At 43.5% G+C, this 115,343-nt stretch carries 114 protein-coding genes and 5 pseudogenes (2 of these 119 running past the window's edge); 33 read left to right on the top strand and 86 right to left on the bottom strand.

Translation table 11 applies throughout. The features are described 5' to 3' along the window. The 10 genes from LDO37_RS07795 to LDO37_RS07750 all read right to left on the bottom strand — a co-directional run. Nucleotides 1–91 carry the start of a 3-dehydro-L-gulonate-6-phosphate decarboxylase gene (locus tag LDO37_RS07795; RefSeq protein WP_126610300.1) on the bottom strand. 560 nt of this gene lie to the left of the window's left edge, so only the first 91 of its 651 coding nucleotides appear in the window; its start codon is at nt 89–91; the stop codon falls past the left edge of the window. Then, nucleotides 88–1,722, bottom strand: coding sequence for an FGGY-family carbohydrate kinase (locus LDO37_RS07790; RefSeq protein WP_126610299.1), 1,635 nt, complete (start codon nt 1,720–1,722; stop codon nt 88–90). Before LDO37_RS07790 ends, LDO37_RS07795 begins: the two co-directional genes overlap by 4 nt. Next, a complete protein-coding gene (locus tag LDO37_RS07785; RefSeq protein WP_126610298.1) occupies nt 1,719–1,898 on the bottom strand; it encodes a hypothetical protein in 180 nt (59 codons plus the stop codon). The genes LDO37_RS07790 and LDO37_RS07785 overlap by 4 nt, the downstream gene beginning before the upstream one ends. A 50-nt stretch (nt 1,899–1,948) precedes the next feature. Next, nucleotides 1,949–3,079 carry a lactonase family protein gene (locus LDO37_RS07780; protein WP_126610296.1) on the bottom strand — a complete coding sequence of 377 codons (1,131 nt, stop codon included), beginning with the start codon at nt 3,077–3,079 and terminating at the stop codon, nt 1,949–1,951. A 36-nt stretch (nt 3,080–3,115) separates the two neighbouring features. Further along, nucleotides 3,116–3,988, bottom strand: a complete 873-nt coding sequence (locus LDO37_RS07775; protein WP_101113715.1) for a carbohydrate ABC transporter permease — start codon at nt 3,986–3,988, stop codon at nt 3,116–3,118. Then, nucleotides 3,988–4,905, bottom strand: coding sequence for a carbohydrate ABC transporter permease (locus LDO37_RS07770; protein ID WP_126610295.1), 918 nt, complete (start codon nt 4,903–4,905; stop codon nt 3,988–3,990). Before LDO37_RS07770 ends, LDO37_RS07775 begins: the two co-directional genes overlap by 1 nt. Nucleotides 4,906–4,985: 80 nt before the next feature. After that, nucleotides 4,986–6,332, bottom strand: coding sequence for an extracellular solute-binding protein (locus LDO37_RS07765; RefSeq protein ID WP_101113713.1), 1,347 nt, complete (start codon nt 6,330–6,332; stop codon nt 4,986–4,988). A gap of 72 nt (nt 6,333–6,404) precedes the next feature. Next, the gene (locus LDO37_RS07760; RefSeq protein WP_126606790.1) at nt 6,405–7,493 is read right to left on the bottom strand and encodes an ABC transporter ATP-binding protein; all 1,089 of its coding nucleotides are present in this window, start codon (nt 7,491–7,493) and stop codon (nt 6,405–6,407) included. Nucleotides 7,494–7,499: 6 nt separating this feature from the next. Continuing rightward, nucleotides 7,500–8,231, bottom strand: coding sequence for a FadR/GntR family transcriptional regulator (locus LDO37_RS07755; RefSeq protein WP_126606789.1), 732 nt, complete (start codon nt 8,229–8,231; stop codon nt 7,500–7,502). Nucleotides 8,232–8,823: 592 nt separating this feature from the next. Then, on the bottom strand, nt 8,824–10,158 hold the full coding sequence (locus LDO37_RS07750) for a MipA/OmpV family protein (protein ID WP_126607529.1): 1,335 nt from the start codon (nt 10,156–10,158) through the stop codon (nt 8,824–8,826). Between the two features lie 204 nt (nt 10,159–10,362). On the opposite strand from LDO37_RS07750, the gene LDO37_RS07745 reads away from it, so the two are divergent. Continuing rightward, the gene (locus LDO37_RS07745) at nt 10,363–10,710 is read left to right on the top strand and encodes a VC1380 family protein (RefSeq protein ID WP_104399049.1); all 348 of its coding nucleotides are present in this window, start codon (nt 10,363–10,365) and stop codon (nt 10,708–10,710) included. 55 nt (nt 10,711–10,765) lie between these two features. Here LDO37_RS07745 and LDO37_RS07740 read toward each other — a convergent pair whose 3' ends face one another. From LDO37_RS07740 to LDO37_RS07670, 15 genes are all read right to left on the bottom strand, one after another. Continuing rightward, the gene (locus LDO37_RS07740; RefSeq protein ID WP_126607528.1) at nt 10,766–11,335 is read right to left on the bottom strand and encodes an OmpA family protein; all 570 of its coding nucleotides are present in this window, start codon (nt 11,333–11,335) and stop codon (nt 10,766–10,768) included. After that, nucleotides 11,332–12,606 carry a TadE/TadG family type IV pilus assembly protein gene (locus LDO37_RS07735; protein WP_126607527.1) on the bottom strand — a complete coding sequence of 425 codons (1,275 nt, stop codon included), beginning with the start codon at nt 12,604–12,606 and terminating at the stop codon, nt 11,332–11,334. Before LDO37_RS07735 ends, LDO37_RS07740 begins: the two co-directional genes overlap by 4 nt. Nucleotides 12,607–12,677: 71 nt before the next feature. Continuing rightward, nucleotides 12,678–13,244 (bottom strand): tight adherence pilus pseudopilin TadF, encoded by a 567-nt coding sequence (tadF, locus tag LDO37_RS07730; protein ID WP_126607526.1) that lies wholly within the window; start codon nt 13,242–13,244, stop codon nt 12,678–12,680. Next, nucleotides 13,237–13,779, bottom strand: a complete 543-nt coding sequence (locus LDO37_RS07725) for a TadE family protein (protein ID WP_126607525.1) — start codon at nt 13,777–13,779, stop codon at nt 13,237–13,239. Before LDO37_RS07725 ends, tadF begins: the two co-directional genes overlap by 8 nt. Before the next feature lie 12 nt (nt 13,780–13,791). Then, nucleotides 13,792–14,979, bottom strand: a complete 1,188-nt coding sequence (locus LDO37_RS07720) for a tetratricopeptide repeat protein (RefSeq protein WP_126607524.1) — start codon at nt 14,977–14,979, stop codon at nt 13,792–13,794. After that, nucleotides 14,972–15,844, bottom strand: coding sequence for a type II secretion system F family protein (locus LDO37_RS07715; protein WP_126607523.1), 873 nt, complete (start codon nt 15,842–15,844; stop codon nt 14,972–14,974). The genes LDO37_RS07720 and LDO37_RS07715 overlap by 8 nt, the downstream gene beginning before the upstream one ends. After that, a complete protein-coding gene (locus LDO37_RS07710; protein ID WP_126607522.1) occupies nt 15,844–16,755 on the bottom strand; it encodes a type II secretion system F family protein in 912 nt (303 codons plus the stop codon). The genes LDO37_RS07715 and LDO37_RS07710 overlap by 1 nt, the downstream gene beginning before the upstream one ends. Beyond that, nucleotides 16,752–18,017, bottom strand: a complete 1,266-nt coding sequence (locus LDO37_RS07705) for a CpaF family protein (RefSeq protein WP_126607521.1) — start codon at nt 18,015–18,017, stop codon at nt 16,752–16,754. The genes LDO37_RS07710 and LDO37_RS07705 overlap by 4 nt, the downstream gene beginning before the upstream one ends. Before the next feature lie 11 nt (nt 18,018–18,028). After that, nucleotides 18,029–19,225 (bottom strand): AAA family ATPase, encoded by a 1,197-nt coding sequence (locus LDO37_RS07700; protein ID WP_126607520.1) that lies wholly within the window; start codon nt 19,223–19,225, stop codon nt 18,029–18,031. Nucleotides 19,226–19,228: 3 nt separating this feature from the next. Then, nucleotides 19,229–19,738: a hypothetical protein gene (locus LDO37_RS07695; RefSeq protein WP_126607519.1), complete on the bottom strand. Its 510-nt coding sequence runs from the start codon at nt 19,736–19,738 to the stop codon at nt 19,229–19,231. Beyond that, nucleotides 19,738–21,042 carry a type II and III secretion system protein family protein gene (locus LDO37_RS07690; RefSeq protein WP_126607518.1) on the bottom strand — a complete coding sequence of 435 codons (1,305 nt, stop codon included), beginning with the start codon at nt 21,040–21,042 and terminating at the stop codon, nt 19,738–19,740. The genes LDO37_RS07695 and LDO37_RS07690 overlap by 1 nt, the downstream gene beginning before the upstream one ends. Next, nucleotides 21,042–21,815 (bottom strand): pilus assembly protein CpaB, encoded by a 774-nt coding sequence (locus LDO37_RS07685; protein WP_126607517.1) that lies wholly within the window; start codon nt 21,813–21,815, stop codon nt 21,042–21,044. The genes LDO37_RS07690 and LDO37_RS07685 overlap by 1 nt, the downstream gene beginning before the upstream one ends. Nucleotides 21,816–21,871: 56 nt before the next feature. After that, nucleotides 21,872–22,099 carry a Flp family type IVb pilin gene (locus tag LDO37_RS07680; RefSeq protein ID WP_317982734.1) on the bottom strand — a complete coding sequence of 76 codons (228 nt, stop codon included), beginning with the start codon at nt 22,097–22,099 and terminating at the stop codon, nt 21,872–21,874. Between the two features lie 295 nt (nt 22,100–22,394). After that, a complete protein-coding gene (locus LDO37_RS07675; RefSeq protein WP_224055393.1) occupies nt 22,395–23,261 on the bottom strand; it encodes a LysR family transcriptional regulator in 867 nt (288 codons plus the stop codon). A gap of 996 nt (nt 23,262–24,257) precedes the next feature. After that, nucleotides 24,258–25,307: a LacI family DNA-binding transcriptional regulator gene (locus LDO37_RS07670; RefSeq protein WP_185829705.1), complete on the bottom strand. Its 1,050-nt coding sequence runs from the start codon at nt 25,305–25,307 to the stop codon at nt 24,258–24,260. A 352-nt stretch (nt 25,308–25,659) separates the two neighbouring features. Here LDO37_RS07670 and LDO37_RS07665 point away from each other — a divergent pair, with 352 nt between their 5' ends. The 8 genes from LDO37_RS07665 (at nt 25,660) to LDO37_RS07630 (ending at nt 33,271) form a co-directional block, all read left to right on the top strand. After that, complete coding sequence (locus LDO37_RS07665) at nt 25,660–25,932, top strand: hypothetical protein (protein WP_101113693.1); 273 nt, start codon at nt 25,660–25,662, stop codon at nt 25,930–25,932. Nucleotides 25,933–26,062: 130 nt separating this feature from the next. Beyond that, nucleotides 26,063–27,217 (top strand): TRAP transporter substrate-binding protein, encoded by a 1,155-nt coding sequence (locus LDO37_RS07660; RefSeq protein ID WP_126606265.1) that lies wholly within the window; start codon nt 26,063–26,065, stop codon nt 27,215–27,217. A 71-nt stretch (nt 27,218–27,288) separates the two neighbouring features. After that, complete coding sequence (locus LDO37_RS07655; RefSeq protein WP_126606266.1) at nt 27,289–27,807, top strand: TRAP transporter small permease; 519 nt, start codon at nt 27,289–27,291, stop codon at nt 27,805–27,807. 8 nt (nt 27,808–27,815) lie between these two features. Next, nucleotides 27,816–29,138: a TRAP transporter large permease gene (locus tag LDO37_RS07650; protein WP_101113690.1), complete on the top strand. Its 1,323-nt coding sequence runs from the start codon at nt 27,816–27,818 to the stop codon at nt 29,136–29,138. Nucleotides 29,139–29,283: 145 nt separating this feature from the next. After that, complete coding sequence (gene hisD / locus LDO37_RS07645) at nt 29,284–30,588, top strand: histidinol dehydrogenase (protein ID WP_126606267.1); 1,305 nt, start codon at nt 29,284–29,286, stop codon at nt 30,586–30,588. Beyond that, nucleotides 30,588–31,355 (top strand): SDR family NAD(P)-dependent oxidoreductase, encoded by a 768-nt coding sequence (locus LDO37_RS07640; RefSeq protein ID WP_101113688.1) that lies wholly within the window; start codon nt 30,588–30,590, stop codon nt 31,353–31,355. The genes hisD and LDO37_RS07640 overlap by 1 nt, the downstream gene beginning before the upstream one ends. 25 nt (nt 31,356–31,380) lie before the next feature. Beyond that, a complete protein-coding gene (locus tag LDO37_RS07635; protein WP_104399070.1) occupies nt 31,381–32,379 on the top strand; it encodes an alcohol dehydrogenase catalytic domain-containing protein in 999 nt (332 codons plus the stop codon). A gap of 172 nt (nt 32,380–32,551) precedes the next feature. Continuing rightward, entirely contained in the window at nt 32,552–33,271 is a 720-nt protein-coding gene (locus LDO37_RS07630) for a GntR family transcriptional regulator (protein ID WP_126606268.1), read from the top strand. 172 nt (nt 33,272–33,443) lie between these two features. Here LDO37_RS07630 and LDO37_RS07625 read toward each other — a convergent pair whose 3' ends face one another. Both LDO37_RS07625 and LDO37_RS07620 read right to left on the bottom strand, forming a co-directional pair. Then, a complete protein-coding gene (locus LDO37_RS07625) occupies nt 33,444–34,610 on the bottom strand; it encodes a UxaA family hydrolase (RefSeq protein WP_101113685.1) in 1,167 nt (388 codons plus the stop codon). 17 nt (nt 34,611–34,627) lie between these two features. Then, entirely contained in the window at nt 34,628–34,915 is a 288-nt protein-coding gene (locus LDO37_RS07620; RefSeq protein WP_101113684.1) for a UxaA family hydrolase, read from the bottom strand. A gap of 395 nt (nt 34,916–35,310) precedes the next feature. Here LDO37_RS07620 and LDO37_RS07615 point away from each other — a divergent pair, with 395 nt between their 5' ends. Next, complete coding sequence (locus tag LDO37_RS07615) at nt 35,311–35,760, top strand: tellurite resistance TerB family protein (protein WP_126606269.1); 450 nt, start codon at nt 35,311–35,313, stop codon at nt 35,758–35,760. Between the two features lie 28 nt (nt 35,761–35,788). Here the strand turns inward: LDO37_RS07615 and LDO37_RS07610 are convergent, their stop codons facing one another. The 16 genes from LDO37_RS07610 to LDO37_RS07535 form a co-directional block, all read right to left on the bottom strand. Further along, the gene (locus LDO37_RS07610) at nt 35,789–36,319 is read right to left on the bottom strand and encodes a GNAT family N-acetyltransferase (RefSeq protein WP_399481023.1); all 531 of its coding nucleotides are present in this window, start codon (nt 36,317–36,319) and stop codon (nt 35,789–35,791) included. 10 nt (nt 36,320–36,329) lie between these two features. Beyond that, nucleotides 36,330–36,806: a GNAT family N-acetyltransferase gene (locus tag LDO37_RS07605; protein WP_126606270.1), complete on the bottom strand. Its 477-nt coding sequence runs from the start codon at nt 36,804–36,806 to the stop codon at nt 36,330–36,332. A gap of 17 nt (nt 36,807–36,823) precedes the next feature. After that, complete coding sequence (locus LDO37_RS07600) at nt 36,824–37,042, bottom strand: VF530 family protein (protein ID WP_101113680.1); 219 nt, start codon at nt 37,040–37,042, stop codon at nt 36,824–36,826. 205 nt (nt 37,043–37,247) lie between these two features. Then, a complete protein-coding gene (locus tag LDO37_RS07595) occupies nt 37,248–37,877 on the bottom strand; it encodes a DUF2268 domain-containing putative Zn-dependent protease (protein WP_126606271.1) in 630 nt (209 codons plus the stop codon). Beyond that, complete coding sequence (locus tag LDO37_RS07590) at nt 37,874–38,674, bottom strand: N-formylglutamate amidohydrolase (protein WP_126606272.1); 801 nt, start codon at nt 38,672–38,674, stop codon at nt 37,874–37,876. The genes LDO37_RS07595 and LDO37_RS07590 overlap by 4 nt, the downstream gene beginning before the upstream one ends. A gap of 338 nt (nt 38,675–39,012) precedes the next feature. Continuing rightward, complete coding sequence (locus LDO37_RS07585) at nt 39,013–39,375, bottom strand: VOC family protein (RefSeq protein ID WP_126606273.1); 363 nt, start codon at nt 39,373–39,375, stop codon at nt 39,013–39,015. 240 nt (nt 39,376–39,615) lie between these two features. After that, nucleotides 39,616–40,074, bottom strand: a complete 459-nt coding sequence (locus tag LDO37_RS07580; protein WP_126606274.1) for a GNAT family N-acetyltransferase — start codon at nt 40,072–40,074, stop codon at nt 39,616–39,618. Nucleotides 40,075–40,137: 63 nt separating this feature from the next. Beyond that, entirely contained in the window at nt 40,138–40,542 is a 405-nt protein-coding gene (locus LDO37_RS07575; RefSeq protein ID WP_224055437.1) for a GNAT family N-acetyltransferase, read from the bottom strand. Between the two features lie 226 nt (nt 40,543–40,768). Then, nucleotides 40,769–41,785, bottom strand: a complete 1,017-nt coding sequence (locus tag LDO37_RS07570) for an aldo/keto reductase (protein WP_126606276.1) — start codon at nt 41,783–41,785, stop codon at nt 40,769–40,771. A 25-nt stretch (nt 41,786–41,810) separates the two neighbouring features. Beyond that, the gene (locus tag LDO37_RS07565; protein ID WP_126606277.1) at nt 41,811–42,764 is read right to left on the bottom strand and encodes a Gfo/Idh/MocA family oxidoreductase; all 954 of its coding nucleotides are present in this window, start codon (nt 42,762–42,764) and stop codon (nt 41,811–41,813) included. A gap of 1 nt (nt 42,765) precedes the next feature. Beyond that, the gene (locus LDO37_RS07560; protein ID WP_126606278.1) at nt 42,766–43,632 is read right to left on the bottom strand and encodes a class III extradiol dioxygenase subunit beta; all 867 of its coding nucleotides are present in this window, start codon (nt 43,630–43,632) and stop codon (nt 42,766–42,768) included. After that, the gene (gene ligA, locus LDO37_RS07555; RefSeq protein WP_126606279.1) at nt 43,625–44,032 is read right to left on the bottom strand and encodes a protocatechuate 4,5-dioxygenase subunit alpha; all 408 of its coding nucleotides are present in this window, start codon (nt 44,030–44,032) and stop codon (nt 43,625–43,627) included. Before ligA ends, LDO37_RS07560 begins: the two co-directional genes overlap by 8 nt. Further along, nucleotides 44,029–45,078 carry an amidohydrolase family protein gene (locus tag LDO37_RS07550; protein WP_126606280.1) on the bottom strand — a complete coding sequence of 350 codons (1,050 nt, stop codon included), beginning with the start codon at nt 45,076–45,078 and terminating at the stop codon, nt 44,029–44,031. The genes ligA and LDO37_RS07550 overlap by 4 nt, the downstream gene beginning before the upstream one ends. Further along, nucleotides 45,075–45,782: a 4-carboxy-4-hydroxy-2-oxoadipate aldolase/oxaloacetate decarboxylase gene (locus LDO37_RS07545; RefSeq protein ID WP_126606281.1), complete on the bottom strand. Its 708-nt coding sequence runs from the start codon at nt 45,780–45,782 to the stop codon at nt 45,075–45,077. The genes LDO37_RS07550 and LDO37_RS07545 overlap by 4 nt, the downstream gene beginning before the upstream one ends. Nucleotides 45,783–45,786: 4 nt before the next feature. After that, nucleotides 45,787–46,659, bottom strand: coding sequence for an amidohydrolase family protein (locus LDO37_RS07540; RefSeq protein ID WP_126606282.1), 873 nt, complete (start codon nt 46,657–46,659; stop codon nt 45,787–45,789). Between the two features lie 86 nt (nt 46,660–46,745). Then, nucleotides 46,746–47,789 (bottom strand): 4-oxalomesaconate tautomerase, encoded by a 1,044-nt coding sequence (locus LDO37_RS07535; protein ID WP_317982732.1) that lies wholly within the window; start codon nt 47,787–47,789, stop codon nt 46,746–46,748. A gap of 155 nt (nt 47,790–47,944) precedes the next feature. Between LDO37_RS07535 and LDO37_RS07530 the strand changes: the two genes are divergently transcribed. Continuing rightward, the gene (locus LDO37_RS07530; RefSeq protein ID WP_126606284.1) at nt 47,945–48,841 is read left to right on the top strand and encodes a helix-turn-helix domain-containing protein; all 897 of its coding nucleotides are present in this window, start codon (nt 47,945–47,947) and stop codon (nt 48,839–48,841) included. A gap of 29 nt (nt 48,842–48,870) precedes the next feature. Here LDO37_RS07530 and LDO37_RS07525 read toward each other — a convergent pair whose 3' ends face one another. The 3 genes from LDO37_RS07525 to LDO37_RS07515 are packed head-to-tail and all read right to left on the bottom strand — an operon-like array spanning nt 48,871 to nt 51,671. After that, complete coding sequence (locus tag LDO37_RS07525; RefSeq protein WP_101113667.1) at nt 48,871–50,166, bottom strand: TRAP transporter large permease; 1,296 nt, start codon at nt 50,164–50,166, stop codon at nt 48,871–48,873. Nucleotides 50,167–50,168: 2 nt separating this feature from the next. Next, nucleotides 50,169–50,660 (bottom strand): TRAP transporter small permease, encoded by a 492-nt coding sequence (locus tag LDO37_RS07520; protein ID WP_126606285.1) that lies wholly within the window; start codon nt 50,658–50,660, stop codon nt 50,169–50,171. A 12-nt stretch (nt 50,661–50,672) separates the two neighbouring features. Beyond that, nucleotides 50,673–51,671 (bottom strand): sialic acid TRAP transporter substrate-binding protein SiaP, encoded by a 999-nt coding sequence (locus LDO37_RS07515; protein WP_126606286.1) that lies wholly within the window; start codon nt 51,669–51,671, stop codon nt 50,673–50,675. Between the two features lie 315 nt (nt 51,672–51,986). Between LDO37_RS07515 and LDO37_RS07510 the strand changes: the two genes are divergently transcribed. The 5 genes from LDO37_RS07510 to LDO37_RS07490 all read left to right on the top strand — a co-directional run bounded on the left by LDO37_RS07510 (nt 51,987) and on the right by LDO37_RS07490 (nt 56,328). Then, nucleotides 51,987–52,622 (top strand): GntR family transcriptional regulator, encoded by a 636-nt coding sequence (locus tag LDO37_RS07510; protein ID WP_126606287.1) that lies wholly within the window; start codon nt 51,987–51,989, stop codon nt 52,620–52,622. 229 nt (nt 52,623–52,851) lie between these two features. Then, on the top strand, nt 52,852–53,970 hold the full coding sequence (locus LDO37_RS07505) for a Gfo/Idh/MocA family protein (RefSeq protein WP_126606288.1): 1,119 nt from the start codon (nt 52,852–52,854) through the stop codon (nt 53,968–53,970). Continuing rightward, the gene (gene aroQ, locus LDO37_RS07500; protein WP_126606289.1) at nt 53,970–54,422 is read left to right on the top strand and encodes a type II 3-dehydroquinate dehydratase; all 453 of its coding nucleotides are present in this window, start codon (nt 53,970–53,972) and stop codon (nt 54,420–54,422) included. Before LDO37_RS07505 ends, aroQ begins: the two co-directional genes overlap by 1 nt. Before the next feature lie 5 nt (nt 54,423–54,427). After that, on the top strand, nt 54,428–54,748 hold the full coding sequence (locus tag LDO37_RS07495; RefSeq protein ID WP_224056058.1) for a sugar phosphate isomerase/epimerase family protein: 321 nt from the start codon (nt 54,428–54,430) through the stop codon (nt 54,746–54,748). Further along, nucleotides 54,715–56,328: a bifunctional sugar phosphate isomerase/epimerase/4-hydroxyphenylpyruvate dioxygenase family protein gene (locus LDO37_RS07490; RefSeq protein ID WP_224056057.1), complete on the top strand. Its 1,614-nt coding sequence runs from the start codon at nt 54,715–54,717 to the stop codon at nt 56,326–56,328. The genes LDO37_RS07495 and LDO37_RS07490 overlap by 34 nt, the downstream gene beginning before the upstream one ends. A gap of 210 nt (nt 56,329–56,538) precedes the next feature. On the opposite strand, the gene hchA is transcribed toward LDO37_RS07490, so the two are convergent. Beyond that, nucleotides 56,539–57,390, bottom strand: a complete 852-nt coding sequence (gene hchA / locus LDO37_RS07485; RefSeq protein WP_126606290.1) for a glyoxalase III HchA — start codon at nt 57,388–57,390, stop codon at nt 56,539–56,541. A 179-nt stretch (nt 57,391–57,569) separates the two neighbouring features. Between hchA and LDO37_RS07480 the strand changes: the two genes are divergently transcribed. Then, the gene (locus LDO37_RS07480) at nt 57,570–57,746 is read left to right on the top strand and encodes a DUF6435 family protein (RefSeq protein ID WP_126608638.1); all 177 of its coding nucleotides are present in this window, start codon (nt 57,570–57,572) and stop codon (nt 57,744–57,746) included. A 71-nt stretch (nt 57,747–57,817) separates the two neighbouring features. Continuing rightward, a complete protein-coding gene (locus LDO37_RS30335) occupies nt 57,818–58,009 on the top strand; it encodes a deoxyribodipyrimidine photo-lyase (RefSeq protein ID WP_126608637.1) in 192 nt (63 codons plus the stop codon). 104 nt (nt 58,010–58,113) lie between these two features. Here the strand turns inward: LDO37_RS30335 and LDO37_RS07470 are convergent. The 4 genes and pseudogenes from LDO37_RS07470 to LDO37_RS07455 all read right to left on the bottom strand — a co-directional run bounded on the left by LDO37_RS07470 (nt 58,114) and on the right by LDO37_RS07455 (nt 62,334). Beyond that, nucleotides 58,114–59,101, bottom strand: a pseudogene (locus LDO37_RS07470) (IS3 family transposase). Between the two features lie 172 nt (nt 59,102–59,273). After that, nucleotides 59,274–59,963, bottom strand: a complete 690-nt coding sequence (locus LDO37_RS07465) for a hypothetical protein (protein ID WP_224056056.1) — start codon at nt 59,961–59,963, stop codon at nt 59,274–59,276. A gap of 305 nt (nt 59,964–60,268) precedes the next feature. After that, nucleotides 60,269–61,960 (bottom strand): pentapeptide repeat-containing protein, encoded by a 1,692-nt coding sequence (locus tag LDO37_RS07460; RefSeq protein ID WP_224055390.1) that lies wholly within the window; start codon nt 61,958–61,960, stop codon nt 60,269–60,271. 68 nt (nt 61,961–62,028) lie between these two features. Beyond that, nucleotides 62,029–62,334 (bottom strand): hypothetical protein, encoded by a 306-nt coding sequence (locus LDO37_RS07455; RefSeq protein ID WP_126607348.1) that lies wholly within the window; start codon nt 62,332–62,334, stop codon nt 62,029–62,031. Between the two features lie 474 nt (nt 62,335–62,808). Here LDO37_RS07455 and LDO37_RS07450 point away from each other — a divergent pair. Beyond that, nucleotides 62,809–63,766 (top strand): annotated as a pseudogene (locus tag LDO37_RS07450) (IS110 family transposase). A gap of 49 nt (nt 63,767–63,815) precedes the next feature. Here the strand turns inward: LDO37_RS07450 and LDO37_RS07445 are convergent. Continuing rightward, the gene (locus LDO37_RS07445; RefSeq protein WP_224055389.1) at nt 63,816–64,325 is read right to left on the bottom strand and encodes a hypothetical protein; all 510 of its coding nucleotides are present in this window, start codon (nt 64,323–64,325) and stop codon (nt 63,816–63,818) included. 136 nt (nt 64,326–64,461) lie between these two features. Further along, entirely contained in the window at nt 64,462–64,848 is a 387-nt protein-coding gene (locus LDO37_RS07440) for a DUF6896 domain-containing protein (RefSeq protein ID WP_224055388.1), read from the bottom strand. 783 nt (nt 64,849–65,631) lie between these two features. On the opposite strand from LDO37_RS07440, the gene LDO37_RS07435 reads away from it, so the two are divergent. Then, the gene (locus LDO37_RS07435) at nt 65,632–65,895 is read left to right on the top strand and encodes a hypothetical protein (protein ID WP_224055387.1); all 264 of its coding nucleotides are present in this window, start codon (nt 65,632–65,634) and stop codon (nt 65,893–65,895) included. 851 nt (nt 65,896–66,746) lie between these two features. Here the strand turns inward: LDO37_RS07435 and LDO37_RS07430 are convergent. The 11 genes from LDO37_RS07430 to LDO37_RS07380 form a co-directional block, all read right to left on the bottom strand. After that, nucleotides 66,747–67,367, bottom strand: coding sequence for a hypothetical protein (locus LDO37_RS07430; protein WP_126607480.1), 621 nt, complete (start codon nt 67,365–67,367; stop codon nt 66,747–66,749). A gap of 617 nt (nt 67,368–67,984) precedes the next feature. Then, on the bottom strand, nt 67,985–68,809 hold the full coding sequence (locus LDO37_RS07425) for an FRG domain-containing protein (protein ID WP_126607479.1): 825 nt from the start codon (nt 68,807–68,809) through the stop codon (nt 67,985–67,987). Nucleotides 68,810–70,239: 1,430 nt separating this feature from the next. Beyond that, nucleotides 70,240–70,689, bottom strand: coding sequence for a hypothetical protein (locus LDO37_RS07420; RefSeq protein WP_126610004.1), 450 nt, complete (start codon nt 70,687–70,689; stop codon nt 70,240–70,242). Between the two features lie 232 nt (nt 70,690–70,921). After that, nucleotides 70,922–71,242: a hypothetical protein gene (locus LDO37_RS07415; RefSeq protein ID WP_126610005.1), complete on the bottom strand. Its 321-nt coding sequence runs from the start codon at nt 71,240–71,242 to the stop codon at nt 70,922–70,924. Nucleotides 71,243–71,291: 49 nt separating this feature from the next. Then, on the bottom strand, nt 71,292–72,143 hold the full coding sequence (locus LDO37_RS07410; protein ID WP_185829945.1) for an IS3 family transposase: 852 nt from the start codon (nt 72,141–72,143) through the stop codon (nt 71,292–71,294). Then, on the bottom strand, nt 72,140–72,448 hold the full coding sequence (locus LDO37_RS07405) for a transposase (RefSeq protein WP_221768598.1): 309 nt from the start codon (nt 72,446–72,448) through the stop codon (nt 72,140–72,142). Before LDO37_RS07405 ends, LDO37_RS07410 begins: the two co-directional genes overlap by 4 nt. A 202-nt stretch (nt 72,449–72,650) precedes the next feature. Then, the gene (locus LDO37_RS07400) at nt 72,651–73,223 is read right to left on the bottom strand and encodes a hypothetical protein (protein WP_126610007.1); all 573 of its coding nucleotides are present in this window, start codon (nt 73,221–73,223) and stop codon (nt 72,651–72,653) included. Nucleotides 73,224–73,356: 133 nt separating this feature from the next. After that, nucleotides 73,357–73,707 carry a DUF6404 family protein gene (locus LDO37_RS07395; RefSeq protein ID WP_126610008.1) on the bottom strand — a complete coding sequence of 117 codons (351 nt, stop codon included), beginning with the start codon at nt 73,705–73,707 and terminating at the stop codon, nt 73,357–73,359. A 292-nt stretch (nt 73,708–73,999) separates the two neighbouring features. Further along, nucleotides 74,000–74,560, bottom strand: a complete 561-nt coding sequence (locus LDO37_RS07390) for a hypothetical protein (protein ID WP_126610009.1) — start codon at nt 74,558–74,560, stop codon at nt 74,000–74,002. After that, the gene (locus tag LDO37_RS07385; RefSeq protein WP_126610010.1) at nt 74,557–75,111 is read right to left on the bottom strand and encodes a sigma-70 family RNA polymerase sigma factor; all 555 of its coding nucleotides are present in this window, start codon (nt 75,109–75,111) and stop codon (nt 74,557–74,559) included. Before LDO37_RS07385 ends, LDO37_RS07390 begins: the two co-directional genes overlap by 4 nt. A 55-nt stretch (nt 75,112–75,166) precedes the next feature. After that, nucleotides 75,167–76,891, bottom strand: coding sequence for a vWA domain-containing protein (locus tag LDO37_RS07380; RefSeq protein ID WP_126610011.1), 1,725 nt, complete (start codon nt 76,889–76,891; stop codon nt 75,167–75,169). A 309-nt stretch (nt 76,892–77,200) separates the two neighbouring features. Here LDO37_RS07380 and LDO37_RS07375 point away from each other — a divergent pair, with 309 nt between their 5' ends. Then, nucleotides 77,201–78,094, top strand: a complete 894-nt coding sequence (locus LDO37_RS07375) for a bile acid:sodium symporter family protein (RefSeq protein WP_126610012.1) — start codon at nt 77,201–77,203, stop codon at nt 78,092–78,094. A 106-nt stretch (nt 78,095–78,200) separates the two neighbouring features. Here the strand turns inward: LDO37_RS07375 and LDO37_RS07370 are convergent, their stop codons facing one another. Continuing rightward, the gene (locus LDO37_RS07370; protein ID WP_126610013.1) at nt 78,201–78,731 is read right to left on the bottom strand and encodes a 3'-5' exonuclease; all 531 of its coding nucleotides are present in this window, start codon (nt 78,729–78,731) and stop codon (nt 78,201–78,203) included. A gap of 188 nt (nt 78,732–78,919) precedes the next feature. Then, the gene (locus tag LDO37_RS07365; RefSeq protein WP_126610014.1) at nt 78,920–80,467 is read right to left on the bottom strand and encodes a sensor domain-containing diguanylate cyclase; all 1,548 of its coding nucleotides are present in this window, start codon (nt 80,465–80,467) and stop codon (nt 78,920–78,922) included. A 451-nt stretch (nt 80,468–80,918) separates the two neighbouring features. On the opposite strand from LDO37_RS07365, the gene LDO37_RS07360 reads away from it, so the two are divergent. From LDO37_RS07360 to LDO37_RS30325, 4 genes and pseudogenes are all read left to right on the top strand, one after another. Next, nucleotides 80,919–81,551 carry a DUF2760 domain-containing protein gene (locus LDO37_RS07360; RefSeq protein ID WP_126610015.1) on the top strand — a complete coding sequence of 211 codons (633 nt, stop codon included), beginning with the start codon at nt 80,919–80,921 and terminating at the stop codon, nt 81,549–81,551. Further along, entirely contained in the window at nt 81,551–83,494 is a 1,944-nt protein-coding gene (locus tag LDO37_RS07355; RefSeq protein WP_126610016.1) for an Hsp70 family protein, read from the top strand. The genes LDO37_RS07360 and LDO37_RS07355 overlap by 1 nt, the downstream gene beginning before the upstream one ends. Nucleotides 83,495–83,573: 79 nt before the next feature. After that, a pseudogene (locus LDO37_RS30330) lies at nt 83,574–84,759 on the top strand (Hsp70 family protein); the annotation flags it as partial. Nucleotides 84,760–84,839: 80 nt separating this feature from the next. After that, a pseudogene (locus tag LDO37_RS30325) lies at nt 84,840–86,474 on the top strand (Hsp70 family protein); the annotation flags it as partial. Between the two features lie 390 nt (nt 86,475–86,864). Here LDO37_RS30325 and LDO37_RS07345 read toward each other — a convergent pair. Beyond that, complete coding sequence (locus LDO37_RS07345; RefSeq protein WP_126610018.1) at nt 86,865–87,185, bottom strand: heavy metal-binding domain-containing protein; 321 nt, start codon at nt 87,183–87,185, stop codon at nt 86,865–86,867. A 415-nt stretch (nt 87,186–87,600) separates the two neighbouring features. Here LDO37_RS07345 and LDO37_RS07340 point away from each other — a divergent pair, with 415 nt between their 5' ends. Continuing rightward, nucleotides 87,601–89,499, top strand: coding sequence for a PhoX family protein (locus LDO37_RS07340; RefSeq protein WP_126610019.1), 1,899 nt, complete (start codon nt 87,601–87,603; stop codon nt 89,497–89,499). Between the two features lie 120 nt (nt 89,500–89,619). On the opposite strand, the gene LDO37_RS07335 is transcribed toward LDO37_RS07340, so the two are convergent. Continuing rightward, nucleotides 89,620–90,261, bottom strand: a complete 642-nt coding sequence (locus tag LDO37_RS07335; protein WP_126610020.1) for a DUF6796 family protein — start codon at nt 90,259–90,261, stop codon at nt 89,620–89,622. A gap of 173 nt (nt 90,262–90,434) precedes the next feature. Between LDO37_RS07335 and LDO37_RS07330 the strand changes: the two genes are divergently transcribed. Then, complete coding sequence (locus LDO37_RS07330) at nt 90,435–91,124, top strand: DNA-3-methyladenine glycosylase I (protein ID WP_126610021.1); 690 nt, start codon at nt 90,435–90,437, stop codon at nt 91,122–91,124. Nucleotides 91,125–91,165: 41 nt separating this feature from the next. Here the strand turns inward: LDO37_RS07330 and LDO37_RS07325 are convergent, their stop codons facing one another. From LDO37_RS07325 to LDO37_RS07315, 3 genes are read right to left on the bottom strand one after another with little or no spacing between them, the layout of a single operon-like run. Continuing rightward, a complete protein-coding gene (locus tag LDO37_RS07325) occupies nt 91,166–91,825 on the bottom strand; it encodes a TVP38/TMEM64 family protein (protein WP_126610022.1) in 660 nt (219 codons plus the stop codon). 9 nt (nt 91,826–91,834) lie between these two features. Continuing rightward, nucleotides 91,835–92,263 carry a DUF2141 domain-containing protein gene (locus tag LDO37_RS07320; RefSeq protein ID WP_224055384.1) on the bottom strand — a complete coding sequence of 143 codons (429 nt, stop codon included), beginning with the start codon at nt 92,261–92,263 and terminating at the stop codon, nt 91,835–91,837. 2 nt (nt 92,264–92,265) lie between these two features. Beyond that, nucleotides 92,266–92,994, bottom strand: a complete 729-nt coding sequence (locus LDO37_RS07315) for an SDR family oxidoreductase (RefSeq protein ID WP_126610023.1) — start codon at nt 92,992–92,994, stop codon at nt 92,266–92,268. 91 nt (nt 92,995–93,085) lie between these two features. Here LDO37_RS07315 and LDO37_RS07310 point away from each other — a divergent pair, with 91 nt between their 5' ends. Then, the gene (locus LDO37_RS07310; protein ID WP_126610024.1) at nt 93,086–93,619 is read left to right on the top strand and encodes a Crp/Fnr family transcriptional regulator; all 534 of its coding nucleotides are present in this window, start codon (nt 93,086–93,088) and stop codon (nt 93,617–93,619) included. A 49-nt stretch (nt 93,620–93,668) separates the two neighbouring features. On the opposite strand, the gene LDO37_RS07305 is transcribed toward LDO37_RS07310, so the two are convergent. The 4 genes from LDO37_RS07305 to LDO37_RS07290 all read right to left on the bottom strand — a co-directional run bounded on the left by LDO37_RS07305 (nt 93,669) and on the right by LDO37_RS07290 (nt 98,033). After that, a complete protein-coding gene (locus LDO37_RS07305) occupies nt 93,669–94,265 on the bottom strand; it encodes an NADPH-dependent FMN reductase (RefSeq protein ID WP_126610025.1) in 597 nt (198 codons plus the stop codon). Between the two features lie 329 nt (nt 94,266–94,594). Then, complete coding sequence (locus LDO37_RS07300; protein WP_126610026.1) at nt 94,595–95,809, bottom strand: iron-containing alcohol dehydrogenase; 1,215 nt, start codon at nt 95,807–95,809, stop codon at nt 94,595–94,597. A 202-nt stretch (nt 95,810–96,011) separates the two neighbouring features. After that, nucleotides 96,012–96,257 (bottom strand): hypothetical protein, encoded by a 246-nt coding sequence (locus LDO37_RS07295; RefSeq protein WP_126610027.1) that lies wholly within the window; start codon nt 96,255–96,257, stop codon nt 96,012–96,014. Nucleotides 96,258–96,374: 117 nt separating this feature from the next. Further along, complete coding sequence (locus LDO37_RS07290; protein WP_126610028.1) at nt 96,375–98,033, bottom strand: methyl-accepting chemotaxis protein; 1,659 nt, start codon at nt 98,031–98,033, stop codon at nt 96,375–96,377. A gap of 85 nt (nt 98,034–98,118) precedes the next feature. Between LDO37_RS07290 and LDO37_RS07285 the strand changes: the two are divergent. Continuing rightward, a pseudogene (locus LDO37_RS07285) lies at nt 98,119–99,274 on the top strand (IS3 family transposase). Here the strand turns inward: LDO37_RS07285 and LDO37_RS07280 are convergent. The 9 genes from LDO37_RS07280 to LDO37_RS07240 all read right to left on the bottom strand — a co-directional run bounded on the left by LDO37_RS07280 (nt 99,271) and on the right by LDO37_RS07240 (nt 108,069). Continuing rightward, nucleotides 99,271–99,459 (bottom strand): hypothetical protein, encoded by a 189-nt coding sequence (locus LDO37_RS07280; protein ID WP_126609497.1) that lies wholly within the window; start codon nt 99,457–99,459, stop codon nt 99,271–99,273. The pseudogene LDO37_RS07285 and the gene LDO37_RS07280 sit on opposite strands and share 4 nt — an antisense overlap. Nucleotides 99,460–99,477: 18 nt before the next feature. Further along, on the bottom strand, nt 99,478–100,671 hold the full coding sequence (locus LDO37_RS07275; RefSeq protein WP_221768582.1) for an ABC transporter substrate-binding protein: 1,194 nt from the start codon (nt 100,669–100,671) through the stop codon (nt 99,478–99,480). A 257-nt stretch (nt 100,672–100,928) separates the two neighbouring features. After that, entirely contained in the window at nt 100,929–101,408 is a 480-nt protein-coding gene (locus tag LDO37_RS07270; protein ID WP_104398946.1) for a DUF2947 domain-containing protein, read from the bottom strand. 12 nt (nt 101,409–101,420) lie between these two features. After that, nucleotides 101,421–102,002 (bottom strand): ribosomal protein S5-alanine N-acetyltransferase, encoded by a 582-nt coding sequence (gene rimJ, locus LDO37_RS07265; RefSeq protein ID WP_126609496.1) that lies wholly within the window; start codon nt 102,000–102,002, stop codon nt 101,421–101,423. Nucleotides 102,003–102,004: 2 nt separating this feature from the next. Continuing rightward, the gene (gene tyrR, locus LDO37_RS07260; RefSeq protein WP_126609495.1) at nt 102,005–103,546 is read right to left on the bottom strand and encodes a transcriptional regulator TyrR; all 1,542 of its coding nucleotides are present in this window, start codon (nt 103,544–103,546) and stop codon (nt 102,005–102,007) included. Nucleotides 103,547–103,727: 181 nt separating this feature from the next. Next, nucleotides 103,728–104,750 carry a YcjF family protein gene (locus tag LDO37_RS07255; RefSeq protein WP_126609494.1) on the bottom strand — a complete coding sequence of 341 codons (1,023 nt, stop codon included), beginning with the start codon at nt 104,748–104,750 and terminating at the stop codon, nt 103,728–103,730. Then, nucleotides 104,747–106,126: a YcjX family GTP-binding protein gene (locus tag LDO37_RS07250; RefSeq protein ID WP_126609493.1), complete on the bottom strand. Its 1,380-nt coding sequence runs from the start codon at nt 106,124–106,126 to the stop codon at nt 104,747–104,749. The genes LDO37_RS07255 and LDO37_RS07250 overlap by 4 nt, the downstream gene beginning before the upstream one ends. 69 nt (nt 106,127–106,195) lie before the next feature. Further along, complete coding sequence (locus tag LDO37_RS07245; RefSeq protein ID WP_101114690.1) at nt 106,196–106,381, bottom strand: hypothetical protein; 186 nt, start codon at nt 106,379–106,381, stop codon at nt 106,196–106,198. Between the two features lie 167 nt (nt 106,382–106,548). Continuing rightward, nucleotides 106,549–108,069 carry a fumarate hydratase gene (locus tag LDO37_RS07240; RefSeq protein WP_101114689.1) on the bottom strand — a complete coding sequence of 507 codons (1,521 nt, stop codon included), beginning with the start codon at nt 108,067–108,069 and terminating at the stop codon, nt 106,549–106,551. Nucleotides 108,070–108,307: 238 nt separating this feature from the next. On the opposite strand from LDO37_RS07240, the gene pabB reads away from it, so the two are divergent. After that, nucleotides 108,308–109,675 carry an aminodeoxychorismate synthase component 1 gene (gene pabB / locus LDO37_RS07235; RefSeq protein ID WP_126607047.1) on the top strand — a complete coding sequence of 456 codons (1,368 nt, stop codon included), beginning with the start codon at nt 108,308–108,310 and terminating at the stop codon, nt 109,673–109,675. A 43-nt stretch (nt 109,676–109,718) separates the two neighbouring features. On the opposite strand, the gene LDO37_RS07230 is transcribed toward pabB, so the two are convergent. After that, complete coding sequence (locus LDO37_RS07230) at nt 109,719–111,434, bottom strand: ATP-binding protein (RefSeq protein ID WP_126607048.1); 1,716 nt, start codon at nt 111,432–111,434, stop codon at nt 109,719–109,721. A 10-nt stretch (nt 111,435–111,444) separates the two neighbouring features. Then, nucleotides 111,445–111,984, bottom strand: a complete 540-nt coding sequence (locus LDO37_RS07225) for a heme NO-binding domain-containing protein (protein ID WP_126607049.1) — start codon at nt 111,982–111,984, stop codon at nt 111,445–111,447. A 118-nt stretch (nt 111,985–112,102) separates the two neighbouring features. Here LDO37_RS07225 and LDO37_RS07220 point away from each other — a divergent pair, with 118 nt between their 5' ends. The 3 genes from LDO37_RS07220 to LDO37_RS07210 all read left to right on the top strand — a co-directional run. Beyond that, nucleotides 112,103–112,693, top strand: coding sequence for a CoA pyrophosphatase (locus LDO37_RS07220; protein WP_126608836.1), 591 nt, complete (start codon nt 112,103–112,105; stop codon nt 112,691–112,693). Between the two features lie 335 nt (nt 112,694–113,028). Beyond that, nucleotides 113,029–114,282: an aromatic amino acid transport family protein gene (locus tag LDO37_RS07215; protein WP_126608834.1), complete on the top strand. Its 1,254-nt coding sequence runs from the start codon at nt 113,029–113,031 to the stop codon at nt 114,280–114,282. Nucleotides 114,283–114,363: 81 nt separating this feature from the next. Then, on the top strand, nt 114,364–115,343 hold the 5' portion of the coding sequence (locus LDO37_RS07210; protein WP_126608833.1) for an L-serine ammonia-lyase. Its footprint extends 382 nt past the window's final position; the window shows 980 of its 1,362 coding nt (coding positions 1–980); the start codon lies at nt 114,364–114,366; the stop codon falls past the right edge of the window.

Here is a 115,343-nt window from a genome sequence, read left to right as displayed (position 1 = left end):
GTACATCGACCACGGGTGCCAACGTTTTGGCTGCACTCAAGGCTTCGGCTTCGGTTGTTACATCGAGTGCGACTTGTAATTTAGGGATCACGACAACTCTCCTTGGTTGGATTTGTCTGATGAAATATTGATTGAAGAAACTTGACTTGAAGACACTTGGCTCGAAGAACCTAAATGCGAAGAGCCTAAGTGAGAAGAAGCTAGGCCTGAAGAAGCCTGAGCCGAAGAAATGTGGCTTAAGTCATTCTCGAGCTGCGCTAACGATTTGACATAAACTCGATACTTTTTCTTTTTTACTTGATAGCTCTCAAAAGCTTCTTCGTCAGGTAAAACCGTTTCTTCTTCAATGTTCATGGCGTCCATCGCTTTACTGGTCGAAGAATAAATTTGGCTTCCTACCATCGCGACAATAGCCGCACCTAAGCATCCGGTTTCTTCAATCTTAGGCAGTAAAACAGGCAAGCCGCTGGCATCCGCTAGTATCTGCATCCACTCTTTAGAGCGAGCAGGACCACCACAAACAACGAGGTGTTTGAGATCCGGATAAAGAAGCCTGACATGGTCAAGATGCGACAGGTGGCTGAACACAACCCCTTCGTAAATGGCTTGGTATAAGTGTGGTTTGGTATGGAGCGATTGAATGCCATAAAAACCACTCTTAACCCCCAACCCTGCATTTGATCCGTAGATAAAGGGCGCGAACAGAAGCTCTGAGCTCAACTTAGGCAACTCACTTATGGCGTGATTTATCTCTCCAAAATTTTCATCCGCGAATAGTTCAGTAAACCATTCCAAATTGCCTGCCGACGTCGGACTGGCATCGTGAGTAATGTATTGATCTTTTTGCGCATGATGCCCGATAACATGTGGTTTTTGATTGGCTTCGCGAACCTCAAACAGGCTATCGGTTACACCGGTTGTTACAGACCATGTCCCCATTGTTAGGTTCAAAGCACTGTTATCCCTAACGCCCGAACAAATGGTGGTGGCCACAACATCAAACACCCCACCCACAATCGGAGTGCCTTCTTTAAGCCCTGTCATGATGGATGCTGATTTCGTGACAGTTCCGGCTATATCCGTTGCACCGACAATCGGTGGTAACGCCTCCATCATTTCTGGAATCCCAAGGATGTCCGCCAACTCTGCATCGTAATCTTGAGTATCAAAATTGTATAAGTTGGATTCAGAAATATTGGTGATCTCACAATGCTTTTCACCTGTTAGGCACCATCTCAGATAATCGTGACTCATGAACACCGTGCCGATCTGGTCGTATTGTATTGGGCGTTGCTCTTTAAGCCAACGAGCAATAGATACAGGATGCCCAGTCCACAGGGTTTGCCTTGTTCTCGGGTGGATAGATTGAGGTATTCCTTCGCTCTGCCACCTTTTTACAACGTCTATCGACCGCTGGTCGGCCGATAGAATCGCTCGTTCCATTGGTCGATCATTTTTATCCAACAAAAATAGCCCTTTCCCTTGAGCCGAGATACCAACGCTTTGAATGAGGTCCGAGTTTATCTGAGTGTCTGCAAGTACCTTTTTGATCACTGAACAGGTCGAAGCCCATAGCTGTGAAGTACTTCTTTCAACCCAACCAGATTGTTCAGAAATAAGTTCAAGGGGTTCACGTGCGACACCCATTTCTTTCCCATTTTTATCGTAGATACCCGCTTTTAGGTAAGTACCGCCGCAATCCACACCTAACCAATAGCTCATGACGCACCTTCCGATTCTTTTGCAACCAATAAGTTCGAAGACAACAAAAATGCTGGCAACAGTAAGTGTGTTTCTAAAGCGAAACCTGGCTCTAAAGCTGTATTTGGTCCTATAACTGAACTGACTTCTAAAGCTAAATGTGGATCTAAAACAGAGGGTTTAAGTTTGGTATACATAATTGTCTCTATATCTTAGCGACGATTCTTGGCTATATTCGATGATTTAATTACAGCGCCAAGAAGCGAATATAATTGGGAGCTGGTACCTCGATGATTTCATCTGTCTTCTTGATTAGACCGGTTTCGATATCTCTCGAAAAGACAATCACATTCCCTGAATCTTGGTTTGAAATAATCGCAGCATGCCCACAAGGAGAAATGGCAAAGTGTCGCGGGAACTTTCCGTACGTCGAAGTGATATCGACCCGCTCTAACTTACCGCCTTCTTGAACTTTAAACACAGCAATGGAGTTATCACCTCGGTTTGAAACGTAAAGAAATTTCGCATCTGGTGACAACTTAATCTCTGATACATAACTAATTTGATCGTGATTATCCAGAGTCGACTCGTACTGAATCGGTATCAGACGCGGCTTAACTTCGGCAGGCTCCGACTTGTCTAACTCAGCAACACACACGGTGTTAAACAGCTCATTTGATACGTAGCAAATGTCTAAATCTGGGTGCATAGCCATGTGGCGAGGGCCTGAACCCGGTTCGAACTCTATCCATGTTTCACGAGTTAACTGGCGACTTTCAGCATCCCAGCGGTATTGAAACACAGCGTTCTCACCAAGATCGGGAATGAAAACCCAGTCGTGCCAAAAGTGCGCGCAATGTGCATGAGGACCGACCTGACGGTTACCCCAATGGTCTTCGCGGTTTTCCACTTGTCGCCACTCGGTTTCAGGGCGGTAAAATTGTTTGAAGCTTTGAAGGACTTCACCTAAACGACCATTATCGTCTACATCGACAACATCAATAATGGCGTCCCAGTAGTTGATGACGATAGCCGCATCTTTATTAGGTGAAAAAGACAAATAGCATGTCGATTTTCCATTTGCTTCGAAGCTAGAAAGCTCTTTTAGCGAACCATCTTCTTGAACTTCATATTGAATGATTGTGCCGTTTTCACGGATTGTTTCTAAAATAGCGTACAGGTATTTTTTGTCTGTTCCTGGAATAAGAACCGCTGGGTTTAACGACTCTACAGAACCATTGACCACAAGTTTTCCCTGCTTGGTCAAAGTCGCACAATACATACCTTCGCCCGGTTTAGGTGAGTATGGCTGATGGGCTAGCGCGTCAATATCGCTGTATGTTCCAATAACCAGCTGATAATCTTTCTCTAAATTCATATTAATACCTAAATAACTTATTGAAATAAATGTAAATTAACCTTTCACAGCGCCAGCAGTCATACCTGTAATAATTTGCTTGGATGCAACAAAGGTGAATATGATTGGCGGTACCGCAAGCAACATTCCTGTCGCCATAATCACACCCCAATCGATGTCGTATTCCGTTAATGAATTAACGATGGTAACGGGCACGGTACGGGTATCACGTTGCAACAGAGCGTTGGCCAACAAGAACTCATTCCATGCAATTCGAAACGTAAAGATGGCTGCCGCCGCAAGACCCGGCTTGATAATAGGCAATACCACCAAAAAGAATATTTGCAGCGGTCTCGCCCCATCCACTTTGGCCGCTTCCTCGAGAGGTAAAGGCACCTGCACAATAAAACTCTGAAGAATCCAAATCACAAACGGTAGGTTCATCGCAACGTATAGCAGTATGATTCCGGTAAAGGTGCCGTCTAAACCATAATCAAACGTCCAGATCCCAAACACAGGAACCAATAGAACTGCGGGTGGAACCATGCGCATCATGAGTGTTGTTAAAGAAACCACACCACGTCCCATGAATCTGAAACGAACTAACGCATAAGCAGCCATACAACCGATGGTCAGCGTAATCACCGTCGAAACGAGCGCGATGAAAATTGAATTCCCGAGCGAACGTGTGAACGTTGGGCTACAAAAATCAACATGGTCCGGCGTATACCACAACACATCGCACAGTACCGTTTCATAATTTTTCAATGTAGGCGTGAAAAATAACCCACTGCTGTCATTCATGATGTCGACATTCAGTTTGAACGACGTCATCACCATCAACATGATTGGACCAAGTGACATCACTATCAAAGCAACCAACAAGGCATAAAATGCCGGGTTTTGCTTACTTTCGTTTAGTTTGCTCATTACTCTTCATCCTTATTCGCAAACGCCTGCTTCTCGATTCTTTTTTCGTTAATTTTGTTGTAGATAAACATGGCCAGTGTTAAGAAAAGAAGCACTGCCAGCAGAAGATTCGACATCGCTGCCGCCACACCTAGCTCCCTAAACTCAGACGCTGTTCGAGAGATTCTCAGCGCGAGAATTTCGGTGGATAAACCAGGACCACCATTTGTCATAACTAATACAACTTCGAGGACTTTAAATGCGTCTATCAACCTAAGCAGTAAAGTCACAATGAGTACCGGCAGCATTAGAGGTATCTTGATGTATAAAATTTGCTGCCATTGCGTTGCTCCATCAATTTTGGATGCTTCTAACGTCGACTTTGGCAGTGATTGCAATGCAGCAAGAGACAAAATAAATATAAAAGGAGTCCACTGCCAAATATCAGCGATTACAATTGAATAAAGTGCCCAACTCGAATCAGATAACCAAGGGACAGATTCAAATCCAAGTGCATTTAATGTTCTGTTAAATATCCCAATCGTTGGGTGATACATATAACGCCACATTAATCCAACAACGATAGGCGCAATCATCATTGGTAATATAAATATCGTTCTTAATAGCGACATTCCGCGAATATTTCTATCAAGCAATAATGCAAGACCAACACCAATAAACATTTCTAAAACGACAACAACAAAAGCAAACTTTAAAGTTACGCCGAGAGATTCACGAAAAGATTCATCTTGGAATAAATTGATATAATTTTTAAAACCAACCCAATCCGCCTCGCTAATTAATTGGCTTGGGTTCCATTCTAAAAAACTCGCATACATCATATATATTATTGGGTAAAGAAGCCCAAACAATAGAACAATACCCGCAGGAGCTAAGAATAAATAAGGGGTCATGCGATTTAGATTAATAGATTTCATTTAAAACACACCAAGGTTGCACAGATTTAGGTGCATCTCGCCGTTGAATTACTGCGACGAGATGCAGCCCTATTCACTATTTATTTCTCATTCCAAGAATAATAGTTGGCATCAGCCATTATTTTTTCCGCTCGTTCAGCAACGCCGTCTAACGCTTTTTGAATATCCAGATCTTCAGTAAGCACTTTCGATAATGTTGTACCTAAATCTGAGTTAATTTTTCCCCACACAGGAATAATTGGGCGCCAATCCGGATCTGCATTTTTAAGCGCTTCACCAAACGTAGCCATGTGAGGGAATTTCTTGTTCACTTCCTCATCAAAGTGAGTTGAGTAACGAGAAGGGTTTCCGCCTGCTAGCGCAATCAGCTTGTCGACTTTCTTAGACGTCAGCCACTGCATTAATAGGAAAGCCGCTTCTTTATTTTGTGCGTTTTTAGGAATACCGATACCAAAACCACCAGTTTGAGATCCTTTGCGAACGCCCATAGGGTGCGGAGCCCAGCCAATTTTACCTACCACCTTCGACTTCGACGGATCATTCACTTGTCCAGCGAATACCGTAGAGTCTAGGAACATTGCTGAATTACCCTGTAAGAAAGAGGTTCCAGCTTCGGCAAAACCAAATGTTTTAGAACCTTCTGCGCCACATTCAACAATCGTTTTCAGCGCTTTCGCTGCTTCAACGCCTTGCGCATTGTTTACAATTGGCTTCCATTGGTCATCAAAGATACGGCCACCAAGCGGTGCCAAATGTAGAAGGAATGCATGCGATGCATGGTGACCAGACGCTGCACGAGACGCTAAGCCACCCATTCCAGGTTCTAATTTTGGAATTTCACACGCCAAAGAAAGCAGTTCTTCGTAGTTTTCTGGCACCTTAAGATTGTGTTTTTCAAAGATGTCTTTTCGGTAACCCAAGATAGAGGTTTCAGCACCAAATGGTAAACCAAACAGGGAACCCGTTGGCCCTTTTAGATAGCCTTTCTTACCGCCAGCTACACCAATATTAGACACATAGCCATCAACCAAATCTTCTGCGTCAAAGTTCGGGTCAGAAAGCGATGGGTTCATGAAATATCTAGCTAAGTTTTCAAGTTGGTCAGCATAAACATAATCCGCTTTTGAAAAAACAACGTACGCGATAAGATCGTAATCGCCTTTTCTTTTTGTTAATTCCAGCGTTTGCTTTTCACGCATGCGAAGATATTGAAGTTGGTCTACTTCAACTTTTATTCCCGTCTCCTTTGTGAATTCAGGTAATACCTTCATTACCGCATTGTAATGTGGGTGTGCTGGAAAATTCACAACTAACGTCGTATCTTTATATTCGTCGTATGGACTCGCATAAGAGAATGTTGTGATGGTACTAACGGCTACGGCGGTCAGTGTTTTTTTTCCAAAAATCCTTTTTAGATACGTAATCATTTTGCCTCCTAAGAGCAAGAGAATTAAGTTTGTGTTCCAATTTACGTTATATAATTGTTTCTATAGTTATTATTAGTAAATAGCTTCTTCTGTTTTCTTATCAAATATATATATATCTTCAGGCTTTACTTTAAATTTTACAGTTTCACCGGCATTGAATTCATGTAATGAATCCACTTCAACCATAAATCGACTTTCTTGAACATCAGAAATCAATACTGTTTGATTCCCAATATATTCATTAACATTAATGGTAAATGTAATGATATTTTCTAATTCATCAGAATCGGTAGAGACTAAAGCAGAAGGTCGAATACCGACAATTATCTCTCCAGATTTAGGTAATTCTGCGTCAGGGCTTAGTAGTGGTAGCTCAAGTTTAAAACCCGACCCAATTGCGTATAATTTCCCATCTATTTCTTCAGCGGTCATATTCAAGAAGTTCATGGGTGGCATTCCCATAAAACCCGCTACGAATTTATTACTTGGTTTTTCAAAAAGTTCTCTGGGCGTTCCATGCTGTTGAATATAACCATCTTTCATCACAACAATGCGATCTGCGAGCGTCATCGCTTCGATTTGATCATGCGTAACGTAGATAATGTTCTTCTTTATGTTTTTGCTCATCATTGCCAATTCTGCACGCATTTGCCCCCGAAGCTTTGCGTCCAAATTTGACAGTGGCTCATCCATCAATAGTGTCGATGAGTTTCTAACCAAGGCTCTTCCCATTGCAACACGCTGCCTTTGCCCACCAGATAACTCGGCAGGTTTTCGGTACAAATACTCAGTAAGCCCAAGCATTTCTGCCGCTTCCGTTACGCGTTTTTTAATATCACTTTTAGGATGCTTAGCTAACCTCAATGCGAAAGACATATTTTTATAGACATCCATATGCGGATACAGAGCATAATCTTGGAATACCATTGCAATGTCGCGATCAATGGGTTCAAGGTTCGATATGGGTCGATCATCCATTGTAATCTCGCCGTCACTCACCGTTTCTAGACCTGCGATCATTCTTAGCGTGGTGGATTTACCACAACCAGATGGACCAACGAATACGGTAAACTCATTGTCTTCCATCACTAAATCAATCTGATGGATCACTTCAGTAGACTGATATCTTTTTGTTAATTTATTCAAAGTTATTACAGGCATAATCCGTTACTCGTTGTCCTTATTTTGCATAATAAGTGTTGATTTGAAGATGCTATCAACATGCCCCAATATGGAACGTTCCGCCGCGTCTGGGTCGTGGCTTTTCAATGATCTTAGAATCTGGTGGTGTTCTCGAAGGCTTCTCACCGTCGACTTTTCCTCTGCCAATGCTGCCGTTCTGTGCTCAAGCGCATAGGAATAGACATCGATTGCTATTTTCGACAACAAAGTATTTCGACAAGCCTGATAGATAACTGTGTGAAATTCTTTGTCTGATACTTGGAAAGCGATGTGATCATCTAAGACCGTTTCTTGGTATTCGATAAGAGAAGAGAGTTTCTCGATATCTTCATCTTTAATGTTTATTGCTGCAGAACGTAGAATCGCCGACTCTATTACTTTTCTTGTTTCTACTACGGTAAAAGCATCATAATTTTGAATGTCTTCCACTATATTGTTCGATTGAATTATCTCTGCGGATCCTTTCGTCACAATACTTTTTCGTCCGCGAGAAACCGTAATCAACTTGCGCTCACTCAGAATCCCTAATGCACCGCGTATCGTTTCTCTACTCACGTCATACGATTTGGCAAGTTCTCGCTCAGAAGGTAATGCCTCTCCTTCTTCAATCATTTTCGACGCAATTAACGCGCTCAGTTTGTCTGCTATTTGTGACTTAAGCGTAAGCCTAGAGACATCCGAGCTGTAATTGGGCGTATCATTAAAGTCATCGGACATAATTTATTGATCCTTCATCGCTTACTACATTTTCCATTTTGGTATTTATTCAGTACCAGTTTGTTTTATTGCCGTAGTTAACGGATGTTCTGATTTTGTGACCAATTCGTTAACTTCATTCAGACTAAACGACGAACTGGTCTTTATTCAACCGGACCAGTTTGTTTTTTACCCACTTTGTTGACGAAGTTATCAAAAACAGATGCTTTATTGTCACTTAGAGTCGCCATTTTGGTCTGGTTTTAATACCAAATTAGCAACTGGTTGCACCATTAAATATAAAATAAGTTGCATTAAAGAGACTGAATTTTAATATGTTCAGGTAGGAAGTTGTGATGATTTGAGATGAGCTCAGGCAGTTTAGAAAAGAGATCCATGAAAATAAGGTATTGATATATATGATTAAATAGCAAAAATAGAAGTATGGGTAATTGGGGCTTTACTTGATTCACTCTGGAAAACGAAAAATTTAAAACTGGTATGGTCTATTTGATTAAAAAAGAAAAACGAGGCGATAATTCGCCTCGTTTTTTACTTTTCAAACCCATTTTTGTGACGCAGACACGTTTTTATCTTGCGAGCACGAGGTTATTTAGAAATCGTATTGCAGATACACAGTGTTGTAATTGCTGCCGCCTTTAATCCGACCGAACTGCGAAGCCTTTTCAAATATTGAAGAACGGTGATGTAAACCATACCCTATCCAAAGATGGTCCCACTCAGGTTTACCGACCATATCACCAACATTGAAGTCGAATGAAATATCCAAATAGTTCATCAGGTTACTCATGTTCTCGTATTTACCTTCCAGCTCACTGCTTTCAATGTAGGTAATATTTTGAACATAAGAAATCCCTTCCGCCGCTCCGAATTTCCAACGGAATGGCCACTCAAAGGTGTAATACGCTTTCACTGCAATAACATACTCAGGGCTGGCACTTTGAGTAGAACTGTTCCAGTGCCAAGCAGCGCCTGGAGTTAAGTAAATATCAATGGGGGCACCAAAAAGCTCATCGGTTAAAGGATGACCGTAGAAAAACGAGGTCATCTTATTGCCGTTTTCATCGGGTTCACCCTTAAACTTAAATATGTCACCCATATCTGAAGGTGTGGCAAACCCTTGTGCGACACGAAGATACGGGCGCGTGGTTATGTCAGACCGAGAGGCGGTATTCTTGTCGTTAAAGAAACCGAATCCGACAAAGTACTCCTGACCCCACCGCTCTTTTACTGCGATGTTATCGTAGGCGTTGTCATCAAGCATCGTCGCATAAGCGCTGCCTAATAAGTACAAGTTAGACGCGACACGATAGCGAGTTTCGAAACCCACTTTAAACTCAACACCACCGCCAATTTGCTTACCAAAACCGGGGGATCCCTCTAAACCATTGGCTCCATAGTAATAGGAGTTGTAGCTGTCTGATTTGATTCTTAGCTCTGCGCTGGGTTTGAAATCCCAATTTTCGGTCGAGCTTTTCGCCGTCGCACGCACATTACCGAACAAGCGTGCGTCATCATCGCTCATCAGTTCAGCATCTATATACCAATCAGAGTCTTGGAAGAAATGTCGATACTGGACACCCAAATCAAACGAATGACCACCATAACGGTTTTGTTGCGAGGCGGGTAAATCGACAAATCGAAGACGAGAGAACAGATTGACTTGATAATCATCCTGCTTGTAAAGGTGCACACCACCTTCTAAACCATCTAAGTAGGCACTTTCGCCGTTGTAATAGAAAAGAGGAACAAAGGTCGATACTGAAGAATCAGATTCGCCGGGAAGATTGTAAACAATGGATGCACCTCGGTAGGCCATCGCTACGCCCCATTCTTGTTCTTTTACCTTTTCTTCTGAAGCTATCGAAGGGAAAGTCATCGCACCCAAAAGCAAAACAGTTGGAGTCAGGTGGGTTGAAGCATGCATAGAAATCGAGCACCTCAATTTATTAAAACATTGAACATTTGTACCTGGGTAACCTTAAGATGCTAGATCCAGCGTTTAATCACTCTGACTTAGAGTTTTATTGAGTTACTGGTCAACAATCGTAGTAAAATCAGAGAAATTACTTTAAGATTCACGCAAAATTGCCGCTACACTTAGTAGAGGCGTACAGTATAACGAATCATTGTGAAAGTATCTGAATTATTGCAAATATTAAGTAAATTCTCCGATAACAGCGATCCCCAAGTTGTGACGGGAGAAGAGTGGTTACCAGAACGTTTACTCACAACCAAGCTTGATGACGATCTTCTGTTCTTGCATTTCGACCATCAGCCTGCTGACCAAGGCGGTGATGAAGAAGGGCGTGGTTTTGTCGAGCATGAGATCTCAATGCTACGAGATAAGATTCGTACCATTGTTGAGGAGGAAGGCGACTCGAATATGAAAACAGAAGCGTTCCTTGCTCTGTTTCTTATTGGGCATGAACGCTCTTCATCTGAAGTGATCGAAATTCTAGAAGAAGACGTTGATTGATGCGTTAGCTGCGCATCTGAAATGTTCGAAACTCAAATTTGGGGTTCATCCTAGTTCAAGTCTGAACGGTTAAGACGACACGGCGGTTGCACCCTTTCACTTTGTTCTCTATTTGTTCACATATTGGCGCTGTTTCTCCGTAAGCACGTAAATCTACCTGCTTTTCTTTGCCGAAGGTTTTCTTTAAGAACGTCGCAACGTTTCGCGCGCGTCTTTGTGACAACCCTTTGTTGTATTCGTCTGTGCCGACTTCATCAGCGTGTCCTTCTACAGCAATGGAAACACTGCTATCCAACAAGTTGATGTAATCCAATAATATGTGTTTATGTTCGTCACTGAGTTTGTCTTTATCGAAGGCGTAATTCAGCACCAATGTCTGGGAAATGCGGTCATAAATACACTCGTCGCTCACCGAAAACTGTTCCGTAATGCTATCTTCACTCACGAACAGAGGTTGCTCTGGCTGCGTAACATGGTGAGTGAGTAATTGACCCGATTGCTGCGTGCCCAAGTGATTGTTCGCTAGCACACGAGTCGTTTTTAAATATACATTTTCTTCCGCTAAACAATTCGCTGCGGCTTGCCCTGATAACAGCAAAAGTACGCCAAACGCCATTACTCTCATAGTGAGCCCTCATTTCCTTTCAGTCGCCCTGTCTCTTCATTCAACAGGTTTAAAATATGCTTATAAACATCGCTGCCATTTTTGGCATGAAGGACGTTGTCTTCCCCCACGCAATCAAAAAAGCCATTCACAGCTTGGTTCATTTCAAAATCGATACCTATCACACCAAAGGTGACAGAAATAGGTTCTCCAAAACGGTCAGTCTTGTTTTCTAAATCCGACACCATATTTCTGCAGAGCCCATATTTCGTGAACTCTTTGAGTATCCGTGTTTTCCGCCAACTGCCATCTGGGCTATGAATTGCCCAAGGTCTCTCGGTATCCTCACCATCGGATAGGACGATGATCACTTGTTGAGGGTTGTACTCTTCTTGGCTATTCGAAAGTTCGGCCACGCGGAGTAAACCCTGCCATGAGTGAGTAAAGCCACCTGCTTTAAACGCTTTAAACTCATCGCTGAACCCGCTGTAATCGTCGGTCAGATCAATATCGTGGAACAGTCGCCTCGGGCGATAGTTATGCCGTTCAAGCTCGGGACTGATAATTAGGGGATTTTTTTTGTCGTTGCGATGGACAATTGAATCGTTCACTCTTTGTAAAACCACATGTTCGAACACTTCGCGTCTACCATTGATTTTTTGATAGTTGAAGTGGTTGTACCCCACAAGCGCTACGCGGCTTTTATGGCTATTGAATCGGTTGAAGTTTTCCAGGTCATCCAATATCAAATTAATGGTATTTTTTACTGTGGCGAGTTTACTGCCTCGCCCAGGGCTTGCTGAAAAACGTTCACTCATGGATCCACTAAAATCGACAACAAAATAGATATCTACCGGTTTAGGTAGGTACTTTCGGCTTGTCGACGCACCAGAAATCTTGAATTTTGGATTTAGACCCAAACTGCTGTAGCTGATCCAAGAGTTGTGCTCGGTTGTCGCCGTCACCACAAAATCCGCAAAAGGAGAGATCTCGCCAGCATCTTGAACACACCCTGTGTCGTAATCGCAGCGCGTATCGACAATCGATATTGCCACCTCACCTTCGTTAAATGGCATATAGTGATTGACGATTCGAGACGCCAGTTCCGTGTCTGGGGCATTATTTCCGGTAGAAGATGAAATCAACCCGAGGCTTGCCACTTCTGTTGCCTCACTTAACTTGGCGTGCGCGTGCAACTGTTGCGTGGTTTGCATTGCCAACGCCAACATGCCAAACATAAAGGGTAGACAGCACATGAAAATCAGAAAAGCTGCTCCTTTTTGCTTGTTCATCGACCCTCGTTTCATTGAGCGCCGATTTTTAATACGCTGATGCTTTGAACATATGTTCTGTAAAGACATGGCTAAATCCTCGCAAACGAAAAGGCAGACGTAACAACATTGAGCAGCTCGCCTTTACTCGCACCCAATATGTTAAAAGGCGTTCGGTAACAAAGTGACACTTTGTAAACGGGCAACTTACGGTTTCGAGACGTGGTCGGGATAATCTTGTCCACTTCTCTTAGCGGCGTAAAATTGCATCCTGTCACCCACCCTACTTCGCGCATCGCGTAAACTTGTCGGTCGGGATAAACCACCAGCTCCTCTATTCGAATGCCAAACTTATTTGAGTCAAACTGATTCGACATCCGATTCATTGCCGAAATGCCCACGGCGTATAATTCTGCCGCCAGCAGTTTGCATTCCCCTGCGTACCGACATATGTCGCCTTCGTCACGGAACAACTCTCGCCGCTCAGACATCACCGAAACGAGTGAATACGCGAGCCGATCCATTTGCCCTTTTTTGGCAGTGGCAACGAGAAAGTTCACCTGCATAACAAAAAAACCCGTCACAAACACCAACACCAAAGCAAGCTCAATGGTAAAAGCGCCGCGCTGCACATTTGAATTGGAAGAACGTCTAAGCACACGAGCCTCCTTGACCTAACTTAAAGGTGCATCGCTCATATTCCTGAATTGCCATTACTTCACGGCGCATTTCTATCGATGGCAGTAGGAAATTAAAAATAGGGGAATACTCAAAGGCCACTTCGTAAAGTGCTAACGCTTTGTTTTGGGGTTCAGAGGACACTCCCGAGCAAGACGAAAACTCTCTGACAGATGTACTGCAACGAACGAGCGTTTGATAGCCATCGATGTAGTGAATACGAGACTGAATCGATTGGCTATCAATGACCGCGGGAAGAAAAATACCCCCGCTTCGACGAATCGCAGACCGAATGGCTCTGTCATAATTGATCGTGCTAATGGCGTCTGCCCTACCCAATTTTTTAGTGTCAGATACTGCTCTCGTGATGGCGTGATCGGTCACCGCAATGGCGTAAACCATCAAACACAGTTCAAACCATGTCAGCACCATTAAAAGTAAAATCGGTAAACCAAAGGCAGCCTCTACACTGATGACCCCTTTTTGCTTCTTAAGTTGTGACGTTCCAATCGACATAGTTAAGATTACCTACAGCTCTATGTGTCGATTTTTCGTGTAATCCACAACAAACGCCCCTTTCACCTTCATTCGGTTTAGGTACGCTTTCGCTTCTTCAATGGAGCTAAACTCACCAATACAGTAGCGTTTCCAGAGGTTATGAGAATAGGCGTAAACCGTTCCATAATTCGTACGCAGATAATTCAGGTACTCACTCGAGATCGCTTTATACGTCGCCAATACTTGGATTCGGTAAATCGACGGCGCTTTAGGTTTGAGGTTTTGCGGGTTGAATACCATTTTGCTGGCGACGGGTTGATGGTTTCCAGCTTGGTCGACCGCCATAGCGGCAGTTTGTAGTTGGGTTTGTGGCTTATACACCGCACTTTCCTCCGCATAACGCGATTGATTAACAGGCCGAGTTGCGGCGCTGGTTGAACGAGTTTGAGTCTTGGCGGAAGACGAGCGAGCCATTTTGGGCGCAGGTTTCTTTTTCACCGATTTCATCAATTTGGTCAGTTGCGTTCTTGCCTCTTCTTCAGGGTATTTTTCTCGAAGCGCATCTAAGGCAATATCCGGTCGGTTCGCATTCACAGATGCCAAGATTAAATTTGAACGCACTTTTTCATCGTTTGGTTGATCGAGATATAAGTCGTACAGCATGGTCATCGCATCTTCGTATTGCCCCTGCATGAGGTTCACAACGGCAATGCTATTTTTCGCTTCTCTATCCGACGCTCCGAGCTTTCTACTCTGTTCAAAATACTCAATTGCCGCCCCGTATTGCCTTTGCTGAGCTTTAATTTTGCCCATAAGAATATGGTGCTGATATTTGTCACCACCTTCATCCAGATAACGCTCTAACCACTGTTCACTTTCTGCGAAACCACGCTTCAGGTAAGCAATTTCAGCTTTGGCTAGCATCACTTCAGGCTCGTCTTTTTCAGACTCATCGAACGTATTGAGATAAAGCTCCGCTGAAGAGGTGTCTTTCAAGTCGATATACACATTCACCAGCTTAATTTTGTATTCGTCATTTTCTTTAATATTGGCTTTATAAAACTCCACCAGTTGCGTCTTGTCGTTGGTTCTCAACAACAAGTCCTCTTTGGTATCCAACTCACTGTTGGTGGACGCACAACCAGTTAAAGCAAGTGAGAGTAATAAAGCGCACTTTACATTGGTCCAAATTTCGATAGCCCGTCTTTCATTAGCCATTTGAAAACATCCTTAAAATTCCAGGGGCAGCAATCAGCACAACAATGGGAACCATGATGAATGTGATAAGTGGTATGGACATTTTGGCGCCCATTTTTCCTATCTTTTCTTCGAGATCCATCATGTTGATTTCACGTATGTCAGTTGCCAATGTCGCGAGTACCGGCCCGACAGACGAGCCATACTGCAAACTCTGAGTCAGTGTCATTACAAAACTCTGTGCTTCGGTTGTAGGGACAATGTCATAAAACTCTGCCAACGCCTTTTCCAGCCCCACCACCCTTGCTCGTTCGGTGGTACGCCTCAACACAAAAGCCAAATTTTCATCCACCGTTGCGATTTCGTTACTCAGGAATTCCAAGGTAGATTCGATGGTCATACCGGTGTGAACGCAGACATTCATCAGATCGAGTAAAAACGGCAATCGTGAGCTGATGTGCTTGACGTTCTTTTTCGCTCGCGCCGCCACATAGGTATCCGGCCCAATCAAAAATAGAACTAAAGCGACCCCTGCTATCATGAAGAATTCAGCAAAATCGAGGTCCCCAATAAAGAACCCGTAAAGCGTGCTTAAAAACACCAATAGAAACGGAATGAACTTAAACAGGTAGTAACTTTTGGCGACAAACTCGTTGTAAATCCCTGCGGCAATCAGTTTTTGTCGGTTTTCTTCATGGTTGAAACTGAATGCTTCCACCAGCCGATTCATGATCGCCAATTGCCGTTTTTCTTCTTTGGTCGAACCGATGATTTGACTGGTATAGAACTTAGCAACCAACGAATCCCACATCTTGATAAGAAACCAAGCAAAGATAAGGGAAACAGCAAGCGCGAAAGCTAAGAAAATAGTGGTGCGTAGATCCATCAGTTCACTCCACGCAAAATCATGGAGATACAGAAAAAGCCAATAAACTCACTGATCAGAACGTAATAAAAAATGGGTTTTCCACCTTCTTCAAACATCACGAAGTTATAGTTTTCTGGGCTAGTGAATCTCAGAATGAGAAGAAAGATGATTGGTAGGCACGCCACAATTTTTGCTGAAGATCGCGCTTCTGACGTTAAAGCATTTTTCTTTTTTTCCATGGCTCGCGATTCAAACATGATTCGGTTGATTTTGTTGATCACGTTTTTAAGCTGACCGCCTCGGCTCAGGTTGATTCGAATGGTCGAAATGAAAAAGAAGTACTCCACGTATGGGAAGGTAGTCGCGCTGCGTGACAACACATCGTCTGGATCTTCACCAATCAGTAAGCGTTCTGCCATGAATTTGAATTCACGCCCTACTTCGTTATCCAGCTTTTCGCCCACGTACTCAAATGCGTGAATGATACTTTGCCCAGCAGCGATGGCACCCGACAAAATATTCAGCGCGTCTGGAAAGTCACTTTTGAATTTCTCTTCTTTAATGTCGCTGAGTTTGAACAGAAATACGATGAACAAAATAGGCTGCCCTATCGCTAAACAGACCAGAAAATCTTGGCTGAATAAGAACAAGTTAACCGCATAAATAAGTGCTCCACTGATCAGCAAAAACAGCACTATTTTTTTAGGTATATTGGGCTCCAACAGCTTTTTCAGCTTCTTGAAAATAAACTTCACTTGGATCCACACACTGGTTTCAAACCGATCCATATCGATGACCGTTTTGACACCTTCTATCCCATCAAACTCTGTTTCTTGATCGATAAGTGCGGTCACTTTTCGACTGGTTTTCTTATGTTGGAACCAAAATACAATGGCAACCACGCACCAAATGGCGAACACCCACATCATGAGAACAGCTCCTCTAATGCGTCCTCTAAGCCGAAAAATTGTGCTCGCTCGTACACGATGGAACGTTTGGATAAACCTGGAGAGCGAAACTCACCATCGATTTTTCCATCTTCCAATGTGCCTTTGTTCTCGAACCGGAAGATGTCTTCCATCACCACGCTATCGCCCTCCAAACCAACGACTTCGGAGATGTAGAGCACTTTTCTGCTACCATCGTGCAAGCGCTTAACCTGCACAATCAAATCCACCGCGCTCACAATGGTGCGTCGGATCGCCTGAATAGGTAAGCTTGCCGTTGCCATCATCACCATGCTTTCTGTTCGAGCAACCGCATCCCTTGGCGTGTTGGCGTGAAGTGTCGACATCGATCCATCGTGACCCGTGTTCATCGCTTGAAGCATTTCAAACGCCTCACCGCCACGGCACTCACCCACAATAATTCTGTCTGGTCGCATACGTAGGGAGTTGATCACCAAGTCGCGAGCGGTGATTTCACCGGTTCCTTCAACACTGGCTTGGCGAGTTTCTAGACGAACGATATGCGGCTGCTGCAATTGCAGTTCCGCCGCATCCTCAATGGTAACGATACGTTCTGTTTCACCGATGTAGCCCGATAGTGCGTTGAGCAATGTGGTTTTACCCGAACCCGTACCACCAGAAATCAACACATTGCATTTGCAATGGCTGGCAATGGACAAAAGCTTTGCCATTTCGATGGAGAGAGCGCCGAATTCCACCAAGTTTTCGAGTTTTATTTTATGCTGTTTGAATTTACGTATAGAAATGGAGGTGCCGTCTATCGCAAGTGGGGGAATGACGATATTGACACGGCTGCCATCTTCTAAACGCGCATCACAAAGCGGCTTGGATTCATCGATTCGACGCCCTACATTTGAGGCAATTCGTTTTGCAATGGTGCTGAGTTGTTTTTCGTTAACGAACTGAATCGGCGACTTCTGAACTTTGCCGCCAATTTCGATAAAGATATTGTGTGGCCCGTTGATCATAATGTCTGAAATGTCATCGTTATCGAGCAAGGCTTGCAGTGGCCCCAGCCCTTTTAGCTCTGCAAGTAGCGCCTTCACTAACTCAATGCGCTGTGAATTGGACACCTGTAACCCTCTCCTGTCGATAAGCAGGTTAACGGTTTCTTTAAGCTGGGCTTCCAAGTCTTCGTTACTGATTTCAACTAAGGTTGACGCATCTAACGCGTCAAAGATTTCATCTCTTAGCTCTATGTAGATTTTATTAAACTGGCTCATCTACCCCTCGCTTATTTCTTGAACAAAGAAAATTTGGATTTAGGGCGGATGTTTTTTCCGGTAAGGTCTTTCACCATTTCAACGACTGGCAAAGAGAACTTACTTTTAATCACCGCTTTCATTCCCTGCTGAATCAATAACTTTTCCAAGCCCGATTCGTATGAAAACGACAGCGCTTCTTTCCGCTTAACTCGTTCTTTGGCGTTCTCTAAGGGCACCATGTAGTCTTTCGCAGGGCGATTTTGAATGAACAACACTTGGTGAGCCGATTTACCCATCTTTTTCTTAATGATGTTATAGGCGCGCAATGACGCTACAGACGGATCGCAGATCAGGTAAATACGGTGATACTTTTCACTCAAGTCTTGATCGTGCACTTCTTCAAAAGATGTCAGTGGCACAGAGTCCACAATAAAGTTGTAATTACTTTCAAGCTGATAGGAAAGGTTATGCAGTGTAGAGGCATGGTCTCCAACACAAGCGGTGGTTTTTTCGAGAATCAAATAGTCGAGCTTATCGTCGACCTTCGAGACATAGGTTTGAGCGATGGCACTGTCTATGTCTCTCTGATTCAAATCGATGCTGTTATGCCTTGGCTTTACCCCTTTCATACCGAGAAAAATGTCCGAGGTAAACGCGCCAGAATCGTGATCCACCAGCAGCGTTTTCAACTGCGCTTCGGAAGACAATCCGTACGCCACTAATGAAGATATGGTCGAGAGCCCAATTCCGCCTTTGCAAGAAAGCAGAAGAACGCGTTTTGCAACACGGGTTTTATTCACCAATGTTCCGGTTGCAGATTCAGATACGCTCACTGCATTGAGCAGATCTTGGAGATTTTCATCCCACAAGACGTATTCTGCGCCGAGGGCTTGTACGCGGTTTTTCAACCGAATGGAATCCGAATTGCTGATGGCAATAATGCGAATACCTACGTCCAACTTAGTGGTAATGTCACTGATTTCTTCAACGACATTGTTCGACTGACGAAAATCCAACACCACGTGTTTGATTTTCTGCTTACCTAAATCCATGTTGGATTGGCTGGTCAACTCTGGCATTTCAATCAGCGGTGGAAACCCTTCTATCGCATACAAATCCCTTACCGACTGAACAAACTCCGCATCGTCGGAAACCAGTAAATCGGAAAACTCGGATACAGCTTTTTTGGGAGACGTCGAGGTTTTAAATAAGTTGTTTAAATCCATCGCTTACTTAACACCTTTCAGAGGCTGACTCAGGCTGATCACTCGGTTGTATTCAACCGCGCACCCGAAATGGAAGTTTTGCGCATTACCCATATGAAGAGATTCGCACTGTTTCTCGTTAACTAAGGTGTATCGAGAAACAATTGAGACAGCTTTATCGGACAACGGGCGAGACTCACTATCTGTGTCACCTGATTCTTTTAACTTCGCGCTGATTCGATGGCGATCAATGCCTTTTGTTTTCGCCGACTCCAATAATTCCGCAACAAACTCACTTTCGTTAGGGTGATAGAAGACTTCAAACTCCGACTTTTTGTGGTGCTTATTCACGTCGCCGATAAACCCCATGCTGCGTTTCAACGCGATGTGTTTATCAACAACATTAAATTCGTATATCTGCTCTAACTCATCGACTTGGGTTGAGTTCGTAGACATTGGAGAACTGCAACCGATAAGCAAAAGAGGCGCTGAAATCGTCACAATTTTTGAAACGAATGAGTGTCTTAAGAGCATTAAAAACCTCCTGCTTTTATGGTTTGTTCTACTTCTGGATCAGATAAATTGATTCTGAATAGCCGCTCTAAATCGCTGCTCGCTTTGAACTTTGGCAACTTGATGTCTTTGCTTTTTACCGGATCAACTAAGTTAACGGTGGCTACTATGATCAATTCAGTTTTCGTACGGTTGGATTTGGTGTGGCTAAACAACGCGCCAAGAATTGGGATGTCGCCCAAGACAGGAATCCGGCTTAATGTTTCACGCTCTTCTGTTGTTAATAACCCTGCGAGAACAAAACTTTGCCCATCTTTAAGTTGCACTGTGGTTTGTGCTTTTCGAGTACGTAGAGAAGGCATGTTGTAGAACGCGTTACTTTGGCTATTCGATGCATCAATCGAACTCACTTCAGGCAGAAGTGTTAATCGAATGTTTTCTGTGTCCGTTACTTTACCGACCATCGATAGTTTAATGCCGTACTCTTTGTATGAGATGGACACACCATCGCCGTCTCGCACCACCATTGGTAATTCGCCGCCGACTAAAAAGCTCGCGGTTTCGCCAGAAATAACCGACAGATTTGGCTCTGCGAGCACTTGCCCAATGGAATCGTCCTTACTGGCGGCAATCACCGCGACGATGTCCTCAGCCGAAAATTCTAAGATTTGTTTCACGTATTTACCGGGTTGACCAATGTTGCTGTACGAAACACCCAGTTCCGACAAAAAGTTGCTAGAGACTTCTGCGACGGTCAGCTTTACGTTTATTTGTTCGGTGGACAGAACCTTGAGGTGATTGATAATCCCTTCGAAAACGAAACTTTCGGTGTAATCCAACTCGTTATCAGACCCACTGTCTTCCAACTTGTATGTATTTCTCGTGGATTTTTTCTTCAGCATTTCACCAACTAAGCGATAGATTTTCTTTTTTACTTCTTCGCTTTGAACGGTGCCGTCTAAAACCACCTGCTCACCGACATTAGTCACGTTGACTTCTTCATCCGGAAAATGAGCAACAAGCATCTGCTTAACCAAACGCAAACTCTTATTCACTACAATTTCTGAGTTGTAGATTTCATTGCCACCGCGATCAAAAACGATCAAACTCGCCGTGCCCACACTGACTCCATGGATTACGATTTTGGTTTCATCTATTACTTTGTAGTCGGCGATGTTTTGGTCGGACACAAAAACGGTATCTATCGTTCGATTGGTTTTCACCGTTTTTGCCGCGCCCTGATCTATCGACACCAGTTCAGCTGCGCCAATATTGAGGTGCGTAAATAAAGCAAAAATGAGAACGGCTACTTTTGTATTTTTCATTATTCACTGCCTGCTCTGAGTTCTCTGACCCCATGTTGTTTTTCAAGTAAGTCAACGCTGCGTACGGAAAGAAACTGATTGGTCATGTTGGAGGGCACAATACTGATCTGCCCAATTTGCTTAGCGATATCCAATTTCATTACCTGACGAATACTCAACTCAATCACCAAGCGTTTTGCTTTAACTTGACGCCCCTGCTCGCTGCTGGATTCGCCTGTATCGGTGACTTGGATAACCTTAGCGTCATGAATCAGAACTTCAGAAATCAGGTTGCCCACATCTTTAAATTCCGCTTCATGAATATTCGAATAGGAATTGGTGGTGGAGATGAAGCTGACTTTGTCACCCGAATAGGTGCCAATGGCATCTAGCACACTTTTCCCATCGGTTTCGTAGTAGTAAGGCACGTGATCTTTCGCCAAAGTAAAGCTGATGTAATCATCGTCACCAGGGAACGATAGCTGAGATCTTTTAAGCAGTGTTCCTTTGCTAAGTTGAGCTCTAAAAAGACTACTTTTTGGAATCTTGCTGCCTTGAACCAGCAAGCCATTTTGCTGCGCTTTTGTTTCTGTCATCTCAACCCATTCCACATTGGCCAAGCTGTATTGAACCCCTTTTTCTACAGGCTCAACTAAAGTCAGAACGTTAACCGTCGCTTCTTGTGTTGAAGCGGGTATTACTGGGGCTTCACTAGCAAATAAAATATCTTTGGAATAAAACAGCCCTAGAAATAACAACGCAGAAAGTAAGATAAAGAGAACAGGTTTACTCATGAAGCGTAACTCTTATGATTGTGGGTAGGAAAAGCCTACCCATATGGTGAGAATAATTAACCGTTGCTGCCAGTACCGCCACCATTACCACCAGAAGGGGTAACTTGCTCTATATTTGAAGTAACATTTTCAATCGCACTTCTAATGGCATCACCTAAACCACTGTTAAATGCCGCCAAAATAATGCCCGAAATAACAACAGCAATGATTGCATATTCAACTGCAGTTACACCGCGCTCGTCTTGTTGGAATTTAGCCAATAGGTTTGTAATTGTGTTTAACATTGTCATTTAATCCTTCTTTGAATGAACCGAAATGAATATAACAACGAAAACAAAAGCGGCAATTAATAGTTACTTATACAACTATTAATTATGCTTATAGTTGTATGTGATAAACCGTATCTATTAGGTTTTTAGCTATTTATTATAAATTTTGTTTCTAACCTTATTAGATCATTTTATTGAAAAGAAAATAATTCCAACAATAAAAAAGGCAAGCATTGACCTGCTTGCCTTATTTTTTAACTTTTTAAGTTTAATATCTCGTTTTAACTACCGATATTTTTTGGAATAAATATCACATTGTGGCGAGTTTGGGTTCTGACTGAATAAATAGCTCTTTGATTTGATTCGTCAACCCGACTTGGCTTAGCTCTTTAAATGTCGACTCACTGCACCATGCAAAACAATTCACGATATTAGATGTTTTATGTACCCTAAGATTATTTGATTGAATACTCCAACTTGGACAAACTAATACCGTACCAGGTTCTTCCATTTCACCTTTCATTAGCCTTGAAGAACTCGTGTTAAACCAGCTTTGTATGTTTGCCGTTCCAATACCCACTTCTTGTAGCAGGCCTGAAACCTGCTCTCTTTCAATAGAGCTGCAATGTACAATACGAACCGGATTATTCTGGATAATGGGCTGATCAGTTAGTCGCTGACACACTACGTATTGGGTTCTCTTCACTTTCACCATTTGTCCTGTTCGCGAGGGCTCTGAATTTACCCCTAGAATAATGTCATATTTACTGGCATCTAAATCTTTCGGATTGCGGAAATTGACCAAACTAAGATCGAGATGGCTTAATATACGAAATGCCTTTACCACCTCATCAACTAATTCAGTTGAAAAAGAATCTGATACCGCAATCTTATAATGTTCTTTATTTTTGGTTTTCCCTAACTCTTCGAAAAGCTGATCATAAAGCTCTAAACTTAGTTCAGTATACTTTAGTAAGATCTTGCCCTCCGTCGTTAACTCAAAACCTTCTTCCCTGTCGAAAATACTTGCACCTATATGAGCTTCAACCTTTTTAATATGTTGTGATACGGCGGGCTGAGTGATAAACAATGACTCAGCTGCAGCCGAAAAGCTCTTACATTTTGCGACACATGAGAATGTTTTTAAGTATTTAATTTCTATCACATTTCTCAGCATTTGATTTTACTCTTACTATTTAGTGCCATTATAAACCTAGCCTGTACTGCTACTCATTCAATTAGGGTTCATATAAATGGGGGCAAAGAAATATCGTCTACACCCAACTTACAATACGCGAAACCGAATCTATCAGGCTAAGTCAATATCTTTCGTTTGAACGTGAACGGCGTGTGTAACCAATTATAACAACCTCTTTTTTTAACTGATTAAATTTCAAACGACAAACATTACTTCCATAAGATTTATAAAAAGCATGATAACAAACATTCTTATTTTATAATCTAATTTCACATCACATATATATGATTTTCTTATAAATTTTTCTAATAGCGCGATAACGCTTTGTAATACCTAGCCATTAATGGGTTAGCGAACGGTTAAAAATCCTTAATTTTCATTAGATTACAAATCGTACATTACTTTGTCCATTTTTTTGAACAAATGTATCATTTCTAATGTAACAATATTTTTTACCACACAGTAGACATCAGTTATTTTTCTAACTTATTTCTTTTTGCGCTGTAATAAAGACAAATTGCATTTATTAATATATCTATAACTCTTAGTGAAATAATAGAAGACCACAACATGTAAATTATTCGTTAATTTAACTACTACTGTTACGTAAAAAAATGAGTTGTTTCACTTTCAATCAATGATATAAAACACTTCTCCACTCATCGTATGCCTTACTCTATAGCAGTTTCATTGCCTTACAAGCTCAAAAGGTAAGAAGACAAACCAATAATTATTCAATCAGTTCAAACAGCGAAAATTGAAGTAATAAGGCAAGCATAACGCCCAAGGTGAGTATCCAAACATCATCTGGATATTGAGCTTTAGGCGTATCGCTAGAATAAAGGGAAAAATGAAAAGAGCAGCGTCTAGGCTGAAAGCCAGTTAGCTTTTCTTTGGTTGAGAAGTCGTTGGTAGACACGCCTTTGGTGCGGAAGTCTTTGGGGTAAAAAAGTCACTGAGCGAAGCTTCTCGGAGTTACTTGGTTATAGGAACGGAGGTGCTTTCTCTTACTACTAACTGAGTTGGAACCTCAATATGTGTCGCAGATTCTCGACCTGCAATTTGGTCCAATATAAAATCGGCCGCTCTTTCACCCATCATTCGAGACGGGACGCGAATAGTGGTTAAGCTTGGTGACAGGTGTTCGCACAAGGGCAAGTCATCAAAACCAGTTATGGAGACTTGCGTTGGCACAGAAATACCCAATTTATCGCATTCGGTTAAACAGCCAAACGCCAACACGTCGTTACCACAAATAAGAGCAGTCGGCCTCTCTCGTTCCGGTTTACCCAGTAGGTGTCGACATGCATTTCTGCCTTCCCATATATCGTATCGGCATTCAACAACGTCTTGGGGCTGCAGGAAGATACCCGCTTTTTTAAGCGATTCTTTTGCGCCTTCTAAGCGCGCAGTTGCTCTGTCGTTTCCTTTTGTTATTCCGGAAATAAGTCCAAAGCGAGTATGCCCCTGATCAAGGAGATACTCAGTCACTTGCTGCGCCGCGGTGAAATTGTCGAACCCAACACAAGGGTGTGGGCTTGTCCGGTCCAGCGCCCAAAGATTGGCAAATATCTGGTTATGTTGTTTTAAGATGGAATACGTTTCAGGCGCATGATCATTTCCAACCAGTAGCAACCCATCAACCCCCTGCTCCATAATATCTCGAACCTGTTTGAGCTCGTGCTTGGGATCGTAGTTACTGACCGCCAACATAAGAGTGTATCCCTCTTCATATAAACGTCGTTCGAGTGCGTTAATGCCTGAAGCAAAGATTGCGTTATCGATGGTTGGAATTATTGCGCCTATCATGCGCTTTTTGTTGGAGGCGAGTGCCCTCGCAGCGCCATCACGCACATAGCCCAGCCTGTTAATTTCGTCTTCAATGCGAGCCCGCAACGTTTCCTTAACTTGATGGGGTTGATTCAGTGCCCGTGAAACCGTAGCGGTGGAAACCCCTGCCGCTTTGGCTACATCGCCCAAAGTTGGCTTGTCTGAAGATTTGCGTAAGCGCTTACCTTTTACCATGTTTTTCCAACAGTTAACCAAGACGTTTGTCAGTATAAACTTTATACACATTTATATCAGATTGACTATAACGAACTGTGACTAAGCTTAAATTCAAGCGGCATTTCAATCGCAAGAGAAACCGATAAGTCTTTATTATTCATAACCTTAAATTGCAAACACCAAAAGATAGTCGAATTAAAAATGAAACCAATTGACTATAAAACCATCAATTTCCGTGATCAACATTGAAAAAATTGATTAACTTTTGCTCTAATTGAAAAAATGTAAGCGCTTACAGTTGACTATTATTTAGTCGATAAATAAGGTGGTGTTAATGAGTTGTTAATCAAACCACGCAAGGATGATAACCATGCCTACTTCGATATCAGAAAAGTCATCTGATGCATCACAGAAATCTTCAGGATCTCATCCCGTGCCTATTACCGCTGGAAGTCGCAAATATTTAGTGCTCAGTATTGCTTCTTTTGTACTTTACCTCTCTAACATTCTTGTTGGATGGGCTTCCATTCGGCACGACTTTCCTATTCCACCTTTAGACGTAGTACCAGAAGCACTGCTGCTTGCCGCAGGCGCTGCATTTGGTGTCATTTTTATTTTGCAGCAAGAAAAACAAACAACCTAAGAACTCAGTTTTGAGTAGATGGTCGATGCACTGCCCATCAGCAGTAAAGCGTTGCCCGTGTTAGACGCTAAAACAGGTTCGTAGACAACAATCCAACGTCATTTCAATCACGTGAACATGGAGTCAAAAAATGAAAGGAATCAACGAAAGCGACCAAATCGAGTCTATCGAGCGTCGGAAATTCTTTGAAGTTGCAGGTAAAGCCAGTGTCACTGCCGCGATAATGGTGGGTGCTGCGGGCGCTTTAATGAGCCCAACAGCCGCTGCCGCTATCTCAAAAGAAGAGCGTGAACGTCAGAAAGCAGCCAAATACACGATGACCATTGCAACCGCTTACATTCTCGGTGCATCTCGTGGTTACCCTATTATGCAATTGGATTTCAAAGAGAATATCCAAAATATGACCAACGGTCAGGTCTACGTGAAATTAGCGCCAGGTGGTCAACTTGGTGCTGGGGGCGCACTGGCTCAGAAAGTACAGCAAGGCACCATTCAGGCTGCGCAGCACTCGCTTTCTAATTTCTCTTCTTTCGCACCTGTTGTGGACTTAATCAATATTCCTTATTGGTGTGGTGAAAACCAAAAGTTTGTCAACTTGGTGAATTCAGCGGAGTGGAAAGCAGAAGTGGACCCTAAGCTTGAAGAACGTAACTTTAAAGCATTGTGGTACGTCACCATCGATCCACGTGTTGTTGCCCTTCGTAAAGGCAGAGACGAAATCATTAAAACCCCAGATCAAATGGAAGGCATTAAGTTCCGAGTTCCGGGTTCTAAAATCCTTCAACAGTTTTACCACTTGCTCGGTGCGAACCCTACGCCAATCGCTTGGGGGGAAACACCTTCCGCTATTAAACAGGGTGTCGCCGATGCACTGGATCCGAGTGTAGAAGCGTTAAACATTTTCGGGTTTAAAGATGTGCTTTCTTCTGTGACTTTCATCCGTTCAGTACCGGATGCTCAAGTGTTCTCATGTAACTTGCAGTGGTTTAACAAGCTACCAAAAGACGTGCAAGAAGCAATTGAAGCCGCAAGCGAAGTAACAGCGCATCAAAACCTCGCTAAAGTTCCCGCTGCAAGGGCATATGCGATGTCTGAACTTGCTAAGAATAACGTTCAATTCTACTCCCCTACGCCTTCAGAGCTTGCTCAATGGCAAGAAAAAGCAGGGCATCAACTGGCGGTTTGGGATTCAACGAAGAAGTCACTGGCGGGATCGCTGGACACTTTCGACAAGTTGCTTGAAGCAGCGAACACTAAAGGACGTTACTACGTCCATGACGTGTAGGGCGTTGGCAGCCGTAGTTTACTTTGCGGCTGCCCTTTTTCTCTTTTGTTTCCCTTATCAAGGTGTAAAACATGCAACAAAGTCGGTTTTCAACCATAGAGCAAAATTTAGAACGATGGCTCTGCCTAATGTTCTATTCAATGATCGTACTGACGATCATCTCTGAAGTCACCAGACGATTTGTGCTCAGTTATTCCTCCATTTGGGGAGAAGAAGTCGCTCGATACTGCTTTATCTACCTAGCTTGGATAGGCGCTTCACTTGCGGTTAAAAACCGCGCTCACATACGCATAGATGTTTTGCTGGGGTTCTTGCCAAATCGCGCACAAATTGCCGTGTACCTGTTCAGCGACTTTCTTACGTTGGGGCTTGCAGTGATTTCATTGATCGTCTCTATCGGACCCGTATTAACGTCTCTCGAATTCGGCTCCGTGACCCATGGTTTACGCATCAGCCAAGTTTGGTTTTTATTTGCAGTTCCCTTTGGTTTCACCTTAATTGTTTTGCGCTTGCTTCAGTCCATTAAAAGGGATGTGAAAGCACTGCTCAACAACGGACAGGTATACCAAGGCGAACGCTTGATCGATTAGGAGGAAAAATGAATAACTACTATTTGCTCGACCAAGCCTCCGCTGCTTCTTATGGCATTGCCGTTTACGGTCCTGTTATTGCCATGGTGGTCATGATTTTCTTAGCCGTACCAATTTGGGTGGTTCTGGGTTTAGGCTCTATCGCGATGTTGGTCTTTACTGATGTGCTGCCACTTTCTCTAGTGGGTGAGTCATTATTTGACGGTATCGATGCATTCGCACTTATCGCCATCCCATTGTTTATTTTAACGGGCGACGTACTGGTAAGAACGGGGCTTTCCAATAAACTGCTGGATGTTGCAGAAGCCTCGACGGGCAGTGCGAAATCAGGCTTAGGGACATCAACCGTTTTGGGGTGTGGTTTTTTCGCTTGTATATCAGGATCTGATGCCGCTGGTGCGGCCGCCGTAGGCCGAATGACGATTGATCGCTTAGTCGACAGAGGTTACCCAAAAGCGTATGCATGTGCTCTTGTCGCTGCTGGTGCTTGTACGGGTATTCTGATCCCACCGTCTATCGCTTACATCATTATTGGTTTGATTTTGGGTATTTCAGCCTCAACGCTGTTTTTGGCTGCTGCTATCCCAGGCTTACTCATTATGATTTCTATCATGGCGACCAATGTTGTGCTTAACGCCATTAATGGGTACGAAAATTCGAAAACAGGATTCTCACTAAAGCATTGGTTTGCGACTATTTATAACTCACGCGATGCATTACTGATCCCTTTCATTATTCTTGGTGGTATCTATTCCGGTATTTTCACACCAACTGAAGCGGCAGCGGTTGCAGTACTCGTAGGGTTGAGCATCGGTTTATACCAGCGAACCATTACTTGGCGTGATTTCCCTAAAATGCTTTACAGTTCAGCGAAAATTAATGGAATCATTCTGCCAATCATTGCGATGTCACTTCCTTTGGCACAAACCTTGGCGGTATTGGAAATTCCGCAAAGCTTCGTGACTCAGATGACCAACATCACGGAAGATCCGGTGTACCTAACGCTGATTATGATTGGAATCCTAATTCTGGCTGGATGCGTCATGGAAACCACACCCAATATTGTGGTGCTTTCCCCCATCTTGTTGCCTTTGGCTCAATCGATCGGCATGGATGAAATTCACTTTTGTATCATGATGGTGACCGCACTGGGCGTCGGATTCATCACACCACCATTAGGGTTGAATCTGTTTGTTGTTTCAGGGGTTACCCAGACACCGGTTTTGCAAGTGGCTAAGTACGCAGCACCTTACGTACTGTCGATGCTACTAGTGGTTTTACTCTTGGCATTTGTTCCAGAGATTTCACTATGGGCACTCCAATTTAACTGATTCGCATAACGCGTTAATTCATGTAACAGAACTAGTCACGTAACAGAACTACTCATGTAACAAATAGCTTTAAACGTGCAGCGATCGCTGTAGGGGTTTCTGCACGCCAATTTTTTGAAAGAAGCACATTTCCAAGGAGATAATAATGGCAATTCAATATAAGAAAAAGGCGATAAAAACAGCTTCAACTGGCGAACAAGATACAAGCCGAATCGTCAGCGACATGCTTGCTAAAATTGCAGAAGGTGGTGAACAACAAGTCGTCGACTTCACAAAATCCTTCGACGATTGGGATGGCGATATCCTTGTTGGTGAAGAAGCGATTCAAGCTGCCGAAGAGCAACTCACCGATCAGATGAAGGCGGACATCAAATTTGCTTACGACCGAGTCAAACGATTCGCTCAAGCGCAATTAGATTCTTTAAAAGAGTTCGAAGTGGAGCTGTCTCCTGGCTTATACGCAGGGCAAAAGCTTATCCCAATGAACACTGCGGGCTGTTATGTACCGGGAGGACGATACTCTCACATTGCGTCAGCCATCATGAGTATCACCACCGCCAAAGTAGCGGGCGTAAAAAATGTTGTGGCTTGCTCTCCAGCTCGACCTGAGGTTGGCATTAACCCAGCGGTGCTCTACACCATGAAACTGTGTGGCGCAGATTATATGTTGGCACTAGGTGGCGTTCAGGGTATTGCATCTATGGCGAATGGTTTATTTACCGGAAACAAAGCCGACATATTGGTGGGACCAGGTAATCGGTTTGTCGCGGAATCTAAGCGTCAACTTTACGGTCAAGTCGGTATAGACATGTTTGCTGGTCCGTCTGAAATTGCAGTGATTGCGGATGAAACAGCGGATCCTGAAATCGTCGCTGTTGACTTGGTAGGCCAAGCCGAACATGGCTTCGATAGCCCTGCTTGGTTATTCACAACGTCTGATTCGCTTGCAGAACAAGTGATGAAGCGAGTTCCGGAGCTGATCGCCGACCTGCCAGACACAGCCAAACAAGCTGCGACTGCTGCTTGGGATGATTATGGTGAAGTCATTGTGTGTGACACGCGCGAAGAAGTGGTTCAAATCAGTGACGAATACGCCTCGGAGCATTTGGAAGTTCAAACTGACGATCTTGATTGGTGGCTAGAAAACTTATCGAACTACGGCTCACTTTTCTTAGGAGAGGAATCCACTGTCGCATTTGGTGATAAGTGCTCAGGGCCTAACCACATTCTTCCGACCAAAGGCGCGGCGAAGTACACCGGTGGATTGTCGGTCAGCAAGTTCATTAAGATCTGTTCGTTCCAACGCCTGAGCGAAGAAGCGAACCGTGAGGTTGCCGCCGTTACCGCGCGTATTTCTCGTCTTGAAGGTATGGAAGCGCATGCCAGAACAGGTGATGCTCGATTGGCAAAATACTTCCCTGAAGAACAGTTTGAGTTGGGATACAAATAATGAGCACATCGGCGAATTTCTCTATTGAAGGGCAAGTCGCACTGGTCACTGGCGGCGGTTCCGGTATCGGCCGCCAGTTTGCCAAAACGCTTGCGGCCGCTGGTGCTAAAGTTGTCATCATGGGCAGGCGTGATTCTCCCCTCAAAGACACAGTGGCAGAGATCGAGATGGAGGGAGGAACGGCGAGTTACATTCGTTGCGATTTAACACGCTTTGACCAGTTAGAACAACATATTGCGCAGTGCAAATCCATCTATGGTGCGCCGGATATTTTGGCGAATGTTGCAGGTCAGAACTTGCGCCAACCCGTTGATGAAGTTGATGAGACGAGCTGGGATAGCACTCTCAACATCAACCTAAAATTGCCCTTCTTTCTTGCAAAAGCCTTGGTACCAGACATGAAAGAAAAGGGATACGGAAAGATCATCAATATCGCCTCACTGCAAAGCGAGCGTGCGTTTGCCAACAGTGTGCCTTACGGCGCATCGAAAGGTGGCGTATGTCAGCTGACTCGTGCCATGGCAGAAGCTTGGTCTGGTGACGGCATCACGTGCAACGCCATCGCTCCTGGCTTCTTCCCGAGTGAATTGACGCAACCCTTGTTTGAAGATGCAGACAAACTGCAAGTACTCGCCAATCAAACGGCGATTGGCAGAAACGGGGAAATGGAAGATTTAAATGGTCCCATACTGTTTTTTGCTTCACACGCTTCGGACTACGTAACGGGTCAAACCTTGTTTGTGGATGGTGGGTTTACGGCTAAGTGACGGTGAATTTAAAAAGGATAGAATCATGAAAGCACTCGTTTATACCAATAAAAACGAAGTCACCTTTGAAATGCAAAACACGCCTACCCCGCAGGAAGGCGAGGTATTGGTGAAAATAGAGAAAGCGGGCATTTGCGGTTCCGATATGCACGCTTATCACGGACACGACCCAAGACGCGTACCCCCTTTGATTCTTGGGCATGAAGCCTGTGGTATTGCCATGAATGGTAAGTACTTGAACAAGCGAGTTGTCCTTAACCCTTTGATTACATGCATGGAGTGCGCCGACTGCTTAAGCGGCAGAACTAATTTGTGTGAAAATCGAACGGCCATTGGGTTAAAAATGCCAGGTGCGTTTGCTGAATATACGGTGATACCGGAAACCAATCTCATTCCAGTGCCTGAGGGTATGAAACCAGAACATGCCGCCTTAGCCGAACCCGCAGCAACGGCTTTACACGCCATAGCGCTGGTGGAAAAACACATGCACCGGACGTTAAGTGAAAGCACTGCAATGGTCATTGGTGGCGGGTCCATCGGGTTGCTTTGCGCCCTTTTTCTCAAACTAAAAGGCGCAAGACACATTATTCTAAGTGATACGAACGCGCAAAGGCTCAACACCGCTAGGGTTTCTGGAATTACTGACTTACACAACCCAGCTAAAGACGAACCCGTTGATGAATCTAGTATTGATGTGGTTGTCGATGCAGTAGGCTCTAGCCATACACGCAATGCGGGGATGAACGCGGTTAAACAGGGTGGCGTATTCATGCATGTGGGGTTACAAGATTCCTTTGGCGAATTCGATGTACGGAAAATGACCCTTCAAGAAGTCGCTGTTTTGGGTTCATTTTCTTACACTCAACTGGATATGATTTCAGCCGTAGATGCTTTACACCGTGGTGCATTGGGTGAGTTATCGTGGATTGAGGAGCGCCCTTTAAGTTTGGGAAGTCAGGCTTTTGATGATCTTGATAACAACCGAACCGCAGCAGCCAAAATCATTCTCGATGTAAGTGCCTAACGCAACAAACCGTTCCTAAAAAATCCCTAGAAAACCACTAGGGATTTTTCTAACTGGTATCACACCTAAATTCGCTCAAAACACTGTATTTATTCCATTCCACTACAGACAGCTTACCTCTTGATTGTTAATATGAAGCTTAAGAAACGAACGAGTAAAGAGCACACATCTCATGAATAAACCCACCCACTTTCTTCCTTTGTACATGCAAGTAAAAGAGCTTTTGATACAAAGATTGATCGATAAAGTGTGGTTACCGGGTAGCCCTTTACCCAGTGAATTTCAGTTAGCGGATGAGTTGCAAGTCAGCCAGGGCACTGTAAGGAAGGCCCTCGATGAATTGGCAGCGGAAAAGTTGGTGGTTCGTCGACAAGGTAAAGGCACTTACGTAGCCGAACACACACAAGAACAACCGCTCTACCATTTCTTTCGATTAGTTGATTTACAAGGGAAACGTCATCTTCCTGAAAGTACAATACTCGACTTTAATCGCTACCCTGCCACTCTTCTCGAAAGCGAATCGTTGGATTTATCCGATGAAGAACAAGTTATTCGAATTACTCGAACTCGCGCACTTGAAGGTGTTCCTGTCATATACGAGACTATCTCTCTGCCAGAAAAGCTGTTCGCCAACATGCCGCTAACCGATGAGCTTCCCAATACGCTATATAGCTTTTACCAGCGTGAATTTGGGTTGTCTGTGGTTAAAGTTATCGAAAAGCTGAGAGCCGTTTTGTCAAATGACACAGAAGAAACCCACCTAGAGATAAAGACTGGAACACCACTGCTAGAAGCCAAACGTGTGGCATACGCTTTGAATGGAGAAGCGGTGGAACTTAGAGTCACGCGCTGCCATACCGATCAGCATTGTTACTTGAACGAACTGAGCTAGAAGAACACCTCGTAAACTTGCGTCGATCTCCTGCAGCTAATTCTGGAAGGTATTCGTCTGTAAGCTATTCGTTTCTGTAGAGCCCTTGCTCCCTCAAGCAGGGACGAAAAAGCCTTTCTAAAAAGAAAGGCTTGGGAGTGATTGATATAAGTGACCGTGGATTCGAAAATCGCTATGCGCTTCGATACAACTTAGTGAGTGAAAACTCAACATGACCAAGAACTTCCGCACAGGTATTACGACCATTTGCTGTGTCTATAACCATTTCGATCAATTCATCTCCAGCTTCATCCAACGTCATTTCGTGGCGTAGAATTGCAGACACATCGTGATCGATATGCTCACTCATTGTACGCACTGTTCTTGGGTTTCCAGTGATCTTAAGCACAGGCATAATTGGGTTGCCAATTACGTTACCTTGTCCCGTTGGGAATAGGTGAACCGCATAGCCACCAGCGGCTTGTAGAGTATTACATTCTGCTGCGGCAGAAGAAGTATCCATAAAGTACAAACCAGGGCCTTTCGCTGGTGTTTCAGCTGGCTCTAACACGTCTACGTACTGTGTTTTCTTACCGATTTTTTGCACGTTACCGAGCGCTTTCTCTTCAATCGTGGTTAAGCCACCTTCGATGTTCCCTTTCGTCGGTTGCGAGTCAGAAAGATCGTTCGTTTTCTCTGCCAGAATAAACTCGTTATAGGATGACCAAGTTTTCATAAACTTCTCGCCAGCTTCTGGCGTAGCCGCTCGACCTTTAACAATCTGCTCGGCACCCGTGATTTCCGATGTTTCTCCAAAGCATGTTGTCGCACCCGCTTCGTTCATCTTGTCGATGAAGTTACCCACGGTTGGGTTAGCAGATAAACCAGACGTCGTATCCGATTCACCACATTTCACAGCGACCCATAAGTCACTAATTGGGCACTCTTCTCGGCTTAATGCTGTCGCGTAGTGGACAAACTCTTTTGCCGTACGAGACGCCGCAGCCACAGTGTTAATGTCGCCGTTTTGCTCAATCGAAAACCCTTTTACTGGTTTGCCCGTTTCAGCAATGCCATCCACTACCTTCTGTGTCCAACCTGGCTCGATACCAATGACCACTACTGCGGCAACGTTTGGATTCGCACCCGTTCCAATAATGGTTCTAAAATGCAAATCCAGATCGGCACCGAATTGCAAACGACCATATGCGTGTGGAATCGCGATGGTGCCTTTAATGTTATTGGCAACGGATTCACACGCTGCGTTTGAAATGTCATCCAACGGAAGAATCAGTACATGGTTGCGTACGCCCACTCGACCGTTTTCGCGACGATAACCCATAAATGTATTACGTTTCATTTTTATCACTCCTTTGATTACCAGCGCTTGGTTTTAATATTGTGAACGTGAGCGTGACCGCCAGCAGAGATAGATTCCACGACTTTGCCCATGTCTTCGTTGTACTTGATAATGGTGTCGCCCACATCAAGATCCCTCAAAGCAATTTTATGACCAAGGGGAATGTCATTCAGTGCAGTCAAAACGATCTCTTCATCGGTATCCATCATGTATCCGGTGACTTGCATGCCTTTCACAACATTCTCAACCACCATTACGCCCACGCTATCGTTTACGTCGTGAACTAGGAAGTGTGTTTCGCTCATATCTCTGTCCTTAGTTGCGTTATTTAGACCACCTGAAAACCCTCTCTCAGGCATATGTTCTTGTGACTTGTTGATGTTGAGATCCAAAGTACCAATCGATTAATTTGCAATCAATAGGATTTTATATCTTATATCTTATATAAGACATAAGATATATGGAAGAACTTCATTTTAAATATTTATTATTCAATAACCTATTGGTAAACAACACTAGAAATACGTCATTTATTCAATTTCAATAATCGTGATTTACTTCAAATTATCATTTTCATCCAAATCAGTATGAGAGGATCAACACTTGGATCATTTACTATCGCAACTTGCAATTGACGGTCTTTGCCCCAAAGTTAATCAGAGCTTCAAGTTTAAATAATGCCAATCGTTAGGAGATAAAGATGATCTCTACTCTATCTAAAATTTTTAAGCAGCTTACTGAAGGCAGCGATCTGAATTCAGGCGAATCGACCCACCCCAATTTGGCCATTGCCTCACTGTTTTTTGAAGTGTCTGGAGCTGATCACCACATTGATGAATCGGAAGAAAAAGCCACTTTGTCCATGCTAAAGAAAGTGCTCGAAGTGGATGAAGCAGAAGCGAAAGCCTTATTGGAACAAGCTAAGAATCAATCAAAAGATGTCTCTTCTCTCTATGAGTTTACTTCTCAACTCAGACACCTTGATCAACCAGAACGCATTGCTGTCATCAAAGCTTTGTGGGAGGTCGCCTACGCCGACAAGCATTTGGATCCTTTAGAGGAATCCGTCATCAGAAAAGCGGCTGAATTACTTTATGTTGATCATAAAGATTTCATCAAGACTAAATTGGAAGTGACGGGAGATAGGTGATAGGTTCCCCCCGACTAAGACGGGTTACCTAAAGGAACTTTTCAATCAATATTTCATCTATCAGCTTGCCACGCATTTTTGCATGGCTTTTTGCTGTCCCGATGACTTCAAACCCGTGGTTTAGATACGTTGACAGCGCCCTGCCGTTGTCTCCTCTCACGTACGCAAATAACTTCTCGTACCCTTTACCTTTCGCTGAATAGAACGTCGCTTGAAACAATTGCTTTGCGATACCTTGCCTTCGAAATTGGCTATCCACGAAAGTACCGATTACACCAACATGATCAAATGCTTTTGTGTAAGCGGCAAATGGCTCTACATTTTGAAAACCGACCACAGTATTGCACTGTTCTAATACCGCGACCTGAAACACACCACGCGTTGGAAATTGTCGAATAAACGCTTCTTCTTCCTTCAGAGAAAAGGTCTTATCCAATATGGTGAAACGCCCCTCTTCAATGATCGGATTCAGTATGTTGATGATGCCCAATGCGTCCGACACCTCTGCTTCCCTAACAACAATATTCAACGTTTCGTCACCTGCCAACTCACAACTCATGTTAAACCCATTACTTTGTATTTATAAGCCAATGGAAATAAGGTCTCTCCCCTTCCCATCGCTCAATGGTGGCACCCAACCCTACATAAAATTGATGAGCACGTTTATTCAACGGGCTTGCCGTCCACGAAATATGAGAAACGGAATGCTCTTCGGCAATTTCAAATAGAGTTTTCAGAATATGACGACCATATCCTTTAGACCGATGCTCTCCTACAACCAATAAATCATCAAGCCAAACAGAAGGTGTGCCGCTAAATGACGAATACCGGTAATGGTACAAAGCAAAACCCTGCACACGATTATCTACCTCAAGCAAAATGGCATGAGCAAAAGGTTGAGGACCAAATAGTGTTGATTCGATTTTGTTTACGGTTGTCGTAACTTCACCAGAGAATCCTTTCATTTGGCGATCAAATTCTGCTTTTTCCTTAATCAAATCAAGTAAGAGGCTGGCATCTTCTACTGTGGCTTTCCTTATCCGCACTCCGTTGCTCCTTCAATTTAATTGAATGTTTGGATATAAAGAGACTCGACTTTGTCGCGGGCCCATTGGGTCTTTCTTAGAAATTTGAGTGACGACTTTATCGATGGGTCATTGTAAAAGCAGTTCACATTAATCTCGTTATATAACCCATCCCAGCCGTAGTGCTCAACAAGCCGCGTGAGTATTTTTTCTAACGTGAGTCCGTGAAGTGGGTTATTTGGTTGAGATTGAGTCATGGAGCGTTATTCCTATCTACATGCAGTCTGAAATGGCACAAAGAACGCATCATATCAGGCATTGAGTGGCTACCCACGCGTTTTATTCAGCGCTCGAAGCTTTTGTTTAACGCTCCAAGTTTTTATTTAACTCACGGAGCTTTTGTTTCGCCTTCGAAGCTTTGTTTCGCCTCCCAAGCAATCGAACGAGCGAACGAGAGCGTCATTAAGGAAAAAAAGCATCCGCGGGCAAACTCAGTGCGATTTCTTCGGTGGCACCGTGCTCTTCTATGTATTGCGTAATTAAGTTGAAACCAACCCAATACCCAGCGTATTTAGGAAATCTTCCGTTATCGGTACCAAAGAAATATTCCGCAAAATTAAAGTCTTTGCTAGCCAGATTAGGCTCCATTTCTTCAAGTAGATTACGCCAACATACGTCTTCCATGCCAGTAAACAGTGATGGAATCACACCACCATTAAACCTTTGTTCGAAGTGACACGCTAACCCCTCGTAAACCAAGTTTTCAGCTAACGTATCTCCAGGAAGCCCCAACTTCATACGTTCTATATGGTTTACTTCGTGTGCCAGAACTGCCCCAAACTCTTTCGCAATGATGCTTTTGACGTCATCTCTGTCGGTATCCAACATGATTTCGATACGATAACGATTGATCGCCCATCCACCAATACCTGAATTCGGTGCTTCCCCTTTTTCATAGGGGCTTAGCGTAACGTCGACATCATCCAAATCGAAATATTTGCATAATGGTTTAGACGCAAGGTGAAAGTAGCGTTCTAATTCTGTATCCAGACCATCAAGCTTTCCCGATGCATTTAAAATCGTTAGTTTCACCTAACACTCCCTTTCACTTTGCTTTGACTTTCGCAAATCAAATTTGAATCCAAAAAGACTTGTTTAAGCCTTGATTTTGCTTTGTCGAAAATGGCTTGGTTGATCTCGGGAGCTGTTTTGCTCTCCCACCCTTCGCTCGGTAAATAGTTGGTGTAACGCAGCTCAATTTGAATGGCTTCAACATTTGGGTTATTGCAGTATTTTGCAGTGATATACCCTCCAGTGAATACATTGTTTAACTCGGTTTCAAAGCCATTACGTTCAAATGAGGTGTTTAGTTTCTCTAAAAATTCCGGTGAAGAGCTTTTTCCATGAACATTGCCTAAGCAAATATCACAGCTTAAAGGCCCCATAAAACTGTGTAAGTCAATTAGGTAGGCAACGCCGAATCGCTGTATAGCGCTTTTTATCAGTTCATCAAGTGCGGAATGATAAGGAAGATAAAAGGATTCGATTCTCTTAGAAACTTCAGAGGTAGAAGGTTTTACTCGGTAGATCTCCTCCCCCCAAGTATTTCGCTCGTAAACAATGGCTTGTTTAAACTCGCCAAACGAATCTTTTTTTAGCTCTCTATTTAGGTCGACCACATATCGACTCATGCTCGTGGAAATGATGTTTACGTTATATTCATAGAGAAAATCATAAAGCTCATTCAAGTGCCAATCCATATTGGGTAGAGAGCGTCGACCTAAGTCAGATAAATTGTTGAGTGCTTCTTCACACAGCTCGACACCGCTGTGAGGAAAGCTAAATATATAAGGTGACGACGGATCTTTCTTTACTTTCAGCCAATGCAATTATTCACTCCTTGATGGTCATCCATCGAATAACTTGGTTGTATTGAGATGAGAGGAGACACGGAGAAACCAGCCACCTCAAACTCATAGGTATTTAATGGCGGCAATCATACTCACACTCTGTATACACAGCTAATCACATCAGAAAGATTCATAGAAATTTTGAGAAGCACATCGAAGAACTAAGAAAGAGCGATTTATATCTAAGTTCAGAAAACACAAAGCTTCTGCGCTGAATTAGCGCAGAAGCTCTGAAATACTGTTGCGATTGGGCAAATCACCCAGTCAGCTATATAAAGCATCGGTAAGTCAGATTTGAATTTTTGGAGCCTGTCGATCTAGTCAGAAAAAACCAGTTTATTCTTATCGAGATCCCTAACATACGCAGAAAAGCGAGGACCACGCTGGTTTGGCTCCCCTTCACAAGTACCACCTAATTCAATGGCTTTTTCATAGAGCCTTTTTACTTCATTGGTGGATCCAACGCTAAAACCAACCATTGTTCCGTTTCCATTAGTGGCTGTTTCTTTATCAAAAGGGATAGCCACTGCAAACGCAAAGTCTTGGTTTTCATCTTGCCAGTAGGTCATTCGATCTGTCGCCAATACTTGGCTTAGCCCTGTATTTTCGAATAGCGAATCATAGAATGTGTTCGCAGCTTCAATATTATTGGTTCCTACAACGAAATAGTTCATTTTCATAGCTTGATACTCTCCACTAGTTTGAAAACCGATAGTGAACTGATTCCCTGACAGAGGGTGTCAGTAGTGGTTTAGGAACCTTACTAGAGCGTGTGTTGATGTTTTCTCTTCCACTACAAACATCGAGGTGGAGATCGATATGAACCTGATGATTTGGAAGCCAAATTCAATGTAAAGAATCGGTATATTGGAGAGCAAAAGACAGCACCCAATATTAACGGGTAATGCAATGGTTAATTGTTAAAAGTACGAAGGTATTGGACCTTCACAATAAGATGGGTCGTTAGAAATACACATACAATCTGTACCTTGAACGCTCGTAAAACCGAGCTTGGCATAATATCCACGATCGATATCGCTATGAAGATAAATTGCTTTGGCATGGTGAACACTTAACAGATTCTCCTTCACCAAACTGACGAGTTTTGTACCGTGACCTTGTCGCCGAAATTTAGGAGAGGTGGCCACTGAGCCTATACCAAAGCAACCCTCTTTTAGCCCAAAATGATTTGAATACACGAGTAGGGAAGAAACGGGATTACCATGCAATATAAACACGTACCAAGTACCTGATTGGTACTTTTTGCTGAGTCGACAACTATCGAGATAGTCTGCCATAGAAGCTCCATCGCCCCATATGTCGAATCCCATCATGTAGATTAGTTCTAGTTCATCAACCGTTGCTTTTCTCGCATACACCCTTGTAACCTTCTTATCCAAATCAACCCTATACAACAAACTTTCGCAGCAAGTCTTGAGCAATCACGATGTCTGTTTCAACATAACGTGTACCGGTAACTTTTCAAAGCCAAGTTGAGCCCAATACTCGGTAGTGCTTTCCAAATTGATAACCGAAACAGTTAAAGCTCCTCTTGCTCGAAACTTTTCAACTACAGCATCAACCAACTTTGTTCCTATGCCTCTTTTTTTAAAATTTTGAGAAACGGAGACCAGTTGAATTTGAGCTCTAGAGCCGTCATAAAATCCTTTTGCAAATCCGCAGACAACCCCTTCGATTTCAGCGACTAAAAAAACTGCACCATCACACTGAGATACCCTTCTCATTGAGTTTTTTCCCTCAACTTCTGGGTAGTCAAATTGACCATTTTCAATAAGAATGCGTTCTAATACATCACCGTCAGACTCAGTAAAGCCTCTAAATTTCACTTCCAATGCAGTTGTCTCTCCATACTTATACAACGCCTAAATAAGAGGCATTGAGTTATTTAACTTGAACTCGGGATAAGATGCTAGCGAATCCATTCAAACATAAATGTTACTTGTCCCAAGCCGACACTCTAAAAAGCCTACACAGAAAATTGTCGTATGCTGTAAACCACCTCAAACACAAAACTCAATACAAGCTAAAAGTGCTACTCAAATCCCTAACTGGTCATAACGCTCGGTCATTTTCTGAATCTGTCGAAGACATGATCGCATCTGTATAACGTTGACCAACTACGACCTGTTCGTTGATCATTTGATCCAACATAACGAGCGTTTGTTTATCCAATACCAAATCGGAAGCACCAATATTTTCTTCCATATATTCAATAGTTTTAGTGCCCGGAATGGGAACTAACGTTTTATTGCCGTTCGAATCGGCTTGATTCGTCAGCCATGCTAACGACAACTGTGCCATAGAGCACCCAAGTTGCTCCGCAAGCTTTTTAAAAGGGACCAACAGCTGCTTATTTTGTTGAAAAGCAAGCGGTTCAAAACGCGGTCTGGCGTTTGTACACCGAATATCATTGTCGGGCAATTGGGTGACATCCAAAGCCTTACCTGTGAAGAATTGACGCCCCAAGGGAGAAAAAGGAACGAACGTAACACCTAAATCGGTGCAGGTTTGCAACAAGCGAAACTCTGGAGTGCGAGACCATAACGAGTATTCAGATTGAACCGCTGCAACAGCGTACTCCTTATGAGCTCGACTTAACGTATTACTGGATATTTCAGACAACCCTATTTCTCGGATTTTCCCTTCACGAACCAAATCGCCTAAAGCACCAACGCTTTCTTCGATGGGCACAGTGGGATCCAAGCGATGAAGGTAATAAAGATCGATAACATCCGTTTTCAACCGTTTCAGGCTGGCTTCACATTGCGCCTTTAACGTGTCAGGACGTCCGTCAATAATGGCTTTGCCTTGATGGTCTTTAACAAACCCACATTTACTCGCCAGCACATATTCATCGCGTCGCGACCTGAGTGTTTCTCCAATCAAAGATTCGTTGTGACCTCCGCCATACATCGAAGCGGTATCCAAAAATCGATACCCCACATCAAGGGCTCGATTCAATAACTTCGCCGAGGTCGCGTCGTCTGCAGGACCATATCCCATAGACATGCTCATGCACCCTAACCCAATAGGTGACACATTCAATGATCCTATACGTCGCGTTTCCATACTCATCCTTGATTGGTATTACTGTTTATTTATTCGAGAGATTCAATACTTTTTCAATTTGATCAAGTACCTTCATCGCAGACAAAGCTTGATGAACGCTGGCATTGGGCTCTCTTTTTTCACGAATTGCCGCAAAGAACTCCCTGTCTTGCAATTCGATGCCATTCATTGATACATCGACATTTGAAACGTCGATCGGGTTTTCTTTGCCATCAACAAGATCGTCGTAACGTGCGATGTAAGTGCCATTATCACAAATATAACGAAAGAACGTGCCAAGAGGACCGTCATTATTGAACGAAAGCGACAGTGTACAAATCGCGCCAGATTCTGTTTTTAGCCCAATGCTCATGTCCATCGCAATACCCAACTCTGGGTGTTTTGGTCCTTCCATCGCTTGAACTTGAACGATTTCTTCACCCGTTTGATAAGCAAATAGATCCACAGTATGGCAGGCATGGTGCCACAATAAGTGATCTGTCCAACTTCTTGGTTGCCCCAACGCATTCAAATTTTTCCTACGGAAAAAGTAGGTTTGTACATCCATTTGCTGAATGCTCATTTCACCCTGTTTGATTTTGTTGTGGACGTATTGGTGGCTAGGATTAAATCGGCGTGTATGCCCTGCCATCGCGATCAAACCTGTCTCGTTTTGCATTTGGCAGATGGATTCCGCATCCACCAATGAATCCGCCATCGGGATTTCTATCATCACGTGCTTGCCCGCTTTCATTACTTGCAAAGCTTGCTTAGCGTGAATTGGTGTTGGCGAAGTAATGATGGCCGCTTCTACACCCGGTTGCGCGAGTGCCTCTTCCAGATCCAGTGTCCAATGCGCAATTCCGTATTTTTTTGCTGTTAATTCAGTACTTTCTTGTACGCCACCAGCAATACTTACGACTTCAACATCGTCTATGTTTTTTATAGCATCGAGGTGTTTATGACCAAACGCGCCTTCTCCAACTAGACAAATTTTCATTCTAACGTCCTTTTTTTGTTACGCGCTCAGCGGTATTTTCTAACAGCGTCATGGCATAGTGTGTGTTTGATATCGGGGCATGAGTAAATCGGTGAACTTCATCTACATTAGATTGCAGGGCACCACGCATCACCAGCCACATAATGGCTTCTATGCCTTCAGAGCCAGTCTCTCGAATATACTCAGTATGCGGAGTGTCCTTAATAGATTCAGGATCGTTCACAAATTGGTTTAACCAATTGATGTCGTAATCAACATTAATTAACCCTGCACGCTCTCCTTGCAATTGGTGTGACAACCCCCCCGTACCAAACACCACAACGTTCAGATCTTTAGGGAAAGATTCCACCGCTTTTCGGATTGCTTTGCCTAAGTTGTAGCAACGGTTGCCCGTTGGTTGAGGGTACTGCACAACATTCACAGCCAAAGGAATGACCTGGCACGGCCACGACTCGGGTTTTCCGTACATGATGGACAAAGGAACCGTCAAACCGTGGTCTACTGGCATTTCGTTAACAATAGTCATGTCGAATTCGTCGAAGATCAAAGACTCGGCGATGTGCCACGCTAATTCAGAGTTTCCCTTACACGCTGGTACCTTACGGGGTCCGTACCCTTCGTCGGCAGGTTGAAACTCGGGCGCGACCCCAATAGAGAAGGTAGAGATAGACTCTAGAGAGAACGCGGACGCGTGATCGTTATAGACGATAATGCACACATCTGGCTTTACTTGTTCCATCCATTCGCGAGCCGGTTGAATACCTTCAACAAAGGGCTGCCAATAGTCGCCAGTCATGGTGTTGTTGTCCATTGTGGCGCCGACCAATGGGATATGAGAAGTACCTACCCCTGCAATAACTTTAGCCATTTTGATTCCCCTGTTCTTTTTTACTGCGGTTCCCCTTTATTGAGCGTCCGCCGTCTAGCATCATTTGCCTAAACTCTTCGACCGTCATCTCGGTTCCCGACATCGCGGCACCGGCATGTTGCATGGTCAGCCCATCGAAAATGGCCAGTTTAAAGGTGTAATAAATGTTGCCACCTAACTTCAGCATTTGTAGCCATTCTCGATTCAGTACGGCTTGCTTTTGTTCTTCCGTCAAAGCGTATTTATTGACGTAAGCTTGCTCATCCTTTTCAAATTCATCGCGATTTTCTTGCTTGTTCAAAGACATACAAAACATGTTCAAATGGTAGCCTTTTCGCGATTGTTCACCATCAAATACATAAGTACCCGGAATATCGTCGTAATCACGTTCGTCTCTCATAACAAACCCACCTCTTTTAATCGATTGTCCAGTCGAGAAAAAACCTGCCGAACATTCCCGGACAATATTTTTTGTTTGTTTTCTTGCGATAAATTTGAGCCGTCAATGTAGCGCTTCGTATCATCAAAATAGTGACCCGTCTTAGGATCAATACCTCTGACCGCGCCCAACATTTCTGAAGCAAACAGTATGTTTTCTATTGGTACCACCTTATTGAGTAAGTCGATGCCTTCCTGATGGTAGACACACGTATCAAAGTAAATATTATCTTTGATGAACTCCTCTAATGGTTGAAGCCCAAGCATATCGGACAGGCCTCTGAAACGTCCCCAATGGTAGGGAACGGCGCCTCCCCCATGGGGAATAATAAATTTCAAATCGGGGAAATCTTTAAACAGTGTTTTTGATTTCATCAACTGTTCAAAAGCCACCGTATCTGCGCCCAAGTAATGCGAGCCTGTTGTATGGAAGCATGGGTGACAACAACCACTCACATGGATCATGGCAGGCACACCCAACTCGGACATTTTCTCGTAGATTGGGTAGTAATAGCGGTCATCCAGCGGCGGAGCGGTCCAATGCCCTCCCGAAGGATCTGGGCTTAAGTTACAGCCTACAAACCCCAATTCAGTTACGCAGCGTTCCAGCTCTGCTGCACTGGCTTTTAAATCGGAATTCGGCGATTGCGGCAATTGCGCTGCACCAATAAAGTTCTTGGGATAGAGCTGCGTAATCCGATAAATCAGATCGTTACAATGCTCACTCCAATATTTACTGGTCGTCTGGTTCCCAATGTGGTGCCCCATCCAGCTAGCACGAGGCGAGAATATCGTAACGTGGGAACCGCGTTCAGTTTGAAGCTTTAGCTGCGCCCCTTCTAAGCTTTCGCGTATTTGATCATCACTGATTTCTACTATGCCTTTTACATGCTCAAAAAGAGGATCTTCCGCGAGCTCTTTTTTCTGCTGCTCTCGGTAATCGCCGAGCTCACTCGGTGCCGTGGTGTAATGCCCATGGCAATCAATCACTAACGCATTTTCATTCATTTCAGATCCTCCAATGAATCTAAGTATCGGAATCCAGCCGCTTCCAATTTGGGACGCATGTTATACATATCCAAACCCAGTACGCCGCTCGCCAATTTTTGACGTTTTTCTTCTTCATTTGCCTCACGCTGTTGAGCGGCTTCTAACGTGGTTTCTGCCAACTGTTGAGGAACGACACAAACCCCATCGTCATCAGCGACCACCACATCACCGGGCATCACCATTTGACCACCGCACACAATCGGAACGTTGACCGAACCGAGAGTATTTTTGACCGTTCCTTTAATCGATACCGCCCTTGACCAAACTGGAAAATCCATTTCTTCAAGGTCTCGCACATCGCGTACACCAGCATCGATAATCAACCCCTTCACTCCTCTAGCTTGCGCCGAGGTCGCTAATAAATCGCCAAAGTAGCCATCACCGGAAGACGACGTCGTACCGATCACCAAAATATCACCCGGTTCACAGAGCTCTATCGCAACATGAACCATCCAATTGTCACCGGGTTGAGCCAAAATGGTTACTGCACTGCCTGAAATCCTTGCACCTCTGTATATGGGCCTTAATTCCGAACTGAGGTGCCCGATACGTTCCTGCGCTTCATGGACTGTTGCTGCTCCGCACTGCCCTAACGCTTCAATAGTTTTTCTATTCGCTCTGTTGATATTTCTTACTGCGACGCCTTGTATTAAATGGGTCATCGTTTCAATCCTCAAATCCGTAGAGTCGCGCGGGGTTATCCACTAAGATTTTCTTTTGAGTGGCTTCATCTCTCGCGATCAGTGGCACTAAATCCAATAAATCGGCGTCATTAGGCATGTGTTTTTTGATGTTTGGGTGCGGGTAATCCGTTCCCCAAAGAATGCGGTCAGGTGCTAACTCCACTAAGCCTTGGGCATACGGAATGGCATCGTAAAAAGGAGGAGAAACTGCAATTCTTTCTGAACCACACACCTTTACCCACCAATTATCTCGCTGCATGAAATCCAGCAAAATTTGATACGCCTTCTGCCCTACTCCTCCACTGGTTGGCACTCGCCCCATGTGGTCAACAACAATTTCCATGTCTATCTGATTGAAAATAGATTCGTATTGGATCATGTCTTCCGCATTAACATGAATCACCAAATGCCAGCCAAGTGGCTTAACCCTATCTAGGACAGTTTGCATCTTTGCTAAATCTGGAGCGCCACCTAAGTGCCGAACAAAGTTAAACCGCACGCCTCGAACTCCGCCGTCATGTAAGTCTTGGAAATCATTTTCAGAAAAGGTGTCGTCCGCAATGCAAACTCCTCGATAGGCGCCGTTACTGCTTTTAATGGCATCCAACATGGCTCGGTTATCTGTTCCGTGACAACTTGCTTGAACCAGCACGGCTCGTTCCACTCCCAGAGTGTCATGAACCCGTTTAAGGGCATGCTTGTCGGCATCGGGTGGCCAATACGTTGATGTCATCGCATAGGGAAAAACATCATGTGGACCAAATACATGGCAATGGGCATCGCACGATTTAGGAGGCGCTTTAAACCTCGGCACACGTGTATTGTTGTCTGGTGCCATACAACTGGGTTTATTCATGCTCAATTCTCCTTTTCATGCCAAGATTTCCTTCTCACGCCAATGCGTTCTTTTCCAATTATCCATTTGATTCCCTTTGGTCCTTCTCAATATGGTGCTGGATAAGCAATGCCTTTGCTCAACACCCTTGCAGTCCGAACTAAACCTACTTGATTGATGTGGCCATCTTCATCGGAGCTCAGTTCGACTGAGAATTCTCCTGTCGGGTGCTCAACCGAAATGGTATTAACAGATTGAGACAAACTGAGCGGTGTCACAGGTTGAGCAACCGAAGACGTCAGCATGCATGCCGTGGCGACAGATACCGCCCCCAATACGCCAATGGCGGTGTGGCACGTATGAGGGATAAAGGTCCTCGTGTGAATGTGCCCACCCGAAATCGGCTTTGAGACTAAGCTCATTTTGGGTACTACTTTGTTTGTGACATCCCCAAGGTTCATTGCTTTGCCGGCCAGTAGACGAATGGCTTCGAGTTTTGATTTCAACTCTGAATCCTGATTCAAAGCCTCCACACTTTCATAACCTGTACACCCGACATCTTTTGCTTGAATGACCACCACTGGCATTCCATTGTCAATGCACGTTGTGGGCACGCCATTAAACACATCGACGGTATTTCCCGTTGGGAGAAGCACGCCACACACCGAACCAGCCACATCTTTGTACTGGCACATAACTGGAGAAGCCGTTCCTGGAACGCCATCGATTTTGGTGTCCCCTTGGTAGGTCAAGGTGGCGTTCGGCGTCTCCAAAATAAGGTCGCAGTAATGGTGGCTGTTGAGCATTTTTACGCGAACCGTCGTTGTTTCTTCCGCTGCGCTAATCAATCCGCTTTCGAGAGCAAATGCCCCAACACCAGACAATATATTTCCGCAATTGGGGGACGTATCTACTCGGTTTTCTCCCAACACAACCTGAGCAAAGAGGTAGTCGACATCTGCGAGCGGATCATCCGACAAACAAACAATCGCAACCTTACTAGTCAGTGGGTGCGCGCCGCCAAGCCCATCGATTTGGCGGTGATCTCGACCCACAATATCGAGTAAGAGTTGGTCTCGTTCTTGTTCATTTTCGGGCAGATCTTTGGCAAGAAAATACAGCCCTTTCGAACTGCCACCACGTATCTGCATATAAGGGATCCCGTGCACTCTATTTCTACCTTGTACTCTGAATGAGTATTTAGATTAATCGCCATCACATCAGGAATAAATTCAACTTTTTCACAATTTATTGTACATTTGTAACGTTTTGACCATTTAACCAACAATTTCTTCACAGAGGCACCATGTCCGATATCCCCCACTATTTTCTTTACGGTGAAGCCGTCCCCTCTAACGCTTTAGCCTATTTTGATATCGCGAGGCTGGAGCAGTCTTTGCCGAAACATAATTGGGAAATTCACCCTCACCGCCATGACAATTTGCATCAGTTGCTGATTTTAGAAAAAGGCAAAATGCTGGCCCAAGTCAGGGACTTGTCAGTAGAAAGAGAAGAGCACTGTCTGTTATCGATCCCCCCCAAAGAAGTACATGGGTTTGTGCACCAACCTAACGTCGAAGGTTACATTGTCACGATTTCTCAACCCTTCCTCATGCAGTTATTCAATGAAAAAGAACGGGAACTCTTTCCTCAGTTGTTCCGCGAATCATTAGTGGTTCAACTGGAGCCTGGTAGCCAGCATTCAAAAGAAGCGATGTATCTCACTCAGCAATTAATCAAGGAATATCATTCGTCGGATGCAGCCCAAGAATCCATGATTGGAGGCTATCTAAAAATATTGCTGTTATTGATACATCGTTCTCTCAAACCCAACCAAATTTCTGACGTGGGTCTCGATTCTAAAATCGTTGCTTACGAGGCATTTATGGCACTGGTAGACGAACATTATTTAGAGCATTGGAGTGTTAGCCAGTACGCAGATGAACTTGGTTTAAGCGCCGGCAGACTCAATCGATTATGTCAACGATTCGCCGATCAACATGCGTTGCAATTGATTCACGAACGCCTTATCACCGAAGCCAAAAGACAACTTATCTACACTCAGCTTTCTGCGAAAGAGATCGGCTATAAACTCGGCTTTGAAGATCCCGGTTACTTCTCGCGCTTTTTCCGTCGAGTCAGTGGACTGCCACCAAAACAATTTCAGAAAAAAGCGCGAGAGCAGAGAGACATTACCGAATAAATGCTTATGCCCAAGTGACCTCAAAATAGTCATCCTTGGTAACCGAATAGACGCGGTAAAAATAGAATTAAGTCCGGGAAGAAAATCATTACGGACAATGCGCCTAACAACATAATAATAAAAGGGACGACTTGTCTAATAATGCCGGCTAATGGGATGTCGGTTGTGCCGTTAATCACAAACAGCAATATCCCATAAGGAGGCGTAATTAAACCAATCATCAAATTTACTATCGTCACAACCCCAAAGTGAACGAGATCGATTCCTAATTCACGGCATGCAGGAATAAACAGAGGAACAATCACCAATATGACGGTCGTGGCATCCAATAAGAACCCCAGTAACAAGTAGATGAGATTAACCAACAACAAGAATGCAATTGGAGATAAATCCAATGCTGAAATCACACCAGCAATCTGAGTCGGTACGTTTTCAGTGGCAATAATATAGTTAAAAATCAATGCCGACCCTATGACCAACCCCACCGACGCAGAAGAATAAGCACTCTCTTTAATTGCGTGGTAAAGCTCTTTAAAACTTATCGATCTGTACACGACAGCAGCCAATATTAGTGCATAAGCAGCTGCAACAGCGGCTGCTTCCGTGGGCGTGGTAACACCCCCATAAATGCCGTATAACAGAATCGCTGGCATCATCAAAGTCGGCAATGCTCGCCAAGTGATCTTGGGTAAATCCTTAGTCGGGGTTTTGGGCTCCATCGGAATATTCAAACGCTTCGCTTGAACGGTATTCATGATCATAAGCGCTACCCCCATCATCAGACCCGGTACCAAACCCGCGATAAATAGGAAACCAATAGAGGTATCTGATACCAAGGCATAAATGACCATGGGAATAGATGGAGGAATGATGGGTCCGATAGTCGCCGAAGCAGCCGTAATCGCCGCAGCGTAACTCGGCGGGTAACGCCCGTCTTTGGTCATCATATTGATGATTACGCGCCCTATGCCGGCAGCATCTGCAACCGCTGAACCTGACATACCAGAAAAGATAAGGCTAGACACAATATTAACGTGACCAAGCCCCCCTCTGAAATGCCCAACAATGGCGACACAAAATTGAAGCAGTCGGTCTGAAATACTGCCTGCATTCATGATATTCGCAGCACAAATAAATAGCGGAACAGCCAACAAGATGTAGCTACTGTAAAAACCTTGAATAATTTGCTCGCCCGCTAAAGCGAGGTCTTGCCCACTAATAAAAAGATAAACGATAGCGCCAATCAGCATGGAATAAGATACAGGGGCGCCAAAAGCGGCCAGTAACAAAACCGTTACTAGGCATAAGCTCAACGAGATACTCATGATTACAACCTACTTTTCTCTTGTTCTTCTTTGCGCTCGGGGTTTATTAGCGTATATATCGCCCAAGAGTATCGAATAATTATCACGGCTAGGAATACGCCATAAATACTAAACACGTAATCCAATCTAATTTTCAAAATGGCGCTCTTTTTAATCTTATAAAAAGTAATGTAATCCCAAGTAGGTGCTAGGCTGATTCCAAACCCTACAATGATCCCAAGAGCGGCCAAAAAGAACATCGCTCTTTGTATTTTTTTTGGGGCGCTGAGATACAAAATATCGAAACGAATGTGGTCGCTGCTTTTTAGACAAAATGCCCCTGTCCAAAAAATGAGCCACAGCCAAAGAGTGAGACAGAGTTCTTCTGACCACCCTAATGGTTCGTTCAACGCATATCGCGAAAATATCTGAGCGCAAAATATGATGAACATAGCGGCTAACATTGTAACCGCGATGCCATCGGCTGCTTTTTTCAGCCAATTCCAGATAGTCATAAATTCAAAGCTTTATAGTGCGTTGATCTTTTCAAGAAGACCTTCAGGCCAAGTTTTTGAAAAGTCGGAGTTTAAGTAAGTACTTTGAACTTGTTTACGAAACGCATCCACATTAGGCGTGTACACTTTCAAACCCTGATCTCGGAAAAAGTCTGCCAATTCATTTTCCAACTGCAATTGCTTTTGACGTCCAAACTCTGCAGTGGCTTCTGCTGCCATTAGCAGTTTCGCTTGCTCCTCTTTCGAGAATTTATTGAACACTTTATTGGAAATGGCTAGGTAGTTCAGATCCACTAGGTGACTGGTTAGTACGATTTGCTTTGTCACTTCATAGAATTTAGCGTCTTTCGTGGTTGGTAACGGATTGTCCTGACCGTCAACTGCTCCCGTTTGAAGCGCGGTATAAACTTCAGTAAACGACATAGGCGTTGGGTTGGCACCCAATGCTTTGCCTAAAAATTGCCACGCATCGGATCCCGGCATACGCAGTTTCACCCCTTTCAGGTCTTCTGGCGTTTGGATTTCAACATCAGTTCGCAGATTCAATTGACGTCGACCCATGTACATAACCGTCAAGAGCTTAACGTTTAGTACGTCTTCCACTTTCTCTTTGAATTCATCCATGAAGTCAGCATTGAATACCGCCACTTGGTGAGCGGCATCTCTGTGCATGTAACCCGCAGAAAAGATAGAAAACTCAGGAATAAACTCAGCCAGTTCTTGCGCCGACGTGATGGTCATGTCCAAGTTTCCTCGGGCAATCGCTTCTAACTCTGTGCCTTGTTTAAACAATGAGGCATTCCAATGCGGTTCAAACGTCGCAAAATCAGAAACTCCAGGACCAAACTTCTCTAACAAAGCCACAGCACGTTGATCCGTTTCTGAGCTCGTCGCCGATAAGCGCAATTTAACATCAGACGCATTTGCAATGCTGGTTGCGGACAACGCAACAGTCATCGCAACTGTCGTAAAGGCTTTTTTAAACTGGCTTGCAACATTGTTCATTTTCATTATGACACACTCCTTTGTGTAAAAAGACCAAACCAAATGGTCGGCCTCAAAGTGGGCATTAACAGGTTTACACACATTAACGCCTTAATCTCTGATCAATAATTGCACGATTTTTTCACCTCGCACAACCCTTAATGTTAATTTTGTAGATTATTTGTTAAAACATCACTCATTTTTAAAAATAGGTGACAAAAATGATTTGACATCGATAAATGAAAAACTCATAAATATAAGCAGTCACCCCAAAAATCGATCTTAATCGTGTGTTACTGTAAAAATAGTAGATAGCAATAGCGCGCTTTGATAGGAAACCGAATGAATCTTTATGAAACCTTGCGTAACGATATTTTGATGGGTGCTTTCGAGCCCGGTAGCAAACTTAAAATGGATACGTTGAAAGGCCGTTATAACAGTGGTGTGAACGTGTTAAGAGAAAGCTTAGCAAGGCTATCAAGCGAGGGGCTTGTTGAGGCAGAAGGCCAAAAGGGGTTCAGTATTGCCAGCGCTTCGAACGAGCGAATGAACGAGTTGACGCGCCTTAGAGTCTTGCTTGAAAGCGATGGGGCAAAACAGTCTTTCTCTAATGGTGGAATGGAGTGGGAAAGCAATCTGGTTGCCGCTCACCATAAGCTTTTGCACGTCGAACGAAAGATGCGAGAAGATATCGAAGAACATTTTGGAATGTGGCATCAATGCGATTACGAATTTCATGCGGCATTGATTGCGGCTTGCGGATCTGAGTTACATATCCACTACCACAAGCAGATTTATGACCAATTCCGTCAATTTGTGGTTGTTGAATTAAAGACCAATGGTTTCCGAGGTACCGACATTGTCGATGAGCATGAATCCATCATGGAAGCAGCGCTCAAAAGAGATTTCAACGCATGCCAAGAAGCCATTGAGTCGCACTTATTTGGTTTTGTTAATCGCTTAAAAGCGTCCGAATAACACGTTCAAAACGGGGACTAACGCCAAATACAGAGTCATGAAAGCATTAATAATACCGAAGGGGGTGAGCAACCCTAAGTAGGACGATCGTTCTTCCCCTTCAAATTCAAGATTGGTTCTTTGACTATTCCTGAAAAGAACCAACCTACCCTCTAATAAAATGTATCACTCTACGTGAGGGTTTCGCTCATCTAAAGAAATTGCCAATACAAGGATGGCCTGTTTGCCCATGGAAAAAATTAATATTGCTGTTGTCGGAGCCGGGCTCATTGGAAAGAGTCATATTAAGTTATTAACATCTGACAATTCGAATTACGCTTTGTTTGCGATTGTTGACCCGACCGATGACGGGCGAGAGCTTGCAAAAAATCTCGGTGTCCCTTGGTACAGTGAGCTTGAGACAATGTTCAGTGACTCGGATTCCAATTCCTCCGAACGTTCTAAAAAACTTGATGGTGTTATTCTGGCTACGCCAAATCACCTTCATGTAGAACAAGCTATCGCCTGCTTAGAAGCGGGGATACCTGCCATCATCGAAAAGCCGGTGGCTCACTCTCTTTCAGAGGGAGAACGCTTGTATCGCATTGCTCAAGATTACTCTACCCCCCTGCTTGTCGGTCACCACCGTATGCATAGCCCTATTATGCGTAAAGCGAAAGAGCTCATAGATTCTGGTTCGTTGGGGGCGACTGTTGCCGTGACAGGCAGTGCTCTTTTTTACAAGCCCGACGATTATTTTGAACTAGGGACTTGGCGAACCAAAATCGGAGGGGGTCCTATTCTCATCAACATGATCCATGAAATAGGCAATCTTCGATATTTATGTGGGGAAATTTCTTCAGTACAAGCTACGGCATCTAATACACACCGTGGATTTGAAGTTGAAGACACCGTTGCTATCGTATTTTCTTTTTCCAACGGTACGCTGGGCACATTTATTCTTTCGGACACGGCGGGATCGGCTCGAAGCTGGGAGCAAACCACACAAGAGAACAAATCTTACGCTACCTACCCCGATGAAGATTGTTACCACATCGCTGGAACTCACGGGTCGCTTTCCGTTCCCACCCTCAAGCTAAAACGTTACTTGAAGGATGAAGATCGATCTTGGTGGAAACCTTTCGAATGTAGTGATGTGGAATTAGAAAGAAAAGATCCCTTGGAAGCTCAGCTCCACCACTTTTGTAACGTGATTAGAGGCCAAGCTGAACCTTTGGTGAGTGTCCATGATGGTGTTCAAAATTTACGTGTCACCGAAGCCATTGTTGAGGCGGTGAAGAGTGGAGAGAAAGTGTTTATACAAACACCGCCTTTTCAAGACCTAGAATCTGCTCAAGGAAGAAAATAATGTCCTCTATATTCGTAATCAATGGCCCTAACCTTAATCTTCTCGGTCAACGGGAACCTGAACAATACGGTAATTCTACGTTAGATGATGTAGAGGCACTTTGTCATCAAACCGCTAAAGAGCATGGTGTGACCATCAAATTCATGCAAAGCAATCATGAAGGTGTGCTTATTGACTGGTTTCATGAGGCGGGCATCGGTGTAAAGAACGGTTCAATTCTGGGCGTTGTCTTTAACCCCGGCGCTTTCACTCATACCTCGGTAGCATTGCATGATGCTATTAAAGGCACTCAAGTACCCACGATTGAAACCCATATTTCTAATGTCCACGCTCGAGAAGCTTTCAGAAACCACTCTTATATTTCCCCTGTAGCAAATGGAATCATCGTAGGGTTTGGCATTCAGGGATACGCTTTAGCCATCAAAGGGTTAATTCACCAAACAAGGGGGTAATGGTGATGCTTTATTCTATTGCGACGATTTGTCTTTCAGGATCATTAAGACAAAAAATTGAAGCCAGCGCCAAAGCGGGTTTTCGTGGAATTGAAATTTTTGAAGCCGACTTGATCAACCATAACGGTTCAATAAAAGAAATTCGCTCAATGCTTGATGATAACGGGTTGAGCGTCGTTGCTTATCAACCATTGAGAGATTTTGAAGGCTTACCCGCACCGTATCGTGATCGTATCTTTCAGCGAGCCAATCAAAAATTCGACATTATGGATGAGCTGGGACCGATCTTCTTATGGTTTGCAGCAGTTGTTCGCCGCATGCCTTAGGTGGAATTCAAAGAGCTGCCGACGACTTTAGTGAATTAGGATCTATCGCGGAGAAAAGAGAGAAGCGAGTCGCCTATGAAGCTCTCGCGTGGGGTAAGCATGTATTTGACTACAGAGACTCTTGGGAAATTGTTCGCCGAGCCAATCACGAGAAAATAGGCGTTTGTTTAGATACGTTCCATATTTTCTCTAGAGGGACCGAAATTGATTCTATGCTGAACATTCCAGGGGAAAAGATTTTCCTAGTGCAAGCCGCCGACGCTCCGCGTCTCTCTATGGACCACCTGAGTTGGAGTCGACATTTTCGCTGCTTCCCCGGTCAAGGAGAGCTTCCCCTAGATCAATTTATGAAAAATCTTCACGCTACAGGATATGACGGTCCATTTTCTCTCGAAATTTTTAACGACCAATTTCGATCAAGTTCTCCAGAAAAAACCGCTATTGATGGATACCGCTCCTTGGTTTTTGCCAACAATAGAAGTGAAGATATTAAGGCATCTAAGCCAGCCAATAGACAAGATCATGTAGCCGGAACTAATGTGCTTCCATCAAGTTCATTATTGCCCAAAACACTTCCGCCTTCTGAAGTCCAATTTATAGAGTTCGCCCTTAATATCAAAGAGCGAGAGGCGCTTACGTTACTGCTCGGTAACCTAGGGTTTTACCACGCTGGAACTCACAAGAAGAAGAACGTAGAACTATGGCGTCAGGGAAGTATTAACCTAGTCATGAACCTTGAACCTGATAGCTTCGCGCAACAATATCACCAAAAACATGGCGCCTCAGTCTGTGCTGTTGGGTTAACTTGTACCGACGTTCCTAAATTGCTCGACCGCGCCAATAAGCTCTGTTACCAAGTTCACGGTAATACGGGCTCGGATACGCACGGGTTACCAGCCATTCAAGGCCCCGGAGAAAGCTTGATTTATCTGGTTGATGAATCTGACCAACCCGCTCATTGGGAGCGAGAGTTTGAATGGAATGAGCCTGCCGAGCTACAAGCGTATCTAACGGAAATTGATCACATCGCCACCACCATGCCCTATGAAGAAATGTTACATTCTATTCTGCTGTACCGCGCAATGTTTAACATGGTCGGCTCCCCTAGCGTCAGCCTGACAGACCCGAGCGGGTTGGTGAAAAGCCAGGCGATGCAAACACCGGATAATCGAGTTGCCTTCACACTCAATAGCTCTCAAGCCTCACGTACCGTCTCTAATAAAATTTTGGATACGTACGCCGGAACAGGGGTAAACCATATCGCATTCAGCACTCGAGATATTTTCGCTATGGCTGAAAAGTTAGCGTCTCTCAATGTAAAAACGATGCCGGTTACTGATAACTATTATGACGATCTCGCCACGAGATTCGGTCTGTCTTCGGAACAATTGTCACTTATGAGGCGCTTTAATATCCTTTACGATGAAGACGAGCACGGTGTGTTCTATCAACTGTACTCGGAGCTCTTTGAAGGGCGATTCTGTTTCGAAATTGTTCAAAGAGATGGGTACCGGGGTTTTGGTGCGCCTAACTCGCAAATCAGAATGACCATGCAGGCGAAAGAACTAGAGTCTCTGTAACTCTATAGGTATTCCTTTCTTTGTCTTTTACACGCTGTGTATATAAAACGGCTTATTCACAAATAAGCCGTTAATCTCACCCAAAAAGAGCAAACTTCACCTCTGATATTCCCTAATTCAAACGAAGTGATCTTTTGAGTGGAAACGAGAATATGCCCAAACCACCGATTTATCCCTCTAGTGTTGACCGTCGTCGGCTAGAAGTGTTTATTAAGTACGTGCTGAAACCAACGTTTCTACAGCCAACCTTCCAAGGGCATCTGCGGCCAATGGGCTTGCTCCTGTAATTAACGAGCGATCACGACAAACTGTATTGTCAGCTTTACTATTCGCTAACTCCACGCCTAAACCTTTTAACTTCTCACTCAATCCCCAGGGCATCTTACCCGGTAAGTAGCCGATCATCGGTGTTTGAGCATCAACTGAATCAGGAAAAACTGCCATTTTATACCCCTGATATAAAAACTCAGAACCATTCATATGAGTAGATAAGAAAGCAGCTGGACCATGACAAATAGAAATTGTAAAAACATCATTGTCGTGTGCCCAATTTAGAACAGTGCCAACACGTTTATCTTTTGGAAGCCCCAACATTGCACCATGACCGCCAGGAATAAATACGGCTGCATATTCTTCAACGTTCAATCCACTGTTGACCAATTCAGCCAGACTAATGGGGTTTTCCAATTGTTCTTTGTATTCACTGTAAATAGAATTTACGTGCTCATCTTTGTGGGGGAATGCCCACATTTCTATGATCGCGGGCTTACCATTAGGCGTAGATATCTCAAACTCATAGCCTGCATTTCTAAGATGCAGCATGGGTACTAGAGTTTCAACAGGGTGATTGCCAGTCGAAAAAAGCTTCCCGTTTTTCATTTCCATATTTTTTTGCTCGGTCGCCAAGACTAAGATTTTTCGCCTTGATCCGTCTACAGGGCTATATTCAACTTCTTTGTAATCGGTCTTATCAGCTGTTGCGATCTTCAGAGCAAGCTTTGAAGGTGAATATGAACCATCCGATTCTAATTTTGGCGCTAACCCTAATAACTTTTTAAACACAATTCGCATCCTTTCATTATGTTGATAGCTAGATATTAGCCCAGTAAATTCAACCGACAAAGCCACGCTTTAAAAATCTGATTGACTGTTTTTTTAGACTTGTTGCTGAGAGAGCCTCAGAGTGAACTATTCCTCTTAGCTGGACGTATAGAAAAAATTAAACATTAACGGAGTTATTCATGTTTTCTTTTTTTAAGAGCAACCCAGCTAAGAAACTCAAAAAAAGACACTCAATGCTGCTTGAACAAGCTATGCACGCTCAAAGAAACGGTGATATTAGAACTTACTCGCAACTAACAGCTGAGGCAGAAGAAGTTTTTCAAGAAATTAAGAGTTTGAGTCCTTCAAAAACCTAACGCCAAGATAAGGTTCCAGCCACCCTTTAACCACGTAAAATTTTGAAATCTATTACGGATATTTCAGTTTGATGAAACATAAAACGCTTTACTGGTTTACTCATGATTTGAGACTTCAGGACAACGAATTATTACAACGTGCTCTACACACTTCTGAACAAATCACTTTCATCTACATTTTTGATGAGCAGTTGGTTAATTACGTACAATTTAATTCGCGAAAAAATAGCAAAGAGACTGGGAAAACGTCATTTAATGTTTAAAAAGATGTGCGGATCAACGTGGGCAAATTAAAGACTGATTATGAATCTATTGGGTAATTTTCCAGCACCATCTGACACTTGTATCCATGTGTAAACATCCCTTTTTAGTGACACCCTAAATTAGAGTCTTCCGGCAATTTCAACTTAGCAAGATATTCCCAAGGGGTCCGGTTGAACCTTTCAACAAACGAGTTTTATGTGGGCTTGCCTGGCTGTATGAATTCGAGTTGTATGTCATGTTGTTCCGCCCATTCAGCTAAAGCCGTTGAGATAAACTCTGGACCGTTATCCATACGTAACTGACTCGGATAACCTCGCCAGGCGACGATGCGTTCCAACACGCGAACAACTCTTTGAGCGGGAAGATTCAAGTCAATTTCAATGACCAGTACTTCACGGTTAAAGTCATCGATAACATTGAACGTCCTGAAGCGTCTACCACACATCAGTGAATCGCTCATGAAATCCATTGACCAACATTGGTTGAACGTTTCTGGCACACATAAAGAAGCGGGCTCTCTTGTTGGTAATCGCTTCTTTCCTCGACGGCGTTTATTCAACTTCAGTTCGCAGTAGAGTCGATGCACTCGTTTGTGGTTCCAGCGATACCCCCATCGTTTAAGCACTTTGAATAACATGCCAAAACCATATGCAGGATAACGTTCAACGGCTTCTTGCAAGGCGGCAATCACAGGGGTATCTCGTGCTTATCTGGTCGATACCGATAGACCGAGTCACTGATGCCGACTAAACGACAAGCCCTACGCAGACTCACACAGTGACAATTATTGACGTAATCCACCCACTCTCGCCGAATCGTGGGCTTTACAGCTTTTTTTCGACGATATCCTTAAGGATTTTATGGTCGAGGCTCAGTTCAGCAAACGTTTGCTTCAGGCGTCGGTTTTCATCCTCAAGCTCCTTCAGTCGCTTCACGTCTGAGGCTTCCATGCCGCCGTACTTGGACTTCCAGTTGTAGTAAGTGGCATCTGATATACCATACTCTCGGCAGACCTCTTTGACCAACCTGCCAGCCTCAACTTCTTTCAGAATCTTGACGATTTGCGTTTCTGTATAGCGTGATTTTTTCATCAGTGTTCTCCATTTGGTTTAGTTTAAACCGAAGAACTCTAATTCTAAATGTCCCTAGTTTAGGGGATGATTACAAAGCCACTGTATTACGCCTTAAACACTAAATTCACCGCAAACTAAAAATGCCACGCGTTGTTTGTCGGTTTGAAGCTTTTGTTATGTGCGTAGCTTATTAGATACTGAATACATAGTTTGGATACTCATCATTAAGTGCTTCCACTACCTCAAACCAAGCACTTTTATGGAGTAATTTAGGGGGAATAGCTTCTGGAGTTAAAGACCAACTCTGTAAGTTAAAACCCCAAGATACCCCTCCCACTGGATAGAACACCCTTTCAATTTCAGATAGTCCAAACAATTTTCCATTCCAAGTTAATGTTATATGAGGAGCCGAAGTCCAACCAGGATTGTCTCGAAAAACCTCCCCCACACTATAAAATGGATTACTGCTATCACGTTTCTCTTGGCTGACAACATCAACAAAAACCCAGTTTGGTCCAAAGTTACCTAAGGACGCATGTTTACCAGAAAACTGTACATCACCCGATGTTTCCACAATATGTAGCCAGTGTGTAACTTTTGAGGAAGAAACCTCAATTGATGGGAACTTTGGAGCAAAGCAATGAGTATTACCTGAAGCGACAAACCGGATATCAAAAATCTCAGTTTGATTCCACAGGTCAATACTGTATTTTTTTATCGTGGAATCATTCAAGCATGAATAATAGCTACCATTTTCAATATTTGTTGAGAGATATGAGTTCCGATAGACACCGAACGACAGGTAGGCACTAAGAGCAACTATGAGTATGAGCAACGAACAAAAAATATATTTTTTCATACCTTCTAAATTCACCTCCATCGACAGCACATAACGCCTTAATAACAGGCAAAATTTGGCGGGCTAAAATACGAGCGCAGCGAGATAGCCAGCCGCATTTTGTCCTTGTTGATTAACTTGTTATATTTTAACGACTTACAAACCTACAGCTTAATTAAAATACAACGTTTACTGTTATTTTAACTTGAAAAATACCGCTTACATTAACATGCTAAATTCGACTACGTCACGAAGATGAAACAAAACAATTATAATTCAAGCACCAATCCATTTTTTCACTGTTAAAAATACTTACGGTTCGTTAACGAACCGTAAGTATTAGTTGATCAATCAATAGTAACCGTTTCAACTGGTCCATTAAAAATGACATTAGTGCTGTGGCCAATTAATAGTCCATTTTGCTGGATATTGAAGGCTAACAGCTCCTCACCAGTGTATTTGTCAATGAGTACTTTGTGTAGCTTCATTGCTTGTTCTGTTCTTGATGCCTTATTAAATCGTACTGAATTTAATAGGGTTTCTGTGTCTTTTGCAGTCCAAGAGCCGCAAGCAATTCTTACGCCAACACGGCAAAATGTTCCAATCAAGGCTGAAATTCCATCTACTACATTGATAAAATGATCTCGTTTTGCCAATGTTGTTTGACTCGTGCCTTCTCTTAGTGTGATGTACTGATGTCCTTCAGGATTGGTAGCAAGTAAACTCCATAATTCTTGCTCAGTTTTTTCCAAGCTTTGCAAAAAAGCATCTTCAAAAATATTTTCATCTGTAAAATAGAAAAAACTAACTTTATTCTTATTGCGCTCTACTATTTCAAAACCAAGGTTAATTCCATTGCTTGCTGTAAAATAGTTGGTAAATGTTTGGCAGAGTTCGAGGATCAACGGTGCATTTCCCTGACTAATTTCTATAGTTCTAATTTCTGTTTGAAAACGATATTTAATACACCCCGTTCCAATTTCGACATTACCAGTTTTAGTGTATTTCGTTAGCCGTTCCCGCGATTGTGAGGTTAGGTTTTTGTAGTTAATATTTTCAAATTGTATGAGTCCTTCTGGATCTTTTTTAAAGCTCATCTGAACATCATGATTAAAAAGCTTTACCAAGGGGTCTGAACTATTGAACGAAAGGACTGCTTTAGCTGAAACTTCAATTTGATTGAACTCTACAGCAGTGCCATTGTATCTTGCCGCGGAGCTAGCAGTAGCAAATAAAGCATCTGTAAATTCGGTCATAGATGCAAATAAAACATCTGCAAAAACCACTTGGTTATAAAATTCAGCTTTATTGAAATTGGTATAGTCTTCGAACTGAACATTATGAAACCCCATCGAACATTCTTTTACCTGAGGTTTAAAGATAATGCCTGAGAAATCAGTTATTCCCTGAAACTGAGAGTCTTTAAATTTAACTACATACCCTGAACTGTTTCCAGTAAAAACCACATTTTCAAAAAGAGAGTAGCTTAAAAACTTGATATTGGAAAACTGGACGTTACGATGAAACCTACTATTGCTAAATACTGAGCCTTGAATAGATGTATTGGTGAAAGATATGTCGTGGTCAAAAATACAATTATCAAAACGAACCCCATTTTTGAAATTTGAATTCGCAATCTTAATAGCATCATGAAAAACAGCATTAAAAAAATATGCCTGTTTTCTGTAGACTGAGTCAGTTATATCGAAAATGTATTGCGGGGAAGAAAGTTCATCTAGATTATCGCCCACAAAATGAAATTCAGAAAAATCGTAATCTCTAATTGTTTCATCTGCTCCGATAATTTCCAGAAGATCCATGAAGTGTTTTTTGAAATTATTAACCCGTTTCCAGTTAAGATCTTTACTGTGAAAGATACAATTTCCATGTTCATCAATCGGTAATAAAGGAGCATGACCACCAGTGGAATCCCCATGAATAGCTGACTTTAAATTTTCATAAATGGTAGGATAAGGGCACTTTATTCCCATAGCCTTAGGCAGAGTTTTATAGTTACCTGTATAGATGTGATTACACATTGGTATTTTATTTCCTGTATTAAATGAAGCTGCATACTAAAAAATTTATTAATACACAACGCTTAAGGCTAAGCAGCAAAGCAGGACAATATAAATGATCCAATACCGGCGACATTCCCAACACTAGGTAAGCTTTCTATTAATGCACTAAGGGTATCTCTACTTGGCGATGCTGATTGAATTTGTTCTTCAACATTATCAACTATTTTTAGTGCGACTTTCTGCTGTGCAGAATCTTTAATAAATTCTTGAAGTTCATTTCGAAGTTCTAATAAAGAGTCTGCGGCTTTCGAGTGGTAGTTGACTATATTTTGGGGTTCTATATTAACAGTGTGAACCGTGCCGTTAAAAATAATTTTGTTCTTCGTACTCATATTTTAACCTCTCTTTATTATCAATGATGCGTTATTTCACCTAATAACGCTATGTACTTAGTTTTGCACTAACCTTAAACCCTACACATTGATTTAACTTTTAGCACAAAATCAACCATAGATTTCTACATTTTTCTATGAATACTGAAATATAACGCCAGCTTAAACCGCAAACAACGCACAAAACAAGCTGCTGCATTACGCCTTAAACACTTAAATCACCGCAAACCAAAAATGCCACGCGTTGTTTGTCGGTTTGAAGCTTTTGTATGGATAATCTTTCCTGAATTCGGGTAATGTGAGACCCAGGCTTTAGCTGCAACTAAAGCTTTCTATGGGGTAGTTCGATTGAAGCTAGGCTCCTCTGTCGAGAGACCGATAACAAACATGAACACCCCATAGGACTCCAAGCACAAACCTCGGATAGTCGACTGGGTCTCGAACCCGCATTTCGCAAGCAAGAGTTAGCTTATTATGAATACCAATACACTTCAAAACATTAATATCGGCGTTGATACTGGCAAGACGCAACTCGATATTTTTATACGACCACTTAATCTCTTTTTCGCTGTGTCAAACGACGACAAAGGCATCAAAGACGCCATCAAAACGATAAAAAAACATTCACCTGAACGTATCGTCATTGAAGCAACCGGACGACTAGAAATGCCTTTTGTCCTAGCATGTGCCGAAGCTCAATTACCGATTGTCCGCGCCAACCCTATTCACGTTAAACGCTTCGCTGGAGCCATTGGTCGAAGAGCTAAAAACGACCGATTAGATGCTGAGCTTATCGCTTATTACGCAGAAGCTATCAGTACTCGAAATCTCCATCATAAAGGCAGAAAACATTCGACTGATGAGTGACTTAGTCATACGTCGCAATCAGCTACTCTCTATGCAAACAATGGAGAAGAATCGAATTCAGGTATTGCCCAAATCTCTACATTCGACCATCAAGCCAGTGCTGACTGCCATGAAAAAACAGATTTCAAACATCGAGGATAAGCTGGTTAAACTCATCGAATCGTGTCCAGACTATCAGACCAAAAACGACATCCTGCAAAGTGTTCCTGGTATTGGAAACATTGCCGCTGCATCCATCATCAGCAACGTTCCCGAGCTGGGTTACATCACCAACAAACAAGCCGCTTCACTCATTGGTGTTGCACCCATTACTCGAGAAAGTGGGCGCTACAAAGGCAAGCGAGTGATTCAAGGAGGAAGAGCGCAAGTTCGAACTGTTCTGTATATGGCGATGATGTCTGCTATGCAGTGTAACCCTGTTTTCAAAGCGACTTATACCCGCCTCGTTCAATCAGGAAAACCAAAGAAAGTCGCTATCATCGCCTGCGTTCGTAAGATGGTTGTCATCTTAAACTCAATGCTAAGAGATGGCGCCATGTGGGATGAAAATATATCTAAAAATTAACTATTGACGCCATAGTCGTTTGTTAGCACTGTTAGCCTCAGCATATGACTCATTTAGTTTTCAAAGTTTCTAATTTTAAGATTGTATTTCCGATATAGGAAATTCGAACTTGAAGCCCTTCGCGTATTGGTCCTCCGTGAGAGGTTGTATTATTAAAGCCAGGGGTGACGGAAAAATCAGAGTATTGAAAATAGATCCCTTTAACACTAAAGCTCTCTCTCTTACGTCCGGGATAAGGCATCGGATCGAAATTCTCAACTATACCTTCTATGACGAGATAATCCCCTTTGTGATATTTGGCTAATAATTCAAACAATTGAGAGCCAAGCCCATACGATACTAAACCAGTCCAAAAAATAGAAAAAATAAGCATAAACCAAAGGACAACACTTGTTTTTTTGGGGTCACTTTGCTTGCCGCTTGCATAGAAACTCAACCTTGCTATTTTTTCACGATTTGTCAATGCATAATAAGAAATAAAGCAAAAAAGGAATCCAGGAGCAACGAAGAATAATGACCAAAATCCTTCGTATTTAATATCAAAAGCTACTTCATACATTGTCTTTCCTTTGAAAGTGCTAACGCCCAGTTAAGTAGCCAAAAACGCACAAATGCTGTTTCTGCAAACTACCCTAAACACAAAACCCAACGCAAACTAAAAATGCCACGCGTTTTTGGTCTGCTTGAACTGTTTGTTATATCGAAACCTTTTCTAAAACTTGCTTTATAGCAAGCTCCAACAATTCTTCATCTTTATATAAATCATTGTATTCTGTAAATGGGAGGTTACCTTCTTCATACTGCCTCTCGAAAAACACACGTAGACGCCATTTGTCTGGATGTGGTTTGTTAAAGTCAAAATCTATACCACCAGCACCTGACGGGCGAAAGATTTCGACACCGACTCCGTGTGTACGATACATCCAACTGGTTCCAGGAATTGAGTGTGAGCCACGGTACTGAGATAGCAGAATATCTTCCGCTTTCTCAAACTGAAAAGCTTGTATAAGCATTTCCTCTGCCCATTTTCTTTGCGCATACCAAAGAGGAATGATTTTCTCTATTTTTTCAAAATTATTCATATGACCCTCGGAGATATAACGCCCAGTTAAGTAGCCAAAAACGTACAAATGCGGTTTCTGCAAACTACCTTAAACACAAAACTCAACGCAAGCTAAAAATGCCACGCGTTTTTGGTCTGCTTGAACTGTTTGTTGTAGCGCAACGAATAACAAACTTACTTGGCAATGACGCACTTAACTTGCATTCAATGAACTGAATCTTAGCCAACAAAACCTTCTGCAACCAGACCACAAAACCCAAAACACCGAATCAGTCGAGAATTTAGGAAAACGCGCCAAGAGCAAAACTTCAAAACCCAACGAACCAAATTGCTTTTGAAAGCATACAGCGACTTGGTTTGCGAGGATTTACCACCTTGATTCAGGCTAAGAAATCGAACTCAAAAACACTGAAGTCAGCTACTTTCGAGAACCTTACAATCTTTAAATTATCAAAGCGCTATAACGCCCGCTTAAGCTGCTGCCAACATGACACAACGGCTACCGCATTGCGCCTTAAACACAATAATTGCTGCAAACCTAAAGTGCCACGCGTTGGCAGTCCGCTTGAAGCGTTTGTTGTAGCGATACAAGCAAACAGACTTAACTTGGCAATGAAGCACTTAGCTTGCATTCAATGAACAGCATCTTAGCCAACAAAACTGACTGTAACCAGACCACAAAACCTAAAACACCGATTCAGTCGAGAATTTAGGAAATCTAGCCGGAAACCAAACTTCAAAATCTGATGCAGCTGAATGATTTTGAAACCTACAAAGACTTGGCTTGCGAGGATTTACCACCTTGATTCAGGTTAAGGAATCGAACTCAAAAACACTGAAGCCAACAACTTTCGAATTCCTTACAAACCTTGAATTATCAAAGCGCTATAACGCCCAGTTAAGTAGCCAAAAACGCACAAATGCCGTTTCTGCAAACTACCCTAAACACAGAACTCACCGCAAACTAAAAATGCCACGCGTTTTTGGTCTGCTTGAACTGTTTGTTGTAGCGATACAAGCAAACAGGCTTAACTTGGCAATGAAGCACTTAGCTTGCATTCAATGAAAAGCATCTTAGCCAACAAAACCTTCTGCAACCAGACCACGAAACCCAAAACACCGATTCAGTCGAGAATTTAGAGAAACGAGCCGAGAGCAAAGCTTCAAAATTCAGCGAACCGAATTGATTTTTTAAAGTTAGCAACGACTTGGATTGCGACGACTTTTCCACCTTGATGCTGGTTGAGAAATCAAACTCAAAAACACTGAAGCCAGCAACTTCCGAATCCCTTACAAACCTTGAATTATCAAAGCGCTATAACGCCCAATTAAACTGCCAAAAACGTACAGATGCCGCTTCTGCATGCCACCTTAAACACTAAACTCAACGCAAACTAAAAGCGCCACACGTTTTTGGTCTGTTTGAATTGTTTGTTATGAACGGACTTTACAGCAACCACAGAATTTCAGCAAATACAGACGATTGAGACGCAGAGCCAATTCACAAAATGTTGGCAGCTACACGATAAACCCACAACGAGTTGACTCAAAACAACCACCAAATTTGAAGTTTTTCAATACACTGCCGCCCCGCAAATTTCACGGCGTAGCAAATGGCTGCTAGAAAGAATCACTTGGCAAAAGTACCCAAACAGCCAATTTGCCTTTTGATAAAACCCAAGCGGCATTTCACCAAAAAACACAGCGGTTTTTCAGTTGGGAAAGAATCAAATCATGATGAAAAGAAGAGCAAATGTTGAACCTTAGCCCCTAATTTTACTGAACTTTTCTAGATGCTTCATAACGCCCAATTAAACTGCCAAAAACGGACAAATGCCGTTGCCGCATACCACCTTAAACACCTAACTCAACGCAAACTAAAAGTGCCACACGTTTTTGGTCTGTTTGAATTGTTTGTTAGGTATGCTCTATGAGTAAGCACCCTGCAAACCAGCCACTTTCACCTTCTATTTTAATGTCACTTGAATGTAGCGTAGCGCAAAATTCATCGCCCACTATATCTTGCGCATTTTTCTGTATTGTAGCTTGTCTTTGTATAAGTATTTCGCTTGAATTCTTAGTTGATGAATCATCAGTCGCAGAATAAAAGGCAAAAGCACCAAATTCCATGGTTGACTCCAGCTTTTTACGTTTCAAAACCGCTGTGATTCGCTTTAGGTCAGCTTCATATTGAGTTTTGTTAAGAACTCGATTTTTAACTTCAATTACAGCCCTAGGATCACCTTTAGCCCACCAAAGCAAAAGATCAAAGCGACCATTTGATCTAATATCACCATGTAATCTACCTTTACCGACTGCTCCGGCATAATCTAAAGCGTCATAAGCCCCATTTTCAATGGTCACATACTTGCTTCCAGGCATCTGGTTTAACGACTGAGCAAGACAGGATGTAATAAAATACTCTGGAGCCCAACAAACCCAATCACCACCAGACATAGCCTCGTATTGTTTTTGTGATGAAATAACCCCTTCAAGACATACATCTACAATTGCCGATTTTGAAACTCTACCTTTCAAACTGCCTCCAAATACCTAACGCCCAATTAAACTGCCAAAAACGTACAAATGCCGTTTCTGCATACCGCCTTAAACACTAAACTCAACGCAAACTAAAAGTGCCACACGTTTTTGGTCTGTTTGAATTGTTTGTTATGAACGGACTTTACGGCAACCTCGAAATCCCCGCAAATACAGAAGCCTAAGACACAGAGCCATTTCACAAAATGTTGGCAGCTACTCGATAAGCCCACAACGTATTGACTAGAATAGCGCACCAAGTTTTGAATTTATCGACGCCCTGCCGCCCCACAAAAGTAACGGTGCAGCAAATGGCTGCTAGAAAGAATCACTTGGCAAAAATAGCCAAACAGCCGATTTGCCTTTCGATGCTCCCAAAGCGGCATTTCACCAAAGAAACAGCACGGATTTTCAGGCTGAGATCATTTCAAAACAACAAAGGCATCAAACACGAGCGAAGAACCTTAACCCCTAATTTTGCAGGATTTTTCTAGATGCTTCATAACGCCCGATTAAGCGGCTGCTAACGCCACGAAAATCAAACCCGGCCACCGTAAACACCGCACCTAACCAGAACCAAAAATGCCACAGGTTAGCAGTCCGACTTTAATTGATTGTTAGGTCTCTTTACCCACTCTATTTTGATGACGAGCCCCAAATACCGGTACTTTATGTAAATTTTTACAAAAACCATCTAATCCAGGGTAAACGGTGCTTGATGTTATGTTCATTTGGTTCAGCATATCTAAAGCTGCGTATCGAAGTTCTTTACCTATAACTAACTTATAGACGCAACCTTTTGGTAGCTCATATCCACTCAGAATTTTCTCATGTGACACAAGCAAGTGATTTGGAACAAAAAACAGCCCTTGCTGTGCAAGTAAACGTTGATTTGAAAACTCTGGTTCGAAAGCAAAAAGACACATTTCATCATCACTACTTTCTTCACTTAACACTCTGTTATAAACGTTTTTTCGGTCTCTTCCAAAATGTCGACTATCAGCACGCTTTAAGGCACTATGGTCAATACAATAGATTGCAGCATCACCGTCACCAACCTCTACCGCAAAGTACAACGCTATATATGCTGAAAAACTGAAGTCCAAAAGACGAGTCGGTGCGCCGTGGTGCTGCATAACCGCCAGCCAGCTAAGAAGGTCATCATTTTCAGGAAGATGACTAAGGTATAAGTGAGCTCCAGACTTAAAGCGTTCTAACATTATCTTTTCATAATTATGTCCAGACCTGATTCTAGAGCTTTCGCCGCTGTACTCCCGAATACTGCTTGCATTCTTAATTGCCCTCAAGAGGGAACTTTCGAGAGACCAAGAAGCTGAAGACTGTCCTCTGTAAATCCACTTTCTATAATCTTTATTTCGAATAAAACCTTTGAAATCATCAAGGGATTTAATATGTTTTTCTTCGATATTTTTACTGTTCATATAACCCCTGAGACCTAACGCCCAGTTAAGTAGCCAAAAACGTACAAATACTGTTTCTGCAAACTACCCTAAACACAAAACTCAACGCAAACTAAAAATGCCACGCGTTTTTGGTCTGCTTGAACTGTTTGTTGTAGCGATACAAGCAAACAGACTTAACTTGGTAATGAAGCACTTAGCTTGCATTCAATGAAGAGCATCCTAACCAACAAAATCCTCTGCAACCAATCCACAAAGCCCAAAACACCGATTCAGTCGAAGATTTAGGGGAACGAGCCGAGAGCAAAGCTTCAAAATTCAGCGAACCGAATTGAATTTAAGAGCTTGCAGCAACTTGGTTTGCAGAGCATTTCCCACCTTGATGCTGGTTGAGAAAGCGAACTCAAAAGCACGGAAGCCAGCAATTTTCGAGAACCTGACAACCCTTGAATTTTCAAAGCGCTATAACGCCCAGTTAAGTAGCCAAAAACGCACAAACACCGTTTCTGCAAACTACCCTAAACACAAAACTCAACGCAAACTAAAAATGCCACGCGTTTTTGGTCTGCTTGAACTGTTTGTTGTAGCGCAACGAATAAACAAGCCAACTTGGCAATGATGCATTGAGCCTGCACTCGATGAACTCATGATAAACAACAAAAACTTCTGCAACCAGACCACAAAGCCCAAAATACCGATTCAGTCGATAATTTAGGGAAACGAGCCGAGAGCAAAGTGTCAAAATTCAGCGAACCGAATTGATTTTGAAAGCTTGCAGCAACTTGGATTGCGACGACTTTTCCACCTTGATGCGGGTTGAGAAAACAAACTCAAAAACACTGAAGCCAGCAACTTTCGAGAACCTGACAACCCTTGAATTATCAAAGCGCTATAACGCCCAGTTAAGTAGCCAAAAACGTACAAATGCGGTTTCTGCAAACTACCTTAAACACAAAACTCACCGCAAGCTAAAAATGCCACGCGTTTTTGGTCTGCTTGAACTGTTTGTTGTAGCGATACAAGCAAATAGACTTAACTTGGCAATAAAGCATTTAGCTTGCATTCAATGAACGCCATCTTAGCCAACAAAAACTTCTGCAACCAGACCACAAAACTCAAAACACCGATTCGGTCGAGAATTTAGAAGAACAAACCGAGAGCAAAGCTTCGAAACTCGGAAAACCTGATTGGTTTTGAAAGCTTGCTGCAACTTGGTTTGCGCCGAGTTAACCACCTTGACGTTGGTTGAGAAATCGAACACAAAGCACTGAAGCCAGCAACTTTCGAAATCATTACAACCCTTGAATTATCAAAGCGCTATAACGCCCGCTTAAGCCGCTGCCAACGCAATACACCGGCTACCGCATTGCGCCTTAAACACAATGATTACTGCAAACTAAAAATGCCACGCGTTGGCGGTCGGCTTGAAGCTTTTGTTAGCTACGTTTTGGTTAAAGTTGTGGCCAGCCCTTTTCACAGAAATTTATAGGCAAGTTCAAAAAATCACTTGGTGGAAGCTCTGTACTTAGATCAATTAGGTTTCGCCCTTTTATTTGGTAATTTTTCCCTAGCTCTGGCTTGAACTGGATGTAGCTAGTTGTGTATCTCACTTCCCTAGTGTAATTTACTGATTTTATTACTTTAATTATCATTTGAGAGTTCTCTTCTAGTTTAGAGAAATCTTCTGTTTTACTTATCAAAGCTCCACCGACACTCCCAAGTTCCGCCACATCCTTGGACACACAGGGTTCCAGTAATACCTTGTAACTATGGGAAGTCCCGTATACATCACCACCCACAATACGTAAAGTTGGACTGCTTTCACTCAAGTTTTGTGGCTTGTATTGAGTCGCGCAACCAGAAATAATGCCACATACAATCAAAGCGAGCTTTGTTTTCATTTGTTCACCAATTAACAGTTTACATTTATTAACAAACATATATGAACAGATTTAACTTTTCAATCTCATAACAACATAATTGAACTAGATAGCTAACGCCAGCTTAAACCGCAGACAACGCACAAAACAAGCCGCTGCATTACACCTTAAACACTAAAATCACCGCAAACCAAAAATGCCACGCGTTGTTTGTCGGTTTGAAGCTTTTGTTATATTTTTAACAACCTTGAAACTACTTATCTACAACGTAATTAATTCTGCAGCGTGCGGATATTTTTCCTGACTCTGGGTTCGTCTGAATACAAATAGGGGTCTTAGCCATTTTTGCTGATAGTAAAAAGCTATAGACAAGCTCCCTATTGTTACCTTGCTGGGACAAATAAAATCCACCAGAGCAAGCAGAAGGATTATTATCAAATAGAACCCAAACACCATACGTGTCGTTACCTCCAGCCCATGTATACATTTTATCTATATTCCCGCAATAATTCGAAAGACCTGCAAACGAATTAAAACTCATAAAAAAAATAACTACAGCAATAGAAAATCTCATTATTAACTCCTTAAATTGGTGTACCCCACAAAAAGTAGACACCACATAACTACATACTTTCGTACTCAACCGGACTGACATGCCCCAACGCTGAGTGCCTTCTTCTGCGATTGTAAAATACCTCGATGTATTCGAAGATACCCAACCGGGCTTCCTCAAGCGTTTGGTAGTCTTCTGCGTATATCAGCTCGACTTTCAGTCGACTGTAGAATGACTCCATCACCGCATTATCCCAACAGTTTCCCTGTCGACTCATGCTTGGGATGCCTCCATGCTGACGCATGAAGTCTTGGTATTTATATGCCCGATATTGTACACCACGGTCCGAATGGATGATGACCCCCTTCGCCAGCTTACGTGACTCAAACGCCATTTTTAAGGCTGTCATGATAAGTTCCACCGTCATCGTTGTGCCCAACGACCAACCCACAATGCGTCTTGAGTGTAGGTCCATCACCGTCGCTAGGAAGAGCCAACGGCTCTTCACCCAGATATATGTGATGTCTGTGACCCACTTCTGATTCGGTGTCTCTGATTCAAAGTCTCTGCGCAGTAAATTGTCGGCAACGTTCGTCATTGCAGCGACATCCTTGCTGTATTTGAACCCTTTGCCATTACGCGCCTTGATGCCTTTTTCTTTCATGATATCAGCCACATAATTCACGCAGCAGGCATGCCCTGCTTCGTTAAGCTCTTCGGTTATCCGCACGGAACCATAGCGAGCCCGATACTGAGCAAAGGTACACATCACCAATTGTTCAAAGCGCTCTCGACGCTTTGAACGCTCACTGGGCACTCGATGACGCCACTTGTAAAAGCCACTAGGTGAGACATCAAGAGCGTGACACATGTGAGTGACTTTGTATTTCTCAACATAACTGTCGATGAACTCGTACTTCACTCTTGCTGCTTCGCGAAGTACGCCGAGACCTTTTTTAGGAATTCCATTTCATCTTTGAGTCGCTTGTTCTCACGCCTTAGCGCTCGAAGCTCTTCGGATTCTTTCTTCGAGTAATCAACACCGTCTAGGGTGTTAAACTGTTTATCCGATAGACGTGTGAATTGACGCTTCCAGTTCCTTATTTGCTGAGCACTGATGCCCAGCTCTTGAGCAACCGAGACCGCCGTTCGACCTGGAAGACTGGCAAGACGCACCGCCTCTTTGCGGAATTCTTCGGTGTACGCTGGATTACGATGTTTAACCATAAATCACCTCTCAATTAGACCCTAGATCTAACTTAGTAAAGTGTCTACTAAACGTGGGGTACTCGGAAATATAACGCCAGCTTAAACCGCAGACAACGCACAAAACAAGCCGCTGCACTGCGCCCTAAACACTAAATTCACCGTAAACTAAAAATGCCACGCGTTGTTTGTCGGTTTAAAGCTTTTGTTAGGAATACGTGCGCTAAACCAATGGGTAAGAAACATACTGCCGAAGTAATTTAGGGCATAAGAATTTATTATATTCATCATTGAGTAAGCCCTTTGGCTGAATTGAAGGGTACATCATTGCACAATCGGCAAAATAAGCAGCTTGTTTCAATAATTTCTGAGTACAAATCACCTTCCCATCCTCATTACTGAGTTTATCAACAATCTCACAATGGTTTCGCTCCACATCTTTAACCCAAGTATCTATTTGCTCTTGATCTTGTGGGTCTTCAAAACGGAAAGCAGCCCCTTCAACATGCCAATTGTAATCACTTACGCAACGCCATTTAACCTTGCCATCGACAAACCTCTCAGCAAGTTCTATTCCTTTCCTACTTTCTTCTTGAATAAGCAAAGGCCATATCTTTCGACACGTAGAAAGATAAAACTTATAGAGCGGCATTTCAGCATTCAGATAATCCATCCAATCTTCAGTGCTTGGGTATATCTCAAATCTTTTTGCAACAGATAATAAAGGCTCTTGTGTCCATAGATATTTAATCATTATTGGAGCACTTTCACATTTTAACCATTCGTCTTTAGTCATAATTTTCAGTGTATTCCTAACGCCCAATTAAACTGCCAAAAACGTACAAATGCCGTTTCCGCAAACCATCCTAAACACCAAACTCACCGCAAACTAAAAGTGCCACACGTTTTTGGTCTGTTTGAATTGTTTGTTATGGTGCTGCTCCGTAGTTTTCACTACACCACTTCTCCCAACTTACGATATCGAGCTTTCTCTTTGTACGAGTGATTCTAACCCAATTTACCAGCCCCATACCTAAGCCTAAAACGCTCGCTTTGATTGCAAGCTCATAGTTGGAATCAGCGCCAATTAACCACATTAGACTACCGCATAATAATCCAAATCTTAGACCATGCAGCATGACTTGTGTTAAGGACTGAAATAAGAACGGTTTCCCTTTCGGGTTTAAATATTTTGACCATATAAACGGAGAAGGAGTAACCAAATCGTTAGGTATTCCTTTTTCAATCAGATGTAATCTAACAAACTGCATTTCAATCATAGCTAAACTTAAACCTGCACACTGTGCTTAAGATACTTATACAACCATTGACTAATAGAAGAAATCCTGTTGCATCATAACAGCTTATTATACAGATACTATCCGTATATCCTACCAGCTGTATTCCATATAACAATCCTACTCGTAAAAACAAAACCCATAAGTATCAAATACAAAGGTGTAGTTTTACTTATTCACACTCGCGAAAGATGTATTTCTTCATTCTAAAACCAGATTGTTCAAAAAAGTATCAACCTGTATAAGTACACATGTAAAGAATGCACGTGCGTTTCTACTCACTTTGTAATAACTCAGCTAAGTGATCTGGCAGAGTTTCTTCCAGGGCTGGGTTTTCCTCCACAAGCCTTTTCAGCATTTCTGTCGCTTCTTCTTTCTTACCTTCAAGAACAAGCGTCTCGATTTGAGCAAATGGATTCAATTGCGCCTCTAATTCAGGAATATCCGTCATCATTCTTTCATGGCTTTTCACGTTTTTGTGCTCTTTCATCTGAGAAGCTGCGGGAGCCGGGCTTGAAAATGTCGGTATCGCATCGGTTTGTGCTTCCATAGAATCGTCGAAGCTCTCAGGAGAAATCGACTCTAGCTGCATTTCTTCGTGAATAAGATTTGGCTCTTCGACCCAATCCCACGGGGTTAATAGCGTAACGAATACGATAGTCGCAGCAAGGCCAAATATGGGCTTCCAGTTGACTACATAATGCGGCTTTACATCAACTGTTCGGCTTGCCTTTGCGTACTCCAAAATGGCGTCATCTGTTTCTTTAGAGGGCGCTTCAGTTGCACTTTCTTTGTACATTTTGACGACCTCTTCATCGTTTAATGGTGGCGTCATTGTCTACCTCCCAATTTACGTGTTAGGCACTCTCTTAAATTTTCCATCGCATAACGAAGGCGAGTTTTGATGGTCTCAGGTTTAGACGCGACAATGTCACAGATCTGCTTCAGAGAAAAACCGGATTCGTGCTTTAACATAAACGCTTCTAGCTGAAGTGGGGCAAGCCCGTCCATGCAAGTTCTAATGGCATTTTTACTTCGTATCGCAAGTGCATTTTCGTCCATATGCTCGGTATTGATCTCATCTAGCTGTGCAAGGTAATCCTTTTCAGAAAGACGCTTTCTATAAACATCGACCATCAAATTATGGGCGATTTGATAGAGCCAAGTTGTGAACTTCGCTGTTGGCTTGTAACTCCCGTGAGCATCGATCACTTTAAACCAGACTTCTTGAAACAGCTCTTCAGCCATAGCCTGCTGCTCAAGTTTTAGCTGACGCTTAAAATATCGATATAAGGGGTCTTTATGGCGAGCATAAAGCACAGCAAAGGCGGGTTGATCACCGTTGCTGAACATCACCATCAACTGTTCATCCGTTTTGTCTTGCATCTATCCCTGCTATCCACGTAATGAAATGCGTTAACACACTATCAAATTATTCCTTTCAGAGACTTTGTGCCATCTCTACGAGTTTGACAAATTCCCCACGATAATTGTGTGGGTCGTCACCTCGATTAGCGCGAGCAATGCCTGCAATATCATCATACTTAACGTTATTTAGGTAGTTATTATCCTTCAGTTTTTGTGCAAAAGCCGCAACAGCGGTAGCAAACTGGAAATCTGAGCTCGCTTGAGAAAAAGCAGAACGAACGCTCTCTTTCAAAACCACTTGTTGCACCAACGCGCTTTCATTCTCTTGAGGTAATTTATATCGAACTTTTATCTGAACCAATTCGTCACGGTGAGCCTTCACGGCTTGTACAGGTTCGTCCTTCTGATATCGCAAGTCGTCAATTTGCCCCTTACTGTTCTTCAGTGTCAGTTCATACAACGCGGTAACCGAATACCCTGCTCCGATTTCGCCTGCATCAACTGCATCGTTGTTAAAGTCTTCATCCTTTAACATTCGGTTTTGATACCCAATCAATCGATACTCTTTCACGTTATTAGGGTTAAACTCCACCTGAATTTTCACATCGTGTGCGATGCTTTGCAAAGTACCACTCATCTGTCTTAACAGCACTTTTTTAGCTTCATGTAAGGTATCGATATACGCATGGTTACCATCCCCTATATTGGCCAGTTGCTCCATTAAACCGTCATTATAGTTACCGCGCCCAAACCCAAGCGTGGTTAAAGATATGCCTTTTTCTTTCTCATCTTTAATGATCGTTTTAAGGTCATTGATATTACTCACACCGACATTAAAGTCGCCGTCGGTGGCCAAAATCACTCGATTTACCCCACCTTTAATAAACCCTTTTTGGGCTTGCTGATAAGCCAGTTTAATACCGCTTTCACCGTAGGTTCCTCCACCAGCTTGAAGTTGCTTCAGCGCCGCTAAAATCGCTTGATTGCTGTCCCCTTTTGTAGGTTCTAGCACAACAGAGGAATGACCAGCGTAAGTCACAAGGCTAACTCTGTCATTGCTACCTAACTCTTTAACTAGTAAAGACAAGCTCTGTACCAATAAAGGCAATTTGTTGGGTTCTCCCATAGAGCCAGATACATCCACTAAGAAAACTAGATTCGAAGCCTTACGTTCAGAATTAGGAATGTCATAGCCTTTTAGGGCAATCCGGAGCAGGTGACGTTCTGCATGCCAGGGAGAAGGAGCAACTTCAGATTGAAGAGAGAAAGGCTGGCTTTTACTTTTTGGCGTGTTGTATTGGTAGTCAAAGTAGTTGATAAAAGCCTCTTCCCGGATTGCATCAGAGGGCGGCTTTTGCCCCATATTGATATAGCTTCTTACGTTCGCGTAGCTACCTGTATCCACGTCGATAGAGAAAGTCGAAAGAGGTGCAGCAGCCACTTGTTTGACCCCATTACTTGGGGTATCTAGGTAGTTGTCTCTATTACCAATAAATGGAGAAGGCTCAATGCTAGGCATAGGGTGAGCAATCATAGATTTCGTCATGCGAGTACTTGGAGCAACAAAAGAGACCGAATGCTCTTGCGCGATTTCATATTGAGGAGCACTAGCGTCGGCAATTGCCGCCTCACTTACCACTTTATCTTCTTCGGGAGTCTTGTGATTTCTAGCCACCTCATCTGTTTGGTTTGCTTGATTTGAAGTACCTAGTTGTTGGGTCGTACCTGCATTTTCGGTGCATGCAGTGACTAAACCCAAAGCAATTATTACAGCAATACAGCTCTTAGTGAGTTTCATAATGTTCGTCCTATTCGTTATTTGATTAACCTTTGTTTTGACTAATCGTGTTTGGATGAAAGTTATAAACGGACGAGATAAAAAATGGGGTGAAAAAATTTTCGATTTTTTTATTTATACCCATATATCCCTATTTAGGGCTTCATAGATAAGCTGGAATACAAACTGGGAGTATTTAAAATACGGTATAAGGAATATTGCTCTCAAAACGCCATGATATTCATGAAAGTTAAAACAAAATGCTCGTAAACTATGAGCAAGTGAACCTGAATTGATTGCTTTCAATAGCTAACCGAATAGAGAGAAGATATGGATTTAGCACAGTGGGTTTCGCAAGTCGCATTGCCAATTTGTTTAGCATTGATGATGTTTGCGATGGGTATCAGTTTGACCATCAAAGATTTCACCCGTGTCATCAAGCACCCCAAAGCCTTTGGAATAGGTGTATGCCTTCAATTGATAATATTGCCTTTGTTGGCGTGGGCACTATTGGGGTTGTTTGGTTTATTTACAGCTGTGCCTCTAATTGTCGCGAGTGGATTGATCATTTTGGCGGCATGCCCTGGCGGCGCTACGTCTAACATTATCTCTCATATCGCAGGTGGAAATGGCGCATTATCCATTAGCATGACAGCGATAGTCAGCCTTCTTACGCCTTTTATATTGCCTATTACACTTTCCTTCCAACTGTCGCTGTTAAATGACGGGCAAGGAACGGCGCTTGCTCTGCCTATTGTAAAAACGCTAATGCAGCTCATCGTGGTTACCGTTATCCCTGTAGCGCTGGCTATGGTGCTAAAAGCAAAATGCCCTAACTGGGCTCAGCGTTACGAAAAAGGGATTCGCAAGGCGTCCACTCTCTTATTTTTAACAATGGTAGCAGCGCTGACGGCTGTGAACTGGGATAAATTGTTCGATTCAGGCTGGCTGGTAGCCGCTATCTGCTTGAGTTTGAGCTTTATAGCAATGATCGTCTCTTACTTCGTTTCAATCAAAGCGCAGTTAGAAGAAAAGAACCAACTTACGCTTATGATAGAAACCAGCGTTCAAAATGCTGGAACAGGAATGTTCATTGCTTTGGCGTTACTGCAATCGCCCGCTTTAGCGACTGTACCCTTGATGTACGGTCTATTGATGAACATTCCAGCTTTAGCGCTTATCCTTTATGGGAGATACAGAACACCCGCGATTGCTATGCAGTAATAAAATTTAGGATGCCGTAATTAAAAGCAGCACCGCTTCACTCAATACGAAAAAAGGCACGAAGCCGTGCCTTTTTATTCGGTTCAATTGCTAGGGTCCGTCGACCCTAGAGCATAACCAATGCCAACTTCGCTAAATTGTAGGCATCAACAAAGCCTGAATGCTGCCTACCTTCCCATTCGATACCGCGTGCTTCTTGGGCTGCCTTATGACCAATACGCTTATCTTTTAAGCGATATTGAATTCGATAAATTGTCGCGAGATTTAAAAACTCTTTAAAAGGCAGGTCAATCCCCTTTTCCTTGCATTCCGACATAAGAATTAGGTCATCTCTTCCCCACGAAGCATAAATCTTATTCGCGCCACCAAAGTTCTTGATCATGGACTGAATCACCTCAGCCAGTGGACGCCCCTGCTTTTCGATCTTACGAGGAGTAATGCCTGTAAGCTCACTGCAAAAAAGAGACACTTCATCATGTTCGGGTTTCACATAATACTGTGCTCTTTTCACCACTTCACCTTTGTGTAAATCGATTTCTGCTAACCCTATTTCAATGATTTCACCCGTCGTACCGACGCCATCTTTGTTCCAGCAGCACATTTCCAAATCGAAGCAAACAACGCGATTGTGGTTCATTTTTTACCTTTCGTTAGGAGATTTTTGAGGGAGATATATTCGAGGCGGCATTGTATACCCAAGTCACCTATAAATTCTAGGCTCCATACTTGCTTTACGCTCTATGCGACACAGCTCCATGTGGCTTAATGTAATTTAAGCTATAGAAGGCATAGCTCTATAAAACTTGGCGACATGTAAATAACAACTCACGCACAATTCCCGACAGAAACGCAATTCCTGCCCGCTTGCTTACTTGAATACATCAGAGCATCAACGGTTCTCATTAGCTCCTCGCTCGATTCACCCGCTCTAGGTTTAGCACCTGCACTTAGGGTAATATCGATACTCAAGCGACCAAACTTGACGGGAGAACACGAAACACGACGAATCAATCGACTCACATACGCCGAAAGAATATCCTCATTGGTATCGTACGTTAGAATACAAAACTCATCGCCCCCAACCCGAGCAAAGAAGTCGCCATCATTGAGTTCTTCCGAAATAATGGTCGACACATGCATGAGTGCCGCATCGCCCGCAGCGTGGCCATATTTGTCATTGATAACTTTAAATTTGTCGATATCAAAGCCGACTAAGGAAAACGGAGCGTTCTTCTCCATCACCGTAGCAAACATCTGGTTAAACGCTCTTCGGTTGTATACGCCCGTTAAGGTATCGTGGTCCACCAAATATCGTAACTCGCTTGTTTGCTCTTCAACTTTTTGTGCTAAGCGGTACTTTTCTCGTGAGATTAGGTTCACAACAAATGCCGCCAAAGACGCGACAACTAAGCCGCACAACGCAATACTGGCTAATGTCCATTTATCGTTTGCGGTCATCGGCGACATCAGCCTGAACTTCAATATCCATTCGCGATTTTGTAAGCGAATCGTCTTTCGAATTTTGAGCCCTTCGGTTTCCGCCCATCCTGCACTTTCAAATAAAATGGGGTCGTCATCAGCATCGAACCCAATGTCTTTCACTTGAATCACGAGCTCTTGTTCTGCTGCGGTTCTAAGCATCAAATCTTCAAAATAACGGGTGGTTCTGACTACGCCCACCATCACACCAAGTAAACTTTGGTCTTCATGCGAAAATACAGGGTGGTAAGCCAGCATTCCCGTTTTAGGCAACGTTTTGTCCTCGCCATCTTGCAGTAATCGAATCTTATCTGAGATGTTGGAATCACCGGTTTTTACAATGTCTTTCAATATGACTCGAAAACGTTCCCGAGACGAATAGAAGCCAATCAGCTTTTTGTTTTGTTCACTTCTCGGGTAGATGTCAGAGACAATGTATGCATCCTCTCCTTTCGGTAGTATAAAACCGAATGTTTTTGGTTGGTCTTTAGGAACGGTATGAAGCTTTACATCGGGGTTAAGTTTACGAAGATGGTTGAGGTGATCAGCTAGATTCTCTTCCTTTACTCTTGGCATCCACTGCAGCCCAATCAAACTGGAAGAATCTTTAATTATTTCTTCTGCAAAAACGGGGAATTGCCCCCAATCCTCGGATTCAACAGAATGGAAAAAATTCGCAGCAGCGCCAATAAAATCAATGTCTTTCTCAACCAGAACTTTAAGCATTTGGCTTTGCCGCTCGGCGAGATTATCAAACAACCGAAACGTATGGTTTTGCTGGCTTAATGCGGCTAAATAAACAAACAACAGAGTCACAAAAGCGATAACACCAAACGTTAACCAAGGTAAGAAACTGCCTTTGGGTTGATTGTGTCTCTGGTTATTTAGCGGCATAAAATCTCCATGGACAATTATCGCCCGGTTCTTTATTTGCACAAGAGCATTATCTGCAGAAGAACGCTTTGTCTTTAGAAGAGCATTTTATCTGCAAAAGAACACTTTATGTGCAAAAAAGCATTTTCCTGCAAGATAACACGTTACCTAATAAGGCTCGAAGCAAACTGGATACGGTTGAATATCGTACCACACACATATACAGAATGAAGTTCCAATAATATTTTTAACTCAGAAGCACTCACTTTGATATGTAACAAAGTATTGCATAGCGCAAAAATTCAACAAGCACGCTTTTTTTCGTGCTTTTTCACCCTTTTTCTTCCTTCCAGCACCCTTGAATATGTTACAGTTCGCCCCAATTTTTCCGCTATATCTCGGTATTCTGGTCTCTAATGAACCACACGCTATCATTACCTGAATGCCTATTGCTTATACAGAGAATTCCAATATGAACTTTGACATCAATTTAGTTCCCCAAACTTTCGACATGCTGCATACCGGTCTCGCAGCATCCAGTGTTTTATTACTTTTAATCGCAGTAGGAAGAAGATCGCAAGTCATCGAAAAAGTGATCGAGAAACCTGTAGAAAAAATCGTTGAAGTTGAAAAACCTGTCGAGAAAATCGTCGAAGTAGAAAAAGTTGTAGAAGTTGAGAAAGTCATAGAGAAAGTGGTTGAAGTGGAATCGAAACTCGCCACCGCGTCGACCGATTCTGCCATGCAGTTACTTTCTATCATGCAACAAGAAGCGCGCTTGATAGACTTCCTTCAAGAAGACCTGACTTCTTTCTCCGATGAAGAAGTTGGCGCGGCAGCTCGTGTTATCCACACCGGTGGCCAAAAAGTACTGAACGAATATGTTTCACTGACGCACATACGCAATGAAGATGAAGAAACACGCATCACCATTGAAGAAGGGTTCAACCCACAGCAAGTACGCCTAACCGGTAACGTAACGGGTAACGCTCCGTTTAACGGCACTTTGGTACACAAAGGTTGGAAAGCAGAATCAATGAATTTGCCTAAATTGGCAGAAAACTATGATGCTACGGTTATCGCCCCAGCTGAGGTGGAGCTGTAATGGACAACCATCATTCACCTTCGAATCAAACATCCCCCACTTTCAGTGTTGGAATCGATTTAGGGACAACGCACTGCGTGTTGTCTTATGTCGATATTACGGATGAAGATGCTCGTGTTCATGTGTTGGACATTCCGCAATTAACTGCGCCTGGCACGGTTGAAAATCGCAGCCAGCTCGGCTCATTTTTATACCAACCTCACGATCATGAAATGAACCCCGCATCACGCGTGCTTCCTTGGTCGTCAGAGCCAACAGCGCTTGTGGGTGCTATTGCACGTAACCTCGGGTCGAAAACCCCCATCCGCTTAATTGCGAGTGCTAAGTCATGGCTTTGCCATGGCGGGGTAAACCGCAGAGAAGCGTTCCTACCTGCAGGCAGCCCTGAAGAAGTGGCAAAAGTATCGCCTCTTCGCGCTACCGAACTGTATCTTGAACACCTTAAGGAAGCTTGGGATCACGCGAACCCAAACCAACCTTTAGCTCAGCAAGATGTGACCATCACCATACCGGCTTCTTTCGATCCGGCAGCGCGAGACCTCACAGCAGAAGCGGCTCGTAATGTCGGTTTTGCTCATCTTACGCTTTTAGAAGAACCCCAAGCGGCGCTCTATAACTGGATAGATAACAGTAACGATGCATGGCGTGACGAAGTCAGTGTGGGTGACATTGTTCTAGTGGTTGATATTGGTGGTGGTACAACAGACCTTTCATTGGTTGAAGTAACACAAGAAGACGGCAACTTATCTCTCAACCGTATCGCCGTTGGTGAGCATATTTTGCTGGGTGGCGACAACATGGACTTGGCACTTGCGTACCGCTTGAAAATGAAGCTGGCGCAAGAAGGAAAAGAACTTCAACCTTGGCAAGTACAAGCCATGACTCACGCTTGCCGTGATGCGAAAGAAGCGCTGCTGAACGACGCTGAATTACAATCGGTACCGATTGTTGTACCAAGCCGCGGCTCAAAATTGCTGGGCGCGACACTAAAAACGGAACTGACTCAACAAGAAGTACAGCAAACTCTGGTTGATGGATTTTTCCCGAAAGTGGCGGTAACGGAACATCCGGTTCAGAAAACTCGCGGTGCATTAACGCAGATGGGTTTGCCATACGCACAGGATGCGGGCATCACTCGCCATATTGCCGCGTTTCTTTCTAAGCAAGCTAACGCTCTACAAACCGATGCTTCGTCTGAGCAACCCGCTGCTCAAGATTTTAACCCTTTCGCAAACATGCCCGGTATGCCAGATGCTGGAAACGCTGAGCAAGCAGCCGACTTTATTAAGCCATCGGTTATTTTGTTCAATGGTGGCGTGCTTAAATCCCCTCTTCTCGCCGAGCGCTTGGAAGAAACCATTAACGAATGGCTGATTGAAGCAGATTCTGAATACGCCAAACGCTTAACTGGTGTCGATCTTGACTTGGCGGTTGCGAGTGGTGCCTCATACTATGGCGCAGTGCGTCGTGGTCAAGGCGTTCGTATCCGCGGTGGTATCGCGTCGTCTTATTATGTTGGTATCGAAAGCGCAATGCCTGCGATTCCAGGTATGGCACCACCAATGGAAGCGTTGTGTGTTGCTCCGTTCGGTATGGAAGAAGGTTCCAGTGTTCAAGTACCAAGCCAAGAGTTTGGTTTGGTCATCGGTCAGCCAGTTCATTTCCAATTCTTTGGTTCAACCGTTCGCCGCGAAGATCAAGCTGGAACGCATCTGGATTACTGGGCACCAGAAGAATTGGATGAGCTACCAGAAATTCAAGTAACACTTCCTGTGTCGGACGGCAGACGAGAAGGCGAAGTGGTTCCCGTCACTTTGGCGTCCAGAGTGACGGAATTGGGCACCTTATATCTCGAAGCCATCGCAGCAGATAACGCTCAGAAGTGGCATGTTGAGTTCGATGTACGTGAAGACGGAACGTCCACAAGCCCATCGAATCAATAAGAAACAACAAAACGGCATCCAATGGGTGCCGTTTTCTCAGGTCTGTTGACTCATTAAAATTAACAGAAGGTTTTGTTATATGACATCTCCTCGTTTTCTAGTCGGAATCGATTTAGGTACGACCAATACCGTCGTAGCATTCTGTGAAATTACCGACAATCTAGAACAATCCAATGTGACGCTTTTCGATATCGACCAGTTAATCGGTCCTGGTGAAGTCGTCCGTAAACCTCTTCTTCCTTCTTTTCGATATCACCCAGCCGACGGGCAAATATCTCCCTCCGATCTTATTCTCCCATGGGAATCGGTGCGCACTGAAGGTGACATCGACAATGTAATTGTGGGTGAATGGGCAAGAGAGCTCGGAGCGAAAGTGGAAGGGAGACAAGTGTCGAGTGCGAAAAGTTGGCTATCTCATCAAGCGGTCGATCGTCGCTCCGAGATCCTACCTTGGGCTGGTGCGGCAGACGTCGAAAAAGTCTCCCCGGTTACGGCCAGTGCAAGTTACTTAAACCACATTCGCCAATCTTGGAACTACCGACACCCTAGTAATAAACTCGAAGATCAAGATGTTGTTGTCACTGTTCCTGCATCGTTCGATGAAACGGCTCGTAAGTTAACGCTGGAAGCCGCTGAACAGGCGGGGTTAGGCAAAATAGTGCTGCTAGAAGAGCCGCAAGCCGTCTGCTACGACTGGTATGCTCGCCACCAGCACACCGCATCCGACGAGCTCAAAACCTTACCACTGATTCTGGTGTGTGATGTCGGTGGTGGTACAACGGATTTGAGTTTGATAGAAGCGAAATTTGATTCCGATGAGCTTGCTTTGGATCGCATCGGTGTTGGTGAACACTTAATGCTTGGAGGCGATAACCTCGATTTAGCGTTAGCGCATCTTGCCGAACAACGGTTTAGCCAATCCAAAAAGCTCAATGCAGCGAACCTTACCAAGCTAATCCAACAAACTCGTAAGGCGAAAGAGAACCTACTATCAGCAAACGCACCAGAAGAAGTTAAAATAACCATGCTTGGCAGCGGATCCAAACTGCTTGGCGGAACCAAGAGTGTGCAGCTTTCCAAGCAAGAAGTTCATCAAATAGCGCTTGATGGCTTTTTTCCGCTTTCCGGATTTGAAGAGGTGCCTGATAAAAGGCGAAGTGCCGTTGTTGAGTTTGGCCTGCCTTATGTCGCCGATCCTGCTGTCAGCAAACACATCGCCGAGTTTCTTACCCAGCACCAGCAAGTATCTTATGCGGCGCTAAATAGAGCCAACCAGCTAAACCTCGAAAGTAACCAAGACCTCGAAAGCAGCCAAAACCTCGAAAACGGCGAAGGAACCGAAAAACCAGCGATTCCCGTTGGTTTGCTTCTGAATGGTGGTGTGTTCAATAGTGAACTCGTTACCGAGCGTATCACTCAGCTTTTAGGAAATTGGAAAGGAACGCCTATCACGGTGCTGGATAACCCACATCCAGATTGGTCTGTAGCATTAGGAGCCGTTGCATTTGGCAAAGCAAGACGAGGCGCACAGCTTAAAATTGGTGGTGGTGCTGCTCGCTCCTACTTTCTTCATTTACCTGAAAAGAACAAGATGGGTAAAGCCTTATGCTTACTGGCAAAAGGAACTGAAGAAGGTCACGAGATTCGGTTAAGTGGTCGACGGTTCTCGCTGACACTGGGCGAGCCCGTCAAATTTAACCTACTCACCTCAACTCACGATTCGTTTGGCAACACGACTTCGGGTAGCAATGCTTCGATACAAAATGGGATGATGGTGGATGTCGACCCTGACATTTTTGCACCTCTACCTCCTTACATCTCAACGTTAGAAAGCGAAGGAGCAACGCTACAAGCGAATCAAAAAGAAAGAGTTGAAGTCCAACTGGCATGTCAGCTGACGGAAGTCGGAACGCTTAAGATGGAATGCGTTAGCACAGAAGACGACAGCACTGAAAACGGCAGCAAGCGCTGGGAGCTCGAGTTTGAAGTACGAAACCAACAAACGGACGATCAGGAGAACAGCAGCTTCCATCCAAATCTCGACGAATGCAAAACGCTAATCAGCCGAATTTACAGTGGCAATAAAAAGAGTGCTGAAGGCAAGGAAATAAAAACACTACCAAAAGATCTTGAGAGAAAATTAGGCAAACGTGAAGAATGGGATTTCGCCACACTTCGCCAGCTTTTCGATGCTTTTTCTCAGGGTCGGAAACGCCGACGTCGCTCTGAACAACATGAGAAAAACTGGCTACGCCTAGCAGGGTTTAGTATGAGACCTGGATTTGGTGACCCTACCGACTCTTGGCGCATCGAACAAATATGGGGCCTGTATCAACAAAGTATTCAATTCAAAAACCACCAAGGCTGGACAGACTGGTGGGTATTTTGGCGTCGAGTGGCTGGCGGCTTAAACCAAGAACAACAAGAAACCATCTTGGCGGATATCGCTAAATACCTTCACCCCGGAGCGATGAAAAACCCGCAATCGGCAAAAGCCGCTCAGGATATGGGGTATGAATCCATGGTTAGGCTTTCTGCATCGCTCGAAAACCTAGATGTTGAAGACAAGGTATTGCTGGCGACTTGGTACTTGAGTAAGGCGATGAATCATAACCAATTCGAGCAAGCGCATTGGTGGGCTCTGGGCAGGTTGGCATCTCGTACACCGTTGTACGGCAGTCAGCATAACGCCATTCCACGAGAACAAATTGAGCAATGGTTACCTAAACTACTTGAACTGAATTGGCAGAAAGAGCAAATGATTGCCTTTGCCGTTGTTATGATGTGCCGTAAAACAGGCGACCGACTGTTTGATGTGTCAGACGATTACCGAGAGCAAGTTCGCAGCAAACTAAAGCAAAGCAAAGTTCCAGAGTCTTGGATTTCACTTGTAGAGGAAGTAAAAGAACTCTCTGAGAGCGAGTCCAAGCGCGTATTCGGTGATGCATTGCCAAGTGGGCTAACACTCATAAGCAATTAATAACTAGGGTCTGTTGACCTTTCGAGATGATTTTTGCAGCAATTTGTGGGTGATTTGTACAAGGCAGCGCTCATTCGGTGTAGTCGCTCTACATCAATGAGCGATAACGCAGTAGAAATAAGCCACAAATGCTGCCCGAAGGGTTCGCTTCTATGCCTTTTACTCTTTGTTGCAAGGTATTTGCTTAGAATGACTAGGCGTCATACCTCGCGCCGCGATTAAAAGGCATAGAACTCGAACAAAATTTAACCACGAAAGGTCAACAGACCCTAATATACCCAACAAAAAAGCCAGCTTAAGGTTTAACCTCAAGCTGGCTTTACAATATTTAGAATCGAGCTCTGTTCATAGTTTGAGTTGAACGTTACTCATACTCCATAAAAATAAAATTCAATCCTGTTTGATTTTAACGGCAGTGCCGAAAACCAAGATTTCTGACGAACCGTCCATAATGGAACTGGTGGTAAAGCGAATGCCCACAATGGCGTCTGCATTCAATTCTCTTGCCTGCTGGACAAGCCTTTCGATCGCCGTATCACAAGATTCAGACAACATTTCTGTATACCCTTTTAACTCTCCGCCAACGATCCCTTTTAAGCCTGCCATAATGTCACGGCCAATATGCTTGGACTGGACAACATTACCAGTCACCACACCAACAACAGATTCAATTTTTTTACCTGGGATGGTCTCAGTAGTTGTGAATATCATAGGTGTTCTCCTTATCTATACCAAAGTGCTCTGAGCGACACATGCTTTCTGAAATAAGAGTTCTCTGAGTTTATAAGAACTCTCTAGAAATCAAAGGTGCTCGAAAAGTTGTTTGATAAGTGAGTAAACACTCATATTGAGTATATCCCTACTAGACGATTTCAATATAACAGCAAACCAATCAATTAGATAGATGGACACTTAAACCCCAAATACCTTTCATTTTCAGCTAAAAGCCTCCACAACATCACAATTCTGATGAGTTACACAATAGCGTCAGAAAACTGTCAAGAATCTGCAACGCTCACTACTCACTATAGCGACTCTATAAGAACCTCCGTCAGCTCACTCAAGCATTTAAGCACATATCTAGAGCGGACGAATTGGAGATAAAAACTGAAAGTAAGGAAGCACTGTGACTCAATTTGACCAACACCACGACCAACGTACACTGGAAGAAGAGCCTGAATTCAACAAGATCGTTGAAGCCGCCCTCTCTCGCCGTCGATTTTTGAAAGCAACAGGAGCGGCAGGTACTGTCGGCTTTTTTGCGGCAACACCGTTAAGCCAAGCCATGGCAAACGCTTCTTCTAAACACTCGACTAAAATGGGCTTTGATGCCATTCCTATTTCCACCGCAGATACCATAGAAGTACCCAAAGGCTACCAAGCGGATGTACTCGTGTCTTGGGGGGATCCTATATTCAAAAATGCCCATAAATTTAGCCAAAGCAATGGCTCCAAAGCACAAGAGATGCAGTTTGGTGACAACAACGATGGCATGACGTTTTTCCCGCTGTCTGATACTCGTGCCGTACTTGCAGTAAATAATGAATATACCAATAACGAATATCTCTACCCCCACCAAGGTAAAAGCATTACCGCTGATGACGCTAAAAAATCACAAGCAGCGCACGGTGTCTCTATTGTTGAGTTAATGAAAAGAGATGGTAAATGGCAAATCAACGTAGAAGGTAGGCTGAACCGTAGAATCACCGCGTTTACTGAAATGGAAATGACCGGACCCGCTGCTGGGCACAGCTTACTTAAAACGGCTGCAGACAAATCGGGTAAGAAAATACTAGGGACTTACAACAACTGCGCAAATGGTCAAACACCATGGGGCACTTACCTTACCTGTGAAGAAAACTTCAATGGGTATTTTGCTGCCGAAAAAGAAACCAAACTGGGTGATACTTACAAGCGTTATGGCGTACGTGACAAAGACTGGGGTTACGATTGGTTTAAACACGATGAGCGTTTTGACGTAAGTAAGCACCCAAATGAGCCACATCGCTTTGGGTGGGTGGTCGAAATTGATCCTATGAACCCAAATTCCACTCCGAAAAAGCGCAGCGCACTCGGTCGCTTTAAGCATGAAAATGCTGCGATAATGATCAACGATGACGGACATGCTGTTGTTTACCTTGGTGATGATGAACGAGGCGAACACCTCTACAAGTTTGTGTCAAAGAACAAATATGTAAAAGGTTCTGACGCCAACAAAGATCTGCTGGAAGACGGTACCCTGTATGTCGCGAAATTTAATGGCAAAGAGGGTGAAACCGACGGGCAAGGTCAGTGGCTAGAATTGACGTGGGGCAAAAACGGGCTAACACCTGAAAATGGATTTCCAGATGCTGCATCCGTTATGATCTTTGCACGTATGGCGGCAACCCAAGTCGGAGCGACCACCATGGATCGCCCTGAATGGGTAGCGGTTCACGCTGACCAGAAATCGGTATTTTGCACCTTAACCAATAACAAGTACCGTGGTGTGAGAGAAAACCAACCGTTGAACGTGGCAAACCCACGAGAAAAGAACCCCTATGGTCACATAATCCGCTGGCGACCAACTGGTGGCGACCACACATCAGAGACATTTAATTGGGATATCTACGTACTGGCAGGTAATCCAGAAGTGCATCAATCCGGCTTAATGGCTGGATCGGACAACATCAATAAAGACAATATGTTCAACAGTCCAGATGGTATTGGGTTTGATGTAGCTGGTCGACTTTGGATTCAAACAGACGGTAAATACTCAAATGAAGGTAACTTTGCAGGTATGGGAAATAACCAAATGCTGTGCAGTGACCCTGAAACTGGGGAGATCCGCCGCTTCTTAACCGGTCCAATCGCCTGCGAAATCACAGGTTTGACCTTCTCGCCCGATCATAAAACCATGTTTATTGGCGTTCAGCACCCAGGGGAAGATTTGGCGCCGTCACATTTCCCAGACGGTGGAAAGAGTATCCCTCGCTCGTCCGTCATTATGATTACGAAAAAAGACGGTGGTGTGATTGGCGCTTAGTCGCTTGTCGAGTTATAGCGCCCTACTTCCGAATGAAGCGATATTCATCCACCACTTAAAAACATCAAAGCCTTGCATTGCAAGGCTTTGATGCTCAAAAATCTTCTCGATTCTCTTAACTTACGCTGTCGCCTGTTCGGCTACATATTGCTTGTTACCCACATAAACGGAAATAAAGAATATCAGCATCATTATGTTGTACCAGCCTCCACCAATTATGATCATGAACGGTTGAGGCATCACATTCATTAATGCTGTTCCAACAAACATGAGAGGAAAAGGAGAGAATAAAACGACTTTGCGTGATAGAAGGCTTTGCTTTCTAAGCACCATGTAGATATACAAAATACCGCCAATTGCGTACATGCAAAATACAAGGTACATATAAATCACGCTAACATCCCAGCTTTGTTTTAAGGCTTCTTCACTGATTTTTCCCACCACACCGATATTGGTAAACTGGCTGTGGTATGCGCCACCAATAACAATAGCCAGTGAGAATATAGCGAGTATCGTGTTGCGCATTTTTCCTGCATCCAACTTAAGAAATACACCAATAAAACCAAACAGGTAAAAGAATGCCGCGACTGGTCCAATCAAGCCACCCAATATCAGGCGTGTATCGCTAACGTCTTTCATTACCATCAACAAGGCATAAGGCGAATCAGAAAGCGGTTCCGCTGTAAAATACAAAAGCATGTCGCCTATGTACATAAGCACTGCACCTATCATCCCCAAAATAAGATACGTCGACCCTTTCATATTTTTGCCCTTTTCTTTGTACGAACGTCTTGACCTATAACGACAGGTCAAAGACTCTTACTACGTTGTTCAGTATCATTTCATCACTTAACATTAATGCGGATAGTTATCATTTGTACAGATTTTTTTACAAACCTATACTATGGCATTTGCTCGTATTTAAGGACATTTGAATGCCACGAGAGAAGTTCCAAAATATTTATGAACGTGCAAAGGAAAGAAAAGGCGGTGCTAGTAATCTCGAGAGCTTACTTTCTAAGCCCCTAAGCCCAGAGGAGATTGCTCGTATTCCTGACGATCGTTGGCTGGCAGAATTCACGTTAAAAGTATTCCAATGTGGGATTTCCTGGAAGGTTGTTAAAAGTAAATGGGAAAACTTTGAGGACATTTTCTTTCAGTTCAGAGTTGAGCCTTTATTGATGTTATCGGACGACGTTTGGGAACAAAAAGCTCAAGATCCGCGTATTATTCGCCATCTAACGAAAGTGATGTCCATCCCAGCTAATGCTCAAATGATATACGAAGCCAGACACGAATTTGGCTCCTTTGCAGAAATGGTCGCTAACACGAAAAGCGAATGCATCACCGATCTTTGGAAATACCTTAAAAAGCATGGGAAACGTCTAGGTGGTAACACGGGCCCTTATGCTTTGCGTCAGCTTGGTGTAGATACTTTTATCCTATCTTCGGATGTTGAATCACACCTAAGAAATACGGGGGTTGTAACCAGCGGAAACCACACGAAAAGCGCCTTAAAAGCCGCCAACCATGCCTTTGCACAGTGGCAGCAAGAAAGTGGACGCAGCCTAACTGAGATAAGCCAAATCATTGCTTATAGCTGCGGTGATAATCGTGTGCTTTAGTCCATAGCTAAATACCATGCATTGCTAAATTCTGTACATTGTTAAGCAGCCGCACTACGAAGTTTGAACCTTCGGAACAAATACCAGCCTAGCCATAAACCAGACGTGAGTAATGCGGCGGTAATAATGGCAGGCTTAGGGTTATCCAGAGAGCTGATAGATCCCGAATAAACCGCGATCAAGCAATATGGAATGGTGCTGAGTGACCAAGCTGTAATAAAACGTGAGAATGACATTCCAGTCATTCCAGCGAGACACGCTGTCACCTCTGGCAATATCGGCACCGCTCTTGATAACAAAATCATAGTAAAACCGTGGCTCTGAAATGCGGCTCTCACTTCAAGAATTTTTTCCTCATCTTTGACAATAAAAGCCAATATTCGATTGCCGTACCGTCTTCCCAAAACAAAACCAATACACCCCGCAAGCATCATTCCAAGTACGGCTGCGAGCGCGCCATACCACTGGCCTAAAAAATAGCCCGACAGTATGGTGATCGTTAGCGTCGGCATCGCGACAAACAAATCAGCAAAGAGCAGTAATATTGTCATTCCTCCTACGTAAATGGGCGACAAGGATTTCGCGTACGTTAGCCAAGATTCAATTTGCTCAATACTGAGTACACCTGCGACTTTTAAAATGATAAAAGTAGAGGCAAATATACTTGCCACAATCAGCATAACTTTGATTAAAGATGTCATTTAAACCTCCTATGGATACACCATTTCAATGTTCACACCCGACTCGAACTCGGATCTCACTAGCTTGGATTTCTTGAATACAGGGGCACCAGTTAGCGACACCTTTTGCTTCTTTGAAAAACCCAACCCTTCAGCGGGGTAAATACCGGTCCAATTTTTCGTCACTTTTCCATCTTCGTCCTCATCGTGGAGTATTTTGATCGCGATTTCTTGCTGCGGAATATCGAACGTAAAAGACATAGCCGTACTAAGCTGCGATTGGGTTTGAGTTTGCAAAGCCTTTGCGTGAATTTTAGGGAAACCATCTTCACCAAAAATGAAGACAATAAGATTCCCTCCCCTATCCACATCTATACCAGTCACGTTTATCTCGATACCACTTGCCTCTGAAATGGGTCCCATTGTTAAGCCTCCTATCAGCCCTATCATTGCTTTCATGGTTATGCTCGCTTCATCAAATTTGCTGCAGCTCCTGGCGACAAGCGCATTAGCCACCGAAGCAGTTTTACTTTTCCAATATCGTTGTCTTCTATTTGCCTCTCTATCCCTTCAATTAACCGATTAGCTGCATCTTCCGAAGTCAGTTTTCCGCTTCCTCGACCATCCGTCATCTTGGTTTCGACCAAAGGCATGAGCGCTTGCAACACTCGAACATTGGTATCCTCTAGTTGGTATCGAAGCGACCGAGAAAAAGAATTCAACGCACTCTTAGTGGCGCAATATATGGCGGATGTTGTTTTAGGCATCAGAGCCAAGCCGGAATTGACGTTGAGAATGACCGCCTTAGGGGCGTTCATTAGGCTTGGCAAAAGCAAAGAGGTTAAACAACAGACAGACGTGAAATTTGTGGTGATCTCTCGCTGAATATTTTCGTATTTGAAATTTTGGCTTATAAAACTCGGGGTATATTGCACGGCGGCATTATTGATGAGCACATCAATCTTCTTATGGTCTTTGATGATGGAGCTGGCTATCCATTCAACGGAACTGATGTCTGATAGCTCAGCCTGATACGTTGCTACGTTAAAATCTGCCGATAACTTCGCTAGTTTTGCCGCATCTCGGCCAATGACTATCAACCTGTTTTGCTTACTCAACATACGTACTAAATCGAGCCCGATACCCGATGTTCCGCCAGTAATGATGATCTTTTTATTTGTTAATTCCATTTACTTCTCCAATTCAACTGAATGCATTAAGCTTCATCAAAAGGACTTTATAGCTTTGCCAGCAGGCGAGCGTTAACCTGGGTTAAAAGTGATGAATTTTTTGAGTTTTATTGAACAAAACGGTACAGCGCTGCACAAAGACGCCGGTGACCACTTGTTTAGGCAAGGAGATTCCGACTCTTCTATGTACGTCATCAAAGAGGGGATGCTTAAGGCCTATTACGTAACAAGTGAAGGCAAAGAGACGATTAAATCCTTTCTTCAGATAGGAGATGTTATTGGGAGCATGTCGGCGGCGTATGCACAGATGCAAAATACTTTTAGCTTGATTTGCTTAGAGCCGTGTACATTAATCCGATTTGATTTTAAAGCGCTGCATTCTGCCAGTTTGACAGACCAAGAGCTGTCTAAAGATGTCATAGAGATATTGCTAAAGTTCGCAATGAAGAAAGAGCAACGTGAAAGGGATTTACTGTGTTTATCCGCACAGCAACGTTATGAAAAGCTTCTTGATACTTCACCTGATTTGATTGAAAAAGTGACCCAAAATGATATTGCCCGATACCTCGGCGTCACCTCTGTAGGGCTAAGCCGTATTAAGCATCGCGTTATGGAAAGTACATAGCGCCATGCTTGGGGCTGGAGAGCTAAACTTGTTTGATTCTAGACCTTATCTACATACCGTAGGTAAACTCTTTGCCTGGTTCTAACATATCTCGATGGATTGGCGCTAAAGCATGTGAGTATGCAGAAAGTAGAGACATAGTGTAATTCGCACGCTTACCAAACGCTTCATCGGTGCAGTGATTCTCTTCATCTAAAAGTTCTTGGCTATTTCTAAAGATAAGGTGATCAGGCAAAAAGCAGACATGATTGTTTTTGCTCCCACTCAGCCTCAGTTCACTGATGGGATACACACCATTAATGCTCACGGTGACGCTAACAAGCAAAGCGGGTTTATGAGCCAATTCATTGGCTGTTGTCAGCATTAAAAAGTTCTTTATTGCTGGGGTCGCCATTCCATGCCATTCAGGTGTAATAAATACAAATGCGTCCGCTTCTTTTAATTCAGCAGCAATGTCTCGCCACGGCTGCCACTCTTCGCTGCCCTGCCATACGCCTTCATTCCACATTGGTAAATTGAGTTCATGAAGGTCATACACTTTGGCTTCTTCAAAGTCATGATGCTGGCTGAGAGATTTAAGGAACTTCCCTACTTTCAAACTTTGCGACTGTGCTCGATGGCTTCCAGATATGATTGCTAGTTTCATGGTTCTCTCCTAAACACTTTCTGATTCTAATTAGATTAATATATCTTCACGTTAAGATTGTTTACGTTAATTTAATTATTCAATCCGATCAACCCCTTTACGAGTTTTATGTAAAAAATGGAAAAGAAGCCTTGTGAAGGAACGAAAGAGTGAAGGAGCGAAACGCGAGCTTATGCCCCAATCACCTCAAAGTGCTTGGTAGCGAGTGCAACTTAGAATGGGAAATGGAATAGGAGTTGGGTTGGCTTTAGCACTAGGCACAAACCACTTCAATGCCAATTCTGGAATTGGCAACAATTATACTCAAGCTTGTGCTTAGGAAAACGCTTCTAAGTCGATGGGAGAAGTTTATGAATAAGCAATTCGCACTGGTGCTGGTTCATCTGTTTAGGTATAGGGTAATTCCATTGTGCCTCGTACAGTGCTGCTTTTGCGATCTCAGGAATATCTTCATCCACAAGCTTATCCAGCTTTTCAGGGATATGAAGTTTTAACTGAAGGCTTTGGACATACTGTATAAACGCTTGGGCTTTCATCCTCTCGGTGCTTTTGGGCTCACTAACATGAATAAGATCTGCAAGTTCGGCCAGCTGCTTGGTCACCGCGGGTTTAGAGAACTCTAAAACATGCGGCAATATCACGGCATTCGCCAACCCGTGAGGTATACCGTACTTAGCACCAATGTTATGCGAGATGGCGTGAACATAGCCAAGGCTTGCTTTCGTAAACGCTAAACCAGCATAGTAAGAAGCAAGCGACATATTCTGACGAACCGCACTGTTCTGACCGTAGATAAAAGCTTTTTCTAGGTTCTCGTGAATTAAGGTGATGGCAGCTTTTGCATACCCATTCGTTTCAGGGCTTGCATTCACTGATATGTACGCTTCAATGGCGTGGGTTAGTGCGTCCATGCCGGTATGAGCGGTAATATGTGGAGGCAATCCCATTGAGAAAGCGGGATCCAACGAAACCAGCATAGGGACCAATTTCGGATCCATTAGCGGTGTTTTTTGATGAGAAATTGGATCGGATACCACCGCTGCAACCGTGACTTCAGACCCAGTGCCCGATGTTGTTGGCAATGCAAAAAGTGGGGCTGGTGCACGCCAAACTTTGAGTAACCCAGTTAAGCGCTTGATGGGTTTTTTATTAGTCACCCTCGCCGCGATGACTTTCCCACAATCGATTGGGGACCCTCCTCCCAATGCCAATATTCCTTGGCAGTGGTCACGTCGATATTGTTCCAAACCGAGTTCAACCTGATCGTATGTTGGATCCGGTGTAACTTTTTTAAACACTGAGTATTCGACGCTGGCTCGTACTAATTCCGATTCCAATTTTTCCAGTAGTCCAGATGAACAAATCCCCTCATCAGTAACGATAAGAACACGCTTAATACCAAGTAATGAAATAGAGTGGCACAGCTGCTTGTGCGAATCCTTTCCTTGAAACAGAGTCGGCTTTGGGATCGGAATAATGTCAGCTGCGAATTTCAGTGCTTTTATGTATGCTTTGTGCATTAAAAGTAGTAACTGGGAACGCATGAGATTGCCTAATTTGGAAGCTTTATGACAAGTCTAGGCAATACAATCAGTTATCTCTACATAGAAAAGTTAAATTCGAGAGAGAGATGCAATAAGAATGGGGTTGGGTATAGGTTTCGCTGTGTAGAGAAAGAAAAAACCAGCTATCTTCGCAAGCTGGTTTTATTCATTAATACGCCTAAAAGTAAGATTGATACTTGAATCAGTGCTGTTCACCCGTTGGGTTGGCACCAAATACCGACTCACTGTAGATATCTGACAACAATTTAGGTCCACGGTTTAATTTGTTTTCCTGCGCTGCTTTCAAGCATTTCTTTCGAACAATCGCTTCTTCTTTCGCCATTGCTTTCAATGCGTCTTCATGCTCTTTTGCAGCCTTGATAAATTCGGGATCAGCCAATGCTTGCTGACGTAATTTGTTCACCCTTTCCATTGTTTCCCACAACATACTCAGCCCTCCTATAAAAACTGTATACACATACAGTATAGAAGTTTAAAAGTACGAGTCAAGAAAAAGGCTGTTTTTTTATACAGTAAAAATCAGTATGCGTAATACGCTGCTATATTATGACGCTTGGCACTTGAACTGACCGACGAGATCTCTTAAAGATCCGCTAAGTTGATTTAGGCTTTCACTCAACTCGTCTACATTACCTGCGCTCACCAGTGATTTTTCTGTGTTCCCTTGCATCACACTGATGCTGTCTTGGACACTTTCAGAGGCGGTGACCTGCTCATCTACTGCTCGGGAAATGTCCGATGAACGATGAGCAATTTCTGTTATTGAATCGACACTGACGTTCACTGAATCGTTAGCTTGATTGACTAACTTACTAACCTCATCCGCCATTTTGACCGCTTCATCAATTTCTTTTGCGGCATTCATTGTTCCTTGCTGTAAGTCTTCAATAATGGTTCCGATTTCTTGTGTCGACTGCAGAGTCCGTCCTGCCAAACTTCTTACTTCTTCGGCAACAACGGCAAAGCCCCTTCCATGCTCACCGGCACGAGCCGATTCAATTGCCGCATTAAGTGCCAATAAATTGGTTTGCTCTGCTATTTCAGAAATAACCCCTAATACAGAGCTTATCGAATCAGACCGAGTTTTCAGTTCTCTCATGACTTGATCGGCATTACCCATAACATCATCAAGTCGCTGGATATTGGTCACCACACTTTCCAATTCATTTGAAGACGATCTTCCGTTTTCACGGGCGACGTTTGATGCTTCATCTGCCGAACTAATATTGGTTTTAACGTGCTCGACGACTAAGAGCATTTTCTCCATTGACGAGGAAACTTGTTTGGTTTCGACATCCTGTTGAACCACCAAGTCACGAGAATACTTAGACTCATCCACTAACGTATTTACTGACTTATCTAGGTGCAGGGTCATGCTTGACACTTCGACAATGACTTTCTCAATACGACTTACGAAATGATTGAATAAATCACCGATCTTTCCTAGCTCTTTGAGCTTCGATTTCTCCAGCCTAACCGTTAAGTCCGCTTCGCCTTGCGCAATTTGTTCTAATGCATCCGACAAAGACTTAAGTGATCCTGATATGAGTCGAACGACGGTAATACTGATGAGAATGGTGAAAAGTATCACCACACCACTAACCACATTTAATATCAGCTTGTTTCTTTCCAATACGAGCGTCGCAGACTCTAACTCTTTATCCTTAAGGTCATTTACGCTGCTAGAAATTTCTTGAAATTTACTGCTTAAGATTTCCCCAGTACGGTTCACTTCCATCACTTCTCCGCGAATTTTCTCGCCGAGTTCAATGATGTGGCGCTTAAGGTAAAATATAGATGCTTTGTCATTAAATGCGATCAATAAAAATTGGTTCAAAAGCGCTTCCAGTTTTTGATATTCCTTTTGATATTTATTGATCTCATTAACATAGCCATTAATCGAAGACATTTTCTTGTTAATGCCATCGAGTATCTGCTTAACTTGGTTCGCCTGAATACTAATAATGGTATCCACTTGCTCAGCAGCTGCCGCTTTCCAAACCAACCCACCTAATGCGGCAATATCAAACCGCAGCTTAGACACATTATTTTTTGCCACGACAGCGCTACTACTTAGTGATTCATTAGAGTACTTGATTAAGTCTGCGACCTTTTTAGGGTCGTCTGCTAATGTTTTACTCTTTAATGTTCGTTTTAACTTCCTTTCGTTACGCTTGATCGCAAACGCTATTTTCCCATCCAAGCTATCTATGGCACTTTGCAGATTGATCCGCCCCAGCAGTTTTGGACATCAAGTTAAGTGAGTACAATCACTAACGAGGTGAACAATGACAACTAACAAAAAAACTAGAATTAAACATTCCCCTGAATTTAAGGCAGAAGCTTTGAAGCTATCAGAGAAAGTGGGAGTTGCTGCGGCAGCGAGGCAGCTCGGGTTGCATGAATCCCAGATCTACGGTTGGCGTAAGGCAATTAAAAAAGACACCAGTACCAGTCAGCGTGAAAGAGATCTCGCTGCCGAAGTCGCCAAGCTCAAAAGGCAATTGGCTGAGCAAGCTGAAGAGCTAGATATCGTAAAAAAGGCCGCCACCTACTTCGCGAAAAATCTAAAGTAGATTGCTATGAATTTATGCTAGAACACCTTCTGTGTTTCAATGTGGTCCGCATGGCTAAGGTGTTCGAAGTTTCACGAAGTGGGTTCTATTACTGGATTAAGCATCGCCACAAGGTACCATCCAGCGTGAGGCAATACGCCAAAAGCTTGATGAAAAAGTCAAAAAAGCTTTTGACAATAGTAAGGGGCGTGATGGCTCAAGGCGCATCCAGAAAGAGCTAGCTGAGAATGGGGATAGCCGTAATGTTAAAACCATTGCCGCCAGTATGAAGCGTCAGGATTTAACGCCGAAAGCGGCACGCAAGTTTAAATGTACGACGGATAGCAAGCATAAGATGCCCGTAGCGCCGAACTTGCTAGCTCAAGACTTTAACGCAACGGCTCCGAATCAAAAATGGGCGGGAGATATCACGTATCTTGCCACGAGCGAAGGCTGGTTGTATCTGGCTGTCATCATCGACCTTTACTCACGACAAGTGATCGGTTGGTCAATGGATACGAGGATGACGGCAACTCTGGTCTGCGATGCATTATCAATGGCTCTGTTCCGTCGAGGGTTCCCTGAGCATGTTACTGTCCATAGTGATCGAGGTAGCCAGTATTGCTCAAAAGACTATAGGGACATAATAAGTGCTTATAACCTAAAACAAAGTATGAGTAGAAAAGGAAACTGTTGGGATAATGCGTGTGTTGAGAGCTTCTTCCATTCTATGAAAGTCGAGGCGATCCAATACGAACCGATCATGACAAGAAATGAGATGCGCCAAACGGTCTTCGAGTACATTGAGGTTGATTATAATCGGATGAGAAGGCACAGTGCTCTTGGGTATCTAAGCCCAGTTAACTTTGAACAGCAAAATGTCGCTTAATGAAGTGTCCAGTCTTGCTGGAGCAGATCAGACATCGTACCCAATTTTTGCTGCCCAACTTCACTTCGCTGCATTGAATAAAGGGACATCATCAGCAAAACAGCAATAGCAATCAAGCTGGTTCCCGATAATAAAAAGACAAGCAGCTTGATTGATAACTTTGCATTCGCTTTACTCGAAGACATAAACCACCTCACTTACACTTACAGTTCGCTCCAGTTCAGTTTGACAAACTGACCACCTTTGATTTGAGTCGGCCAAACATCGTTACTCGCCTGATGATGGGTTGCATCTAACATGTTTTTGGTACCAATACCCAAGTCAAAATTACTTAAACTTTGGATACCATTAACGATGTCTTCTGAATTCAAGATACCTGACTTACTTTTTATTCCATCAACAAGAATTTTTGCTGCAAGGTAACCCTCTAGAGCCAAAAATGAAGGCGGAACTGAATTGTTGTAGCTAGATAGGGACGCTCTAAACTCATTGACGGTAGGTAAATCAGCTTCGTAGTGCGGTACGACTTGAGTAATAATGACGCCTTCAGACTTCTCTCCTAGCTCTTTCATCAAGGACACACTGCCGACAAACGAAACATTTAGGAACAAAGCATCGGGTAACTCTTCTTGAGCCAAGGAGATAAACTCTGCACAAGGCTTATAAGCACCAACCATAATGATGGCTTTCGGTTCAACTTCTGCATCTAAAACCGTGATTAACCCTTCTTCTACGTTTGTGGTATTTCGCTCATAACGACCATGGGCAATAGAGCCAATGTCCGTAAAACCATGAGATTTAAGTGCGCTCACACCGCCGTTGTAACCCGCATCGCCATACCCATCTTTTTGAGTAAAAAATGCAATTTCTTCCGGCTTGATACCGCTACCAAGTAAGCCGTCAATCATTGCGGCTGTTTCTTGTGCATAGCTCGCACGGTAATTAATAATATATCGGTCTGGAGGGCTTTGGCGGAGTAAGCCAGCACCGGTTACGGCTCCAATGAGTGGTACCTTCAATTCGTTTGCGATGGGTACGGTGACCACCGCTGTTGGTGTACCAACATTGCCGATCATTGCAACCACGTTGTGATCGTTTATCAACGCTCGCGTATTGTTGGCTGCTTTTCCAGGTTCATAACCGTCATTAATCGCGATTAACTCCAGTTTGTTGCCGTTAACACCACCCGCATCATTAACCATCTTAAAATAGCTTTCGACACCCGCTTTCACATTGGTACCTAAGCCACTTGCAGGACCTTCCAACGCTGTAGACATGCCCACTTTTATGGTGCCTGCGGTACTTCCAAATGCCACCAGAAGACAACCTAACGATACAGCGGAAGAGATGGAGCCAAGTCTCGTTAACTTGGACAGAAAATGTTTCCTAACTAGCATTTTTTAATCCCCTTATTTTTATTATGGGTAACATCAACCCTAAAAATAATGCTAGTTCTCTTTCTAAGATGATCCACCATTTTGCAAGTCAAATATTTTTTTTTACATTACATACGATTTATCAATATATTATGATTCTCGAATTTTTTACTATAAAGCTCAATTTCTTACACCATCTTTCATATTGAGAAATTTCAAAGCAAAAAAAACCGCCATGAATGCATGGCGGTTTCTTAAGTACAAGCTCTAAAGGTTCATCACGGTTTATTTCGGTAACCCACTTTTACGTTACCATTCCCGCTAAACCAAAGTGCTTCATTACGACGGCGAGCAATTAAGATCGGTCCGTCATCATAAAAAAGGAAGTTCTTCCAATATCTCTTAAAGAATACCCATTTCGTTTCAATGACATTGTACTTCTCATAACAGAAATAGACGGTGACATCGTCTTGCCAATCAATGTGTTCCAAAACTTCAGCGGGCAAGTCTTCTATATCGGAGTCCCAATCTTGCATCCAATCGACTTCATGTAACCAATTACTTGTTTTCATTGGCCAGTCTTGAGAGCTAAGACGTTCAGAATCAGGGCTTTGAGCACTGATATTTTCTTTCCAAAGCTGCGCAGCTCGCGCTTGTGTCATGGGCTTTATATGGCTCAGTTCTGCTTCAGGAACAGGCATCGACTGATGGGTAAAAATCCATTTGCGTTGATAATCATCCAAGGACAAATAGGACATGTGTTTCCTTTATTAATTAGAGTAATCTGGCTTTTCGCGCCAGTTAGGGTTAATCAATGAAGTTAGGTTGTGGTCTCGCCACTTACCATCAATAAGCAAGTAATCTTTTGCCGTCCCTTCAAGTTGAAAACCTAGGTGCTTCAAAACCCCTTCACTACGCTGGTTAGTCGGGATATAAGCGGCCATAATACGATGCAAATTTTGATTTTCAAATAGCCAATCGCAGGATATTTTGAGCGCGGTTTTCATCACGCCTTTTCCTTGATGATATTCTGCAACAGAGTAACCAACATTACATGCATGAAAAGGGTGACGAGATATATTGCTAAAAGAAATTGTCCCCATCATTTCGTCCGTTTCTTCGTCGATGATAAGCAAGTAAAAAGCCAATCCCATCCGATGAAGCTCATGGAGTTTGATTAATCGCTGTGCCCACCCATCTTCACGAAAGAATGCCTCTTCGCGCTTCGGCTCCCACGGTTTCAAATGCGCTTTATTTCTTCTGAAATATTCACTGATTTTTTTTGCGTCACCGGGTTCTGCTGTACGCACAATCACACCGTTGCAAGACGCATGCATTATGGATGAACTCATGACTAAGGCTTCCTAATTCCGTAATCGCGTAATTTGTTAGCAATGGATGTGTGTGACACGTTCAAGCGTTTGGCCAGCTTGCGACTGGAAGGGAACGATTGGTATAAGTTTTGAAGAATTTGAGACTCATAGGACTTCATGATCTCGTCGAGCGATCCATCCATATTAATGCCGACAAACGCATTAGATTGCTCAATTGAAGGAAGTTCAAAATCATCAATTTGAAGTGTATCGCCGGATAATCGAGTCATCGCTCTTAGAACCATATTGTCGAGCTGACGAATATTACCCGGCCATGGATACTGGCTGAGCTCATCGAGTGCACTTTCACTAATGGCTGGTTTGTTAATCCCTAATTGATGGGCGTATTTAGATACAAAGAGATCCAACAAGGTGGCAACATCCGCATTGCGTTCTCTTAAGGCTGGGATATGCAAACTTAAAACGTTAAGACGATAATACAAATCTTCACGGAAAACGCCTGTTTCCGTTAATTCAACGAGCATTTGCTTGGTAGCAGCAATCACTCGAACATCAACATGCACTTCTTTTTCTTCACCAACACGACGAAACGTTCCATCTTGCAAAAAGCGTAAAAGCTTAATTTGTAGGTGCGCGCTCATTTCTCCAATTTCATCGAGAAAAACCGTTCCGCCATTGGCTTGTTCAAATATGCCTACGTGCCCTACTTGATTGTTAAACGTACCAGGAGCGTGACCAAACAGTTCCGTTTCGGCTACATCATCTGGCATTGAAGCACAGCTTAAAACAAGAAATGGGTGACTCGCTCTTTCTGAGCGGTTATGACATGCTCGTGCCAGCATCTCTTTGCCAGTACCTGTTTCACCTTCAATAAGTAATGGTTGGCTCATAGTGGCAAGTTTTTTGGCTTGTGCCATCAAGCTTTTATGTCGGTTTGAGCTGCCCACAAAATGTTCAAAGCCTAGGTTATTGTTTTCCGACAAGAAAGGATCGTTTTGCACATTTGGTTGTTGGTTTTTCAACGTGACTACCGCACTGGCTAAAACCGTATCGTTAGATTCGCCAGTAATGTACACCGGCATCACTTCTAGAGTGTAATCTAGACCATTGATGACAACCGAGTCGCGAAAGCGTGCACTGCTCTCTTCTAGCCAGCGTGCAAAGTTGAATTGCGGTATGTAATGACCTATCGGTTCATCGATGAGTTCTGCACCTTGATGAAAAAACAGGTCATGGGCTGAGTGGTTTGCGACGTCTATGGTGCCTTTTAAGCTCACTGATAGAACAGGATCGGGCAAATTAGCCAACAACGCCATGAGTTCCGTGCTTTGCCTTTCACTTGGCATAAATTGGATTTTTCGCACATCTGTTACGCCGCTAATTAAACGGATTTGTGCCATGAGATCACGGAAATCATCAAATTCGATTTCAGGGCAATTGAGGTAGATGATGCCACGACGATCGATCTCAATCCCTCTGAGGTCGATTTCTTTGGTCGCGAGGATACCCAGCAACTCACGGGTCAGACCTAATCGATCTTCACATAAAACTTCTAAACGCACTCTGGAGTCCATCAAGGTGTCAGGAAAAGTTGACACCAAGTCTGGGACAAGCACGAAAGACAGTCAAGAGGACTCCCCAAAATTGAGAGTTCTTAAGGAATTAGCGGTGCTGTTTGCTGGTTCTATATACAAAAAACGCGACAATCATTTCGAAAGATCGACAAAACCCAGTGGAACTTCCTTAAGAAGCCAATTTGGAAATACGCGAAACAATGCCTTTTCTCACTTCTCCGAGCTTGATCTTGTCGCTCGCTTGCCAGCGCACTGGGCGCAGTAAAGACATAGCTCGAATACCGAGCCTAGCAGTCAGTAAACCGACCCCAATACCTTGGGCCGCACGGGTAGATACCTTCCCTGCTAAATCCATAGAAAGAAGATCCATACTCGCGTCGGCAACCAGCTCCGTTGCCCCTGCGGCGGCCATGTTTACCAAAACGAGTTTTAGTAATTTGATGCGCGACCAATACCCTAGCTCGACACCGTACAACTTTGCGAGGTCATCGATTAACTTAAAGTTTCGCCAAGCGACCAAAAGCATATCTGCGGTGGCTAACGGGCTCACCGCAACAAGCAATGCCGATTCGCTTGCAGAACGAGTGATAAGATCTTTTCCTTTCTTATCCAGTTCCTTAAGCACAATACTGTCGTACATTTGCAGAACTTCTTGGTCACTATGGTTGGCGTTAATCGCGTTTACCCAACGATCATACGAAGGTGAAAGTTCATCTATTCCGGCTTGCTTAGCGATAGAAGTACAAAATGGTTTCGCTTTACCAATTTGGTCGGCTTCGTAAATAGCCTGTGCATTATCTTGAGTAGAGAACTGGTGGCGAAGCTTTTTCAGCTTCCAAAGCTCTTTGCCAATAACACCAATGCCTATAGAAGCGAGCCCAGCAACAAAGGCCGACCAACCAAACGCCAACCAGTCTCCTGATTGAAAAGCCGTTAAAAAGGTATCGACCGTTTGCCAAGCAACCAGCCCTGTAAAGCCTGTGAGTATTCCTGCGACTCCCCAACGCCCTTTAGTCGAGGTCTTAATAACGGATTCTAAATTCTCGTCGTTCTCTGATTCAACCGTCACTTCAGCAGGCACAAATTTGGACTTTTCATCAAACTGAAGGTGCGCATTGAGCTCCCTATCTACTTGCTCATTTTCACCGTCTAAAGATTCGTTAAAAACGCGTTTGGATTTGAATTCACTCATGCTAGTTTGTCCCCTATCAAGTATTGCAACGCTTTATCCATCCGAACGTGATTCAATGGTTCGCCCTCCCCTACCTGCGAAGGTCTGAAGCTTTGAAAATCAAAAGTATGCGTTGCCCAGTAGCGCTCATCGGGTAAAGCACGTGGCACTTCACCGGGATAAAGCGTCATCGCTTCACCTGAAAGGAGCGTGCCTTGTATTGCAGGGCAGTTGTCGTCACCAGTACCAACAAACCCCGCTTGCGTAGCTTGTATCGATGCTAATGTCATGCAACTCATATCTATATTTTCGAATGCGGCGTGTTGCCATGCAGGGTGTACCATTTGTTTTAGCAATGAAGCTAAATTGGCATGCTGATCGGGAGTAACGTGATCAGACTTTGTTGCGGCAAAGAGTACTTTGTCTATTTTGGTCGAGAAAAGGCGTCTTAGAAGATTATTCCTGCCATATTTGAATGATCGAAGAAGCTGCTCAATCGCCCCTTTCATATCATTAAAAGACTCTCTTCCAGCATTTAAGGGTTGTAAACAATCCACTAGTACAATTTGCCTATCAAATGTTGAAAAGTGCTCTTTATAGAACGCTTTCACCACTTTTTGCTGATATTCCTGATAACGCTGCTTTAGCATGGAATATTGGCTGCCTTTCAAGGTGTCATCAACGTTGGAAAAATCTTGCAGAGGGAAAAATTGTAATACGGGTGCGCCCGCCAATTCTCCAGGTAACACAAAGCGTCCGGGTTGTACCCAATGGAATCCTTCATCTTTGCATCGGTGCAAAAACGAGGTATAGCTAGCACTCAGTTCAGCCAATTCTTTTTCATTGGTGTCGGCATTAGGTTCAAACCTTTCCATCGCGCTAAGCCATTCTTGCGCGAGTGCTTTCCGAGCGTTTTTCATCGATTCAAACTGCGACTGACTCCACTCTTCAAAACTCATTTCAAGAAGCGGTAAATCCAATAACCATTCACCTGGATAATCAACAATATCCAAATACAACGTTGCCGTGCTTGAAAAGTATTTCATCACACCTGAATGGGGGCGATATTTGATGGCTAAGCGAATTTCACTGACGTCTCGTGTCGGTTTGGGCCATTCTGGAGGAAGGGATTGAAGCGAGCCTATGGCATCTTCATAGCCAAAACGAGGCACCATGAGATTCGATTGAGGTACGCGCTTGGCACCAACAAGTCGATGTTCTTGCGAAACCGCCAATAAGGGAAGATTGTCGTGGGTAGACGAATGAAGCAGTTGATTGACCAACGAAGTGATAAAAGCTGTTTTTCCTGCTCTCGAAAGACCAGTAACCGCCAGTTTTACATGCCTGTCCATTCCGCGATGGACTAAATCATTGACTTCTTGGGTGATTCGTTTCATTCACATACTCCAGTACTAACCGCAGCCAGAGTATGCAAAAAATTGGATTAATACCAGATGAACTGTTTCTTAATCGTCTTCAATCAATTTGTAGATAACGAATAACGCCAGTTCCAGTAGTAAAGTCAGAACAACTGTGGTGATTACGTAGGTTTCCTGAAAAATGGCGATACCACGAAGGATCATGTCGTAACCGACGATCGCTCCGACGATAACAGCAATCAGAATTTGTAGAAATTTAACAAAGCGAGGCATCATTTCTCCTTTTAGTTTTTGCCTTTCTGAGATAGGTATAAACCGATACTAACCCTTACCAAATGAAAAACCATAAAAAACGCAGCCTAAGCTGCGTTTTTATAATCAATATTTGAAAAGTGAGATTTGGCTTATACTCAAACCTAACTATTCTCTATGCCAGCCCATTAAACCTTGTTGGCTTCGGCAATTTTTACTTTCCAAGTATCTGGGCCAATCTGATGCGCATTTGCACCTGTTGAATCAACAGCGACGGTTACCGGCATATCTTCAACTTCAAATTCGTAAATTGCTTCCATGCCTAAGTCTTCAAATGCCACAACGCGCGCCTTCTTAATTGCTTTCGCCACTAAATAAGCAGCGCCACCAACTGCCATTAGATAAACCGCTTTGTGATTTTTGATTGATTCTACCGTCGCAGGACCACGCTCCGCTTTACCAATCATTCCCATGATGCCTGTTTCTTCAAGCATCATGTCCGTGAATTTGTCCATTCGCGTCGAGGTCGTTGGACCTGCCGGCCCTACAACTTCATCACCGACCGCATCGACAGGACCAACGTAGTAAATAAATTTACCTTTCAGGTCCACCCCTTCTGGTAAGCCTTCTCCACTTTGAAGCATACCTTGCAGGCGTTTATGGGCTGCGTCGCGACCTGTTAAGATCTTACCTGAAAGCAGTACCGTTTCGCCTGTCTTCCAGTTTTGTACATCTTCTTTAGTAACGGTGTCTAAATTAACACGACGTGTATTTTCACCCGCTTCCCACGTAATATCTGGCCAATCTTCTAACTTAGGCGGTGTTAATTCAGCAGGACCGGTACCATCCAACGTGAAGTGAACATGTCGAGTTGCGGCACAGTTGGGAATTAGACAAACTGGTTTCGATGCAGCGTGCGTAGGCGCTGTTTTGATTTTCACATCGACGACTGTAGTCAATCCACCTAACCCTTGCGCACCAATACCAAGTCGGTTCACACGGTTGAAGATGTCTAAACGTAACTCTTCTTCCGCATTTTCTGGACCACGTTCAATTAGCTCATGAATATCTATGTGTTCCATGAGCGATTCTTTCGCTAATACTGCGGCTTTTTCAGCCGTACCGCCTATGCCTATGCCCAACATACCCGGTGGACACCAGCCCGCGCCCATGGTTGGCAGCGTCTTCTCAACCCATTCGGCGATATCGTCAGATGGGTTTAGCATTACCATTTTGGTTTTGTTCTCACTACCGCCGCCCTTCGCTGCGATTTGGATTTCGACTTTGTCACCCGGTACCATATTGATATGAACAACGGCTGGGGTATTGTCTTTGGTGTTGATTCGTTTGCCTGCAGGATCCATCAGAACCGATGCACGCAGAGGGTTATCTGGGTTAGTGTAAGCTTGGCGTACACCTTCATCTACCATTTGTTGAACGGTTAGATCTGAAGAGTCCCATTGCACTCCCATTCCGATATTCACAAAACACGTCACGATGCCCGTATCCTGACAAATAGGACGGTGACCTTCGGCTGACATGCGCGAGTTGATCAGAATCTGAGCGATAGCATCTTTTGCTGCTTGGCTTTCTTCACGTTGGTAGGCTTCATCTAGGGCTTGGACAAAGTCCATAGGGTGATAATAAGAAATGTATTGAAGTGCATCAGCCACACTGCTGATAACATCTTGCTTACGAATGACAGTCATACATTGCCTCGATTGTTATAATTTATGCTTCCATTTTGTATACCAAAGACACTTCTGGCTTTGTGAAACAGCTCAAAGTGGCTTAGGTATAGCAAGAAGTCTTAACGATTGCTTCCACATGGGATGCTTTTTAATCAGACCGTTAGTACGGATGCATCCTCTCGTGTTCTTTTATGATACTCTTGCTCGCCATAATCCGCTACGTAGTCTCCGAACTCTTTGTCACAAATTTATACAAATGAATAACAAGTCTATTAAAACTCTATCTTCGGTCTCTATTGAGTACTCACCTTCGCTTGCATCAGACCTATTCGGCAAAATCGAATCACAACCTTGGTCCATGCTGCTGCGTTCCGCTTCTGAAAGCCACCCAGATGGTCGATTTGATATTCTTGTAGCAAACCCAGTCGCAACCATTATTACGTCTGGAGACAATACGACGGTTGCCAAAGGCGATGAATCTTTTGAATCCAAAGATGACCCCTTCCTACTTTTGGATACTCTTCAATCGGAATGCCTTCCCAAAATACAGCCTATTGATGATTTGCCATTTGTAGGCGGAGCTTTGGGTTATTTTAGCTATGACTTGGGAAGACGTGTCGAGTCACTGCCCTTGCAAGCTGAAAAAGACATCCGTTCTCCGGACATGGCTGTCGGCATTTATGAGTGGGCATTGATTTGTGATCACCATTTAAAGAAAGCAACGCTTATCGGCGTTTCTGCACAATCCCAATGGGAATGGTTGTCTAGTGTTGCTGAAGTGCAAAAACGTGATGACTTTTCACTTGTCAGCAGCTGGCAGTCCAACCTGAGTAAAAGTGAGTACGTTACACGCTTCAACCAAGTTCAGGATTATTTGCAAGCCGGTGATTGTTACCAAATCAATTTGGCGCAACGTTTTTCAGCCAATTATGAAGGAAGCGAATGGCTTGCTTACCTAAAACTTGAAGAACAAAACAAAGCACCTTTCTCTGCCTTTGTCCGTATGGAAAACAGCGCAATCATCAGTATTTCTCCTGAGCGCTTTTTACAGCTCAAAGACGGACAAATCGAAACTAAGCCCATAAAAGGCACCAGACCAAGATCGGACGATCCAGTACAAGATGAAGCGCAAGCGCAATCTTTAATATTGGCTGAAAAAGATCAGGCAGAAAACCTGATGATTGTTGATTTACTCAGAAACGATATAGGTCGGGTGGCGAAACCCGGTTCCGTTGCCGTTCCAAAACTGTTTGCAATTGAAAGTTTTCCGGCTGTCCACCATTTGGTGAGCACGGTTACGGCAGAACTAGCTGAAGATAAATCGGCAACCGATTTATTACGCGCTTGTTTCCCTGGCGGTTCAATTACTGGGGCACCAAAAGTAAGAGCGATGGAAATCATAGAAGAGCTAGAACCTCACCGCCGCAACGCTTACTGCGGTAGTATTGGTTACATTAGTCGCTGCGGGAAAATGGACACAAGTATCACCATTCGCACGTTGGTGGCGGAAAATCAAAATCTGTACGTTTGGGCAGGCGGTGGATTAGTGGCAGACAGTGAAGCAAACGCTGAGTACCAAGAAACGTTCGATAAGCTCAGCCGAATCTTGCCCGCTCTTAGCTAGCTCGTCCCGATTAGACTGCATCAATCTTTAGCACAGGGGCGAATCAAAGCCCCCATTTAATAAGTGCACTTTTGAGATCAGCGCTGGTGTAAGGCTTATTTAAAATATCGTTCATTCCAACTTTCAAACAGCGCTCCCGCTCCAACAACGTTGTCCCTGCGGTTAAAGCGACGATAGGAACTCGGATATTGCGCTCGCGTAATGTCAGTGTCGCTTCAAACCCATCCATTACAGGCATACGGCAATCCATGAAAACGACGTCATAATGCCCATTGCTCATTGCATCGACGCCTTCTTGTCCATTGTTGGCAAACACAGGGGTAATACCGAGCTTCTTCAGCATCTTCTTGATAACAAATTGATTTACTCTTAAATCTTCCACCACTAAAACTTTGAGCGTATCAAGCGTTTCATCGTGGGCTAGATTTTCCAATTTGTCCGGCTCTACATCTTTAAGGTCTCCTTCAGGTAAACGCAATGACACGTCAAACCGGGTCCCTTTACCCAGTTCACTTTTCAGGTGGATTGACCCTTGCATCATTGAAATAAGCTGCTTACAAATTGCGAGACCTAACCCCGTACCTTCATGATTTCTTTTGCTTGAAATATCAGCTTGGATAAAGGGCTGAAAGAGATTGGATTGATCTTTTTCATCTATCCCACACCCTGTGTCTTGGACGTAAAATGTTAACCAACCACACTCCCAAGAGGCGTTTACGGACACATGCCCAGACTCAGTAAACTTGATTGCATTTCCTATCAAATTGACAAACACTTGCTTAACTCGCTCCGTGTCGCCAATCAATATAGCTGGGATGCCGTCGAAACCATCTAAACGAAAATCGATTCTTTTCTCTTTCGCCAAATTAGAAAAAATACTCAGTAGCGTTGTTTGAATATCTGACCAGCGAAAGGCTTTTTCTTGAAGCTGCATCATACCCGCGCTGATTTTGCTGTAGTCGAGCAAATCATCAATGATCACTCTTAAAAATTGCCCAGATTGATCCAGTGTATTGAGCAGCTTTCCCTGTTCGTTGGTAAGCTTGGTGTCTGAAAGTAGTTCAACGGTCCCTAGTAAGCCATTAAGTGGCGTTCTCAGTTCATGGTTGATCATGGCAAGGAAGTCTCTTGTTGCTCGCTCTGAAGCTTCTGCACGCTCCCGTTCATCAATTGCGTTACGCAGTATCAACTGACGGCTAATGGCACTGCTCACCAACTCTGCTACCAAGGCTATTTGATTCTCGATCCACCCCTTATCATCAACACTTGGGGCGGGGTTTACCGCTAATACACCCACCATCATGCCTTCTGCCATTAGAGGCCACCACAAGACACCTTTCCCATCCCAAAATTTATCGGCTTGTTCGATAACATGAAGCGGAATAACGTGATACTCCAATCCGCCAAACTCGGTTGTTGAAAGCCCCAATGTGTCTTTCTTGAGCAGTAGAACTTTAGCGCTAGTCATCAATTCGTTATTGCAAAGTTCCTTCACCATACTATTTAGTATGACTTCGTCTGGTGCATGCTTTAGAAACTGTCTGCCATAGCGAATCAGAATCCTAGAAATATGCTCATGAAACTGTTTTTTTAGTAACTGTGCATCCGATTGGGCTTTCGCCTGCTGTAAGCTTTCATCCAATTGCTGATTTAAGCTGTACATTTCAATCGCTTTTTCTTCAAGCAGTTTTTCGGCCTGTTTTCTAGCAGTCACTTCTCTAAGCAGCTTTCTTTCCAGTAATTCGAGCTGGGAATTCATTCTCGCCTCGCTAAATAAGCGTGAGGGTAAACCTCACTAAACTGGCATCTTCAGACTTTATTTTCATTTTCACCATTAAGTCTTCTTGAAAATGGTCGGCGCACCCCAGAATCAACCCTTTGCAAACACTCCCCATGCATCGGGCACTCTGATAATCCATCACCAACTCAGTTTTGTTTTCAGACAGAAATTTAAACTTGGGTGGATGAGCATCGGGATACAGTTTTTTCACCTCTAAATGGATGTAGTCTTCTACATGACGAAGAAACTGGAATGTACTTTTACTGTGGTTTAAAGCATCTTCTGGTGGCAGTGTGCTTAAGAGTTTGGTAAATACCACCCTACCAAATATCTCCTGAAGATCATCTGCCCCGACTCCAGTCTCTTTGCTTAAAGCAACGATGAGCTTAACCAAATCGTGATGGTCATAGCTGCCCACGGATGTATAAACACCATCGTCACCAGCAATATCAAGTATTTTGTCCAACGTTGGTAGACCGAACTTTTCTTCAACCAACTCAAGGAATTCGGTAAATATTAAGCCCTTCATTCTCCCCCCTCATCAAGTAACCATATTTACGACTTTGGTAATAAAAGCATGATCCACACTAGTCATTTTTTCAATTTTCATTAACAATTAATAAGATAGTTAGAAAAAGTAGGCATTTATGGACAAAGATGAGTTTCTGAAACGTTTTCTATTTACTCCACCTTCGGAATACCATAGAGAAAGCTTCACAAGGCACCATGATTTGGAACACGGTACCTTTCGCACTGCGGCTGTTCTGATAGGTCTCGTGGAGCGAGAGTCGGGTCTCAATATTATATTTACTCGTCGCGCATCTCATCTTCGTCATCACCCAGGGCAAATTAGCTTCCCTGGCGGGAAAACAGAAAACGGTGATGCATCACCATTTGAAACTGCCATGCGAGAAGCGAACGAAGAAATTGGGCTCGTCGCAAATCAAATCCAGCACCTCGGTCAACTCGACCCAATAAAGACCATCAGTGGTTTTGAAGTCACCCCTGTCATTGCCTTTGCTGACAACCGCTATCAACCCCAAACTGATCCTAATGAAGTGGATATTGTGTTTGAGGCTCCGATTGAATATTTATTCAATAAATCGAATATACACGCCTTAAGTGGATACTTTAATGGTTCTCGCAGAGTTGTGTACAACATCCCATTTAAAAACCACCTCATATGGGGAGTCACGGCACAAATAATTCATACGATTCAAATACAACTCACGAGATAACTCTTGTTGAATACGCTGGATCTATAGTTAACTTTTTCTCATTCATCGAATACATGACATTACAAATCGCCCTCAACTAAGACCGTTCAAACCCAAGCACGCAAACGTTTGCTTTTCACCAAAGAACAGCCAAATTAAATTCGGATTACTTTTTCTAATGAGCGAGCATATTAAAAGTAATGTGTAGCACGTATTTTTCGTGACATATATCTCTTTTGTTAACCATTGTTTTCATACTTGCAATATTTATTGATCCCGATCCTGATATTTCACTCAAAAATAGAGACAATAGCACCTGTAATTCCTGTTCCCCTAAATTACACGAGATAATAAATATGCAATCAAACGTTACTACGGCTCGCGCCGAAGGGACTCAATCAAAATGGACTTATAGAGATTTCACTTGGGCTCTTTCACTTTTTGGCACTGCGGTTGGTGCTGGTGTCCTATTTCTCCCCATTAAAGCAGGTGCAGGCGGTTTTTGGCCGTTAGTTATCCTTGCTTTGCTCGCGGCACCAATGACTTGGTTCGCACACAAAGGGCTTGCTCGTTTTGTTTTATCGGCTAAAAACCCTAATGCAGATATTACAGATACAGTGGAAGAGCATTTCGGTAAAACTGGCGCAAACATCATTACTTTTGCTTACTTCTTCGCCATTTACCCTATCGTTCTTATTTACGGCGTTGGCATCACTAATACTGTTGATTCTTTCATGGTGAACCAACTCGGTTTTGCGTCCATGCCACGTTGGTTGCTCTCTGGTGCACTGATCTCACTGATGACTGCTGGTGTTGTTTTCGGTAAAGAACTTATGCTTAAAGCAACGTCAATGATGGTTTACCCTTTGGTCTTCGTTTTATTGGCATTATCGTTCTACCTGATTCCTGATTGGAACACGTCTATGATGTCTGTGAGCCCAGATTGGTCTGCAATGCCTGGCATTGTTTGGCTAGCCATTCCGATTATCGTATTTTCATTCAACCACAGCCCAATCATAAGCCAATTCGCGAAAGAACAACGCCGCATATACGGTGAAGACGCAGCCAAAAAGACAGATATGATCACGGGCGGCGGTGCGATGATGCTAATGGGCTTCGTGATGTTCTTTGTATTCTCGGTGGTACTTTCACTCTCACCAGAGCAATTGGCGACGGCACAAGATCAAAACATCAGCGTACTGTCTTACCTTGCAAACGTGCATGAATCACCACTGATTTCAATTCTTGGTCCATTCGTTGCGTTTGCCGCTATCACTTCTAGCTACTTTGGTCACTTCTTAGGTGCACAAGAAGGATTGGTGGGTCTCATAAAATCTCGCAGTGATGCACCCGTTAAACGCATTGAGAAAACCTCTTTGATCTTCATCGTGATCACAACCTGGATTGTTGCGATTGTGAACCCATCAATTCTGGGTATGATTGAAACGATGGGTGCCCCTATGATTGCGGCTATTTTGTTCCTTATGCCTGTATTTGCAATGCAAAAAGTCCCTGCAATGGCGAAGTACAAAACATCAGCATTTGTGCAAATATTCACAGCAATTTGTGGTCTAGCGTCTATAACTTCTGTAATCTACGGCGCTCTTTAAATTTCGCTTAAGCGAATAGAATTCTATAAAGATAATAAAGAGCCTCCCTATACTTGCGGGGGCTCAACCTAAGGTAAAGATATGATCAGCGTATTCGACATCTATAAAATCGGTATTGGGCCTTCAAGCTCACACACGGTAGGACCAATGAAGGCCGGTCAATCTTTTGTCGATGACCTTGTTGAACAAGGTCGTCTAGCAGATGTTGACCATGTTAAAGTGGATGTTTATGGATCCCTTTCTTTAACCGGGAAAGGCCACCATACGGACATAGCCATTATTCTTGGCTTAGCTGGTAACTCTCCTGAGAGTGTAGATATTGATTCTATCCCCTCTTTTATCGAAACGGTAAAATCCTCAAAAATTTTGCCTCTTGCACTGAACCAAAAAGAAGCAGCGTTTGACTACGACGTAGACATGACATTTCAGACAGGCAACTTATCGTTGCACGAGAATGGAATGCAGATCCACGCGTTTAGCCAAGGTGAATTGGTTCACACTAAAACGTATTACTCTATCGGCGGTGGATTTATTGTTGATGAGGAAAACTTTGGTGTAGAACCTGAAGATAAAGTGATTGTTCCTTACGAATTCAACAGCGCAAAAGAGTTGGTTGACCTTTGTAAAGACAATTGCCTATCTATCAGCGCCTTGGTAATGGCAAACGAGCGTGTTGTTAAAGACACAAACAAGATCGAAGTTGAATTTGAGCACATATGGAACACCATGCAAGCTTGTATGGATAGAGGGTTGAACACTGAAGGTGTACTGCCAGGTCCCCTTCGCGTTCCACGTCGTGCGGCAGCTTTGCATCAGCAACTCAAAACAGGTGAGCGCTTATCCAACGACCCGATGACCGTTGTTGATTGGGTCAATATGTACGCCTTTGCTGTTAATGAAGAAAACGCTGCCGGCGGACGTGTGGTGACAGCCCCAACAAACGGCGCATGCGGCATAATTCCGGCCGTTTTAGCGTACTACGATAAATTCGTCCAATCTGTTGGTGTGAAAGAATACACTCGCTACTTTGCGGCATCTGGCGCTGTGGGTGGTCTGTTCAA

The sequence above is a fragment of the Vibrio penaeicida genome (assembly GCF_019977755.1).
Taxonomy (GTDB): domain Bacteria; phylum Pseudomonadota; class Gammaproteobacteria; order Enterobacterales; family Vibrionaceae; genus Vibrio; species Vibrio penaeicida.
Note: the sequence above shows the minus strand (reverse complement) of the source record. Positions and strands in the feature narration are given on the sequence as shown.

Excerpts from the sequence above, each read along its gene's own strand:
- LDO37_RS07320 (WP_224055384.1), bottom strand. The coding sequence starts at position 92,263 with ATGAAAGCAATGATAGGGCTGATAGGAGGCTTAACAATGGGACCCATT.
- LDO37_RS07625 (WP_101113685.1), bottom strand. The coding sequence starts at position 34,610 with ATGAAACGTAATACATTTATGGGTTATCGTCGCGAAAACGGTCGAGTG.
- LDO37_RS07465 (WP_224056056.1), bottom strand. The coding sequence starts at position 59,963 with ATGGAGGTGAATTTAGAAGGTATGAAAAAATATATTTTTTGTTCGTTG.
- LDO37_RS07650 (WP_101113690.1), top strand. The coding sequence starts at position 27,816 with ATGAATAACTACTATTTGCTCGACCAAGCCTCCGCTGCTTCTTATGGC.
- LDO37_RS07250 (WP_126609493.1), bottom strand. The coding sequence starts at position 106,126 with ATGAAACGAATCACCCAAGAAGTCAATGATTTAGTCCATCGCGGAATG.
- LDO37_RS07520 (WP_126606285.1), bottom strand. The coding sequence starts at position 50,660 with ATGACTATCTGGAATTGGCTGAAAAAAGCAGCCGATGGCATCGCGGTT.
- LDO37_RS07370 (WP_126610013.1), bottom strand. The coding sequence starts at position 78,731 with ATGAACCACAATCGCGTTGTTTGCTTCGATTTGGAAATGTGCTGCTGG.
- LDO37_RS07725 (WP_126607525.1), bottom strand. The coding sequence starts at position 13,779 with ATGTCGATTGGAACGTCACAACTTAAGAAGCAAAAAGGGGTCATCAGT.
- LDO37_RS07530 (WP_126606284.1), top strand. The coding sequence starts at position 47,945 with ATGTCCGATATCCCCCACTATTTTCTTTACGGTGAAGCCGTCCCCTCT.
- LDO37_RS07535 (WP_317982732.1), bottom strand. The coding sequence starts at position 47,789 with ATGCAGATACGTGGTGGCAGTTCGAAAGGGCTGTATTTTCTTGCCAAA.
- LDO37_RS07385 (WP_126610010.1), bottom strand. The coding sequence starts at position 75,111 with ATGCAAGACAAAACGGATGAACAGTTGATGGTGATGTTCAGCAACGGT.
- LDO37_RS07710 (WP_126607522.1), bottom strand. The coding sequence starts at position 16,755 with ATGATGTGGGTGTTCGCCATTTGGTGCGTGGTTGCCATTGTATTTTGG.
- LDO37_RS07640 (WP_101113688.1), top strand. The coding sequence starts at position 30,588 with ATGAGCACATCGGCGAATTTCTCTATTGAAGGGCAAGTCGCACTGGTC.
- LDO37_RS07620 (WP_101113684.1), bottom strand. The coding sequence starts at position 34,915 with ATGAGCGAAACACACTTCCTAGTTCACGACGTAAACGATAGCGTGGGC.
- LDO37_RS07675 (WP_224055393.1), bottom strand. The coding sequence starts at position 23,261 with ATGCTGAGAAATGTGATAGAAATTAAATACTTAAAAACATTCTCATGT.
- LDO37_RS07790 (WP_126610299.1), bottom strand. The coding sequence starts at position 1,722 with ATGAGCTATTGGTTAGGTGTGGATTGCGGCGGTACTTACCTAAAAGCG.
- LDO37_RS07220 (WP_126608836.1), top strand. The coding sequence starts at position 112,103 with ATGGACAAAGATGAGTTTCTGAAACGTTTTCTATTTACTCCACCTTCG.
- LDO37_RS07390 (WP_126610009.1), bottom strand. The coding sequence starts at position 74,560 with ATGACGCCACCATTAAACGATGAAGAGGTCGTCAAAATGTACAAAGAA.
- LDO37_RS07740 (WP_126607528.1), bottom strand. The coding sequence starts at position 11,335 with ATGAGAGTAATGGCGTTTGGCGTACTTTTGCTGTTATCAGGGCAAGCC.
- LDO37_RS07545 (WP_126606281.1), bottom strand. The coding sequence starts at position 45,782 with ATGACCCATTTAATACAAGGCGTCGCAGTAAGAAATATCAACAGAGCG.
- LDO37_RS07455 (WP_126607348.1), bottom strand. The coding sequence starts at position 62,334 with ATGAGTACGAAGAACAAAATTATTTTTAACGGCACGGTTCACACTGTT.
- LDO37_RS07585 (WP_126606273.1), bottom strand. The coding sequence starts at position 39,375 with ATGAAAATGAACTATTTCGTTGTAGGAACCAATAATATTGAAGCTGCG.
- LDO37_RS07615 (WP_126606269.1), top strand. The coding sequence starts at position 35,311 with ATGATCTCTACTCTATCTAAAATTTTTAAGCAGCTTACTGAAGGCAGC.
- LDO37_RS07770 (WP_126610295.1), bottom strand. The coding sequence starts at position 4,905 with ATGAAATCTATTAATCTAAATCGCATGACCCCTTATTTATTCTTAGCT.
- LDO37_RS07275 (WP_221768582.1), bottom strand. The coding sequence starts at position 100,671 with ATGCTAGTTAGGAAACATTTTCTGTCCAAGTTAACGAGACTTGGCTCC.
- LDO37_RS07460 (WP_224055390.1), bottom strand. The coding sequence starts at position 61,960 with ATGTGTAATCACATCTATACAGGTAACTATAAAACTCTGCCTAAGGCT.
- LDO37_RS07680 (WP_317982734.1), bottom strand. The coding sequence starts at position 22,099 with ATGTTAAACACAATTACAAACCTATTGGCTAAATTCCAACAAGACGAG.
- LDO37_RS07325 (WP_126610022.1), bottom strand. The coding sequence starts at position 91,825 with ATGACATCTTTAATCAAAGTTATGCTGATTGTGGCAAGTATATTTGCC.
- LDO37_RS07405 (WP_221768598.1), bottom strand. The coding sequence starts at position 72,448 with ATGGTTAAACATCGTAATCCAGCGTACACCGAAGAATTCCGCAAAGAG.
- LDO37_RS07560 (WP_126606278.1), bottom strand. The coding sequence starts at position 43,632 with ATGGCTAAAGTTATTGCAGGGGTAGGTACTTCTCATATCCCATTGGTC.
- LDO37_RS07245 (WP_101114690.1), bottom strand. The coding sequence starts at position 106,381 with ATGCCTCGCTTTGTTAAATTTCTACAAATTCTGATTGCTGTTATCGTC.
- LDO37_RS07330 (WP_126610021.1), top strand. The coding sequence starts at position 90,435 with ATGCCACGAGAGAAGTTCCAAAATATTTATGAACGTGCAAAGGAAAGA.
- rimJ (WP_126609496.1), bottom strand. The coding sequence starts at position 102,002 with ATGAGTTCATCCATAATGCATGCGTCTTGCAACGGTGTGATTGTGCGT.
- LDO37_RS07750 (WP_126607529.1), bottom strand. The coding sequence starts at position 10,158 with ATGCATGCTTCAACCCACCTGACTCCAACTGTTTTGCTTTTGGGTGCG.
- LDO37_RS07255 (WP_126609494.1), bottom strand. The coding sequence starts at position 104,750 with ATGAGTGAATTCAAATCCAAACGCGTTTTTAACGAATCTTTAGACGGT.
- LDO37_RS07655 (WP_126606266.1), top strand. The coding sequence starts at position 27,289 with ATGCAACAAAGTCGGTTTTCAACCATAGAGCAAAATTTAGAACGATGG.
- LDO37_RS07515 (WP_126606286.1), bottom strand. The coding sequence starts at position 51,671 with ATGAAAATGAACAATGTTGCAAGCCAGTTTAAAAAAGCCTTTACGACA.
- LDO37_RS07780 (WP_126610296.1), bottom strand. The coding sequence starts at position 3,079 with ATGAATTTAGAGAAAGATTATCAGCTGGTTATTGGAACATACAGCGAT.
- LDO37_RS07570 (WP_126606276.1), bottom strand. The coding sequence starts at position 41,785 with ATGGAAACGCGACGTATAGGATCATTGAATGTGTCACCTATTGGGTTA.
- LDO37_RS07380 (WP_126610011.1), bottom strand. The coding sequence starts at position 76,891 with ATGAAACTCACTAAGAGCTGTATTGCTGTAATAATTGCTTTGGGTTTA.
- LDO37_RS07310 (WP_126610024.1), top strand. The coding sequence starts at position 93,086 with ATGAATTTTTTGAGTTTTATTGAACAAAACGGTACAGCGCTGCACAAA.
- LDO37_RS07490 (WP_224056057.1), top strand. The coding sequence starts at position 54,715 with ATGGTTTGCAGCAGTTGTTCGCCGCATGCCTTAGGTGGAATTCAAAGA.
- LDO37_RS07355 (WP_126610016.1), top strand. The coding sequence starts at position 81,551 with ATGGACAACCATCATTCACCTTCGAATCAAACATCCCCCACTTTCAGT.
- LDO37_RS07510 (WP_126606287.1), top strand. The coding sequence starts at position 51,987 with ATGAATCTTTATGAAACCTTGCGTAACGATATTTTGATGGGTGCTTTC.
- LDO37_RS07630 (WP_126606268.1), top strand. The coding sequence starts at position 32,552 with ATGAATAAACCCACCCACTTTCTTCCTTTGTACATGCAAGTAAAAGAG.
- LDO37_RS07230 (WP_126607048.1), bottom strand. The coding sequence starts at position 111,434 with ATGAATTCCCAGCTCGAATTACTGGAAAGAAAGCTGCTTAGAGAAGTG.
- LDO37_RS07420 (WP_126610004.1), bottom strand. The coding sequence starts at position 70,689 with ATGAAAACAAAGCTCGCTTTGATTGTATGTGGCATTATTTCTGGTTGC.
- LDO37_RS07600 (WP_101113680.1), bottom strand. The coding sequence starts at position 37,042 with ATGACTCAATCTCAACCAAATAACCCACTTCACGGACTCACGTTAGAA.
- LDO37_RS07715 (WP_126607523.1), bottom strand. The coding sequence starts at position 15,844 with ATGGATCTACGCACCACTATTTTCTTAGCTTTCGCGCTTGCTGTTTCC.
- LDO37_RS07720 (WP_126607524.1), bottom strand. The coding sequence starts at position 14,979 with ATGGCTAATGAAAGACGGGCTATCGAAATTTGGACCAATGTAAAGTGC.
- LDO37_RS07565 (WP_126606277.1), bottom strand. The coding sequence starts at position 42,764 with ATGAAAATTTGTCTAGTTGGAGAAGGCGCGTTTGGTCATAAACACCTC.
- LDO37_RS07765 (WP_101113713.1), bottom strand. The coding sequence starts at position 6,332 with ATGATTACGTATCTAAAAAGGATTTTTGGAAAAAAAACACTGACCGCC.
- aroQ (WP_126606289.1), top strand. The coding sequence starts at position 53,970 with ATGTCCTCTATATTCGTAATCAATGGCCCTAACCTTAATCTTCTCGGT.
- LDO37_RS07695 (WP_126607519.1), bottom strand. The coding sequence starts at position 19,738 with ATGCTCTTAAGACACTCATTCGTTTCAAAAATTGTGACGATTTCAGCG.
- LDO37_RS07550 (WP_126606280.1), bottom strand. The coding sequence starts at position 45,078 with ATGAATGAAAATGCGTTAGTGATTGATTGCCATGGGCATTACACCACG.
- LDO37_RS07690 (WP_126607518.1), bottom strand. The coding sequence starts at position 21,042 with ATGAAAAATACAAAAGTAGCCGTTCTCATTTTTGCTTTATTTACGCAC.
- hisD (WP_126606267.1), top strand. The coding sequence starts at position 29,284 with ATGGCAATTCAATATAAGAAAAAGGCGATAAAAACAGCTTCAACTGGC.
- ligA (WP_126606279.1), bottom strand. The coding sequence starts at position 44,032 with ATGAGAGACGAACGTGATTACGACGATATTCCGGGTACTTATGTATTT.
- LDO37_RS07445 (WP_224055389.1), bottom strand. The coding sequence starts at position 64,325 with ATGTATGAAGTAGCTTTTGATATTAAATACGAAGGATTTTGGTCATTA.
- LDO37_RS07685 (WP_126607517.1), bottom strand. The coding sequence starts at position 21,815 with ATGAGTAAACCTGTTCTCTTTATCTTACTTTCTGCGTTGTTATTTCTA.
- LDO37_RS07240 (WP_101114689.1), bottom strand. The coding sequence starts at position 108,069 with ATGACTGTCATTCGTAAGCAAGATGTTATCAGCAGTGTGGCTGATGCA.
- LDO37_RS07775 (WP_101113715.1), bottom strand. The coding sequence starts at position 3,988 with ATGAGCAAACTAAACGAAAGTAAGCAAAACCCGGCATTTTATGCCTTG.
- LDO37_RS07375 (WP_126610012.1), top strand. The coding sequence starts at position 77,201 with ATGGATTTAGCACAGTGGGTTTCGCAAGTCGCATTGCCAATTTGTTTA.
- LDO37_RS07365 (WP_126610014.1), bottom strand. The coding sequence starts at position 80,467 with ATGCCGCTAAATAACCAGAGACACAATCAACCCAAAGGCAGTTTCTTA.
- LDO37_RS07270 (WP_104398946.1), bottom strand. The coding sequence starts at position 101,408 with ATGTCCTATTTGTCCTTGGATGATTATCAACGCAAATGGATTTTTACC.
- LDO37_RS07400 (WP_126610007.1), bottom strand. The coding sequence starts at position 73,223 with ATGACTAAAGACGAATGGTTAAAATGTGAAAGTGCTCCAATAATGATT.
- LDO37_RS07440 (WP_224055388.1), bottom strand. The coding sequence starts at position 64,848 with ATGAATAATTTTGAAAAAATAGAGAAAATCATTCCTCTTTGGTATGCG.
- pabB (WP_126607047.1), top strand. The coding sequence starts at position 108,308 with ATGAATAACAAGTCTATTAAAACTCTATCTTCGGTCTCTATTGAGTAC.
- LDO37_RS07735 (WP_126607527.1), bottom strand. The coding sequence starts at position 12,606 with ATGAACAAGCAAAAAGGAGCAGCTTTTCTGATTTTCATGTGCTGTCTA.
- LDO37_RS07505 (WP_126606288.1), top strand. The coding sequence starts at position 52,852 with ATGGAAAAAATTAATATTGCTGTTGTCGGAGCCGGGCTCATTGGAAAG.
- LDO37_RS07665 (WP_101113693.1), top strand. The coding sequence starts at position 25,660 with ATGCCTACTTCGATATCAGAAAAGTCATCTGATGCATCACAGAAATCT.
- LDO37_RS07395 (WP_126610008.1), bottom strand. The coding sequence starts at position 73,707 with ATGATTGAAATGCAGTTTGTTAGATTACATCTGATTGAAAAAGGAATA.
- LDO37_RS07785 (WP_126610298.1), bottom strand. The coding sequence starts at position 1,898 with ATGTATACCAAACTTAAACCCTCTGTTTTAGATCCACATTTAGCTTTA.
- LDO37_RS07415 (WP_126610005.1), bottom strand. The coding sequence starts at position 71,242 with ATGAGATTTTCTATTGCTGTAGTTATTTTTTTTATGAGTTTTAATTCG.
- LDO37_RS07495 (WP_224056058.1), top strand. The coding sequence starts at position 54,428 with ATGCTTTATTCTATTGCGACGATTTGTCTTTCAGGATCATTAAGACAA.
- LDO37_RS07525 (WP_101113667.1), bottom strand. The coding sequence starts at position 50,166 with ATGAGTATCTCGTTGAGCTTATGCCTAGTAACGGTTTTGTTACTGGCC.
- LDO37_RS07705 (WP_126607521.1), bottom strand. The coding sequence starts at position 18,017 with ATGAGCCAGTTTAATAAAATCTACATAGAGCTAAGAGATGAAATCTTT.
- LDO37_RS07635 (WP_104399070.1), top strand. The coding sequence starts at position 31,381 with ATGAAAGCACTCGTTTATACCAATAAAAACGAAGTCACCTTTGAAATG.
- LDO37_RS07755 (WP_126606789.1), bottom strand. The coding sequence starts at position 8,231 with ATGTCCGATGACTTTAATGATACGCCCAATTACAGCTCGGATGTCTCT.
- LDO37_RS07315 (WP_126610023.1), bottom strand. The coding sequence starts at position 92,994 with ATGGAATTAACAAATAAAAAGATCATCATTACTGGCGGAACATCGGGT.
- LDO37_RS07670 (WP_185829705.1), bottom strand. The coding sequence starts at position 25,307 with ATGGTAAAAGGTAAGCGCTTACGCAAATCTTCAGACAAGCCAACTTTG.
- LDO37_RS07360 (WP_126610015.1), top strand. The coding sequence starts at position 80,919 with ATGAACTTTGACATCAATTTAGTTCCCCAAACTTTCGACATGCTGCAT.
- LDO37_RS07215 (WP_126608834.1), top strand. The coding sequence starts at position 113,029 with ATGCAATCAAACGTTACTACGGCTCGCGCCGAAGGGACTCAATCAAAA.
- LDO37_RS07660 (WP_126606265.1), top strand. The coding sequence starts at position 26,063 with ATGAAAGGAATCAACGAAAGCGACCAAATCGAGTCTATCGAGCGTCGG.
- LDO37_RS07480 (WP_126608638.1), top strand. The coding sequence starts at position 57,570 with ATGTTTTCTTTTTTTAAGAGCAACCCAGCTAAGAAACTCAAAAAAAGA.
- LDO37_RS07700 (WP_126607520.1), bottom strand. The coding sequence starts at position 19,225 with ATGGATTTAAACAACTTATTTAAAACCTCGACGTCTCCCAAAAAAGCT.
- LDO37_RS07540 (WP_126606282.1), bottom strand. The coding sequence starts at position 46,659 with ATGAATAAACCCAGTTGTATGGCACCAGACAACAATACACGTGTGCCG.
- LDO37_RS07295 (WP_126610027.1), bottom strand. The coding sequence starts at position 96,257 with ATGTTGTGGGAAACAATGGAAAGGGTGAACAAATTACGTCAGCAAGCA.
- LDO37_RS07305 (WP_126610025.1), bottom strand. The coding sequence starts at position 94,265 with ATGAAACTAGCAATCATATCTGGAAGCCATCGAGCACAGTCGCAAAGT.
- LDO37_RS07280 (WP_126609497.1), bottom strand. The coding sequence starts at position 99,459 with ATGTCTTCGAGTAAAGCGAATGCAAAGTTATCAATCAAGCTGCTTGTC.
- LDO37_RS07425 (WP_126607479.1), bottom strand. The coding sequence starts at position 68,809 with ATGAACAGTAAAAATATCGAAGAAAAACATATTAAATCCCTTGATGAT.
- LDO37_RS07300 (WP_126610026.1), bottom strand. The coding sequence starts at position 95,809 with ATGCGTTCCCAGTTACTACTTTTAATGCACAAAGCATACATAAAAGCA.
- LDO37_RS07335 (WP_126610020.1), bottom strand. The coding sequence starts at position 90,261 with ATGAAAGGGTCGACGTATCTTATTTTGGGGATGATAGGTGCAGTGCTT.
- LDO37_RS07760 (WP_126606790.1), bottom strand. The coding sequence starts at position 7,493 with ATGCCTGTAATAACTTTGAATAAATTAACAAAAAGATATCAGTCTACT.
- LDO37_RS07345 (WP_126610018.1), bottom strand. The coding sequence starts at position 87,185 with ATGATATTCACAACTACTGAGACCATCCCAGGTAAAAAAATTGAATCT.
- LDO37_RS30335 (WP_126608637.1), top strand. The coding sequence starts at position 57,818 with ATGAAACATAAAACGCTTTACTGGTTTACTCATGATTTGAGACTTCAG.
- LDO37_RS07610 (WP_399481023.1), bottom strand. The coding sequence starts at position 36,319 with ATGAGTTGTGAGTTGGCAGGTGACGAAACGTTGAATATTGTTGTTAGG.
- LDO37_RS07225 (WP_126607049.1), bottom strand. The coding sequence starts at position 111,984 with ATGAAGGGCTTAATATTTACCGAATTCCTTGAGTTGGTTGAAGAAAAG.